This is a genomic window from Blastococcus litoris (assembly GCF_003075095.1).
GTDB classification, from domain to species: domain Bacteria; phylum Actinomycetota; class Actinomycetes; order Mycobacteriales; family Geodermatophilaceae; genus Blastococcus_B; species Blastococcus_B litoris.
Genome location: NZ_QCZF01000007.1, coordinates 1 through 112,945, shown reverse-complemented (window position 1 = coordinate 112,945; position 112,945 = coordinate 1). Strand labels below are relative to the sequence as shown.

The 112,945-nt window shown below is 73.1% G+C and carries 104 protein-coding genes, 2 tRNA genes, 1 other RNA gene, 1 pseudogene and 1 riboswitch (1 of these 109 cut by a window edge); of the genes and pseudogenes, 55 read left to right on the top strand and 53 right to left on the bottom strand.

Annotation, left to right across the window (positions count from 1 at the left end):
* From DCS98_RS16020 to chrA, 3 genes are all read right to left on the bottom strand, one after another.
* Positions 1–77: the beginning of a TadE/TadG family type IV pilus assembly protein gene (locus DCS98_RS16020; RefSeq protein ID WP_116452383.1), read on the bottom strand. It extends 340 nt beyond the left edge of the window; the window shows 77 of its 417 coding nt (coding positions 1–77); it begins with the start codon at positions 75–77; its stop codon lies beyond the left edge, outside the window.
* A gap of 110 nt (positions 78–187) precedes the next feature.
* On the bottom strand, positions 188–385 hold the full coding sequence (locus DCS98_RS16015) for a Flp family type IVb pilin (RefSeq protein WP_116452382.1): 198 nt from the start codon (positions 383–385) through the stop codon (positions 188–190).
* 281 nt (positions 386–666) lie between these two features.
* Complete coding sequence (gene chrA, locus DCS98_RS16010; protein WP_241038129.1) at positions 667–2,058, bottom strand: chromate efflux transporter; 1,392 nt, start codon at positions 2,056–2,058, stop codon at positions 667–669.
* A gap of 68 nt (positions 2,059–2,126) precedes the next feature.
* On the opposite strand from chrA, the gene DCS98_RS16005 reads away from it, so the two are divergent.
* Positions 2,127–3,179, top strand: coding sequence for a Gfo/Idh/MocA family protein (locus DCS98_RS16005; RefSeq protein ID WP_116452380.1), 1,053 nt, complete (start codon positions 2,127–2,129; stop codon positions 3,177–3,179).
* A gap of 4 nt (positions 3,180–3,183) precedes the next feature.
* Here DCS98_RS16005 and cobU read toward each other — a convergent pair whose 3' ends face one another.
* On the bottom strand, positions 3,184–3,726 hold the full coding sequence (gene cobU, locus DCS98_RS16000; protein ID WP_241038120.1) for a bifunctional adenosylcobinamide kinase/adenosylcobinamide-phosphate guanylyltransferase: 543 nt from the start codon (positions 3,724–3,726) through the stop codon (positions 3,184–3,186).
* A gap of 118 nt (positions 3,727–3,844) precedes the next feature.
* Here cobU and DCS98_RS15995 point away from each other — a divergent pair, with 118 nt between their 5' ends.
* Positions 3,845–4,384 carry a COG4315 family predicted lipoprotein gene (locus DCS98_RS15995; protein ID WP_116452379.1) on the top strand — a complete coding sequence of 180 codons (540 nt, stop codon included), beginning with the start codon at positions 3,845–3,847 and terminating at the stop codon, positions 4,382–4,384.
* 98 nt (positions 4,385–4,482) lie between these two features.
* Positions 4,483–5,076, top strand: coding sequence for a dihydrofolate reductase family protein (locus tag DCS98_RS15990; RefSeq protein WP_206340299.1), 594 nt, complete (start codon positions 4,483–4,485; stop codon positions 5,074–5,076).
* Between the two features lie 3 nt (positions 5,077–5,079).
* Here DCS98_RS15990 and DCS98_RS15985 read toward each other — a convergent pair whose 3' ends face one another.
* Positions 5,080–5,472, bottom strand: coding sequence for a hypothetical protein (locus tag DCS98_RS15985; protein WP_116452377.1), 393 nt, complete (start codon positions 5,470–5,472; stop codon positions 5,080–5,082).
* A 168-nt stretch (positions 5,473–5,640) separates the two neighbouring features.
* Between DCS98_RS15985 and DCS98_RS15980 the strand changes: the two genes are divergently transcribed.
* Both DCS98_RS15980 and DCS98_RS15975 read left to right on the top strand, forming a co-directional pair.
* Positions 5,641–6,048, top strand: coding sequence for a YciI family protein (locus tag DCS98_RS15980; protein WP_116452376.1), 408 nt, complete (start codon positions 5,641–5,643; stop codon positions 6,046–6,048).
* Positions 6,049–6,055: 7 nt separating this feature from the next.
* Complete coding sequence (locus tag DCS98_RS15975) at positions 6,056–7,201, top strand: RNA polymerase sigma factor (RefSeq protein ID WP_116452375.1); 1,146 nt, start codon at positions 6,056–6,058, stop codon at positions 7,199–7,201.
* A gap of 37 nt (positions 7,202–7,238) precedes the next feature.
* On the opposite strand, the gene DCS98_RS15970 is transcribed toward DCS98_RS15975, so the two are convergent.
* Together DCS98_RS15970 and DCS98_RS15965 are read right to left on the bottom strand one after the other, a co-directional pair.
* A complete protein-coding gene (locus DCS98_RS15970) occupies positions 7,239–8,516 on the bottom strand; it encodes an MFS transporter (RefSeq protein ID WP_206340298.1) in 1,278 nt (425 codons plus the stop codon).
* Positions 8,509–9,579 carry an AraC family transcriptional regulator gene (locus tag DCS98_RS15965; RefSeq protein WP_116452374.1) on the bottom strand — a complete coding sequence of 357 codons (1,071 nt, stop codon included), beginning with the start codon at positions 9,577–9,579 and terminating at the stop codon, positions 8,509–8,511. The genes DCS98_RS15970 and DCS98_RS15965 overlap by 8 nt, the downstream gene beginning before the upstream one ends.
* Before the next feature lie 145 nt (positions 9,580–9,724).
* Here DCS98_RS15965 and DCS98_RS15960 point away from each other — a divergent pair, with 145 nt between their 5' ends.
* Positions 9,725–9,910, top strand: a complete 186-nt coding sequence (locus DCS98_RS15960) for a response regulator transcription factor (protein WP_206340297.1) — start codon at positions 9,725–9,727, stop codon at positions 9,908–9,910.
* Between the two features lie 121 nt (positions 9,911–10,031).
* Entirely contained in the window at positions 10,032–12,707 is a 2,676-nt protein-coding gene (locus DCS98_RS15955; protein WP_116452372.1) for a winged helix-turn-helix domain-containing protein, read from the top strand.
* Positions 12,708–12,952: 245 nt separating this feature from the next.
* On the opposite strand, the gene DCS98_RS15950 is transcribed toward DCS98_RS15955, so the two are convergent.
* Positions 12,953–13,618, bottom strand: coding sequence for a TetR/AcrR family transcriptional regulator (locus DCS98_RS15950; protein ID WP_164704607.1), 666 nt, complete (start codon positions 13,616–13,618; stop codon positions 12,953–12,955).
* Positions 13,619–13,737: 119 nt separating this feature from the next.
* Here DCS98_RS15950 and DCS98_RS15945 point away from each other — a divergent pair, with 119 nt between their 5' ends.
* The 8 genes from DCS98_RS15945 to DCS98_RS15910 are packed head-to-tail and all read left to right on the top strand — an operon-like array spanning position 13,738 to position 22,490.
* On the top strand, positions 13,738–14,526 hold the full coding sequence (locus tag DCS98_RS15945) for an enoyl-CoA hydratase/isomerase family protein (RefSeq protein WP_116452370.1): 789 nt from the start codon (positions 13,738–13,740) through the stop codon (positions 14,524–14,526).
* Positions 14,523–15,425, top strand: coding sequence for a cyclase family protein (locus DCS98_RS15940; protein WP_206340296.1), 903 nt, complete (start codon positions 14,523–14,525; stop codon positions 15,423–15,425). Before DCS98_RS15945 ends, DCS98_RS15940 begins: the two co-directional genes overlap by 4 nt.
* Positions 15,422–16,369, top strand: coding sequence for a beta/alpha barrel domain-containing protein (locus DCS98_RS15935; RefSeq protein WP_116452369.1), 948 nt, complete (start codon positions 15,422–15,424; stop codon positions 16,367–16,369). The genes DCS98_RS15940 and DCS98_RS15935 overlap by 4 nt, the downstream gene beginning before the upstream one ends.
* Positions 16,369–17,130: an enoyl-CoA hydratase/isomerase family protein gene (locus DCS98_RS15930; RefSeq protein ID WP_116452368.1), complete on the top strand. Its 762-nt coding sequence runs from the start codon at positions 16,369–16,371 to the stop codon at positions 17,128–17,130. The genes DCS98_RS15935 and DCS98_RS15930 overlap by 1 nt, the downstream gene beginning before the upstream one ends.
* Entirely contained in the window at positions 17,127–18,275 is a 1,149-nt protein-coding gene (locus tag DCS98_RS15925; protein WP_116452367.1) for a CaiB/BaiF CoA transferase family protein, read from the top strand. Before DCS98_RS15930 ends, DCS98_RS15925 begins: the two co-directional genes overlap by 4 nt.
* Complete coding sequence (locus tag DCS98_RS15920; protein ID WP_241038118.1) at positions 18,272–20,242, top strand: acetoacetate--CoA ligase; 1,971 nt, start codon at positions 18,272–18,274, stop codon at positions 20,240–20,242. Before DCS98_RS15925 ends, DCS98_RS15920 begins: the two co-directional genes overlap by 4 nt.
* Positions 20,239–21,906: an AMP-binding protein gene (locus DCS98_RS15915; protein ID WP_116452366.1), complete on the top strand. Its 1,668-nt coding sequence runs from the start codon at positions 20,239–20,241 to the stop codon at positions 21,904–21,906. Before DCS98_RS15920 ends, DCS98_RS15915 begins: the two co-directional genes overlap by 4 nt.
* 20 nt (positions 21,907–21,926) lie before the next feature.
* Positions 21,927–22,490, top strand: coding sequence for a DUF2889 domain-containing protein (locus DCS98_RS15910; protein WP_164704606.1), 564 nt, complete (start codon positions 21,927–21,929; stop codon positions 22,488–22,490).
* A 132-nt stretch (positions 22,491–22,622) separates the two neighbouring features.
* Here DCS98_RS15910 and DCS98_RS15905 read toward each other — a convergent pair whose 3' ends face one another.
* Together DCS98_RS15905 and DCS98_RS15900 are read right to left on the bottom strand one after the other, a co-directional pair.
* A complete protein-coding gene (locus DCS98_RS15905; protein ID WP_116452364.1) occupies positions 22,623–24,089 on the bottom strand; it encodes an aldehyde dehydrogenase in 1,467 nt (488 codons plus the stop codon).
* A 253-nt stretch (positions 24,090–24,342) separates the two neighbouring features.
* Complete coding sequence (locus DCS98_RS15900) at positions 24,343–25,512, bottom strand: acyl-CoA dehydrogenase family protein (RefSeq protein WP_116452363.1); 1,170 nt, start codon at positions 25,510–25,512, stop codon at positions 24,343–24,345.
* Between the two features lie 344 nt (positions 25,513–25,856).
* Here DCS98_RS15900 and DCS98_RS15895 point away from each other — a divergent pair, with 344 nt between their 5' ends.
* Positions 25,857–27,662 (top strand): flavin-containing monooxygenase, encoded by a 1,806-nt coding sequence (locus DCS98_RS15895; RefSeq protein ID WP_206340295.1) that lies wholly within the window; start codon positions 25,857–25,859, stop codon positions 27,660–27,662.
* On the top strand, positions 27,652–28,584 hold the full coding sequence (locus DCS98_RS15890) for an SDR family NAD(P)-dependent oxidoreductase (RefSeq protein ID WP_116452362.1): 933 nt from the start codon (positions 27,652–27,654) through the stop codon (positions 28,582–28,584). Before DCS98_RS15895 ends, DCS98_RS15890 begins: the two co-directional genes overlap by 11 nt.
* Here the strand turns inward: DCS98_RS15890 and DCS98_RS15885 are convergent.
* A complete protein-coding gene (locus DCS98_RS15885) occupies positions 28,563–29,735 on the bottom strand; it encodes an MFS transporter (protein WP_164704605.1) in 1,173 nt (390 codons plus the stop codon). The two genes, DCS98_RS15890 and DCS98_RS15885, sit on opposite strands and share 22 nt — an antisense overlap.
* A gap of 400 nt (positions 29,736–30,135) precedes the next feature.
* On the opposite strand from DCS98_RS15885, the gene DCS98_RS15880 reads away from it, so the two are divergent.
* The 3 genes from DCS98_RS15880 to DCS98_RS15870 all read left to right on the top strand — a co-directional run bounded on the left by DCS98_RS15880 (position 30,136) and on the right by DCS98_RS15870 (position 33,949).
* Positions 30,136–31,299 carry a sugar ABC transporter substrate-binding protein gene (locus tag DCS98_RS15880; protein WP_116452360.1) on the top strand — a complete coding sequence of 388 codons (1,164 nt, stop codon included), beginning with the start codon at positions 30,136–30,138 and terminating at the stop codon, positions 31,297–31,299.
* Positions 31,300–31,385: 86 nt separating this feature from the next.
* The gene (locus tag DCS98_RS15875; protein WP_206340294.1) at positions 31,386–32,885 is read left to right on the top strand and encodes a sugar ABC transporter ATP-binding protein; all 1,500 of its coding nucleotides are present in this window, start codon (positions 31,386–31,388) and stop codon (positions 32,883–32,885) included.
* A 2-nt stretch (positions 32,886–32,887) separates the two neighbouring features.
* Positions 32,888–33,949 (top strand): ABC transporter permease, encoded by a 1,062-nt coding sequence (locus DCS98_RS15870; RefSeq protein ID WP_116452358.1) that lies wholly within the window; start codon positions 32,888–32,890, stop codon positions 33,947–33,949.
* 264 nt (positions 33,950–34,213) lie between these two features.
* Here the strand turns inward: DCS98_RS15870 and rnpB are convergent.
* From rnpB to DCS98_RS15845, 5 genes are all read right to left on the bottom strand, one after another.
* An RNA gene (gene rnpB, locus DCS98_RS15865) (RNase P RNA component class A) lies at positions 34,214–34,615 on the bottom strand.
* Between the two features lie 43 nt (positions 34,616–34,658).
* Positions 34,659–35,342 carry a class F sortase gene (locus tag DCS98_RS15860; RefSeq protein ID WP_241038115.1) on the bottom strand — a complete coding sequence of 228 codons (684 nt, stop codon included), beginning with the start codon at positions 35,340–35,342 and terminating at the stop codon, positions 34,659–34,661.
* 109 nt (positions 35,343–35,451) lie between these two features.
* Positions 35,452–36,228, bottom strand: a complete 777-nt coding sequence (locus tag DCS98_RS15855; protein ID WP_116452357.1) for a hypothetical protein — start codon at positions 36,226–36,228, stop codon at positions 35,452–35,454.
* A gap of 319 nt (positions 36,229–36,547) precedes the next feature.
* The gene (locus DCS98_RS15850; RefSeq protein ID WP_116452356.1) at positions 36,548–37,264 is read right to left on the bottom strand and encodes a PIG-L deacetylase family protein; all 717 of its coding nucleotides are present in this window, start codon (positions 37,262–37,264) and stop codon (positions 36,548–36,550) included.
* Positions 37,265–37,301: 37 nt separating this feature from the next.
* Positions 37,302–37,661, bottom strand: a complete 360-nt coding sequence (locus DCS98_RS15845; protein WP_116452355.1) for a DoxX family protein — start codon at positions 37,659–37,661, stop codon at positions 37,302–37,304.
* Between the two features lie 24 nt (positions 37,662–37,685).
* On the opposite strand from DCS98_RS15845, the gene DCS98_RS15840 reads away from it, so the two are divergent.
* From DCS98_RS15840 to DCS98_RS15830, 3 genes are all read left to right on the top strand, one after another.
* Positions 37,686–38,438 (top strand): sulfite exporter TauE/SafE family protein, encoded by a 753-nt coding sequence (locus tag DCS98_RS15840; RefSeq protein ID WP_116452354.1) that lies wholly within the window; start codon positions 37,686–37,688, stop codon positions 38,436–38,438.
* The gene (locus tag DCS98_RS15835; protein WP_206340293.1) at positions 38,435–39,676 is read left to right on the top strand and encodes an SLC13 family permease; all 1,242 of its coding nucleotides are present in this window, start codon (positions 38,435–38,437) and stop codon (positions 39,674–39,676) included. Before DCS98_RS15840 ends, DCS98_RS15835 begins: the two co-directional genes overlap by 4 nt.
* Before the next feature lie 81 nt (positions 39,677–39,757).
* Complete coding sequence (locus tag DCS98_RS15830) at positions 39,758–42,025, top strand: putative bifunctional diguanylate cyclase/phosphodiesterase (protein WP_164704604.1); 2,268 nt, start codon at positions 39,758–39,760, stop codon at positions 42,023–42,025.
* Here the strand turns inward: DCS98_RS15830 and DCS98_RS15825 are convergent.
* The 4 genes from DCS98_RS15825 to DCS98_RS15810 form a co-directional block, all read right to left on the bottom strand.
* Positions 42,015–42,443, bottom strand: coding sequence for a GNAT family N-acetyltransferase (locus DCS98_RS15825; protein WP_116452352.1), 429 nt, complete (start codon positions 42,441–42,443; stop codon positions 42,015–42,017). The two genes, DCS98_RS15830 and DCS98_RS15825, sit on opposite strands and share 11 nt — an antisense overlap.
* A gap of 1 nt (position 42,444) precedes the next feature.
* A complete protein-coding gene (locus DCS98_RS15820; protein ID WP_116452351.1) occupies positions 42,445–43,542 on the bottom strand; it encodes a bifunctional RNase H/acid phosphatase in 1,098 nt (365 codons plus the stop codon).
* Positions 43,539–44,279: a zinc ribbon domain-containing protein gene (locus tag DCS98_RS15815; RefSeq protein ID WP_116452350.1), complete on the bottom strand. Its 741-nt coding sequence runs from the start codon at positions 44,277–44,279 to the stop codon at positions 43,539–43,541. The genes DCS98_RS15820 and DCS98_RS15815 overlap by 4 nt, the downstream gene beginning before the upstream one ends.
* 134 nt (positions 44,280–44,413) lie before the next feature.
* On the bottom strand, positions 44,414–45,256 hold the full coding sequence (locus DCS98_RS15810; protein ID WP_241038113.1) for a Nif3-like dinuclear metal center hexameric protein: 843 nt from the start codon (positions 45,254–45,256) through the stop codon (positions 44,414–44,416).
* 64 nt (positions 45,257–45,320) lie between these two features.
* Between DCS98_RS15810 and DCS98_RS15805 the strand changes: the two genes are divergently transcribed.
* From DCS98_RS15805 to DCS98_RS15790, 4 genes are all read left to right on the top strand, one after another.
* The gene (locus tag DCS98_RS15805) at positions 45,321–47,285 is read left to right on the top strand and encodes an FUSC family protein (protein ID WP_116452348.1); all 1,965 of its coding nucleotides are present in this window, start codon (positions 45,321–45,323) and stop codon (positions 47,283–47,285) included.
* A gap of 37 nt (positions 47,286–47,322) precedes the next feature.
* Entirely contained in the window at positions 47,323–48,285 is a 963-nt protein-coding gene (locus DCS98_RS15800) for an alpha/beta fold hydrolase (protein WP_116452347.1), read from the top strand.
* 159 nt (positions 48,286–48,444) lie between these two features.
* Positions 48,445–49,983: a WS/DGAT/MGAT family O-acyltransferase gene (locus tag DCS98_RS15795; protein ID WP_241038186.1), complete on the top strand. Its 1,539-nt coding sequence runs from the start codon at positions 48,445–48,447 to the stop codon at positions 49,981–49,983.
* Positions 49,980–51,059: an NAD-dependent epimerase/dehydratase family protein gene (locus DCS98_RS15790; RefSeq protein ID WP_116452345.1), complete on the top strand. Its 1,080-nt coding sequence runs from the start codon at positions 49,980–49,982 to the stop codon at positions 51,057–51,059. Before DCS98_RS15795 ends, DCS98_RS15790 begins: the two co-directional genes overlap by 4 nt.
* Here the strand turns inward: DCS98_RS15790 and DCS98_RS15785 are convergent, their stop codons facing one another.
* Complete coding sequence (locus DCS98_RS15785; protein WP_241038105.1) at positions 51,060–51,977, bottom strand: alpha/beta fold hydrolase; 918 nt, start codon at positions 51,975–51,977, stop codon at positions 51,060–51,062.
* A gap of 232 nt (positions 51,978–52,209) precedes the next feature.
* Between DCS98_RS15785 and DCS98_RS15780 the strand changes: the two genes are divergently transcribed.
* Together DCS98_RS15780 and DCS98_RS15775 are read left to right on the top strand one after the other, a co-directional pair.
* Positions 52,210–53,019 (top strand): esterase/lipase family protein, encoded by an 810-nt coding sequence (locus DCS98_RS15780; RefSeq protein ID WP_116452343.1) that lies wholly within the window; start codon positions 52,210–52,212, stop codon positions 53,017–53,019.
* Between the two features lie 44 nt (positions 53,020–53,063).
* A complete protein-coding gene (locus DCS98_RS15775; protein WP_116452342.1) occupies positions 53,064–53,252 on the top strand; it encodes a hypothetical protein in 189 nt (62 codons plus the stop codon).
* Between the two features lie 12 nt (positions 53,253–53,264).
* On the opposite strand, the gene DCS98_RS15770 is transcribed toward DCS98_RS15775, so the two are convergent.
* From DCS98_RS15770 to DCS98_RS15755, 4 genes are all read right to left on the bottom strand, one after another.
* Positions 53,265–54,356, bottom strand: a complete 1,092-nt coding sequence (locus DCS98_RS15770; protein WP_116452341.1) for a hypothetical protein — start codon at positions 54,354–54,356, stop codon at positions 53,265–53,267.
* 56 nt (positions 54,357–54,412) lie between these two features.
* Positions 54,413–54,487 (bottom strand) — tRNA-Val (locus DCS98_RS15765).
* A 34-nt stretch (positions 54,488–54,521) separates the two neighbouring features.
* Positions 54,522–54,983, bottom strand: coding sequence for a peroxiredoxin (locus DCS98_RS15760; protein ID WP_116452340.1), 462 nt, complete (start codon positions 54,981–54,983; stop codon positions 54,522–54,524).
* Between the two features lie 48 nt (positions 54,984–55,031).
* On the bottom strand, positions 55,032–55,451 hold the full coding sequence (locus DCS98_RS15755; protein WP_116452339.1) for a DUF3052 domain-containing protein: 420 nt from the start codon (positions 55,449–55,451) through the stop codon (positions 55,032–55,034).
* A 415-nt stretch (positions 55,452–55,866) separates the two neighbouring features.
* Here DCS98_RS15755 and aceE point away from each other — a divergent pair, with 415 nt between their 5' ends.
* On the top strand, positions 55,867–58,674 hold the full coding sequence (aceE, locus tag DCS98_RS15750; RefSeq protein WP_116452338.1) for a pyruvate dehydrogenase (acetyl-transferring), homodimeric type: 2,808 nt from the start codon (positions 55,867–55,869) through the stop codon (positions 58,672–58,674).
* Positions 58,675–58,723: 49 nt separating this feature from the next.
* Here aceE and DCS98_RS15745 read toward each other — a convergent pair whose 3' ends face one another.
* The 6 genes from DCS98_RS15745 to DCS98_RS15720 all read right to left on the bottom strand — a co-directional run bounded on the left by DCS98_RS15745 (position 58,724) and on the right by DCS98_RS15720 (position 65,303).
* Positions 58,724–59,224: a DUF2231 domain-containing protein gene (locus tag DCS98_RS15745; protein WP_116452337.1), complete on the bottom strand. Its 501-nt coding sequence runs from the start codon at positions 59,222–59,224 to the stop codon at positions 58,724–58,726.
* 136 nt (positions 59,225–59,360) lie between these two features.
* On the bottom strand, positions 59,361–60,764 hold the full coding sequence (locus DCS98_RS15740; RefSeq protein ID WP_116452336.1) for a GH1 family beta-glucosidase: 1,404 nt from the start codon (positions 60,762–60,764) through the stop codon (positions 59,361–59,363).
* A gap of 70 nt (positions 60,765–60,834) precedes the next feature.
* On the bottom strand, positions 60,835–61,932 hold the full coding sequence (locus DCS98_RS15735) for an ABC transporter ATP-binding protein (RefSeq protein WP_116452335.1): 1,098 nt from the start codon (positions 61,930–61,932) through the stop codon (positions 60,835–60,837).
* Between the two features lie 58 nt (positions 61,933–61,990).
* Complete coding sequence (locus tag DCS98_RS15730; RefSeq protein WP_116452334.1) at positions 61,991–62,884, bottom strand: carbohydrate ABC transporter permease; 894 nt, start codon at positions 62,882–62,884, stop codon at positions 61,991–61,993.
* A gap of 9 nt (positions 62,885–62,893) precedes the next feature.
* Complete coding sequence (locus tag DCS98_RS15725) at positions 62,894–63,871, bottom strand: carbohydrate ABC transporter permease (protein WP_116452333.1); 978 nt, start codon at positions 63,869–63,871, stop codon at positions 62,894–62,896.
* A gap of 115 nt (positions 63,872–63,986) precedes the next feature.
* Positions 63,987–65,303: an ABC transporter substrate-binding protein gene (locus DCS98_RS15720; RefSeq protein ID WP_116452332.1), complete on the bottom strand. Its 1,317-nt coding sequence runs from the start codon at positions 65,301–65,303 to the stop codon at positions 63,987–63,989.
* Between the two features lie 192 nt (positions 65,304–65,495).
* Between DCS98_RS15720 and DCS98_RS15715 the strand changes: the two genes are divergently transcribed.
* Positions 65,496–66,524, top strand: coding sequence for a LacI family DNA-binding transcriptional regulator (locus DCS98_RS15715; protein ID WP_116452331.1), 1,029 nt, complete (start codon positions 65,496–65,498; stop codon positions 66,522–66,524).
* On the opposite strand, the gene DCS98_RS15710 is transcribed toward DCS98_RS15715, so the two are convergent.
* From DCS98_RS15710 to DCS98_RS15700, 3 genes are read right to left on the bottom strand one after another with little or no spacing between them, the layout of a single operon-like run.
* Entirely contained in the window at positions 66,521–67,726 is a 1,206-nt protein-coding gene (locus DCS98_RS15710) for a M20 metallopeptidase family protein (protein WP_116452508.1), read from the bottom strand. The two genes, DCS98_RS15715 and DCS98_RS15710, sit on opposite strands and share 4 nt — an antisense overlap.
* 11 nt (positions 67,727–67,737) lie before the next feature.
* Complete coding sequence (locus tag DCS98_RS15705) at positions 67,738–68,283, bottom strand: pirin family protein (protein ID WP_116452330.1); 546 nt, start codon at positions 68,281–68,283, stop codon at positions 67,738–67,740.
* The gene (locus DCS98_RS15700) at positions 68,280–68,975 is read right to left on the bottom strand and encodes a phosphatase PAP2 family protein (protein WP_241038103.1); all 696 of its coding nucleotides are present in this window, start codon (positions 68,973–68,975) and stop codon (positions 68,280–68,282) included. The genes DCS98_RS15705 and DCS98_RS15700 overlap by 4 nt, the downstream gene beginning before the upstream one ends.
* Before the next feature lie 56 nt (positions 68,976–69,031).
* On the opposite strand from DCS98_RS15700, the gene DCS98_RS15695 reads away from it, so the two are divergent.
* The 6 genes from DCS98_RS15695 (at position 69,032) to DCS98_RS15670 (ending at position 75,563) form a co-directional block, all read left to right on the top strand.
* Positions 69,032–70,201 (top strand): PucR family transcriptional regulator, encoded by a 1,170-nt coding sequence (locus DCS98_RS15695; RefSeq protein WP_241038101.1) that lies wholly within the window; start codon positions 69,032–69,034, stop codon positions 70,199–70,201.
* Between the two features lie 91 nt (positions 70,202–70,292).
* Entirely contained in the window at positions 70,293–71,543 is a 1,251-nt protein-coding gene (locus DCS98_RS15690; protein WP_338070214.1) for an acyltransferase domain-containing protein, read from the top strand.
* The gene (locus DCS98_RS15685) at positions 71,540–72,505 is read left to right on the top strand and encodes a beta-ketoacyl-ACP synthase III (protein ID WP_116452327.1); all 966 of its coding nucleotides are present in this window, start codon (positions 71,540–71,542) and stop codon (positions 72,503–72,505) included. The genes DCS98_RS15690 and DCS98_RS15685 overlap by 4 nt, the downstream gene beginning before the upstream one ends.
* A gap of 85 nt (positions 72,506–72,590) precedes the next feature.
* On the top strand, positions 72,591–72,836 hold the full coding sequence (locus DCS98_RS15680) for an acyl carrier protein (RefSeq protein ID WP_097185612.1): 246 nt from the start codon (positions 72,591–72,593) through the stop codon (positions 72,834–72,836).
* A 46-nt stretch (positions 72,837–72,882) separates the two neighbouring features.
* Entirely contained in the window at positions 72,883–74,124 is a 1,242-nt protein-coding gene (locus DCS98_RS15675) for a beta-ketoacyl-[acyl-carrier-protein] synthase family protein (RefSeq protein ID WP_116452326.1), read from the top strand.
* Positions 74,125–74,150: 26 nt separating this feature from the next.
* Positions 74,151–75,563, top strand: coding sequence for an acyl-CoA carboxylase subunit beta (locus tag DCS98_RS15670; RefSeq protein WP_116452325.1), 1,413 nt, complete (start codon positions 74,151–74,153; stop codon positions 75,561–75,563).
* 206 nt (positions 75,564–75,769) lie between these two features.
* On the opposite strand, the gene DCS98_RS15665 is transcribed toward DCS98_RS15670, so the two are convergent.
* Both DCS98_RS15665 and DCS98_RS15660 read right to left on the bottom strand, forming a co-directional pair.
* Entirely contained in the window at positions 75,770–76,270 is a 501-nt protein-coding gene (locus DCS98_RS15665; protein WP_116452324.1) for a DUF3145 domain-containing protein, read from the bottom strand.
* 389 nt (positions 76,271–76,659) lie between these two features.
* Positions 76,660–77,799, bottom strand: coding sequence for a GGDEF domain-containing protein (locus tag DCS98_RS15660; protein WP_164704603.1), 1,140 nt, complete (start codon positions 77,797–77,799; stop codon positions 76,660–76,662).
* 150 nt (positions 77,800–77,949) lie between these two features.
* On the opposite strand from DCS98_RS15660, the gene DCS98_RS15655 reads away from it, so the two are divergent.
* Positions 77,950–78,843 carry a maleylpyruvate isomerase family mycothiol-dependent enzyme gene (locus DCS98_RS15655; RefSeq protein ID WP_241038097.1) on the top strand — a complete coding sequence of 298 codons (894 nt, stop codon included), beginning with the start codon at positions 77,950–77,952 and terminating at the stop codon, positions 78,841–78,843.
* Here the strand turns inward: DCS98_RS15655 and DCS98_RS15650 are convergent.
* Positions 78,840–79,514, bottom strand: a complete 675-nt coding sequence (locus DCS98_RS15650) for a TVP38/TMEM64 family protein (protein WP_164704602.1) — start codon at positions 79,512–79,514, stop codon at positions 78,840–78,842. The two genes, DCS98_RS15655 and DCS98_RS15650, sit on opposite strands and share 4 nt — an antisense overlap.
* 32 nt (positions 79,515–79,546) lie before the next feature.
* Entirely contained in the window at positions 79,547–80,776 is a 1,230-nt protein-coding gene (locus tag DCS98_RS15645; RefSeq protein WP_241038095.1) for a M23 family metallopeptidase, read from the bottom strand.
* 11 nt (positions 80,777–80,787) lie between these two features.
* Positions 80,788–80,950, bottom strand: a riboswitch (cyclic di-AMP (ydaO/yuaA leader).
* Positions 80,951–81,110: 160 nt separating this feature from the next.
* On the opposite strand from DCS98_RS15645, the gene DCS98_RS15640 reads away from it, so the two are divergent.
* A tRNA-Ile gene (locus tag DCS98_RS15640) sits at positions 81,111–81,184 on the top strand.
* 80 nt (positions 81,185–81,264) lie between these two features.
* On the opposite strand, the gene DCS98_RS15635 is transcribed toward DCS98_RS15640, so the two are convergent.
* From DCS98_RS15635 to DCS98_RS15620, 4 genes and pseudogenes are all read right to left on the bottom strand, one after another.
* On the bottom strand, positions 81,265–82,362 hold the full coding sequence (locus tag DCS98_RS15635; protein ID WP_116452320.1) for a tyrosine-type recombinase/integrase: 1,098 nt from the start codon (positions 82,360–82,362) through the stop codon (positions 81,265–81,267).
* A gap of 85 nt (positions 82,363–82,447) precedes the next feature.
* Complete coding sequence (locus tag DCS98_RS15630; protein ID WP_116452319.1) at positions 82,448–82,660, bottom strand: helix-turn-helix transcriptional regulator; 213 nt, start codon at positions 82,658–82,660, stop codon at positions 82,448–82,450.
* A gap of 216 nt (positions 82,661–82,876) precedes the next feature.
* Positions 82,877–85,561, bottom strand: a pseudogene (gene mobF, locus DCS98_RS15625) (MobF family relaxase); the annotation flags it as partial.
* Positions 85,562–86,335: 774 nt separating this feature from the next.
* Positions 86,336–87,316 carry a LysR family transcriptional regulator gene (locus DCS98_RS15620; RefSeq protein ID WP_116452317.1) on the bottom strand — a complete coding sequence of 327 codons (981 nt, stop codon included), beginning with the start codon at positions 87,314–87,316 and terminating at the stop codon, positions 86,336–86,338.
* A gap of 114 nt (positions 87,317–87,430) precedes the next feature.
* On the opposite strand from DCS98_RS15620, the gene DCS98_RS15615 reads away from it, so the two are divergent.
* A complete protein-coding gene (locus tag DCS98_RS15615; protein WP_116452316.1) occupies positions 87,431–88,519 on the top strand; it encodes a YeiH family protein in 1,089 nt (362 codons plus the stop codon).
* A 100-nt stretch (positions 88,520–88,619) separates the two neighbouring features.
* Here DCS98_RS15615 and DCS98_RS15610 read toward each other — a convergent pair whose 3' ends face one another.
* A complete protein-coding gene (locus tag DCS98_RS15610; protein WP_116452315.1) occupies positions 88,620–89,114 on the bottom strand; it encodes a hypothetical protein in 495 nt (164 codons plus the stop codon).
* 516 nt (positions 89,115–89,630) lie between these two features.
* Positions 89,631–90,224 carry a hypothetical protein gene (locus tag DCS98_RS15605; RefSeq protein WP_164704601.1) on the bottom strand — a complete coding sequence of 198 codons (594 nt, stop codon included), beginning with the start codon at positions 90,222–90,224 and terminating at the stop codon, positions 89,631–89,633.
* Positions 90,225–90,325: 101 nt separating this feature from the next.
* Here DCS98_RS15605 and DCS98_RS15600 point away from each other — a divergent pair, with 101 nt between their 5' ends.
* Together DCS98_RS15600 and DCS98_RS15595 are read left to right on the top strand one after the other, a co-directional pair.
* The gene (locus tag DCS98_RS15600; RefSeq protein WP_164704600.1) at positions 90,326–90,745 is read left to right on the top strand and encodes a hypothetical protein; all 420 of its coding nucleotides are present in this window, start codon (positions 90,326–90,328) and stop codon (positions 90,743–90,745) included.
* Positions 90,746–91,344: 599 nt separating this feature from the next.
* A complete protein-coding gene (locus tag DCS98_RS15595) occupies positions 91,345–91,734 on the top strand; it encodes a hypothetical protein (protein ID WP_164704599.1) in 390 nt (129 codons plus the stop codon).
* Between the two features lie 337 nt (positions 91,735–92,071).
* Here DCS98_RS15595 and DCS98_RS15590 read toward each other — a convergent pair whose 3' ends face one another.
* Together DCS98_RS15590 and DCS98_RS23095 are read right to left on the bottom strand one after the other, a co-directional pair.
* A complete protein-coding gene (locus DCS98_RS15590; RefSeq protein ID WP_164704598.1) occupies positions 92,072–92,683 on the bottom strand; it encodes a CBS domain-containing protein in 612 nt (203 codons plus the stop codon).
* Between the two features lie 363 nt (positions 92,684–93,046).
* On the bottom strand, positions 93,047–93,610 hold the full coding sequence (locus DCS98_RS23095; RefSeq protein ID WP_164704597.1) for a hypothetical protein: 564 nt from the start codon (positions 93,608–93,610) through the stop codon (positions 93,047–93,049).
* A 228-nt stretch (positions 93,611–93,838) separates the two neighbouring features.
* Between DCS98_RS23095 and DCS98_RS23090 the strand changes: the two genes are divergently transcribed.
* Positions 93,839–94,762: a YihY/virulence factor BrkB family protein gene (locus DCS98_RS23090; protein ID WP_164704596.1), complete on the top strand. Its 924-nt coding sequence runs from the start codon at positions 93,839–93,841 to the stop codon at positions 94,760–94,762.
* Positions 94,763–94,822: 60 nt separating this feature from the next.
* Here DCS98_RS23090 and DCS98_RS15580 read toward each other — a convergent pair whose 3' ends face one another.
* Positions 94,823–95,335, bottom strand: coding sequence for a hypothetical protein (locus DCS98_RS15580; RefSeq protein WP_116452309.1), 513 nt, complete (start codon positions 95,333–95,335; stop codon positions 94,823–94,825).
* Between the two features lie 52 nt (positions 95,336–95,387).
* A complete protein-coding gene (locus DCS98_RS15575) occupies positions 95,388–95,846 on the bottom strand; it encodes a nuclear transport factor 2-like protein (RefSeq protein WP_164704595.1) in 459 nt (152 codons plus the stop codon).
* Positions 95,847–96,446: 600 nt separating this feature from the next.
* On the opposite strand from DCS98_RS15575, the gene DCS98_RS15570 reads away from it, so the two are divergent.
* From DCS98_RS15570 to DCS98_RS15550, 5 genes are all read left to right on the top strand, one after another.
* Positions 96,447–96,791 carry a hypothetical protein gene (locus DCS98_RS15570; RefSeq protein ID WP_116452307.1) on the top strand — a complete coding sequence of 115 codons (345 nt, stop codon included), beginning with the start codon at positions 96,447–96,449 and terminating at the stop codon, positions 96,789–96,791.
* A 965-nt stretch (positions 96,792–97,756) separates the two neighbouring features.
* The gene (locus DCS98_RS15565) at positions 97,757–98,434 is read left to right on the top strand and encodes a response regulator transcription factor (RefSeq protein ID WP_116452505.1); all 678 of its coding nucleotides are present in this window, start codon (positions 97,757–97,759) and stop codon (positions 98,432–98,434) included.
* A complete protein-coding gene (locus DCS98_RS15560) occupies positions 98,431–99,903 on the top strand; it encodes a sensor histidine kinase (protein WP_116452306.1) in 1,473 nt (490 codons plus the stop codon). Before DCS98_RS15565 ends, DCS98_RS15560 begins: the two co-directional genes overlap by 4 nt.
* Before the next feature lie 11 nt (positions 99,904–99,914).
* The gene (locus tag DCS98_RS15555) at positions 99,915–100,523 is read left to right on the top strand and encodes a GerMN domain-containing protein (RefSeq protein WP_164704593.1); all 609 of its coding nucleotides are present in this window, start codon (positions 99,915–99,917) and stop codon (positions 100,521–100,523) included.
* A 218-nt stretch (positions 100,524–100,741) separates the two neighbouring features.
* Entirely contained in the window at positions 100,742–101,089 is a 348-nt protein-coding gene (locus tag DCS98_RS15550) for an STAS domain-containing protein (RefSeq protein ID WP_116452304.1), read from the top strand.
* A gap of 42 nt (positions 101,090–101,131) precedes the next feature.
* Here DCS98_RS15550 and DCS98_RS15545 read toward each other — a convergent pair whose 3' ends face one another.
* Positions 101,132–101,665: a hypothetical protein gene (locus tag DCS98_RS15545; protein ID WP_116452303.1), complete on the bottom strand. Its 534-nt coding sequence runs from the start codon at positions 101,663–101,665 to the stop codon at positions 101,132–101,134.
* Positions 101,666–102,091: 426 nt separating this feature from the next.
* Between DCS98_RS15545 and DCS98_RS15540 the strand changes: the two genes are divergently transcribed.
* A complete protein-coding gene (locus DCS98_RS15540; protein ID WP_164704592.1) occupies positions 102,092–103,267 on the top strand; it encodes an AI-2E family transporter in 1,176 nt (391 codons plus the stop codon).
* An 80-nt stretch (positions 103,268–103,347) separates the two neighbouring features.
* Here the strand turns inward: DCS98_RS15540 and DCS98_RS15535 are convergent, their stop codons facing one another.
* Positions 103,348–103,956 (bottom strand): hypothetical protein, encoded by a 609-nt coding sequence (locus DCS98_RS15535; RefSeq protein ID WP_116452301.1) that lies wholly within the window; start codon positions 103,954–103,956, stop codon positions 103,348–103,350.
* Positions 103,957–104,233: 277 nt separating this feature from the next.
* Positions 104,234–104,455, bottom strand: coding sequence for a hypothetical protein (locus tag DCS98_RS15530; protein WP_116452300.1), 222 nt, complete (start codon positions 104,453–104,455; stop codon positions 104,234–104,236).
* A gap of 399 nt (positions 104,456–104,854) precedes the next feature.
* Between DCS98_RS15530 and DCS98_RS15525 the strand changes: the two genes are divergently transcribed.
* The gene (locus DCS98_RS15525; RefSeq protein WP_116452299.1) at positions 104,855–105,937 is read left to right on the top strand and encodes a hypothetical protein; all 1,083 of its coding nucleotides are present in this window, start codon (positions 104,855–104,857) and stop codon (positions 105,935–105,937) included.
* A gap of 28 nt (positions 105,938–105,965) precedes the next feature.
* Here the strand turns inward: DCS98_RS15525 and DCS98_RS15520 are convergent, their stop codons facing one another.
* On the bottom strand, positions 105,966–106,421 hold the full coding sequence (locus tag DCS98_RS15520) for a PaaI family thioesterase (RefSeq protein ID WP_116452298.1): 456 nt from the start codon (positions 106,419–106,421) through the stop codon (positions 105,966–105,968).
* A 73-nt stretch (positions 106,422–106,494) separates the two neighbouring features.
* Between DCS98_RS15520 and DCS98_RS15515 the strand changes: the two genes are divergently transcribed.
* Positions 106,495–106,911 (top strand): PaaI family thioesterase, encoded by a 417-nt coding sequence (locus DCS98_RS15515; protein ID WP_116452297.1) that lies wholly within the window; start codon positions 106,495–106,497, stop codon positions 106,909–106,911.
* Positions 106,912–107,000: 89 nt separating this feature from the next.
* Here DCS98_RS15515 and DCS98_RS15510 read toward each other — a convergent pair whose 3' ends face one another.
* Entirely contained in the window at positions 107,001–108,284 is a 1,284-nt protein-coding gene (locus tag DCS98_RS15510) for a hydroxyacid-oxoacid transhydrogenase (RefSeq protein WP_116452296.1), read from the bottom strand.
* Positions 108,285–108,417: 133 nt separating this feature from the next.
* On the opposite strand from DCS98_RS15510, the gene DCS98_RS15505 reads away from it, so the two are divergent.
* The 4 genes from DCS98_RS15505 to DCS98_RS15490 form a co-directional block, all read left to right on the top strand.
* Positions 108,418–109,386, top strand: coding sequence for a cyclase family protein (locus DCS98_RS15505; RefSeq protein WP_206340292.1), 969 nt, complete (start codon positions 108,418–108,420; stop codon positions 109,384–109,386).
* Positions 109,387–109,395: 9 nt separating this feature from the next.
* Positions 109,396–111,042 carry an AMP-binding protein gene (locus DCS98_RS15500; RefSeq protein WP_116452294.1) on the top strand — a complete coding sequence of 549 codons (1,647 nt, stop codon included), beginning with the start codon at positions 109,396–109,398 and terminating at the stop codon, positions 111,040–111,042.
* On the top strand, positions 111,039–111,878 hold the full coding sequence (locus DCS98_RS15495) for a hypothetical protein (RefSeq protein WP_116452293.1): 840 nt from the start codon (positions 111,039–111,041) through the stop codon (positions 111,876–111,878). The genes DCS98_RS15500 and DCS98_RS15495 overlap by 4 nt, the downstream gene beginning before the upstream one ends.
* A 208-nt stretch (positions 111,879–112,086) precedes the next feature.
* Positions 112,087–112,945, top strand: an 859-nt coding sequence (locus DCS98_RS15490; protein ID WP_241038093.1) for a serine/threonine-protein kinase, incomplete at its 3' end; no start/stop codon positions are given.

Below are 112,945 nucleotides of genomic sequence, written 5' to 3'. Positions count from 1 at the left end.
ACGAGTGCGAACTCGACCGCGACCGCCCCGCGCTCGCCGGCCGGCCGACGGCCGGGGCGGTTCGAGCGTGACGTCATGACGATCCTCCTTCCAAGGCTGGGTTCCGGGATGGGACGGGCCCGGCGGCACGGCTCAGGGGAGCCGTGCCGCCCGACCACGACCCGCGTCCGTCAGAGGACGGAGTGGGTCACTTGCCGTTGACGTTGATGTTCGTGAACAGGGTGTTCAGCTTCGGACCGAAGAGCGCGACGGCCGCGACGACGGCAGCGGCGATCAGGCCGACCAGCAGCGCGTACTCGACCGCGCTGGCGCCCTTCTCCTCGCGCTTGAGGCGGTCGGTGACGTCGAAGGCCAGGATCTGCAGAGCGGTGAACAGGTTGAGCACGGTGATCTCCTAGGAGGTCCGCCGTCGACTGATCGGGCCGTGGTGACCGGGGTCGCGGCTCCCCCAAGATCCGGCCTGGTCAGCAGGAACGGGAGACCTTCGGCCGGTGCCGTGACCCGGAAGGGGGACACCCGACCGGCGTCACGGACGGTGATGCAGGGGTCGAGCACCGCCCGAACCGGTGACGCTCTGTCGCCCGATCCGGTAACTCTGCGTATTCAACAAGCGTGAGATGGCCGTCACACCGCCGCCCACCGCGTATGGGGATCTCCAGGCGGAGGTCAGGAGACGGGCAGCCCGGCGAGGCCGGCGGCGAGGCCGAGCAGTGCGCAGACCCCGAGCGTGCGCAGCACCGACCACTTCAGCCGGAAGATCAGGACGGCCGCGACGACCGCGATCGCCAGGTGGACCGGTCGCAGGCTCGACAGGTCGGGCAGCTGCACCGCCAGGCCGAACCGGTCGACGGCCCGGGTGTCGGCGAACAGCGTGTGCACCGCGAAGTAGACCCCGAGGTTGGCAATGACCCCCACGACCGCCGCAGTGATCCCGGTCAGCGCCGCCGAGAGCGAGCGGTTGCCCCGGAGCCGCTCCATGTAGGGCGCGCCGAGGAGCACGAACAGGAAGCTGGGCACGAACGTCACCCAGGTGACCAGGAGCGAGGCGAGCACCGCCGCGGCCCACGGATCGAGCTCGCCCGGGGCGCGGTAGGCCCCCACGAAAGCCACGAACTGCACGACCATGATCAGCGGCCCCGGCGTCGTCTCGGCCAGGGCGAGCCCGCGCACCATCTCCCCCGGCGCCAACCACCCGTAGACCTGCACCGCCTGCTGGGCCACGTACGCGAGCACCGCGTACGCCCCGCCGAAGGTCACGACTGCTGCCCCGGAGAAGAACAGCCCCTGCTCGGTGAAGACGCTGTCCGTGCCGGTCAGCAGCGCGAAGGCGGCCAACGGCACGCCCCACACCAGCAGCCCCACGACCAGGACCTTCAGCGCGCGGCGCGACGAGGGACGCTCGGCGTGCAGGACGTCGTCCGGGATCACCGGCGCCGGCCCGTCGTCGGCCGCCTCGGCCCTGCGCTTCTCCGGGACGGCCGCCGGCCACCACCGGTGCAGCGCCCACCCGACCGCTCCCGCGGCGACGACCACCACCGGGAACGGGACCGCGAACAGCGCGAGCGCCAGGAACGAGACGACGGCGATGGTGACCAGCGCCGGGCTGATCAGCGCCCGCTTCGCCACCCGCTGCACCGCCTGAACGACGATGGCGAGCACCGCCGGGGCCAGCCCGGCGAACAGCGCCGTCACCGCCACGGTGGAGCCGAAGCCGACGTAGACGGCCGACAGGACCAGCAGCGCGACCACGCCCGGCAGGACGAACAGGCCACCGGCGACCAGGCCGCCCCGCGTGCCGTGCAGGAGCCAGCCGACATAGGTCGCCAGCTGCTGGGCCTCCGGGCCGGGCAGGAGCATGCAGTAGTTCATCGCGTGCAGGAACCGCCGCTGGCCGATCCACCGCTTGTCGTCGACCAGCGTCCGCTGCATGACGGCGATCTGGCCGGCGGGTCCGCCGAAGGTCTGGAGCGAGATGGCGAACCACGTGCGCACCGCCGTCCCGAACGGGATCTGCGGACCGGCCGTCGCGTCCACCGGGGGGTCGGCGTTCGTCGTCACGGGGTCTCCTGGCTGCGGGGGGCGCGACGCGGTCATCGAACCAGGTCGATCCCGGGCATGATCGACCGGTGACGACAGACGACCCCACCGGCTCCCCCGTCCGCTTCGGGCTCGTCGGCTACGGCTTCGGCGGTCGCTGGTTCCACGCCCCGCTGCTCGGTACCGCGCCGGGGGTCGAGTTCCTCGGCGTCGTGACCTCGTCCGAGGAGCGGCGCGCGCTGGTGGAGCAGGACTCCCGCGGCCGCACGACCTTCGGCTCGCTGGAGGAGCTCGTGGACGCCGGCGCAGAGGCGGTCGCGATCTCCACACCCGCCGCGACGCACAGCGAGCTGACCGACCGGGCCCTCGAGCTCGGCCTCGCCGTCGTGTGCGACAAGCCCTTCGCGCTGGACGCCGACGCCGCCCGGCGGTCGGTGGAGCTGGCCGAGGAGCGAGGGCTGGCGCTCTCGCCCTACCAGAACCGGCGGTGGGACTCCGATTTCCTGACCGTCCGGCGCCTGGTCGACGACGGCGCCCTCGGCGACGTCGTCCGCTTCGAGTTGCGCTTCGAGCGGCTGGCTCCCGAGGACGGCCCGGGCACCGCCGGCGGTGGAACGCTGCTGGACTTCGGCAGCCACCTCGTCGACCAGGCACTCGTCCTCATGGGACCGGTCTCCTCGGTGTACGCCGAGTGGCGGACCCGCGAGAACGGTCTCGACGACGACGTGTTCGTGGCCCTCACCCACACCAGCGGCGCGCGGTCGCACCTGTGGGGCAGCTGGAGCCAGGGCGCGCCCGGGCCGCGGTTCCGAGTGACCGGTACGAGCGGCAGCTACGTGAACGGCACGCTGATGGACGGCCAGGAGGACCTGCTGCTGGCCGGGCACACGCCGGAGTCGCTCGGCCCGGCGTGGGGTGCAGAGCCCTCGCTGCGCTGGGGGCGGCTGCACCGGGGGGACGAGGGCGAACCGGTCCCGTCGGAGAACGGCGCCTGGTCGGACTTCTACCCGCTGTTCGCGCGCGCCGTCCGAGGACTCGGGCCGCTGCCGGTGGAGCCGCGGGACGCCGTCGCCTCGATGACCGTCCTGGACGCCGCCCGCCTGAGCGCCACGGAGGGCGGCGTCGTCAGGTTCAGCGGCTGACCGGTCACCGGAGCCGCTGGGGCAATCCCGCGGTCACCAGCCACACGCGGTCGGACGCGGCGGCGATCCGGGCGTTGAGGACGCCGAGCTCGTCGCGGAACCGTCGTCCCGACGGCGTGGCCGGGACGATGCCCCAGCCGACCTCGTTGCTGACCCCGACGACCCGGCGACGGGTGCCGGTCCAGGCGGCGACGACGTCGTCGACGGCGGACGCCAGCTTCTCCGCCGATCCGGGCTGGTCGGTCCAGACGCCGCAGTCGTCCATGACCCGGGCCAGCCAGGTGGTCAGGCAGTCGACCAGAACCGGCGGCCCCGGCCGTCCCAGCACGGCGACGAGGTCGACGGTCTCGTTCGTCGTCCACGACGCCGGACGGCGGTCGCGGTGGAGCGCGACCCGACCGGCCCATTCGGCGTCGTCCTCGCTCGGTGGCAGACCGCACGCGACGTACTCGACCGATCGCTCCCGGCGCAGCAGGCCCTCGGCGTGGGAGGACTTGCCCGACCGCGCGCCGCCGAGGACGAGGACCCGCTTCCGGCGCAGCTTCACGCGGCACCGCCGGTCGTGCGTCGCGCCGGTCGTCTCTCGCTCATGTGGCCCGAAGCCTAGCGACGGCCGGACCGCGGAGATCCCATTGACAGGGGTCGACGGCGATCCAGGATGAGGCGTGACCCTCTTCAGCGGGCGAGCCGGTACCGCAGTGGTCGTCGCGGGCCTGCTCGTCACCGCCTGCGGCGGCCCAGCCACCGACGCTGCCGATGCCCCGTCCCGGGCCCCGTCGGCGACGTCGTCCGCGCCCGGCACGGAGCCGGGCGCGGCCGCCCCGACGACCGCTGCGCCGCCGGCGACGGGCGTCTCCGTCACCGTCCGGGACAGCGAGTTCGGGCCGATGCTCTTCGACGAGCCGGGCCAGGCGATCTACCTGTTCGAGATCGAGACCGCCGGCGTCCCGGAGTGCTACGGCGAGTGCGCGGAGGCCTGGCCGCCGGTGCTCACGACGGGGGCCCCGCAGCCGACCGGCGACGTGCGGGCGGACCTGCTGGGCACGGTCGCCCGCGACGACGGGTCGACCCAGGTCACCTACGGCGGCCACCCGCTCTACTTCTACGCGCACGAGGGGCCGGGACAGGTCCTGTGCCACGACGTCGTCGAGAACGGTGGCCGCTGGCTCGTCGTGACACCGGAGGGCGCGCCGGCACCTGCCTGATGGGGCGACGGGCTGGTCGACCGATGAGTCGAGCACGCCGTGCCAGTCCTGCTCCTGACGGTCGCGGCGGGCGCGGTCCGGGCCAGGAGGGCAGGAATGTGGGCAGGACGAGCATCTTCGCGGCGGTGTCGCTCGACGGCTTCATCGCCAGGGACGACGACACGATCGGGCCGCTCTTCGACTGGTACGGCAACGGCGACGTCGCCGGCACCTTCAGCGACGAGTCCCGGGTCTTCCACACCACCCGGGAGACCGCGGACTTCCTCTACTCGTTCGCGCCGCGGATCGCCGCGGCAGTGATCGGCCGGCGTCTGTTCGACCTGACCAACGGATGGAACGGCGTCCCGGCCAACGGCGAGCACGTGTTCGTGGTGACCCACGAGCCGCCGACCGACTGGGAGCACGCGGGCAGCGCGCCCTTCACCTTCGTCCGGGACGTGCGCGGCGCGATCGAGCAGGCGCGCGACCTCGCTGGCGAGCAGGACGTGTCGGTGAGCGCCGGGCAGATCGGCGGGCAGGCGCTGCGCGAGGGCCTCGTCGACCAGGTGGTTCTCAACCTGGTGCCGGCCGTGCTGGGCACCGGCCGGCCCTTCTTCGGCAGCGGCGGTATCGCCGAGCCGATCTTGTTCGAGGACCCGCGCATCGTGCAGGGCAGGCAGGTGACCCACCTGGTCTACGACGTGCGGCGCTGAGGATCAGCGGGCGCGCACCATCGCCCGCAGCCCGCGCGAGACGAGCGCGGAGCGGACCGCGCCCACCGCACCCGCGACGGTCCGCCGCGGCGCCGAGGACCCCAGCCGCGCCTCCACCTCGGCGAGCCGTCCCTCCAGCTCGGCGATCCGTCGGGAATCACCGGCCGGCTCCGAGCGCGACTGGGCGGCGATCTCCGCCAGGCCTTCCGTCAGCCCGCCCGCCAGCTTCGCGACGTCGCCCGGCAGCAGCTGGGCGCTTCCGACGCACACACCTCCGCGCCAGAGGCTCAGGTTCATCACGCCAGAGTCGACGTGGGCCGTCACCCGGACCGCGCGGCCCTCGCCGCGCAGGTCCCACGCCCATCGCCCGTGCCGGGGAAGCGGGATCACCGTCATGCTCAGAGGCTGGTGACGCACCCGACGGGTGTCAAGACGGACACGTACCGCAACCACGTCGTCGGACGTGCGCAGAATTTCTCCCGGCAGGATGTCGAGAACCCGTCCGCTGCTCCGTCCCCGAGGTGCGACGGCCACGGTGGGCCGTGGACCACGAAGGAGACAACGATGGCCAAGTACCTGCTGCTCAAGCACTACCGGGGCGCACCGTCGGCGGTGAACGACGTCCCGATGGACCGGTGGACCCCCGACGAGGTCACGGCGCACATGCAGTACATGCAGGACTTCGCGACCCGGCTCGAAGGGACCGGCGAGTACGTCGACGGGCAGGCGCTGCGCCCCGACGGCATGTGGGTGCGCTCCGACGGCGACGGGCGCCCGCCCGTCACGGACGGCCCGTTCGCCGAGACGAAGGACCTGATCGCCGGCTGGATGGTGATCGACGTCGACAGCCAGGAGCGCGCGGTCGAGCTGGCCGGCGAGCTGTCCTCGGCACCCGGCGCGGGCGGCGAGCCGATCCACGAGTGGCTCGAGGTGCGGCCGTTCTTCGACGAGCCGCCGACCATCACGGACTGACGGCCCGGTGGATGAGGCGCGCCTCCGGGCGCTCATCCCCAGCGTCATCGGGATCCTCGGCCGTCGCGGAGCTGACTTCGCGGCGGCCGAGGACGCCGTCCAGGACGCCCTGCTGGAGGCCGTCCGGGTGTGGCCGGAGGACCCTCCCCGCGACCCTCAGGGCTGGCTGGTCACGGTGGCGTGGCGCAAGTTCCTGGACGCCGTCCGCTCCGACACCTCCCGGCGCCGGCGCGAGGTGCGCGTGGACGAGGAGCCCGCGCCCGGGCCGGGCACCGAGGTGGACGACACGCTGCGGCTGTACGTCCTGTGCGCCCACCCCTCGCTCTCCCCGACCTCGGCGGTGGCGCTCACCCTGCGCGCGGTCGGCGGGCTGACCACGCGGCAGATCGCCCAGGCCTACCTGGTGCCGGAGGCGACCATGGCCCAGCGGATCAGCCGGGCCAAGCGGACCGTGTCGGGCGTCCGGTTCGACGAACCGGGCGACCTGGCCACGGTGCTCCGCGTGCTCTACCTGGTCTTCAACGAGGGCTACTCCGGCGACGTCGACCTGGCCGCGGAGGCGATCCGGCTGACCCGGCAGCTGGCGGCCCGCATCGACCACGAGGAGGTGGCGGGCCTGCTGGCGCTGATGCTGCTGCACCACGCCCGGCGACCGGCCAGGACCCGCCCCGACGGCGGCCTCGTGCCCCTGGCCGAGCAGGACCGCGGCCGGTGGGACACGCGGCTGATCGCCGAGGGCGTCGACGTCCTCCAGGCCGCCCTCGTCCGAGACCGGCTGGGCGAGTTCCAGGCCCAGGCAGCGATCGCCGCCCTGCACGCCGACGCGCGCAGCCACGAGGAGACCGACTGGGTGCAGATCGTCGAGTGGTACGACGAGCTCGTCCGGCTGACCGGCAGCCCGGTCGTGCTCCTCAACCGGGCCGTCGCCGTCGGGGAGGCCGACGGCGCCCGCGCCGGGCTCGCTGCCCTGAGCGAGCTCGACGGCGCCCTGCCCCGGTACGCGGCGGTGGCGGCGTACCTCCACGAGCGCGCGGACGATCTCGGCACAGCGGCCCGGCTCTACGCGGAGGCGGCGCTGGCCGCGCCCAACCTGGCGGAGCGCGACCACCTCACGCGGCAGGCCGCCCGGCTCAACGCGCGGCCGCGGGGTTGAGCGGACCGACGGGGGTCGACCTCGCCGGTGTCGCGAGCTACGAGGAGGTGCGCCCGATGCGCCCCGCTCGTGCGCGGCCGACGGCGAGCAGGGCGAAGGCCGCGAGCGAGACGGCGGGTGCGAGCCTCATCGCGGTGGTCAGGCCCAGCCGGTCGGCGAGCATCCCGATGACCAGTGGTCCGGGGGTCAGGCCGAGCAGGTTGTAGGCCAGGGCGAGCACACCCAGCGCGCTGGCCCGGACCTGGACCGGAGTCAGGTCGGTCACCAGCGCCCCCGCCGGACCCGTGGTGCCGGCGGCGAAGAAGGCGCCGGCACCGATGAGGGTCAACTGCGCCGTGCCGGGCGGCAGCGCGAAGCCGACACCGAGCAGCAGCAGCGACGCTGCCGCGTAGCCCATCGCGGTCGTCCAGATCCGGACGGGCGCGCCGCGGGCGAGGCGATCGGTGAGCAGGCCGCAACCGATCATGCCCACGCCCATGCCGAGGAGCAGCAGCGACGCGAGCCCCGCCGCTTCCCCCGTCGGCAGGCCGTAGGCGCGATGCAGGTAACTGGGCAGCCAGGTGAGCAGGGCACCGGCCACGAACAGCTGCACACCCGCGCCGAGGTACGCGCAGAGCACGGACGGGGGGAACAGCAGCGAGGTCAGCCGGGACCGCCCGGTCCGGATCGGGGCCGCGTTGTCGAGGTACCCGTCCTGCGCGTGCTCGGCGAGCTTCGCCTCGGTGATCAGCTGCCGGTACAGCGCAGCCAGGACGAGCCCGACCGCAGCCATGGCAGCGACCGACCAGCGCCAGCCGAACTGGACTGCCAGCGCCCCGCCGAGCGCGACGCCGAGCACGGAGCCGAACGTGCCGCCGGCGCTGAAGGCCCCCGACAGCGCCGCCCGGCGGTGCGCGGGGAACACCGACAGCACCACGGCCAGACCGACGCTGCCGTAGGCGGCCTCTCCGGCCCCGATGAACAGCCGGGCGACCAGCAGTTGGCCGTAGTTCGCGGCCACCGCCGAGGCGAGCGTGGCCAGGCTCCACACCAGGGCCATGCCCAGGATCGCCAGGCGACGCCCGTAGCGGTCGGCGAGGATCGACAGCGGGACGGTGAGCACGCCCACGGTGAGGGCGACGACGCTGGCCAGTGCGCCCAACTGGGTGTCCGTCAGGGTCCATTCGACCTTCAGGAGCGGGAAGACGGCTGCCAGCACCTGCCGGCACATGAAGTCCGACAGCAGCAGTGCGAACGACAGGGCCAGCACCAACCACGGGAACACCTGTCGGCGACCGGCCGCCGTCAGGGCGCCGACCGGCGCGGGTTCACCCACCTCGGCCCGCCTCGACCCGCGTCGCGCTGTCGTGCGCAGGCGGGACCCGGGTGCGGGAGCGCCAGTCGCTGGCGCTGGTGCCGAAGTGCTGGCGGAACCACGTCGAGAAGGCGCTCGGTGTGGCGAAGCCGAGCATGCCCGAGACCTCGGTGAGCGTGAAGCGCTCGTTGGCCAGGTAGTGCGTGGCGAGACGGACACGCGTGGCCTGCACGATCGCCGAGAAGCTCTGCCCCTCGGCGGCCAGCCGCCGGTGCAGGGTGCGCGGCTGCACCCCGAGGTCACGGCTCACCCGCGCCAGCGAGCAGCTGCCGAGAGGCAGCAGGAACTCGACCAGCGAGCCGACCTCGTCGGCCACGGTGACGGGCCGGGGGGCCGCCAGCGACTGCAGCAGCTGACGTGCATAGGGCCGGAACCCCGGGTCGGCGGTCACCGTCGCGGCGTCCAGGTCCCGGGCCGAGAAGACCACACCGGTGAACTCGTGGTCGAACCGCAGGGTGGAGCCGAACACCCGGTGGAACGCGGTGAGATCGGCCGGTGCCGGATGGGAGAAGCAGACGACGCGTGGTTCCCAGGCGGCGCTGACGAGTCCGCGGATGGTGGTCATCAGCGACGCCGCGGTGAGGTCGAGGGGCTGCCGGACGGGAACCGGTCGCCCGTAGTCCACGCGGATGTGCACCGTCGCGAGGTCGCCGGTCTCGACCAGCCGAAGGTCGATGACCCCGTTGTAGGCCCGCTGGTACCGGATCAGCAGGTCGAGCGCGCTGCGCAGGTCGGGCTCTTCGCGGAGCACCAGCGAGATCGGACCCAGGTGGGAGAACCGGCGCCACCGGTTCAGCCGGACGGCGAAGTCGTCGCAACCGGATGCGACGGCCGCCCGTTCCAGCACGAGGGCGACCGGGGGGGCCGGGATCCACGTGTCGTGGTCGAGGGGTTCCGCCAGGTGCAGTCCCACGTCCGCGAGCAGCCGTCCCGGGTCCAGGCCGACGGATCGGCACAGTTCGGGGAAGCCGACGAGCGCCGCCCAGCGGACGAAGCGGTCCGTCGACTCCCGTCGGATGTCCATCGTGCGCAAGTGAACCGTCCGAGATCGGGAAGCGGGCGGATTTTTCCCCTCCTAGCGTGGCGGTGACTCGGCGCCGGGAGGGAGATCCACCATGGCAAGACCCCCGCCCACGGAGACGACGGACGATCGCCCCCCTCGGACGCGGTTGACCGCGCGGGACCTCGAGGCGCTGCGCCACCTCGCCGAGGGACGGTCCACCGCCGGTATCGCCGCAGCGATGTCCATCTCGACCAACACCGTCCGCACCCGCATCCGCCGGCTGCAGGACCTGCTCGGAGCGCCCGCCCGCGATCAGGTGGTGGCGCGCGCCCGGGCGCGGGGCCTGGTGTGACGGGAGCCGGACCACCCCACCCCGTCCCCCTCGCACCGCCTTCGACCGGCTCGTCCCCCACCACCACGAGGTCGCCCTCAGAGCCCGCGGCTCCGCTGCGGACGAGGCAGGAAGGACCCTGATGTCCGAAGTGCTCACGGCTCTCGACGACGAGAGCCGGTCCGTGGCCCTCCGCTCGTCACGTGGCTTCGACATCGACGTGCCGGAGTGCAAGTTGGCGCCACCGCCGCTGGGGTTCTCCCCGGTACCGCGCCCGCGGCTGCTGACCGCGCTCTCCCGCGCCGTGGCCACGACACCGGTGACGTTGCTCAGCGGGCCCGCGGGCGCGGGTAAGACGGTGGTCGCCGCTTCCTGGCTGCAGACGCAGCATGACGTGCAGCACGTGGCGTGGGTGTCCCTGGATGACGCCGACGACGCCCCGACGGTCTTCTGGACCCTGGTCACCGCGTCGGTGCGGCGCGCCGGGGTGAGGCTGCCCGAACGGGGTGGGCCGGCGCCGGAGGCTGCCACCGAGCTTGCCGCGGCCGTGCTCGCGCTGCCCGCGCCGACCGTGCTGATCCTCGACGACGCCGACTGCCTGACCCGCCACGACCTCCTGGACGCGCTCGACCGGCTCGTCCACCACGCGGGGACGCGGCTGCGGATGGTGCTGTGCGCGCGCGCCGACCCGCGGTTGCCGCTGCACCGCTACCGCCTCGACGACGTCCTCACCGAGATCCGCACCGATCAGCTGGCGTTCACCGCAGAGGAGGCAGGCGCGCTGTTCGCGGCTCTCGGCGCTCCGGTCGCCGCCGACGTGGCAGCCGCGCTGTGCGAGGCCACCGAGGGCTGGGCGGCTGCGCTGCGGCTGGCCACCGCCCAGCTCACGCGCGGCGTCCCGCCCGAGGAGCTGGTCGCCGCCCTGACGGCCGACGACGGCAGTGTCGCCCAGTACCTCTCCGCCGAGGTGCTGGCCCGGCAACCTGCCCCCGTGCGCCGCTTCCTGCTGCGGATCAGCGTGACGGAGCAGCTGTGGCCCGAGCTGCTGCAGCGGCTCACCGGGCGACCCGACAGCCTCCGGATGCTGGCGTCGCTGGCGACCGCGAACGCCTTCGTGGAGCGTGCCGCCGACGCCCCCGGCGGATTCCGCATCCACGCCCTGTTCCGCGAGCTGCTGCAGGCCCAGCTGGCCTACGAGCACCCTGGCGCCTTCGCCGCACTCCACCGCGTCTGCGCCGACTGGTTCGCCGCTGCCGGAGACATGCCGCGGGCGGTCGGGCACGCGCAGGCGGCACGGGACGACGAACTGACCGCCCGCCTGCTCGTCGACGACCTGGCCGTGACCCGTCTGCTGGCCGACGGAGCCGCGACCGATCCGCTCCCGAGCCAGGCATGCAGCGCCGACGCGGCCGTGCTGCGCGCCGCGGCGGCGCTCGGCGAGGGGGCGTCGCCGGTGGCGGCGGACCTGACCCGCGCGGCGGCGGCCGCCGCCGACGCCGGGAGCCGTGACGCGCTGCGCGTGGCCGCCGCCGTGACGTGTGCGTCCGCTCTGGCGGCCGGTCCGGCCGACGACGACGTCAGGGCCGCGGCCGACGCCGCCGAGACGCTCCTGCTCGGTCTGCGCACGGTGCCGGAGTCGCGACGAGCCGCGCTGAGAGCTGTCCTCGCCGGCGCCGGATCCGCGGCGTTGTTGCGCACGGACGCCTCGGACGACACCCTCCACGACGCGGTGGTCCGTGCGCTGGGCCTCCTCAGGGCGACGGATGTCGGCGCCCGGTTGCACGCGCGGTGCCTCGGCGACCTGGCGCTGCTGGAAGCGCTCGCCGGACGGCTGGGGCACGCCACGGCCCTCGTGGACGAGCACGAGGCGCTCGCCCAGCAGCACCGGCTCCCCGAGACCCGGCGGACGAGCACCGCGGCCGCTGCGGCCGCGTGGACGCACCTGGAGCGCCACGAGCTGGGCAGCGCCCGTCGCTGGCTCGGCCGCGCCGAGCACCGTCCGACCGACCATCTCGTCAGCGGGGCGGTCCAGGCCGTGCTCCACAGCCGGCTGCGTCGGGCGCAGGGAGATCTCGATTCCGCCGAACGAGTCCTGCGGCCGGTCCTCGAACGTCCCCCGCTCCCCCGCTGGCTACGGGAGCAGGTCGTCGTCGAGGCCGCGCGGATCCGCCTCGCCCGCCGGGACGGCGCCGGCTTCCGGCAGCTGCTCGACGGCCTGCCGGCCGCGTCGGTCCGCGCAGCGCTGCTGCGCGCCACCGCCGGCACGATCGGCCTCGGCGGGGGCCCGCGCGGGTCGTCGACCATCCCGGACGGACGGTCGACGCCGGTGCTCGCCGTCGAGAGCGCCGTCGTCCGGGCCTGCCGGCACGCTGAGGCCGGCGACACGGCCGAGGCCGTGGCCACCCTCGAGCGGGCACTGCGCCTCGCGGCGCCCGAGCGCCTGCGCCGGCCCTTCCTCGATGCGTCACCGCAGCTGCGTCCCCTGCTGCGCTCCGACCCACGGCTCGCGGCCGCCGGCGCCTGGCTGAGCCCGACCGCGCCGCCTCCACTCGCTGTTCCCCTCCCGCGACGACCGGATGCCGGGTCCTGCGTCACCTCCGATCCCGTCCTCGGACCCGTGGTCATCGGTGAGCTCAGCCCGCGCGAGGCCGAGGTCCTCCGGCACCTCGCGGACATGCTCTCGACCGCGGAGATCGCCGCAGCGATGTTCGTCTCCGTCAACACCGTGCGGACCCACATCCGGAGCATCCTGCGCAAGCTCGGGGCCACCCGGCGCAGCGAAGCGGTCCGCCGGGCTCGCCGGCTCGGGATCCTCTGATCGACCCGACGCCTCCGCCGACCACGTGGGTCGTGGTCCCGGCGAGGCGACGGACGAGTCGGCCTGTACGCCGGGAACTGTCGAGCCTGAAGAAGAGCCGGTTGTCAACATCCCTGTTGATGAGCTGGTCGCCGAGCGTCCTGGATTGGCGCAGCGGGCCGCTGACGGACGGACCTCGGCTCAACGGAGCCACTTCGGCGACGAGGCGCACCGCGTCTCGGAACAACCACCGACGACGAGGAGACTCAGCTGGGTGGCGAGCCGGCCAGGCCGTCCAGCAGCATGTCCGCCATCCCGGCGCCGATCTCGGCTGCGTCCATCATGCCGTTGGGACGGAACCACACGTGCGAGGAATCCATCATCCCGATGAGCGCATTCGCGATGATCCCTGCGGGCAACGAGCTGCGTAGCTCCCCCGAGCGCAACCCCTGGGAGATCACCGACTTCACCGCGTTCACGTACCGGTCGTTCCAGTCCCGCAGGACGGCCATCCACTCGCTGTCGGGCTGGTCGGCGTGGTGGTTCAGCTTCTGGAAGTCCTCCTGCACCAGCACGTACAGATAGGGGAAGTGCCGCTCGAACGAGGTCATCAGCGAGCCGATCAGGAGCGTCAGCTTCTCCCGGGCAGGCGCCTCCGACTGGGCGATCCGCTCGGCGTCGACGATGTTGGCCGACGCCGCGTCGGCGACGACCTCGCGGAACAACTGCTCCTTGGAGCCCACGTAGTAGTAGAGGGAGGCCCGGTCCATCCCGGCTTCCTCTGCGACGTCGGTCAGCTTGGTGGCCGCGAACCCCTGACGGTGGAAGACGCGACCGGCGGCTGCCCGGATCGCGTCCCGCCGCTCCTGGTACGCCGGGCTGTCTGCGGCGGCCGCCGCAGCGGCCGCGCGGCGCGAGCCGATCGAACTCATGAGCACCCCTTCACGCTGTGAGTCCAAACTATAGGGCGTTGACTGTCAACACCGACGTTGATAGCTTTTCCCCTTCAACCGCGGCGCCCGTCGACGAGCGGCCGAGAAGGGCAGAGGTCATGACTGCGAGCAGTGACGACGTCCTGCTGGACGTCGCCGACGGCGTCGCCCGGTTGCGGATCAACCGACCGGAGCAGCGCAACGCCCTCAGCGCGTCGGTCTTCACCGGCCTGCGCGAGGGGGTGGCCGCCGTTGCCCGCGACGACACCGCCCGCGTCCTCGTCCTCGAGGGCGCCGGCGACAAGGCCTTCTGCGCCGGCGGGGACCTCCGCGAGATGGCTGCCCAGGGAGACGCGCTCCGGGCACACCAGGACCGTGGGATGCTGGCGCAGCTGTTCGGGGACCTGTGGGCGCTCGGCAAGCCCACCATCGCCAGGGTGCAGGGCTTCGCACTCGCCGGTGGCTTCGGCCTGGCCCTCGCCTGCGACTTCGTGGTCGCGAGCGACCGCGCCCAGTTCGGGGTGCCGGAGGTCCACGTCGGGCTCTGGCCTTACATGATCACGGTGCCGCTGCTGCACTGGATGCCGCCGAAGCAGGCACTCGGCCTCATGCTCACCGCTCGGCGCATCAGCGCGCCTGAGGGAGCCCGGCTAGGCTTCGTCTCGGACGTGGTCCCGCACGACGAGCTCGACAAGGCCGTCGACGCCCTGGCCGACGAACTGCGCCACGCCTCCCCCCAGGCCGTGGCCCTCGGCCGCACGGCGTTCTACACGGCTGTGAACGGGGACGTCGACACGCGCCTGCAGATGCTGCAGGCCGCGCTGACGGTCAACCTCGGGGTCGCCGACGCCCGAGAGGGCACGGCGGCCTTCGCGGAGAAGCGCCTCCCGGCCTGGCGGACCCGGTGAGCGCGGAGGCGGCCGGGACATCGGACGTCCTGGCGTCGAACTGGGGCCGCTGGGGGGACGACGACGAGCGCGGAGCCCTGAACCGGGTCACCCCGGAGGCGACGCTCCGCGGTCTGGCCAGCGTGCGGGCCGGGACGCCCGTCTCCCTCGGCCTTCCCCTGCGTTCGGGACAGGGCCCCGGTGCCGACCGCCGCCCTGCACTCCAGCACTTCATGGTCCGGGACGGCGGTGACTACGCGGCCGGCCTGAGCGAGCGGGGCTTCGGCTTCGCCGACGACACCCTGGTGCTGCCCACCGGCGCCACCACCCACCTCGACGCCCTGGCCCACGTGTGGGCCGACCACCGGATGTGGAACGGCTTCTCCGCTGACGAGGTGACCAGTCGCGGCGCGGCACGATGCGGCATCGACAAGGCCGGCCCGATCGTCACCCGCGCCCTGTTCGTGGACGCGGGACCGCCGCACGGTCCCGCGGACACCGATGACCACCGGCTGACCGCCGACGACCTGCAGGGGGCGCTCGACCAGGCCGGGCTCACGCCCGAGCCGGGCGACGCCCTGCTCGTCCGGACCGGCTGGCTCGCCCGGTGGCGTGCCGGCACCGCGAGCGCACTGACGTGGGCCGGCCTCGACCCGTCGTGCGCGGCCTGGATCGACGAGCAGGGCTTCGCCCTCGTCGGGGCGGACAACATCGCGGTCGAGGCGGGCCCCTCCCCCGACCCCGCTGACGCCGCACCCATGCACGTCGCCCTGATCCGGAACCGGGGGGTGCACCTCCTGGAGCTCATGGACCTCGAGGAGCTGGCCGCGACCGGTCGGACCGACTTCCTGCTCGTGGTGGCACCGCTCCGCCTCGTCGGAGGCGTGGCGAGCCCGGTGAACCCGGTGGCGGTCCTGTGACCGCCGTCGAGACGCACGATCCCGTCTCGGTCTGCGAGGCCTGGGCTCGCGACGGCATCCAGGGCTGGCCCGAGACCCTCTCGACGTCCGCGAAGCTGAGCGTCATCACCGCGGCGGCATCCAGCGGAGTGGGCGAGATCGACGCGGCGTCCTTCGTCCCCGCGTCGGTGGTGCCGCAGTTCGCCGACGCCGAGCAGGTGCTGGCAGGGATCGACGAGTCCTTCCGCATCCGGGTGCTCACGGTGAACGTGCGCGGCGCCTCCCGCGTGGTCGAGGCGCACCGCGGCATCCGGCGGATCGACCGCTGCGGCATCCCGTTCTCGGCGAGCGAACCGCACAACGTGGCCAACCTGCGCCGCGATCACGCTGCTCACAAGGAGCAGGTGGCCGCCATGGTGGACACGCTCGGGACGGCCGGGATCGACCCGCTGATCGGTGTGGCGACCGCGTGGGGGTGTCCCATCCAGGGCCGGGTCGAGCCGGACACCGTGTTCGGGCTCGTGGACTGGGCGCACGGCCTCGGGGTCCGGTCGATCATGTTCGGCGACACCACCGGCATGGCCGACCCGCGTGGGGTCCGCCGTCTGTTCACCGACGCGGTGACGCAGTGGCCGGACGTCGACTTCGTCGCCCACTTCCACGACAACCGCGGAGTCGGCATCGCCAACACCCTCGCCGCGATCGAAGCGGGGGTACGCACCGTCGACGCCAGCCTCGGGGGCGTCGGGGGCGAACCGTCCGCTGTCGACCAGGGAGACGTCGGCGAGAGCGGCAACGTGGTGACCGAGGACCTGGTCGCCGCCCTGACGCAGATGGACGTGCCCACCGGCATCGACCTGCCGACCCTGCTGCGCGCCGGCCGCCTCGCCGAGGACGTCCTCGGCCGCCCGCTCCACAGCCGGATCCAGCGGTCCGGGCCCGTGCGAACGACGGAGGTCCACTGATGGGACGGATCGACTTCAGCGTCTCGGACGGCATCGCCGTCGTCGTGCTCGACAACGAGGCCAAGCGCAACGCCGTGGACGCCGAGATGCGGGCGGGCCTCACGGAGGCGTACGCCCGCATCGAGGAGGACGACGACATCCGCGTCGCCGTGATCCGCGGCGCCGGCGACAAGGCGTTCAGCTCCGGCGGCGACATCGACGCGTACCAGGAGAACAGCTCGTTCGGCCCCGACGGTGGCGGTCCGCCACCCATCCCCCGCCCGTGGCCGATCTGGAAGCCGTTCATCGCCGCGATCCAGGGCTACGCGGTGGGCGGCGGGTTCGCCCTCGCGCTCGCCTGCGACCTGCGGGTGGTCGGCCGCGGTGCCCGCATCGGTCCCACCGGCCTCTGGCGCGGGGCCGTGCAGGGGGCCCAGCAGAGCCAGCGGCTCACCCGGCTCATCGGGCTGTCCAAGGCGCTCGAGCTCCTGCTGCTGGCGCGGACCGTGGACGGCGAGGAGGCCGCCGCCATCGGGCTCGCCCAGCGCGTCGTGGACGACGAGTCGGTCGTCGATGCGGCCATGGAGTGGGCCCGGACCATCGCCGGCTACAGCCCGTGGGCCGTCGCGCGCACCAAGGAGCTGGCCTACCAGGGCCAGAACATGGAGCTGGCTGACGCCTTCGCCTGGGAGGCCGACGTCGCCCTGGAGGGCTACCGGCGCGAGGACGCCCTCGAAGGCTTCAGCGCCTTCACCGAGCGCAGAGACCCGCGGTTCGGATGAGCGGCGACCGGGCGGTGCCGACCTCCCCCGCCCCTCTGCACGGGATCCGCGTGATCCACCTGGCATCCCTCGGACCAGGCCCCCACGCGGCCATGATGCTCGCCGACCTGGGGGCCGACGTCGTCGTCGTCGACCGGCCCACGGAGCAGACGACCTCGGTCCCGCCCGCGCAGGACCCGCGGCGACGCAGCCAGCGCAGCGTCGTCCTGGACCTCAAGGACGACGACGGCCGCGCCGCTCTGCTGGGACTGCTGGACACCGCCGACGTCCTCATCGAGGGCATGCGGCCCGGGGCCGCCGAGCGTCTGGGCATCGGACCGAAGGACTGCCTGACGCGCAACCCGCGCCTCGTCTACGCGCGCATGACCGGGTGGGGGCAGGACGGCCCGCTGGCCCAGGCGGCCGGCCACGACATCAACTACGTGGCGCTCAGCGGCGCGCTCGACGCCATGGGTGACCCCGACCGCCCGCCGCCCGTCCCGCTGAACCTGCTCGGCGACTACGCGGGAGGCGGCCTCTACCTCGCCTTCGGCGTGCTGGCGGCACTCTTCGAGCGCGAGCGGTCCGGCCGCGGCCAGGTCGTCGACACCGCGATCAGCGACGGTGTCGCCGGGCTGACCGCGACCACCCTGGGCATGCTCGCCACGGGCCGGTGGGGACCGCGGGGCACCAACGCCTTCGACGGCAGCCGCCCCTGGTACCGCACCTACGCCACCCGGGACGGGCGCGCCGTCGCGGTGGGCGCCATCGAGCCCCGGTTCTTCGCCCTGCTGCTGCGGACCGTGGGTCTGGACCCCGCCGACTGGCGACGCGACGACGAGGACTCCTGCCGCGAGCTCGCCCGCACCCTGGCCACGATCTTCGCCGCCGAGGACCTCGCCCACTGGTCGGCGCTCTTCGACGGGACCGACGCCTGCGTCACCCCGGTGCTCACCTTCCCCGAGGCCGTGGAGCACCCCCACCACCTCGCCCGGCGGACCTACGTCGACGTCGCCGGCGTGACTCAGCCGGCGCCCGGCCCACGGCTGTCCCGGAGCACCCTGCCCCTGCCTGGGCCGCCTCCGGCAGTCGGGGCCCACACCACCGACGTGCTGGCGGATGCAGCAGCAGTGCGCACGGCCGGCGTGGTGGAGGGGGTCCGGTGACGACCGCGCCGGCCCCGCCCCGGGGCGAGGTCCTGTGGAGCCCGGGTCCGGACGCCCTCGAGCGCACCCGGATGGGCCGCTTCTGCGCCTGGCTGGCGGAGAGCGGCCGAGGGGCGCCGAGCACGTACGACGAGCTCTGGGCCTGGTCGGTCGCGGACCTGGACGGCTTCTGGCGAGCGGTCGCGGAGTTCTTCGACCTGCGGATCGACGGCGCGACGTCGTTCCTGGCCGACCGCACGATGCCTGCGACGTGGCTGCCCGGCGCCAGACTGTCCTACCCGGAGCACGCCCTGCGGCACCCGGGCGTCGAGGGCCCGGCGGTGATCGGCCTCTCGCAGACGCGGGCGCGGGTGGAGCTCGGCTTCGACGACCTGCGCGAGCAGGTCGCGCGCTGCCGGACCGGGCTGCTCGGCCTCGGGGTGCGCCCCGGGGACACGGTCGCCGGGTACCTGCCGCACATCCCCGAGGCGATCGTCGCCTTCCTGGCGACGGCCTCCCTGGGAGCGGTGTGGGTCAGCTGCCCACCTGAGTTCGGCCCCCGGGCGGTCGTCGACCGGTTGTCGCAGGTCGAGCCGGTCGTCCTCCTGGCCGTCGACGGGCTCCGCTACGGCGACAAGGCGATGGACCGGCGTGAGGAGGTCGCGGCGATCCGGGGTGCGCTGCCCTCGGTCCGGGAGGTCGTCTCGATCCCCTACCTGGGCGACGGCCTGCCCGACGGCCTGCCGTGGGCGGTCCTGCTGCGGGACGAGGGGCCACTGGAGTTCGCCCGGGTTCCCTTCGACCACCCGCTCTACGTGCTGTTCAGCTCCGGGACCACCGGTCTGCCCAAGGCGATCGTCCACGGGCACGGCGGGATCCTGCTCGAGCACGCCAAGGCCCTGGGGCTGCACAACGACGTCGGACCGGGCGACCGCTTCCTGTGGTTCTCCACCACCGGCTGGATGATGTGGAACTACGCCGTCAGCGCGCTCCTCCACGGCGCGGCGGTGGTGTGCCTCGACGGGAATCTCGGCTGGCCCGACCTCGGCACGCTCTGGCGGGCCGCCGCGGACGAGCGCGTGACCTACCTGGGCACGTCGGCGTCCTTCCTCATGACCTGCCGGGCGGCCGGCCTCCGGCCGGGCAGCGAGTACGACCTGTCGGCCCTGCGCGGCCTGGGCTCGACCGGTTCGCCGCTCCCGGCCGAGGGCTACTCCTACGTCTACGAGCACGTGTCCCCCGGCGTGCTGCTCGGCTCCGCGTCCGGTGGCACCGACATCTGCTCGGCCTTCGTCGGGGCCTCGCCGCTGAGCCCGGTCCGGGCCGGGGAGATCCCCGTGCGCATGCTGGGCGTGGACGTCGCGGCGCTCGACAACTCCGGTGCCCCCGTGCTCGGGATGCCCGGCGAGCTCGTCGTCACCACCCCGATGCCGTCGATGCCCGTGGGCCTGGCCGGCGACCCGGACGGCCGGCGGCTGCGCGCGGCCTACTACGACCAGAACCCGGGCGTGTGGACGCACGGCGACTGGATCTGCCTGTTCGAGGACGGCGCCAGCGTGATCTCGGGCCGATCGGACTCAACCCTGAACCGCGGCGGCGTCCGGCTGGGCACCTCGGACTTCTACTCGGTGGCCGAGGACGTGCCCGGCGTGACCGACAGCCTCGTCGTCCACCTCGAGGACCCGGCGGGCGGCGCGGGCCGGTTGATCCTGTTCGTGGTCGGCCCCGGGCCGGAGGACGAGGAGCGCGTGCGGGGTGAGATCCGCCGTCGGCTCCGCTCGGAGCTGTCGCCGCGGCACGTGCCTGACGACGTGGTGGTCCTGACCGCACTCCCACGGACCCTGTCCGGCAAGAAGCTCGAGACCCCGGTCAAACGGATCCTGCAGGGCGCTGCCGTCGACTCCGTCGTGAGCCGCGACAGCCTGGTCAGCCCCGATGCGCTCGACGCCATCGCCCGGTGGCACACCCTCGAAGGAGAGGACTCATGACGCACAGCCACTTCGCACCCGTCGCGGCCGAGGACGTCGTCCTGGTCGCTCTGCTCGAGCGGCGGGCCGCCGAGGACCCCGACGCCGTCTTCTTCACCTTCGGCGAGGAGGTCCACACGCGGGGGGCCTTCAACGCACGCGTCAACCGCGTGGCGCGCAACCTGCAGGACCAGGGCATCGGCGAGGGCAGCCACGTCGCCGTCCTGATGGACAACTCCCCCGACTACCTGGCGCTGTGGTTGGCGCTGGGCAAGGTGGGCGCCGTCGAGGTCCCGATCAACACGGCGTACCACGGCGCGATGCTCGAACACCAGCTGTCGGTCGGACAGGCGACGCAGTGCGTCGTCGACGCCGCCTACCTCCCGGCGGTCCTGGCGATCGCGCCCGGCCTCCCCCTGGTGCGACAGGTCTTCGTGCGCGGCAGCAGCGAGGCGCGGGCACTGCCGGCGCGGTGCCGACCCTTCGACGACCTCACCGTCGTCGCGCACGAGTCCGACCTCGACCGACCGGTCCCCCACGACTCGATCGCCGGGATCATCTTCACCTCGGGTACGACCGGGCCCTCCAAGGGCGTCCTGCTCACGCACCACTACCTGACGGCCTACGGCTACATGTACGCCGACATCAACGGCCTGCGCGAGGACGACATCGTGATGAACTTCCTCCCGTTCTTCCACATCGGCGCGAAGTTCCTGACAGTGGCCACCCTCGTCTGCGGCGGCCGGATGCTCCTGCTCCCCCGGCTGAGCATCTCCACCTTCATGGACGACGTGCGCGAGCACGGCGTGACGAACTTCGTCGGCGTCGGAGGGATCTGCAACATGCTGCTGTCCCGCCCGCCGCACCCCGAGGACGCTCGAACCACGATCCGGACCATCTACTCCGTCCCGGACCCGAGTGACGTGCACGAGGAGCTCGAGCAGCGCTTCGGCTGCACGATCACCACCGTGTTCGGGTCGACGGAGGTCGGGTTGCCGCTCTTCCGCGGCGTGGACGACGACTACCAGCCGGGCTCCTGCGGCCGGATCAGCCCGTACTACGACGTGGCGATCCTGGACGACCAGGACAACGAGGTCCCGGTCGGCACGACCGGCGAGATCTGCGTCCGGCCCCGGCGCCCCTACCTCGTCGGATCGGGCTACATCGGGATGCCGGAGCGGACGGTCGAGTCCTGGCGCAACCTGTGGCTGCACTCCGGGGACCGCGGGCACGTCGACGAGAACGGCTGGTTCTTCTTCGACGACCGCAAGTCCGACTCCATCCGCCGGCGCGGGGAGAACATCTCCAGCTTCGAGGTCGAGTCGCTCCTCCTCCAGCACCCGGCGGTCTCCGAGGCGGTCGCTGTCGCGACGCCGTCCCCGGTTGGCGAGGACGAGGTGTGGGCGCTGGTGCGGCTCCGGGAGGGCTCGTCCCTCACGCCGGAGGAGTTGCTGATGCACTGCGCTGCGGTGATGCCGTACTTCATGATCCCGCGGTGGTTCGACATCGTCGACGACTTCCCGCGGACCCCGACGGCCAAGGTCGAGAAGTACAAGTTGCGGGCCGACGGACCCGGCGCCAACAGCTGGGACCGCGAGGCGCACGGGTGGCGCGTCACGCGCGCCGGCCTCGCCCGCGAGGACGCCCTCGCGGCCGGCGCAGCGGATCGGGCGGCGGCGCGGTGACCGGGCCTGCGCCGGTGCGGATGGAACGCCGGCGACTGCTCGAGGTGACCCCGCAGGACGACGGCACCTTCACCTTCCGGGCCACCCTGACCGACGAGTCGTTCGGTGGGAACTACGCGACGGCGGCCGACTCCGTCGTCGTCCACGACTTCGTCGTCGTCGGACGCGTGACCCGGGAGCTGGAGGTCCTGGAGCTCGAGGCCGAGGCGCCCACGCACCCGTACGACCTGTGCCCGCGCGCTCTGGCGGCGTGCGCTGCACTCGTCGGGGGTTCGCTGCAGTCAGGGTGGCGGCGGAAGGTCCTCGGGGTCGGCGGCGGCACCTCCGGGTGCACGCACCTCACCAGTCTGCTGCTGAGCCTGACGGAGCTGACCACCCTCAGCTTCTTCCTCCAGATCAACGAGCACCTGCCCTACGACAGGGCCTCGCGGTCCACCGGAGCGTGGATGGCCGTCGGACTGGGCCTGGCGCCGCAGCTCGGCGACGCATGCCACGTGCTGACCCGGGACGGCGAGGTCCTGACAGCGGCCCGTTCCCTCCCCGACCCCGTCGTCCGCCGGCCAGGGACGACGGCCGGCGAATAGGGCTCGGACCGACCGCGGCCCCTCCCCGAATCGTGCCCTTCGAGCAGGGGCCAGGGGCGCTCAATCGCTGACAGGGCGGCGGCGCACCGGCGGACCCGGCACGCCACCGCCCTCTCGGCGGGTCCAATGCGCTCAGACGTAGGTGCCGACGGGCGGCATGAGGGTCTTCAGCTGCGTGTAGTCCGCGATGCCCTCGGTGCCGCACTCGCGGCCGAAGCCCGAGTCCTTCATGCCGCCGAAGGGCCCGGCCATGTCGATCGTGTGCGAGTTGACGCCCACCGTGCCGGCCACGATCTGACGCGCCACCTCGAAACCGCGCTTCGGGTCCGAGGTCCAGACGCTCCCGGCCAGGCCGAAGGGTGTGTCGTTGGCGATCCGGATCGCGTCGGCCTCGTCCTCGTAGGCGATGACGCAGTAGACCGGCCCGAAGATCTCCTCCTGGGCGATGCGCATGGAGTTCTCGACGTGGGTGAACACCGTCTTCTCGACGTACCAGCCGACCGGACGGTCGGCCGGGATCCCACCGCCGAGGGCCACGGTGGCCCCCTCCTGCTTGCCCAGCTCCAGGTAGGAGGCGACCCGGTCGCGCTGACGCCGCGACGCCAGCGGCCCGACGAAGGTGTTCATGTCGGACGGGTCGCCGTAGGGCAGCGCCCGCATGGTCTCCACCAGGGCCGAGGCGTACTCGTCGTAGCGGCTCCGCGGGACGAGCAGGCGGGTGGGCGCGTTGCAGGCCTGCCCGTTGATGAACGCCATGATCGGGCCGAGCGAGGCCATCGCGGCGTGGAGGTCGACGTCGTCGAGCAGGATCGCCGCGGACTTCCCGCCGAGCTCCAAGGTGCAGTGCTTCATCTGGGCCGCGCAGAGCTCGTTCACGCGCTTCCCGGCCGCCACGCTGCCGGTGATCGAGACCTTGTCCACGTCGGGGTGCGACACGAGGTGCTCGCTGACCACCCGGTCGGCGGGGACGATGTTGAGGACACCGTCCGGCAGCCCGGCCCGGCGGAACGCCTCGGCCAGGTAGCTGAAGCTGAGCGCAGCCTCCTCGGAGGGCTTGAGCACCACGGTGCACCCGGAGATCAGGGCCGGTGCGCACTTCATCGCTGCGACGATCTGGGGCCCGTTCCACGGCACGATGGCTGCGACGACGCCGATCGGCTCGTGCTCGATGACGATCTCCGACGCCTGGTTGACGACGTCGTAGGCATCGCGGCGCTCCGTCCACTGGAACGTCTTGCCCAGATCGGCGAAGTACTCCCAGATCTGGTAGGCCCGGGGCACCTGCACGTGGATGGACTGGGCGATCGGAGACCCCATCTCCGACGTGATGACCCGGGCGATCTCCTCGGTGTGCTCCCGCAGGTAGGCGGCCGCCTCCCTCAGCACGACGCTGCGCTCCTCGACGGACATCCGCGGCCAGGGGCCCCGGTCGAACGCCTCACGCGCGGCGGCAACGGCACGGTCGACGTCCTCGGCGTTGGCAGCCGGCACCCGACCCGACTCCTGCTCGGTCGCCGGGTTGATCGACACGAGCCATTCGGACGAGGAGGGCTCGACCCACTGGCCACCGATGAAGAGGCGGCCTTCACTGTCGCTCATGTGTGCTCCTTGACTCAGACGAGTCCCACCGCCGACGACGTCGTGGCGGGCTGGCAACATCGACGTTGACAGCCGAGGCTGCCCGCGTCAACGTTCACTCGTGCGCTGCACGAGGCTTACGGAATGTGCTCGAACGCGTGCCGTCAACAGGCAGGTTGACGAACGAAAGTAGTCGGGTTCCAAAGGCCGCGCGGCGCGGCGAGCCGGCGCGCAGGGCGCCGCGGGGTCCACCCGGGGCGGTCGACCGGAGGACTCAGTACGAGCGGGGCAGGTGGAGCTCGCGCTCGGCCACGTAGTTCATGATCTGCTCCTCGCTGACCGGGGCAATCCGAAGGAGTCGTGACTCCCGGAAGAACCGCTCCACCTGGTACTCGGTGGCGTAGCCGAACCCACCGTGGGTCTGGACGGCCCGGTCGCAGGCGAAGAACGCGGCACGGCCGGCGAGGAACTTCGCCGTGTTGGCCTCGGCCGCACACGGCTTGCCTGCGTCGTAGAGCCGGGCGGCGACCCGCACCATCGCCGACGCGCCCATCAGCTGCATGTGCGCGTCCGCCAGAGGGTGCTGGATGCCCTGGTTCTTGCCGATCGGCCGACCGAAGACGATCCGTTCGTTGGCGTACTGGACGGCTCGCTCGATCGCGACACGGCCCAGCCCGATGGCCTCGGAGGCGACGAGCACCCGCTCGGGGTTCAGCCCGTCGAGCAGTGCGTAGAAGCCCTTGCCCTCCTCCCCCACGAGGTTCTCCCGCGGGATGGGCAGGTCGTCGAAGACCACCTCGCAGCTCGCGACCGCGTTCCGGCCCATCTTGTCGATCGCCACGATGTCGACGTGGGCCGGATCGAGATCCACGACGAACAGGGACAGCCCGTCGACCGGTCGTGCGGTTTCCCCCACGGCCGAGGTCCGGGCCAGCACCAGAGCAGACGTGGACTGCAGCGCCTTCGTCATCCAGACCTTCCGGCCGCGCAGCACCCAGCCGTCCTCGGTCGGGATCGCCCGCGTCGAGATGCGCGTGGTGTCGCTGCCGGCATCCGGCTCGGTCACGCTGAACGACACGTGGATGTCCCCCGCAGCAACCCGGGGCAGGTACTTGGCCTTCAGCTCCGGCGAGCCCCAGCGGACGACCGGGTGGAAGCCGAACATCGACAGGTGCACGGTGGAGCAACCGTTGATCCCGGCACCGCTCGCCGCGATCGTCTGGAGCGCCAGAGCGGCGTCCTCGATGGACGCGCCGCCGCCGCCGTACTCCTCGTCGGCGAGCATGCCGACCACCCCGACCTTGACCATCGCCTCGAAGAACTCGTCAGGGAACACGTGGTCACGGTCGTGCTCGGTCCAGTACCGGTCGTCGAAACCGGCACAGGCAGAGCGGATGCTCTCGACGAGCGCTCGCTGCTCGTCGGACAGATCGAGTTCGAACACGACAGCCTCCTTGAGGGGAACGCCGCCGACCGTACGCAGGGCCGACGCACTCGTCAACGCTCACGTTGACAAATTGCCGCAGAGTCGCACTCCGCCTGCCCGCTCGCTTCTCGACCGAGCCCTCTCCAACCTGCGGGAAGACGATGCACGGGTGACCTGACCGCGATCAGGGCAACAGGTTTTCGCCGCGAGTTGTCAACGTATGTGTTGACAGCACCCGACGGCATGGTCTCTACTGAACTCGCTCGGCCGGCGGGGCGTGCGCCGCCACGAAGGCGCCGACGCCCGTCGTTCCGCCCAGCGCCGGGACCCCCGGCCGCCCCCTCGTGAGGAGATGCGTTCACATGACGATGGTGGACACGAACGAGACGACCGACGTCGAGGCGGTCTTCGACGCCTGGGTCGCCTCCCTGGGCGCGGCGCTCGAGAGCGGCGACCCCGCCGCCGTGGTTGCCTTGTTCTCCCACGACGGCTACTGGAAGGACATCCTGTCCTTCACGTGGGCCTACCGGACCTTCGCCGGCCACGCGGACATCGAGGCCGCCCTCTCCGCCCACCTGCCCGACGTGGGCATACGGGACGTCCGCCCCGCGACGGACCGGACGCCTCCCCGTCTCGTCCGGCGGTCCGCTCGGAACGTCATCGAGGGCTACTTCGACTTCACGACGGCAGTCGGCGCGGGCACCGGTTTCGTCCGTCTGCTGCCGGGTGACACCTCAGAGCAGCCGCTCGTCTGGATCATGCTCACGACGCTCCAGGAGCTCGAGGGGCACGAGGAGCGCAGCGGAACACGGCGCCCGACCGGCGAGGAGTACTCGCACAACTTCGGCGGCGACAACTGGCTGGACCTCCGCCGCAAGGACCAGGAGTACGCAGATCGTGACCCTCAAGTCCTGGTGGTGGGGGGCGGACAGGCGGGCCTGATCCTGGGCGCCCGGCTCCGTCAGATGGGCGTCGACGCGCTGATCGTGGAGAAGACCCCCCGTGTCGGCGACACCTGGCGCAACCGCTACCACTCGCTGACCCTGCACAACGAGGTCTGGGCGAACAGCCTGCCCTACCTGCCCTTCCCCCCGACCTGGCCGACCTTCATGCCGAAGGACAAGCTCGCCGGCTGGCTGGAGGGCTACGCGGAGTTCATGGAGCTCAACGTCTGGACCGGCACGGAGTTCCTGTCCGGGTCCTACGACGAGGCGACAGCCAGCTGGACCGCCCAGGTCCGCCGTGCCGACGGCGAGGTGCGAACCCTCCGCGTGCCCCATCTCGTCCTGGCGACCGGGGGCGTCAGCGACGTCCCCCGCATCCCCGACCTGCCCGGTCTCGCCGAGTTCACGGGCACCGTGAGGCACTCCAGCCGGTTCTCCTCCGGCCTCGAGTACGCGGGCAAGCGAGCCCTGGTCATCGGCACCGGCAACAGCGGCCACGACGTCGCCCAGGACCTCTACAGCAACGGCGCCGAGAGCGTCACCATCATGCAGAACAGCCCCACGTGCGTGGTGAGCCTGGTGCCCAGCGGCACGCTGGTGTACTCCGTCTACTCCGAGGGCCCTCCGGTCGACGACGTCGACCTCATCACGGCCGCGATCCCCTATCCGGTGCTGCACGAGACCTACCAGTGGCTGACCAAGCGCACGACGGCCCTCGACAAGGACCTGCTCGACCGGCTCAACGCCGTGGGTTTCGAGACGACCCCGGGACCGGACGCCACCGGGTTCCACATGATGTACCTGCGCAAGGGCGGCGGCTACTACATCAACGTGGGGTGCTCGGACCTCATCGCGGATCGCAAGATCGGTCTGATGCAGTCGCGGGACATCGACCGGTTCACCCCCACTGGTCTGCTCTCGACCGACGGCACGCACACCGAGTTCGACGTGATCGTCCTGGCGACCGGATACGAGAACCAGCAGGAGGGCGTGCGCCGGCTGCTGGGCGACGCGGTCGCCGACCGCGTCGGGCCGATCTGGGGTTTCGACGAGAACCACATCATGCGCAACATGTGGCAGCGGACGGCACAGGACGGCTTCTGGGTGATGGGCGGCTCGCTCATCGACTGCCGCCTGTACTCGCGCTTCCTGGCACTGCAGATCACGGCCGAGCTGGCCGGTATCAGCACGCCCACCGGAGCGGAGCCGGCCCGTGTCGCCTGAGGACGAGGTCCCGTTCCGCGGGCGGGTCGCCGTCGTCACGGGAGCCGGCGCCGGCCTCGGCCGCTCCCACGCCCGCCTGCTCGCATCGCTGGGCGCCGCCGTCGTCGTGAACGACATCGGGGGCTCCGTGAGCGGCTCGGGTTCCTCGCCCTCCCCCGCTCACGACGTCGTCCGCGAGATCGACGAAGCAGGCGGCGAAGCCGTGGCCGACACGTCATCCGTCGCGACCGCGGCCGGTGGACAGGCCCTCATCGAGACGGCCGTCCGTGAATTCGGACGCGTCGACATCGTGGTCAACAACGCCGGCATCCTCCGGGACAAGGTGTTCGAGGACCTCGACGAGGAGACCTGGGACGCGGTGCTGGACGTGCACCTGCGCGGGTCCTACAACGTCACCCGCCCCGCCTGGGCGCACATGCGCGAACAGGGCGGTGGCCACGTCGTCTTCACGACGTCCGCGGCCGGTCTGTTCGGCAATCCCGGGCATGCGAACTACGGCTCGGCCAAGGCCGGGGTCTTCGGCCTGATGCGCATGCTCGCGGTGGAGGGGGCGCCGCACGGTATCCGCTCCAACGCCATCGCACCCCTCGCGCTGACCAGGATGAGCAGCAGCAAGGACGGCGACCGCGCCCGGGCGAGCGACCTGATGGGTGGCTTGTTCCAGCGCCTGTCCCCGGACCAGGTGTCCCCGCTCGTGGCGTGGCTCTGCCACGACTCCTGCCCGGCCACCGGTGAGGCGTTCTCCGTGGGCGGCGGGCGCATCGCACGGATGTTCCTCGCCGAGGCGCCCGGCTGGGTCGGGCGGGACGCCTCCTGGGCCGACGTCCGCGACAACTGGGACGCCATCTGCGACCCCACGGGTTACAGCGTGCCCAGGAGCATGCGCGACGAGCTGGCGCTCTACACCGACGCCCTGGGCTGATCCGCCCGCCGCGCGGACGCGGCACGGGCGACGACCAGCGCGGCCACGGCCGTGAAGGCGGCGACGCACCACCACGCACCGGTGTGGTCCGTCGCCTGGAGGAGCAGGCCCATCGCCAGCGGCCCGCTGGCCGAGCCCGCCATGCCACCGGCCTGGATGACGGAACTGGTCGAGCCGGCGTGCTCGGCGGGGCCCCTGACCACGAGGAAGTAGGTCAGTCCCGACCAGCCCCACCCGAAGCCGTAGGCCAGCAGCGCCCCGGCGATCAGCAGAGGCACCGGACCGGTCCCGAGCAGGACGGCCCCGACCGCTCCGGCGGCCATGAGGACGGCGACCGGACGGTAGCCGTCCGATCCCTTCCGGTCCGCCCAGACGCCGGCCCCGAGACGCACGACGATGCCCAGGACGTTCGCCGCGATCACGACGGCGCCGGCCACGGGCGCGGCCAGGCCCCCGTCCGTGAGCGTGAGTACCGCGAATCCGGTCAGCGCGCCCGGTAGCAGGGACGCCAGGCCCACGCTCACACCGACGGAGAGGACCCCCCGGCGCGCGGACCGACCACTCCCCGGGTCGGCGTCGCCCCGTGGCACGGGGAACCGTGGGAGCAGTGACCAACCGGCGAGGGGCACGGCCACCACGGCCACGAACGCCCACCGCCAGTCCTCGACCGTCGCCACCGCCGTCCCCGCGAGCAGCAGGGCCACGGGTACCGCGCACTGCTTGATGCTCACCACGGTCGCCAGCCGCGCCTCCGGGATACGGGCTCGCAGGAGCGCGTTGGTGGCCGGCATGGTGATGGAGAAGGCGGCGCCGCAGACGCAGATCGACGCGAGCAGGACCACCCAGTGACGGGCGAGCACCGCGACCGCGAGCACGGCGGCCACGGTCACGATGCCGGCGGCACCAGCAGCCCGTCGTGGACCGGCCCGGTCGATGCGGCTCCCGAGCAGCATCGCGGTGACGCTGCCGGTGAGGAAGAAGCCGGTGACCACCACGGCCAGCCGCCCACTGGTGAGAGCGAGCGACTCGCCGATGGGCGCGGCCAGAGCGCCGACCAGGCCGACCGGCAGGATCCCGGCCGTGTCGAGCAGGACGCCGCCGGTGACGAGACGCGCTCCTTCGTACCGGGACCGCGTCGTGAGCTGTGCCATCCGTGTCCCTCCGGCCGATCGACGATGACGCTCAGGGACCGGGGCTGCAGCACACCGCCTCAGGGGCATGCTGTCAACACGCTGGTTGATACCGGCTCGTTCCGCACTGTCCGGTCTCACGAAGTCGAGCGGTGGTCGGCTCAGCGACCCACTCGTTCTCGTCCGAGACCTTATCAACGTGGTTGTTGACGCGTCGCCGATGTGACCCTAGTCTCGTGCCACGCCAGCGACTGGCGTCGGGGTGAAAGCAGCAAGCCTGTCCGTCCGACCCACCAGCGATCCCCCGGTTCCGCCTCGGTCCTCGACGGGCCTCCCGCATCGACGGGCGGCAGGGAGAGCGGCCGAGTTCCTGTCCCTGAGTCGTCCGGGCCGTCGAGGTCCCGCAGAAAGCTGGTCCGTCGTGAAGTCGATCTCGAAGTCCTCAGCCGGCCGCCGGCCGCACCGTCGGCCGGGTGCCGCCGTCGCACTCCTCGCCACCGCCGCGCTCACGCTGGCCGCATGCGGCGCAGGGGAAGACGGCGCCTCCGCGTCGGCAGGGAGCGGCGACACCAGCGGCCTCGACCAGGCGCAGGAGAACATCGACGGGGCACTCAAGGCGCCCACCGAGATCTCTCAGACCACGGAGCTGAGCGAGGCGCCGCCGTCGTCCGGTTCGGTCATCTTTCTCGCCAACGCCGTCCCAGCCACGTCGATCATCGGTGACGGCGTCCAGGAGGCGGCCGAGGCGATCGACTGGGACTACGACGAGGTCACCTACGACACGGCCAACCCGGCGACCCTGCAGTCGGCGCTGATGACGGCTCTCTCGAAGGAGCCATCGGCCGTCGTCGTCACGGGTGTGTCGCCCGACCTGTACGGCGAGGCCACCGTCAAGGCCTACGAGGAGGCGGGGGTGCCGATCGTGGCGGCCGGGGTGTGTCCGGTCAAGGCGACCGAGACGATCATCGCCGGCCCCAGCAACTGCGACCAGGAGAACTCGGTGGGCAGCCTGCTGGCCGACTGGATCGCCGTCGACTCCGAGGGGACCGGACAGGTGCTGCACGCCAACGTCACGGCCTATCCGTCCTACCTCGCCGTCGCCGACGGGCTCGAGAGCGAGCTGGGGACGGCGTGCCCGGACTGCGAGCTGCAGACCATCGAGTTGACCGCCGCGCAGGTCAGCGACGGCCAGGTCGTGCCGACCACCGTCAACACGCTGAGGGCGAATCCCGGCATCAAGTACGTGGTGTTCGACAACGCCGCATACACCAACGGGTTCGACGCCGCCGCCAAGGCCGCCGGGCTGACCGACATCACTGTGGTCGGTCGCCAGGCGGACCAAGCAGCGATCACAGCACTGCAGAACGGCGGAGCGGGGGCGTGGACGGTGAGCAGCTACCAGTTGCTCGGCTACGGCGCCTTGGACGCAGCCCTGCGCGCGATCACCGACAGCGACGGGTTCGAGGGCAACTTTGTCGCCCCCATCCAGGTGCTCGACGCGGACAACGCCGCGGACGTGAGCGTCCCCTACAACCAGCCCGAAGGTGCCCTGGACCAGTACCTCGCGCTGTGGCAGGTCGGCTGACGATGCTGTCCCAGGACTCAGGTCCGGCGCAGCACGCGGGGGGCGCGGCAGCGCCCGCGCCCCCCGCGCTAGCCCTGGACGGGGTGATGAAGTCCTTCGGCGGCCGCACGGTGCTCCAGCCGACCCGGCTGACCGTGCTGCCCGGCGAGATCCACATGCTGCTGGGTCAGAACGGCTCGGGTAAGTCGACTCTCATCAAGGTTCTCTCGGGGTTGCACAGCCCGGACGCCGGCCGTTGCAGGGTGGCCGGCACGGAATTGGCGTTCGGGACGCCGGAGTCCAGCCACGCCCTCGGACTGCGCTTCGTCCACCAGGACCTGGGCCTCATCGAGGACGCCAGCGTCGCGGACAACCTGCACTTCGGGAACCGGTTCCCCACCCGGTGGGGAACCGTGTCGGCACGCCGCATGACTGCCGTGGCACGCGAGGCCCTGACCCGGGTCGGGCTCGACATCGACCCTCGGACACCGGTCGCCGACCTCACGGCTGCCCAGCGGACCGGGGTCGCCGTCGCGCGAGCGCTCAGCGGGTCCGAGCGCGCCACCGTCCTGGTCCTCGACGAGCCGACGGCCTCGCTCCCCGCGTCCGAGGTGGCCCACCTGCACTCGATGCTGAGGACTGCCGCGGCCGAGGGGTTAGGCGTCCTGTACGTGACCCACCACCTCGACGAGGTCTACGCCCTCGCCCAGCGTGTCAGCATCCTGCGCGACGGCGTCTTGGTCCTCAGCGCCTCCGTCGAGGACACGTCCCGCGACGACCTGGTGCACGCCCTCGTAGGCGGCGAGCTGGAGGAGGTACGGCGGGAGGCAGACCACCTCGCAGCTTCGCCGCCCGGCGGCGCTCCTCCCGTCCTGCAGGTCGAGGACGTCACCGGCGAGGTGCTCGCGGGCGTGTCCCTCACCGTCCGCGCCGGTGAGATCGTCGGCGTCTACGGCCTCACGGGATCCGGCCGCGAATCCGTTCTCGGGGCCATCTTCGGCGCCCGGCCTCGCGACGGCGGATCAGTTCGCGTCGAGGGCCGCCCGCTCGCCCAGTTCCGGCCCGCAGCGTCCGTTCGTGCCGGTCTGGCCTACGTACCCCCGGACCGCAAGGCGGCCGGCGGGTTCATGGACCTGACAGCGGCGGAGAACCTGTCGATATCGGACGTGCGCCGCTTCTGGGCCCGCGGGTTCCTCAGTTCCGGAGCGGAGCAGCGCGACTCCGCCGACTGGTTCGAGCGGCTGGACGTCCGCCCGCGGGACGGCGTGAAGCTACCGCTGCGCACGTTCAGCGGTGGCAACCAGCAGAAGGTCGTCATGGGGCGATGGCTGCGGATCGATCCCCGCGTGCTCCTGCTGGACGAGCCGACCCAGGGGGTCGACGTTGGCGCCAAGGCCGAACTGCACCGGCAGGTGCTGTCTGCCAGCGCGCGGGGGACCGCCGTCCTCGTCAGCTCGACGGACGTAGAAGAACTCGTGACCCTGTGCGACCGCGTGCTGATCATGCGGGCGGGCCGCGTTGCCGAGGAGCTCTCCGGCGAGCGCGTCAACGAGAACGCCATCAATCACAGCTTCCACCAGCACACCTCGACCCAGAAAGCCGAGTGACCATGGATCTCCGACGGCTGCACCTCGGTCTCGACCGCTTCAGCGGCCTGTACCTGTGGGCCATCTTCATCGCGGTCTTCTCCGTGCTGGCCCCCCTGACCTTCCCGACCATGGCGACGGTGCACTTGCTCGCCTCGACGCAGGCGATCGCGGCGATCGCCGCCCTCGCGCTGCTCGTCCCCATGGTCACCGGGCAGTTCGATCTCTCGATCGGTGCGACGGCGAACGTGGCGGGGATGACCGCGGTCATCGTCCAGACGAAGGACGTCATGGGCCCCCTGCCCGCTGTGCTCCTCGGCGCAGTGGTCGGCTTCGTCGTCGGCGCAGTGAACGGCTTCGTCGTCGTCCGTCTCCGGGTGAGCTCCTTCATCGCCACGCTCGCGATGGGCTCGATCCTCGCCGCGGTCCAGGTCATCATCACGGGCAACGTGGAGCCCGTGCCGGTGGTGAACGACGCCTGGACCGCGATGACGCAGGCGGACATCTTCGGCTTCCAGTTCGTCGTCGTCTATCTCGTCGTGATCGCAGTGCTGGTGTGGTGGGTACTCGAGAAGACGCCTGCCGGACGGTACATGCGGGCGTCCGGTAGCAACCCCGAGGCCGCACGGTTGTCGGGAATCGCCGTCGACCGGTGGTCGTGGATCTCCCTAGCGGCCTCGGGCACGATCAGCGGCTTCGCCGGCGTCCTCTTCGTCTCCCTGAGCGGTCCCTCGCTGAGTTTCGGCGCTTCCCTGCTGCTTCCAGCGTTCGCGGCCGTCTTCCTGGGCTCGACACAGCTGGTGCCAGGGCGCCTCAACGTCTGGGGCACGCTTCTTGCCATCTTCGTTCTGGCGACCGGTGTGCAGGGGCTGCAGCTGGTCACCGGCGTCCAGTGGGTCGCGGCGATGTTCAACGGTGTGGCCCTGCTGGCCGCTGTTGCACTGGCTTCGGGCCGAGAGCGCCGTCAGGCGAAGGGAGTCGTCCGGCGGCGCCGAGGCGACGACACGTCCGCCGGACCGGCCCCGACCGGGGCCGCGGAACCGGACCCCGCGGAGCTGCCGGCTGCAGCGGTGCACACGCGCTGACAGGCGGTTGCGCCGATCTACGGCCGCGGCCGGCGAGAGCGACGTCCTCAGCACGGTGGTGCCAGGGGGTTCGCGCTGGCCACCATCGGACCTCTCGGCGTTCCGCCTCCGGTTCGTCGCCGGCTCCGAATGCCGGCCCGACACTCCTCGGACGACAGTGGCCGGTGTGGGCAGGCCTGCTGCTCGACTGCGCAGTGGCGCAGCCGGCCGAGCCGCCGCGCGAGGTCGGGCGGCACGCGGGGCCGATCGCCCACGGTGGGGCGACGGACGAGTCGGCCTGTACGCCGGGTTCTGTCCACGGGTGCCTCACGGCCTCCCGATGGGCGGTCATCCATCTAGGCCTGCCGTTGCCGGCAGGCTCGAGCGGGCTACCCGCAGGCTCGGGCGGGCCGCCCTCGAACGCCTGCGCAGGACTGCGGCGAGCCGCCGTCCCTCTTGCCCTTGCTCCGGGTGGGGTTTACCGAGCCACACCGGTCACCCGGTGTGCGGTGGTCTCTTACACCGCCGTTTCACCCTTACCAGCGGCGAGCCGCTGGCGGTCTGTTCTCTGTGGCACTGTCCCGCGGGTCGCCCCGGGTCGCTGTTAACGACCACCCTGCCCTGTGGAGCCCGGACGTTCCTCGGCGACGGGGTCTCCCCCGCCGACGCGACCGCCCAGCCGACTCGTCCGTCGTCCTGCCAGTCTAGGGGGACGGCCGCCCGGGGCGCCTCAGGCCGGGCGGGTGCCGACCAGCCTGGCGTAGGCCACGACGTTGTCCTCGTAGCTACGGGCCACCGGGTCGAACTCGCCGCCGCAGGTGATCAGGCGCAGCTGCGGGTCGGGGGTGTTGCCGTAGACCTGCACGGTCGGGAAGTCGTCCTTCGCGTAGCGCTCGACGCGGTCGACGGCGAAGACCGCGACCGTCCCGTCCTGCCGGGACACCTCCACCTCCGACCCAGGTGTCAGCGCGCCGAGCTCGAAGAAGACGCCGGGCCCGGACTCGGCGGAGTCGACGTGCCCGAGCAGGACGGCCGGGCCCACCGCACCGGGAGCCGGCGACTCGCGGTACCAGCCGGCGCGCTCGACGGCGGACAGCGGCGGCACCTCGACGGTGCCGTCGGCCTGCAGACCCAGTCGCAGCAGGTCACTGCTGATCCCGAGAGCGGGGATGCGCAGCCCGACCGGTTCGGCCACCGGCAGCTCGGCCGCCTCCTGCCTCGCGGGCGCAGGCGGCGGCGTGGTAGCCGTCGGCGGAACCGCCGGGGCGTCCCGGGCTGCGCTGAGGGGCGGTGCGACGGCCTGCCGCTGACCGGTCAGCGCCACCCCGAGCGCCACCGCCGCGACCACCGCCAGCGCGAGGGCGAGCAGCGCCCAGGTGCGCGAACCGGCGTACCGGCTCGGTCGGTCCACCACGGGCACTCCTTTCGGATCGGGGCCACCACGGCCGGGATCACGGGCCGTGGTGGAGCGCCGGCGCCGCGCCGGGCAGTGGGGGCTGCCCGGCGCGGCGCCGGCTGGTCGGTCAGGCCTGGTCCGTGGCCTGGCGACGGCGGTACGCGACCGCACCCGCGGCGACCGCTCCGGCAGCCGCGAGCGCACCGACACCGATCGCGGCCTGGTGCTCGACGCCGCTGGTGGCACCGGCACCGGTGTCGGCACCCCCCGCGGGCATGGTGCCCATCTGGGAGACCGTGAGCGGGCCGCAGGCGGCCGGGGCGGTGGCCTCCATGGGCAGCGACTCGTCGAGCTCGCTCATGACGTCACCGTCGTAGGCGCCACTGCCGTCCTTGTCGACGCCGTGGACGACGAGCACCGCGGTGCCCTTGGCGAAGGCCTCCTGCACATCCTCGGTGATCGCGAAGGTGCGCTCGTAGCTGAGGGAGCCTCCCTCGGCGGTCGGGAACCGGTCGACGGCCAGACCGCTGTCGGGTCCGGTGTCGCCCTCCGTGGTCAGCGAGGTGCCGATGGCGCCGTAGTACTTCGCGGCCTCGGTGACGCTCACGAAGCCGTCACCGTCCGCGTCGTCCGCGAGGCCGTCGGCCGGGCAGGTCCCCTGTGCGCCGATGTGGAAGTGCTGGGCGTGCGGCGAGCCGGCCAGCAGGCCCGAGGCGTTGACCGTGACGGTCGCCTGGTCCCCGGCCAGCGTGACCACGCCGGTGCCCGAGACGCCCGACTCGTTCACGGCGCTCAGCGTCGCCTGGTAGCTCCCGTCGTGGTCGGCGAGCGCGGTGCCCGCGGTCAGCAGCGGGAAGGCCGCGGCGGCGAGTGCGACGGTCGGAAGCGCGAATGCCTTGCGCAAGGGGGGGACTCCTTCGTCTCAGGTGTTCCGCCCCCCAGTGGTTGCAGAGGGCGGGGGGGCATGGTTCGGAACCTGCTCCCGGTCGTGCGGACGCCGCATGGTGCGACGTCGTGGCCCGGATCGGGGAAGAACCCGGTGGAGGGATGGCGTGCTCGGGACGACCGCGCAGCCACCGCTCCTGGCAGGCCCTCTCGGAAGGCCTTCGCCCCCCATGCCCCCTGCGATCCACTTGGAACGCGCACAACCTGATCGAGGTCATTACAGTCTCGTGACGCGGGCGTCCGCGGGCGTCCGCGGGCCGGCCGGGCGGCCCCGGCGCTCAGCCCCAGTAGAGGCGGAAGCCGACGCGGCGCCCGCCGTCCTCCTTCAGCGTCGACATGTCGACGACCTGGCGGGCCTGCTCCTCGACGGGGTCGTCCGACGGCAGCTCCAGGTACCGGCGGTGCTCGGTGAGCGACGCGACCGCCAGCTCGACGGTGTCGCTGACGTCCACCTCGTGCGGCGGGTCGGTCATCTCCCCGACGGCGATGTACGTGACGCCGCTCCACCGCTCCTCGGTCAGGTCCGGGAAGATCCACTCGTTCGCGGCGTCGGCCACCGCGTCGATGACGCACTGGCCGAGCGCGCGGTGGTCGGCGGAGTTGACGTAGGCCGGCGAGACCCCGGGCGGCGTCCAGGTCGCCCCGAAGTAGCCGGTGACGACGAGCTCCGGGCGGTGCCGCCGGATCGCGGCTGCCAGGTCGCGCCGCAGCTCGGGGCCGGCCACCAGCGTGCCGTCGCGGTGGTCGAGAAACTCCACCTCGCTGACGCCGACGACCGCAGCCGAGCGCCGCTCCTCCTCCTCGCGCAGCGGTCCGGCCTCCGCCGGTGGGACGCCCGCCATCCCCGCCTCGCCGCGGGTGGCCAGGAGGTAGTGCACCTCCTTGCCCGTCGCGGTCCACACCGCGACGGCCGCGGCCAGCCCGTACTCGATGTCGTCGGGGTGCGCGGCCACGACCAGGGCGCGCTGCCAGTCGTCAGGCAGGGGAGTCGGCATGGGCGCAGTCTGCCGCCGACCCGTCCGCCGTGGGGGGTCAGCGGCCGCGGGCCACCCGGAGCGCCGCGGTCACCAGCGGCACCTGCAGCGGCAGCCGGACCGCGGCCACCGTCAGCGGCAGCGGCTTCTTCGGCACCACCCGGAACGTGTGCAGGTGCGCGGGCACGAACGCGAGCAGCAGCCCCGCCGCGGCCCACCCACCGGTGCGTCGCGTCGCCGGGGACGAGAGCAGCGCCGCGGTGCCCAGCTCCGCGACCCCGGTCGCCCTCACCCACGTGCGGGCGTCGCCGAGCTCGGGCGGCACCAGCCACTCGTAGGTGCGCGGGCGCACGAGGTGGATCACGCCCGACCCGCCGAGCAACGCCGCCAGCCCGATCGCCCTGCCCGGCCTCCGCATGCGGTCACCGTAGGCTCGCCGCTCGTGCCCGCCCTCGACCTGGTCATCGCCGCGGGCGTCGCCTTCGTCGCGGGCGTGGTCAACTCGATCGCCGGCGGCGGCTCGCTGATCCTCTTCCCGACGCTCGTCGCCCTCGGCCTGCCCACGGTCGCGGCCAACGTGACCAACTCCGTCGCGCAGTGGCCGGGTTACCTCGGCGGCGTGGCCGGCTTCCGCGCCGAGTACGCCGGGCAGCGGAGCCGGCTGATCCGCCTGGGCCTGGTCGCCCTGGCCGGTGGGACGACGGGCAGCGTCCTGCTGCTGACCACCCCGTCGGGGGCCTTCGACCTCATCGTCCCCGTGCTCGTGCTGCTGGCCAGCCTGCTGCTCGCCGTCCAGCCGCTCCTGACCCGCCGGCTGCCCGACGAGGGCGACCGGCCCCGGAGGGACCCCGCCTGGCTGTACGTCGCCCTGTTCGCGGCGACCGTCTACGGCGGCTACTTCGGCGGCGCGCTCGGTGTGATCCTGGTCGGCGTCCTCGGCGTCGCGCTGCACCGGCTGAAGCTGGCCAACGCCCTGAAGTCGGCGTTGTCGGCGGTCACCGCCACGGTCACCCTCGTCGTGTTCGGCCTCTTCGGCGACGTGCACTGGGACGTCGTCGCCGTCGCGGCGCCGGTCAACCTGCTCGGCGGCTTCCTCGGCGCGCGCATCGCCACCCGCATCCCGACCGGTCCCCTGCGGCTGCTCATCGTCACCTTCGGGGTCGCGGTCGCGGTCTACCTCTTCCTCCGCCGGTGAGCGTCGACCTGCTGGCCCTCGGCGTTTCCGCGATCGTCCTGGCCGCCACGCTGCTCGCCGCCACGGCCGCCTCCCCGCGCGTCCCGCCGGTCGCCGTCGCGCTGCCCGGCGCCGCCTTCCTGGTCCTCGTCGGCGCCGTCGGCGCGCCCGAGGCCGAGGCCGCCGTCCGGGCCATCGGGCCCACCGTCGCCTTCCTCGTCGTCATCCTGCTCCTCGCGCACCTCGCCGACCGGGAAGGGCTGTTCACCTGGGCCGCGGCGGTCACGGCTCGACGCTCGGGCCGGTCGGCGAGCTCGCTGCTCGCCCGGGTCGTCGTCCTGTCGGCCCTCGTGACGGCGCTGCTCAGCCTGGACGCGACCGTCGTGCTGCTCACGCCCGTGGTCGTCGCGACCGCGGCCCGGATGCGCGTCTCGTCGCTGCCGCACGCCTACGCGACCGGGCACCTGGCCAACTCGGCGTCGCTGCTGCTGCCGGTGTCGAACCTGACCAACCTGCTCGCCTTCGCCGCGACCGGCCTGTCGTTCCTGCACTTCACGGCGCTGATGACGGCCCCGTGGCTGGTGGCGGTCGCCGTCGAGCACCTCGTCCTCCGCTGGTTGTTCCGCGCCGAGTTGACCAAGCCTGCCGGCGAGCCGGTCACGGCCGTGCCGCCCGTCCCGGTGGTCGGCCTGACCGTCGTGGGTCTGGTGGTCGTGGGCTTCGGGCTGACCTCCCTCGTCGGGATCCCGCCCGTCTGGCCCGCGGTGCTCGGCGTGGTGGTCCTGGCCGCGCGCCAGCTGATCCGGGGGGCCACGCGGTGGACCGACCTCGTGCAGGCGGCGGACCTGCCCTTCGCCCTCTTCGTCCTCGCCCTGGCCGTGGTCGTGCTCGCCGTCCTGCGCAACGGGCTGGAGGCGTTCCTCGGCGCCGTCCTGCCGGACGGGGACGCGCTGCTCCCCCTGCTCGCCGTCGCCGCGATCTCCGCCGTGCTGGCCAACCTGCTCAACAACCTGCCGGCGACCCTCGCCCTGCTGCCGGTCGCCGCCGTCGGTGGTCCGGCGACGGTCCTCGCCGTGCTCATCGGGGTCAACGTCGGCCCCAACCTCACCTACGTCGGCTCGCTGGCCAACCTGCTGTGGCGGCGGGTGCTGGGGCCCGGCGCGCCCTCGCCTGCCCAGCACACCGCGGTGGGGTTCGCGACGGTGCCGCTCACCCTGCTGGCGGCGACGACGGCGCTCTGGGTCGCCCTCCAGGTCTGATCTCCCCCGCAGGGGTGATCTGCCCCGGCCCTCGTTCACCGCTCCCGGGGGCCCGCCGATATCTCCCGCATGGCCGGTCGCATGCGCTCCAGGCTGCTGCCCGGAGCGCCGCGGTGGCTCCTGGGCCTCCTCGTGCTCGTCGCCGTGCCGTTCAGCCTCTTCGGCGCGGTCCGCGTCCTCCGCCCCGCGCTCGTCGCAGGCACCTCGCTGGTCACCGACCTGCCGCTGGTCCTGGCCATGCACGTGCTGCTGCTGGCCGTGCTCGCCTGGCGGGCGCGCCGCGTGACGACCGAGCGCGCGGTCTGGAACCGGCTGGCGCTCGGCGCCGGCGTCTACGCCGCCGGGATGCTCGCCGCCGGCGTGCTGGCCCTGGTGCCGGGGACCGGCGACGCGGCGCTCGTCCCGGCGCTCTGGGCCGGCGTCGCGGTCTTCCCCTTCTGGTACGGGGGCATCGTCCGCTGGAACCGGTACGGGACCAGCCTCGCCGACCCGAACGACGTGCTCAACGGCTCCGCGGCGGTGCTCGCCGTGGTGGCCGTGCTCGACGTGTTCGTCGTCCCCGCCGTCCCGTCGCTGAGCCTGCTCCCGTGGTGGGAGCTGCAGGCACTGGTCGGCCAGTTCGCCGTGTGCTTCGTCCTGGTCGGCACCGCGCTGACCCTGCCCTTCCTGGGCGCGATGGGGCGCGACCCGCGCACATGGCTCGTCGTCGCGGCCCTCACCGCCGACATGTGCGCGGCCGCGGCGGCGCTGGCCACCGGCGGGCGGGGAGCGGGCTGGGTGGCCGTCTCGCACCCCCTGCTCGTCGTCTGCTTCGCCGTCGCCGCCACGCTGCGGTCCCGCCGGGCGGCTCCGCAGCCGACCGACCCGGCGGCCGCCACCATCGGGGCCTACGTGGTGATCGTGGCGGCCACCGCCACGCTGCTGACCGGTGCGCTGATCGGCGCGGGGACCGGCGCCGTCTGGTGCGCCGGGCTGGCCGCCGTCGCCGCCGGGACGCGCCTGGCGGTCAACGTCCGCGAGATCGCCGCGCTGGCCGTGACGCGGCGCGAGGCCCTCACCGACGAGCTCACCGGGCTCGCGAACCGCCGCGCGCTGCTGCGCCGGGTCGAGGAGCTCTCCGCCGAGGGCACGCCCGTCGCGCTGGCGCTGCTCGACGTCGACAAGTTCAAGGAGGTGAACGACGCGCTCGGGCACGCGGCCGGCGACGACCTGCTGCGCCTGGTCGCCCGTCGCCTCGAGCCGGCGCTGCGCGCCGGCGACGTCCTCGGCCGCCTGGGTGGCGACGAGTTCGCCGTCGTCGCCGCCCTCGAGCCGAACGCCCCGGCCGCCGACGTCGCGCTCGCCCTGGGCGCGCGCCTGCACGAGCGCCTGGCCGAGCCGTTCCCCGTGGAGGGCATGTTCGTACACGCCTCGGCGAGCATCGGCGTGGCCAGCACCGACGACGACGTGGTCCGTCCCACCCACCTGCTCCGCCGCGCCGACGTGGCCATGTACGACGCCAAGCGCTCGGGAGGCGGCGTCGCCCTCTACGACAGCCGCCGCCACGCCGACAGCAGCGGCCACCTCGCCCTCGTCGAGGAGCTCCGCCGGGCGCTCACCGACGGCCAGCTGGTCCTGCACCACCAGCCGCAGCTCGACGTCGCCACCGGTCACGTCTCGGGCGTCGAGGCGCTCGTGCGGTGGGCGCACCCCGAGCGCGGGCTCCTCCACCCCGGCGACTTCCTCCCGCTGGCCGAGGTGCACGGGCTGATGGGCGCGCTCACCGAGACCGTCCTCGCGCAGGCGGTCGCGCAGGCGGCCGAGTGGCAGAGCCAGGGCCTGGACCTGCGGATGTCGGTCAACCTCTCGGCCAGCAACCTGCTCGACGTCGGTCTGCCCGGCCGGGTCGCCCAACTCCTCGACGCGCACGGGCTGGCTCCCGCAGCGCTGGTCCTCGAGGTCACCGAGAGCGTGCTGATCACCGATCCCGACCGCAGCCTCGCCGTCGTCGGTGCGCTGGCCCAGCTCGGGGCCACGGTGAGCATCGACGACTTCGGCACCGGCTACTCCTCGCTGGCCTACCTGCGCGACCTGCCGGTGGCCGAGCTGAAGCTGGACCGCTCGTTCACCGCGGACCTGCTCACCGACCGGCGGACCGAGGCCATCGTCGCCAGCACCATCGAGCTGGCCCACCGGCTCGGCCTGCGGGTGGTCGCCGAGGGCGTCGAGGACGAGCCGACGCTGCGGCACCTGCGCACGCTCGACTGCGACGTCAGCCAGGGCTACCTGCACGCCCGGCCGCTGCCCGCCGGCGACCTGGTGGCCTGGCTGGCGGACCAGGGCGCGCCGCGGACGGCCGTTACGCGCTGAGCGCGCGCCGCATCGTCGTCCAGGGGTCACCCGGGCCGGTCCCCGAGCCGACCGCCGCGTAGCCGAGCCGCCGGTACAACGCGGCGGCCCTCACGTTGGTGTCGTCGACGGCGAGCTCGACGCCGAGGTGGCCCGCCGTCGCGAGGCGTCGGTGGGCCTCGGCGAGCAACGCAGTCCCGGTCCCCCTCCCCCGGCACCCCGGGCGCACCTCCACCAGCCACAGCCACGGCTCGGTGCGCCCGCGCCAGGGCGGCAGGTCGGCGGCCAGCACGCCCACCGGTCCGGCCGGGCCGGACGCGGCGAGCATGAGCGCCCGGCCCGGCCCGGCGCCGACCGCGACCGCCAGGCCGGTGCGGGTCCCGTCGTCGAGCCAGTCGAGGACGACGAGGTCCGCGGCGGTGAGGCTGCGGACGTCCACGTCAGCGCAGGTGCGAGGTGTCGTTCACCAGGCGCACCGTGGCGCGTCCGTCCGACGACCAGGCGACCGACGACAGCGATGCCGCCTCGAGGAACACCCGGTGCACCACCGCGTCGCCGGCGTCCAGACCGGCCGCGAGCAGCAGCTTGATCGGCGTCACGTGGCTGACGACGAGCACCGTGCGCCCCGCGTGCTCGGCCAGGATCCGCCGGCGGGCCCGGGCGACGCGGGCGCTCACGTCCGCGACCGACTCGCCCTTCGGCGCGGCCACGGCGACGTCCTCCAGGAAGCGCCGTGCAGCCAGCGGGTGCCGGGCGCGGGCCTCGTCGAAGGTCAGCCCCTCGAGGTCGCCGAAGTCGAGCTCCGCGAGGTCGTCGTCCAGGACGACCGGCAGCCCGAGCACGCCCGCCACGATCTCGGCGGTCTCCCGGGTGCGCCGGAGCGGCGAGGCGACCACGACCTCGATGCCGAGGTCCTTCGCGCGGTGCGCCGCGGCCTCGGCCTCGGCCCGCCCCGTGCGGGAGAGCGGCAGCTCGTTGCGCCCGCTGAAGCGCCGCTCCGGGGTGTGCTCGGTCTGCCCGTGCCGCAGCAGGTGCGTCACCGTGGTGATCACCGGCGCGGTTTCTGCGGTCGGCTGGACGTCGTCCTCGACGACGACGGCCTCGGCGGCGGGATCGCGGTGCACCGGCTTGCCGTCCATCGCGCTGTTGGCCAGGGCGTCGGCGGCGCCGTTCTGGGCGCGCGGCACCCACGTGTAGCGGACGTCGGCGAGCTGCCGGGCCAGCCGCTGGGCCTGCAGGGCCAGCTGCTGCATGTCGGGGTGCTTGACCTTCCAGCGGCCCGACATCTGCTCGACCACCAGCTTGGAGTCCATGCGGACCTCGACGCTGGCGGTGGGGTCGAGGTCCAGCGCGGCCTGCAGACCGGCGACGAGGCCGCCGTACTCGGCGACGTTGTTGGTCGCCCGCCCGACCGATGCCGCCCGCTCGGCGAGCACCCGCCCGGTGTCGGCGTCGCGCACCAGCGCGCCGTAACCGGCCGGGCCGGGGTTCCCTCGCGACCCGCCGTCCGCCTCGACGACCAGCCGCCGCCCGGTCACAGCCCGGACTCGGCGGTGCGCACCAGGATCCGGCCGCAGTTCTCGCAGCGCACCACCTCGTGCGGGTCGGCGTTGCGCACCGCGGTCAGCTCGTTGCCGTACAGCTCCAGCCGGCACCCCTGGCAGGCACGCGCCCGCAGCATCGCCGCGCCGGTGCTCCCGGTCTGGGTGCGGATGCGGTCGTAGAGGGACAGCAGCGGCGCGGAGATCTTCCCGGCCACCTCGGCGCGCGCCGCCTCGTGCTGCTTCGTGCCGTCGGCGATGTCGGCCAGCGCGTCGTCGCGTGCCTGCTCGGCCCGCTCGCGGTCGGCCCGCGCCTGCTCCAGCCCCTGCTGCGCGGCGGTGAGCGTGGCCTCGGCGTCCTCGAGCCGCTGCATGAGCTCGAGCTCCTGGTCCTCGAGGTCGGACTGGCGGCGCTTGAGCGAGTCGAGCTCGTGCTGGAGGTTGGTCATCTCCTTGGGCGAGACGCTGCCCGACTCCAGCAGCCGCTGGTCCTTGGCCTCGCGCGCCCGCACCGTCTCGACGTCGGACTCCAGGCGCTTGACCTCGCGTCCCAGGTCCTTGACCTCGGTCTCGGCGCGCACGACGTCGGCGGAGAGCGTCCGCTCCGCCTCCTCGGCGGCCTGGACGGCGGCGACCTCCGGCAGCGTGCGCTGCCGGTGTGCCAGCTGGGTCAGCGCGACGTCTTCAGCGGCGAGGTCAAGGAGCTTCTGCTGCTCGAAGTGGTCGGCCTTCACGCTGCCAACCTATATGCGCGGGAACGCCTCTCCCCCGGCCGCCGTGCCTTCCCGTGCATGCCCGCTGATGATCAGGGTCCCTGATCATCAGGGGTCCTTCCTCACGGTCGACCGCGAGGTAGGACCCAGAACGATCAGGAAAGCTGATCGTCCTGGGTCGCGCGCGAGCTGACGTGGTGGGTCCACGGATCGGTCCGGCGCCGCGAGACGGCCACCTCGACCTGCCCTCCGAGGTCCTCGGCGAGGCGCGCCGCGGCAACTGGCAGCCACGGCCACTCGGAGGCGTAGTGCGCGACGTCGCACAGCGCCGGGCCGTCGACCTCGCCCGCGTCCGAGACCGGGTGGTGCTTGAGGTCGCTGGTCAGGAACACGTCCGCGCCGGCCGCGGCCGCCGCTCCGAGCAGCGACCCGCCGCTCCCCCCGCAGACGGCCACCCGGCGCACGACGCGGTGCGGCTCCCCCGCGACCCGGACGCCGCCGACGGTCTCCGGCAGGACGGCGGCGACCCGCTCGGCGAAGGAGGCCAGCGTCATCGGCTGGGGCAGGTCCCCGACGCGGCCGAGCCCGGCCGCGGGGTCGGCCCCGGCCGGCTCCAGTGGCACCGCCCCGACCAGTCCCAGGACGTCGGCCAGCGCGGCGTTGACACCGCTGCCCGGCGCCCGGTCGGCGTTGGTGTGCGCGACGAACAGCGCCGCCCCGGCCCGCACCAGCCGGTGCACCAGGGCGCCCTTCGGGTCGTCGGCCGGCACGCCGTGGACCGGCGTCAGGAACAGGGGGTGGTGGGTGACGAGCAGGTCGGTCCCGGTGCCGACCACCTCGTCGACGACGGCGCTGGTGGGGTCGACGGCGAACAGCACGCGGCCCACCGGCTCGTCGGGATCGCCGCAGACCGGCCCGACGGCGTCCCAGCTCTCGGCCAGCGCGCGGTCGTAGCGGGCGTCGAGCGCGGCGATCACCTCGCGCAGGGGCACTGGCACGGCTCGGACCGTAGCTGGCGGCCGGTCCCACGACCCCGGCGCCGTCGATGACAAGCTCTGCTGCGTGACGGACCGCGGGACCCGGGAGCGCGTGCTCCGGGCGCCCGCCTGGCTCGAGGAGCTGGTGCGCACCACGCCGCCGCCGGTCCCCTGGCGCGACGTCGTCCGGTTCGCCGTGACCATCCCGATGCCGCTGGCGGTCGCCGTCCTCGTGGCCGGCGGGGTCCACCCCGGTGCCGCCCTCGGGGCCGGCGTCTTCGCGACCACGGGCGCGCTGGCGGCCACGCTCGCACCGCAGTCCGGTCCCCTGCGCGACCGGCTGCGCCGGATCGCCGCCGCGATCGGCTTCGGCGCCGTCGGCCTGGTCGTCGGTCAGTACGCGAGCGGCGGCGGGTGGGTCCCGGTGGTCGTGATCGCCGCGCTGTCGGCCGTCGCGGCGCTGATCAGCTCCGTCAACGCGGCCATGTCGCTCGGCTCCCTGCAGCTGCTCATCTACACCGCGCTCTCGTCGGGGCTGGTGACGCCGCTGTCGCTCCCGGCCGAGATCGGCTTCTTCTTCGCCGGGGCGGCGTGGGCCACGCTGACCACGCTGGTGCAGGCCCGCACCGAGCCCCTCGACCCCGACCGCACCTCGGTGGCCGCCGTCTTCCGGAGCATCGCCGACCTGCTCGAGGCCAGCGGCAGCGACCGGTCGGACGACACCCGCCGGGGCATGACCACCGCGCTGAACGCCGCCTACGACCGGGTCATCCGCAGCCGCAGCCACTCCGCGGGTCGGATCAAGGAGCTGTCCGAGCTGGCCGGTGTCCTCAACTCCGCCGCGCCCCTGGTCGAGGGGACCGTGGCGGCGGCGCGCGCCGGGGTGCCCGCTGACCCGGACGACGTCACCGCCGTCCGCGCCCTGGCCGCCGCGCTCGAGTCCGACGACGTGCTGACCGAGGAGCGCCCTCCGCCGGTCGACGACGCGCCCCCGGCCCGGCGCGCGGTGCGGCACGGCGTGCGCCTGGTCTGGAACGTCGTCGGGGACCCCGAGGAGCGCGCGGGCGCCGCCGCCGAGCGGCCGGAGGTCGACCTGCGCACCCGGCTGCGCGAGCTGGCCGACCGCACGCTGGCCAGCACCGAGAGCCGCAGCTTCGCCGTCCGCCTCGCGCTGTGCATGACGGTGGCCGAGATCGCCCGGCAGTACCTGCCCATCCAGCGGCCCTACTGGGTGCTGCTCACCGTGGCGATCGTGCTGAAGCCGGACTTCGGCTCGGTGTTCACCCGCGCGGTCCAGCGCGGGGCGGGCACCGTGCTCGGCGTCCTGATCGGCTCGGCGCTGCTGGCGGTCCTGCCGCGCGACGCCTGGGTCCTCGTCGCGATGGCCGTCTTCGCGGCCCTGCTGCCCTGGGCGCGCAACGCCAACTTCGGGTTGTTCTCCGTCTTCCAGACGCCGGTGATCATCCTGCTGCTCGACCTCGCCCTGCCCAGCGGCCCCGGGCTCGTGGGCGCCCGCCTGGTCGACACCCTCATCGGCTGCGCCATCGTCCTGGTGTTCGGCTACCTCCTGTGGCCGCAGACCTGGCGGGCCCCGCTGGACGAGGCGCTGCGCGCCGCGGCGCTCGCCCTCGACGCCTTCGTGGACGCGGCCTTCACCGGCAGCCCGGCGGAGCGGCGGCGCGCCCGGCGCCGGAACTACCGCGCGCTGACCGAGCTGCAGACCCAGCTCCAGCGCCGGCTGGCCGAACCGCCGCCGATCAGCAACCGTGCCGCCGCCTGGTGGCCGGTCATCGTCCAGCTGGAGCGGACGTCGGACGCCGTCACCGAGGCGGTCATCGCCCAGCGGATGGGCGAGCCGGCCCCCGATCTCGCCCAGGTGGCCGTGCTGCGCAAGGCGATCCGGCAGCTCGAGGAGGACGTGCGGGCCCACCGCGCGCCCGACGACGCGGAGATCCACGCCGACGGCGTCCTGAGCCCCGTGGCCCGCGAGGTCGACACCGCCCGCCGCCTGGTGCGGGAGAACGCACCCGGCCGGCGCGGCGGCCCCTGAGGTTGCGGGTGGGAGGGCGGCGCCCTGGGATGGCGGGATGCCGCTGGAGCCGCCGCTGTCCCTCCCTCCCCTGACCGGGCCGCCCCCACCGGGCTCGCGGGTCGTCGAGACCGACGACGGCGTGCGCCTGCACGTCGAGGTCGACGGCGACCCGCACGCGGAGCTCACCGTGGTCTTCGCGCACGGGTTCACCGCCCGCCTCGCCGAGTGGGAGCTGCAGCGGGCGGCGATCCGCGACCGGGCGCGGGTGGTGCTGTTCGACCAGCGCGGGCACGGCCGGTCGGCGGTCACGCCGCTGCCGGACGCGACGATCGACCGCACCGGCCGCGACCTCGGCCAGGTGCTCGACGCCGTCGCCCCCTCGGGGCCGGTCGTGCTGGCCGGCCACTCGATGGGCGGCATGAGCATCATGGCGCTGGCCCGGCAGCGGCCCGAGCTGTTCGGGGAACGGGTCGTCGGGGTGTTCCTGCTGGCGACGTCGTCCGGCGGGCTGGTGGAGACCGGACCGCTGGGCTGGGCGCTCAAGGTCGTCCGGTGGCTGCACCTACTGCCGGTCTACCTGCGGGTCCTGCAGCTGCTGGCCCCGGCGCTCGAGCGGTTCCGGTGGCGCGGCAGCGCGTTCGGCCGGTGGTTCACCCGCCGCCTGCTCTTCGGCCGGGACGACGCCGACCCGGCGAGCGTGCGGCTGGTCCAGCAGCTGCTCGAGGAGACGCCGTACCCCGTCGTCATGGCCTTCTACGCGACCTTCCTGGACCACGACGAGACCGGATCGCTGGCCGTCCTCCGCAGGGTGCCGGTCACCGTCGTCGCGGCGACGCACGACCGGCTCACGCCGTACGAGCACGGGCGGCGCATGGCCGAGGCGATCGGCGCCGGAGCGGAGCTGGTCACGGTGAGTGGCGCTGGACACAGCGTGAACCTGACCCGTACCCAGATCGTCGACGACGCGTTGAACGGCTTGCTGGACCGCGTGGCGACCGGAGAGCGAAAAGCCGGTTGACCGTGCGGTTCGCCGGGCAACGCGAGAGTGTGGTGGGCGTCACCGCGACCGCGTTGCGGTGACGACCCCGACACACCTCACTTCAGCGGCCCCCGACGACGTGGACAGGCCCCGGTCCGAGCAGAGGACAGGGGCGGCGAGGAGCAGAACGTGGACCGGATGAGCGCCCTCGATGCGGGCTTCTTCTACGCGGAGAGCGAGAACACCCCCATGCACGTGGGGTCGGTCGCCGTGTTCGAGGGGCCGGCCCCCACCTACGGCGACGTGGTGCGGCTGATCCTCGGCAAGCTGCCGAAGGTGCCGCGGTACCGGCAGCGCGTGCGCCCGGTGCCGATGCAGCTGGGCCGCCCGCTCTGGGTCGACGACCCGCACTTCCAGATCCTGTACCACGTGCGGCACACCGCGACGCCGCGCCCGGGCAGCGACGAGCAGCTGCGCAACCTGGCCGGCCGCGTTCTCGGTCAGCGGCTCGACATGGCCAAGCCGCTGTGGGAGCTGTGGCTGGTCGAGGGCCTCGCCGACGACCGGTGGGCCCTCATCTCGAAGGTGCACCACTGCATGGTCGACGGCGTCGCCGGCACCGACCTGATGCAGCTGATGTTCGACCTGGACCCCGACGCCACGCACGAGGCGGTCAAGGACTGGACGCCGCGGCGCAGCCCCTCGAGCCTCGAGGTGATGGCGAGCTCGGTGAGCGACAGCCTGACCAGCCCGCTGCAGCAGCTGGCCAACGCGCCGACCATCGGCAGCCCGGTCCGGGCGGCGAAGAGCCTGGCCGACTCCGGCCGCACGCTGGCGAAGACCGTCCCCTCGCTGGCCAAGCAGGCGGTCACCCCCACCGCGCGGTCGCTCAACGGCCCGATCGGGCCGCACCGCCGCTGGGCGTGGACCGAGGGGAAGTTCGAGGAGTTCAAGGCGGTGCGGACGGCGTTCGGCGGCACCGTGAACGACGTCGTCCTCACCGCGATCACCGGCGGCTTCCGCGACCTGCTCCAGGGCCGCGGCGAGCTGTCGTCGGAGAAGCTCGTCGTCCGTTCGATGGTGCCGGTGTCGGTCCGCCGCGAGGACCAGAAGGGCAGCCTGAACAACCAGGTGTCCGCGGTGTTCGTCGACCTGCCGGTCGGGCTCAAGGACCCGCTCGACCGGCTGGCCTCGATCCGGGGCCAGATGGACGAGTACAAGCGCGCGATGCAGGCGGTGGACGCCAACTCGATCATCTCGATGGGCAACTTCATCGCACCCACGCTGCTGTCGATGGGCGTCCGGGCGACGCTGCAGGCCGGGCAGATGTGGTGCCAGGCCGTCACCACCAACGTGCCGGGCCCCCGGGTGCCGCTCTACGTGCTCGGCAAGCGGATGACCAGTGCGACCGCCTACGTGCCCATCGCGGGCGGCACCCGGTGCTCGATCGGCATCTTCTCCTACCTGAACACGATGACGTTCGGGATCAATGCCGACTTCGACGGCTACCCGGACGTCGACGTCCTCTCCGGTGGCATCCGGCGCGGCATCGAGCAGCTGCTGGCGCTGGCGAAGAAGAAGACCGAGCAGGAGGTCCAGGCCGAGGCCGCCGCCGACGCCGTGGCCGAGACCCCGGCCGAGCCGGCCGCTGGGACCCCGGCGAAGTCAGCAGCGAAGAAGGCGCCCGCGAAGGCGTCCCGGCCGGCCAAGAAGACCACCGCGGCAGCCGCCCGGTGAGCCCTGGGAAGCGACGCGGAGCGGGCGCCCTCGGCGAAGGGCCCCGCGGGGCGGCGGAGCCGGACGGCGGCAGCGACGGCGGTCTCACCGTCGCCGTCACCGGCCCGACCGGGACCTTCGGCTCCGGCCTCGTGCCGCTGCTCCAGGACGACGACAGGGTCGCGCGCGTCATCGGGATCGCCCGGCGCCCCTTCGACCCGGCCGAGCGCGGCTGGACGAAGATGGAGTACCGGCAGGGCGACGTCCGCGACGCGGAGGCGCTGCGGGCCGCCTTCGACGGCGTCGACGTCGTCGTGCACCTGGCGTTCCTGATCACCGGGAACGCCTCGCGCGAGACGACCCGCTCGATCAACGTCGACGGCACGCTCAACGTCTTCCGCGCGGCGGCCGCCGCCGGCGCGCGGCGCTTCGTCTACGCCTCCTCCGTGGCGGCGTACGGCTTCCACCCGGACAACCCGGAGACGATAGGCGAGGACTGGCCGACGCGGCCGGCGGCGCGGCTCTTCTACGCCCAGGAGAAGGCCGAGCTCGAAGAGCTGCTCGAGCAGGAGGCGGCGCAGCACCCGGAGCTGGCGCTGTTCCTGCTGCGGCCGCCCGTCGTCCTCGGCCCCAACGTCATCGGCGGCAAGGACGTCCTGCCCGGGCCGCTGGCTCCCCTCGGCCGCCGGCTGTTCGGCCGCCCCCGCCGCCTCCCGGTCCCCGTGCCCGTGTTCGTGCCGGCGCTGCCGATGCAGTTCATCCACGAGGAGGACGTCGGCCGGGCGCTGGTGCAGTGCATCGTCGGGGCCGGTCCGCCGGGCGCCTACAACATCGCCGGGGACGGCGTGCTGACCGCGGCCGACGTGGCCCGCGAGTTCGGTGCGCTGCCCATCGCGGTGCCGCCCCAGCCCGCGCAGGCCGCCGCCCGCGCGTTCTCGCGGCTGCCCTTCCTGCCGCCGGTGGCCGAGTGGGTGGAGGCCGCCAGCCGGCCGGCGATCATGGACACCACCAAGGCGCACGACCAGCTCGGCTGGCGCCCGCGCTACACCGGCCTCGAGGCACTGCGGGACACCCTGCGCGAGCGGCCCGGAGGCTGATCAGGCCGCCGGGGGCACGAGGGCGTTCTCGCGCAGCCAGTCGACCACGACCTGGGCGACCCTGTCGGGCACCTGCAGCTGGGGCACGTGACCGACGCCCGGCAGCTCCAGGTAGGTCCACTCCGGGTGCCGCTGGGCGGCCTGCCGTGCGGCCCCCACGGGCACCAGCCGGTCCTGGTCGCCGTGCAGCAGGAGGACGGGCACGTCGACGGCAGCCATCGCCCGGCCCATCATCCGCGGGTCGACCAGGAGCAGGAGCAGCGAGCGCGCCGCGGTGAGGAAGGCGCGGTCCATCCCCGCGACGTCCTGCCGCTGGTCGACCAGCGCGACCGAACGGTCGAGCAGATCCGGAGGGAGGTCCTCCTCCCGCAGACCGCACATCGCCAGCGTGTCGAGCACGGTGGCACGCGCGCCGTACCGACGGCGCCGCGCGGCCAGGAACCGCTCCCCCACCCCCGGTACCGCGAACGCGGCGAAGTTGGCCGCCACCCGCGCGTCGAGCTTCCTGCGGGGGCCGGGCACCGCAGGGTCGACGAGGACGAGTCCCGACACCGTCTCCGGCGACCGGGAGGCCTGCAGGATCGAGATCATGCCGCCCATCGAGTTGCCCACCAGGACCACCGGCGTGCCGGCCACCTCGCGGAGGAACCGGTCGAGGACGGTGACGTTGTTGCGCACCGTCGCCAGCCGGTGTCCCGGCTCGCTCAGACCGAAGCCGGGGAGGTCGACCGCCAGGACGCGGGCGTGCGGGGTCATCAGCGGGGCGAAGAGATCCCAGTTGAGGTGCGATCCCCCGAGGCCGTGGACGAGCACGACCGTGGGGCCCTCCGCCGACCCGCCGAAGTCCACGTAGTGCACCGGCCCATCGAGGTCGATCGTGCGGCTCGCACCCCCGGTCGCCCGTCCCGTCTCGGTCACGTCGTAACCCCTTCGCGTCGTCGTCCATGGTCGGCCCGCGCCACACGCCACCGTCACAGGTCCGTCGTCTGGATGTGACGTGCCAACGCCCCTAAACCCGGAACGTGAACGGCTGATATGACTCAGGACACATTTGAGCAACATCTGCCTGCGTATGTGGTGGACGAGGTGTGAGCCAGGTCCCACATTGGTACACGTCGGTACCAACGATGGTCGGCAGCAGGAGGACGACGTGTCAGCACGGCAGGACGACGGACCCGCACTCCCGCTGTACCTGACGGAACCGGGGCGCGCGGTGGGCGACTTCGGCCTGTACCTGGCCGCGAAGCCGCTGATGTCGCGCCTCCCCCGCGGCGACGGCCACCCCGTGCTGGTGCTGCCCGGACTGCTGGCCGACGACATCTCCACCCGTGCGCTGCGCGCGGTGCTCCGCCGGCTCGGCTACGACGCGCACGGCTGGGGCCTGGGCCGCAACATCGGCCCGACGGCGGCCTGCGTGAAGGGCACCCGCGACCTGCTCGACCACCTCGCCGACAAGCACCAGCGCCCGGTCTCGCTGATCGGCTGGAGCCTGGGCGGCATCTTCGCCCGCGACCTGGCCCGCCGCTCCCCCGAGTCGGTACGCCAGGTGATCACCCTCGGCAGCCCGTTCCGGCTCGCGCGGCACAGCCAGAGCCGGGCGACGAAGGTCTTCGACCGCTTCTCGCACCTGCACGTCGAGCACCGCACGTTGCCGCTGGAGTCGGAGAACACGCCGCTGGCGGTGCCGGCGACGTCGATCTACTCGCACTACGACGGCATCGTGCACTGGAGCACGTGCCTGGACACCCCCGGCGAGCGCTGCGAGAACATCGCCGTGATGGCCAGCCACCTGGGCCTCGGTCACCACCCCGCCTCGCTGTGGGCGGTCACCGACCGGCTGGCGCAGCGCGAGGGCACCTGGAAGCCGTTCAAGGCCCCGCTCTTCCTGCGCCCGGCCTTCCCGAGGCCCGCGCAGCCCTCCGCCGCGGACCCGGTCGCGGCGCACGGCACCGCCGCCTGAGCCCTCCGCCGGGGGCATCGGCGGCCACGGCTACCGTGGGATGCATGCCGCTGATCTCGCACTGGGGTGGCCCCCGGCACGGTGAGGTCGACGAGGTGCCCGCCGACCAGCTCGCCTCGTCCGTCCTCGTGTACGACGGACCCCGGTGGTTCGGCGTCTACCAGCGCTTCGAGCCGCCCCAGGTCCAGGAGACCGCGCAGGGCCCGGCCGAGGTGTGGGTCGTCCGCGAGTAGCCGCCTCCCCCGTCAGGTCGGCCGGTCGGCGGGTGCCCGCTCCTCGCCCAGGACGGCGCGCAGTCCCAGCAGCGCGAGCGGGATCGCCGCCGGGAAGGCGAGGAACCAGACCCGCGCCAGGTTGCTGGCGATCAGGAACGGGATGACGAACGCCACCGGGATCAGCCAGTACAGGTTGCGCGGCAGCGCCCCGAGCCGGCGGTTGCGGACCAGCCCCACCACGAGCAGCAGGCCGGTGGCGCCGAAGGTCAGCGCCAGTTCGCGCAGGGTGCTCGGCAGCCCCGAGGCGCTCGAGACGTCGACGAGCTGCCGCTCCATCCGGTCCAGGTTGTAGGCGTAGCCGTCCGTGGTCGGCGCCAGCACGAACCGGAACAGCAGGTAGCCGAGCACCCCCGGCACGAAGCAGGCGAGCTGGCGCAGGCGCGTCGCCCGGGGTGCCGCGACGACCAGGACCAGCAACACGGCGATCACCGTCGTCTCCCGCACGAACATGCCGACGGTCGCGACCACGAGCAGCAGCCGGTGCTTGCGCGCCACGATGGCGTAGGCGGCGCCCGCGAGGACGGCGTGGCTCCACGCGTCGGTGAGCACCACCCCGCCGAAGCGCAGGACCGGCCAGGTGGCGAGGAAGAGCAGGGCGCCGGTGAACCCCTCCTGCGCCGAGAAGCCGAACCGGCGGAGGAAGTTGCACATCGCCCATGCGGCGAGGGCCAGGCCGATCATGTTCAGGACGGCGAAGGTGGCCTGCACGTCGCCGGCCTCCGGGCGCTCCCCCAGGTGCAGCCACACGTGGGCCAGGAACGGCACGACGACGCGGTAGCGGAAGGGCTTCTCGATGCCGTCGAGGTCACCGGTGAGGGCCATCCGCGCGTAGGCGGCGGAGTCGCCGTCGTCGCCGCCGGTCGCGGGGTCGTCGATGTCGAACTCGCGGAAGCCCACGTAGACGATCGGGGCCGCCGCGAGGAGGAAGGTGAGCAGGAGCAGCCCCTGGTGCCGGCACCACCGGAGCACCGCGTGCCGGCGCGTGGTGCCCGTGGCACCGCGCTGCGGGCGGGCAGGCGGTTCGTCGGGGGACGGCCTCGGACGGGCCTCGGTGTCGGTCATCGCCCGTGGGCATACCCCGCAGGGGTGGGGGCGGAAGCGCTCGCGGCGGCTTTCCGTGGTGGGCGCGGCAGGGATCGAACCTGCGACCGCTCGCTTGTAAGGCGAGAGCTCTCCCGCTGAGCTACGCGCCCCGCGCGCCCGGAGTGGTCGACCCCGGGCGGCAGGTCAGGCGGCGAGCTTACCGACGGCGTCCTTCCAGCCCGACTGCTCGCGGACGTCACCGGGCGAGTTGACCTCGGCGAAGGCGATCTTCCCCTCGGCGTCGACCAGGAAGGTGGCGCGCAGGGCCATGCCCGCCTTGTCGTTGAACGCGCCGTACGCCTGGGCGGTGGCACCGTGCGGCCAGAAGTCCGACAGCAGCGGGAAGTCGAACCCCTCCGCCTCGCGGAAGGCCTTGAGGCTGAAGACCGGGTCGGTGCTGACGGCGAGGACCCGCACGCCGGCGTCGGTGTAGACCGCCAGCTCGTCGCGCAGCTGGCAGAGCTCGCCGGTGCACAGCCCGGAGAAGGCGAAGGGGTAGAAGACGACGAGGACGGGCGTCCCGCGCAGGTCGGCGAGGGACACGACCTGCTTGTCCTGGTCGGGGAGGCTGAACTCGGGCGCGACGTCGCCGACGGAGAGGGTCATGGCCCGATCGTGCCTGACGTCCCCTCGCGGCCCCGCGCGAGGGTGGCGTCAGCGGCGGGAGCGGGCCGCCTTCGGGGTGACCAGCCGGATGCCCGACCAGTCCTTGGCCGCCGAGATGCTGCTCGTCTGCGACAGGCCCGCGGTGGGGGCGACCTCGGTGACGTCGCCGGGCTCGACGTGCCCGGGCCGGCCCGACTTCGGGACCAGCAGCCACACCACGCCCTCGTCGGCGAGGGACGTGATCGCGTCGGTCAGCGCGTCGAAGAGGTCACCGTCGTCCTCGCGCCACCAGAGGACGACGACGTCGGCCACCTCGTCGGTGTCCTCGTCGACCATCTCGCCGCCCGACACCTCGATGATGGCGTCGCGCAGGTCCTCGTCGGCGTCCTCGTCCCAACCGAGCTCCTGCACGACCATGCCCGGCTTGATGCCCAGCCGGGCCGCCATGCCGGTGCTGTCGACGCTCATCCCTGCTGATCCTCCATGGAGTGGCCTGCTGCTGACCGGTGGTGGGGTGGATGGTGCCCTGTGCGGGCGCCGAACGCGCGCGGACGCGACACGGTCACCGGTCCGCGTCGTCCGGGAGACCGGAGGCGCCGCGGGCTGCGTCGGCGCGCAGGACGCACGCGACGGACACGACCGGCGGGCGGCTTCCCCGCAGCCTGGTCATGTCACCCCTCTCGTTCCCCGACGTCCCCGTGGCCGGGACGTCCGGTCACGCTGTGCGGAGCCGCTCCAGCGAGCCACCGCTGGCGGAAGCGTAGGGCATGGCGGCCCTGACGCAAGCCGCGCGCGGCGGGCGCACCCCCCGCGCGAGCGCGACTCGGCACACAACCCGCGGGTAGGCGTGACGATCATGGGCCCGACGCGAGACGATGGACACATGAGCGCACCGCAGCAGTCGGACGGCGACCCCGCCCGCGACGCCGGCACGCCCCGCGCGGTCATCACCGACGGGCTGCCGAGCCAACTCCCCGACACCGATCCCGACGAGACCCAGGAGTGGCTGGACTCCCTCGACGCCGTCGTCGACAACGCCGGCCGTGAACGAGCCCGCTACGTGATGCTGCGGCTGCTCGAGCGCAGCCGCGAGCAGCAGGTGGGCGTCCCCGCGCTGCGGAGCACCGACTACATCAACACGATCCCGCCCACGCGCGAGCCGTGGTTCCCCGGCGACGAGCACGTCGAGCGCCGCATCCGCGCCTACATCCGGTGGAACGCCGCGATCATGGTGCACCGCGCCCAGCGGCCCGGGATCGCCGTCGGCGGGCACATCTCCTCCTACGCCTCCTCCGCCTCCCTCTACGAGGTCGGCTTCAACCACTTCTTCCGCGGCAAGGACCACCCCGGCGGCGGCGACCAGATCTGGTTCCAGGGCCACGCCTCCCCCGGCATCTACGCCCGCGCGTTCCTCGAGGGCCGGCTGAGCGAGCAGCAGCTCGACGGCTTCCGCCAGGAGGTCAGCCACCCCGGCGGCGGCCTGTCGTCCTACCCGCACCCGCGGCTCATGCCGGACTTCTGGGAGTTCCCCACCGTCTCGATGGGTCTCGGCCCGCTCAACGCCATCTACCAGGCGCGGTTCAACCGCTACCTGCACGACCGCGGGGTCAAGGACACCTCGGACCAGCACGTCTGGGCCTTCCTCGGCGACGGCGAGATGGACGAGCCCGAGTCGCTGGGCGCGATCGGCCTCGCGGCGCGCGAGGAGCTGGACAACCTGACCTTCGTCGTCAACTGCAACCTGCAGCGGCTCGACGGCCCGGTGCGCGGCAACGGCAAGGTCATCCAGGAGCTGGAGTCGTTCTTCCGCGGCGCCGGCTGGAACGTCATCAAGGTGATCTGGGGCCGCGAGTGGGACACGCTGCTCTCGGCCGACCGCGACGGCGCGCTGGTCAACCTGATGAACCAGACGCCGGACGGCGACTACCAGACCTACAAGGCCGAGGACGGCGCCTTCGTCCGCGAGCACTTCTTCGGCCGCGACCCGCGCACCCGCAAGCTGGTCGAGGGCATGAGCGACAAGGAGATCTGGAACCTCTCCCGCGGCGGGCACGACTACCGCAAGGTCTACGCGGCGTTCAAGGCGGCGCAGGAGCACAAGGGCCAGCCGACGGTCATCCTCGCCAAGACCATCAAGGGCTGGACGCTGGGCAGCCACTTCGAGGGCCGCAACTCCACGCACCAGATGAAGAAGCTGACCGCCGAGGACCTCAAGCTCTTCCGCGACCGGCTCTACCTGGACATCCCCGACTCGGCGCTGGACAAGACCCTGCCGCCCTACTACAAGCCGCAGCCGGGCTCCGACGAGCTGGAGTACATGCTCGAGCGGCGTCGGCAGCTGGGCGGGGCGGTCCCCCGCCGACGGTCGGAGGCCAAGACGCTCAAGGCTCCCGACGACAAGGCCCTGGAGGTCCTGCGGCGCGGCTCGGGGAAGCAGGAGGTGGCGACGACGATGGCGTTCGTCCGCCTGCTCAAGGAGCTGCTCAAGGACAAGGAGCTCGGCCCGCGCTTCGTGCCGATCATCCCGGACGAGGCCCGCACCTTCGGGCTGGACAGCCTCTTCTCCAGCCACAAGATCTACAACCCGGCCGGCCAGCGCTACACCTCGGTCGACCGCGAGCTGATGCTGGCCTACAAGGAGTCCGAGCAGGGCGTGATCCTGCACGAGGGCATCAACGAGGCGGGCTCCACCGCGTCGTTCACCGCCGTCGGCTCCTCGTACGCCACGCACGGCGAGCCGATGATCCCGATCTACATCTTCTACTCGATGTTCGGGTTCCAGCGGACCGGTGACGGGTTCTGGGCGGCCGCCGACCAGATGACCCGCGGCTTCATCCTGGGCGCCACCGCCGGGCGGACGACGCTCAACGGCGAGGGCCTCCAGCACGAGGACGGGCACTCGCTGCTGCTCGCGCACACCAACCCCGCGGTGGTGTCCTACGACCCGGCGTTCTCCTTCGAGGTCGCCCACATCACCCGCGACGCCCTCGTCCGCATGTACGGCGACGACCCCGGCTCACCTCTGGGCGGGCACCGCTCGCCGGACGTCATGTACTACCTGACGGTCTACAACGAGCCGTTCGTCCAGCCGGCCGAGCCGGAGGACCTGGACGTGCAGGGCCTGCTCGCCGGCATGTACCGCTACGCCGAGGGCCCGCAGGCCGACGGCGCGCAGAAGGCGCAGATCCTCGCCTCCGGCGTCGCCGTCCCGTGGGCGCTGCGGGCGCAGCAGCTGCTCGCGGACGACTGGAACGTCTCGGCCGACGTCTGGTCGGTGACCTCGTGGGGCGAGCTGCGCCGGCAGGCCGACGCGGTGGCCGAGCACAACCTCCTGCACCCGGAGGAGGAGCCGCAGGTCCCCTACGTCACCTCGCGGCTGCAGGAGGCGGAGGGCCCGGTCGTCGCGGTGTCGGACTGGATGCGCTCGGTCCCCGACCTGATCGCGCCGTACGCGCCGCACGGCATGCAGTCGCTGGGCACCGACGGGTTCGGTCTCTCCGACACCCGCCCGGCGCTGCGCCGGCACTTCCACGTCGACGCCGAGTCGATCGTGGTGCGGACGCTGGCCTCGCTCGCCGACTGGGGCCGGATCGACCGCTCGGTCGTCCGCGAGGCGGTCGAGAAGTACCAGGTCCGCGACGTCCAGGCCGCCCCGACCGACGAGCGGAGCGACCCCAGCCCGGCGACCTGAGTTGGTGAGGGCCCGGGACCGCGGGGATCCGCGGTCCCGGGCCCTCCCGTCAGTCGTCGTCGCCACCGCCCGCGGGGCTCGCGTGCACGACGTCGTCCCAGGTGGCCTGGGCCCCGGCGTGACCCACCCGGACGATCTGCTGGACCGTCCCGGCGGCAGCGACGACGGCGAGCACCGCCGCGACGGCGGGGAGCCAGCGCGGCGGGCCGGACCGGCCGGGACCCATCCGCCGGCGGTCGAGCAGCCAGAGGCCGACGGCGACCGCGAACAGCCCGATCGCCCACGGAAGCATGCCGTCGGCGAGCGCTGCATGCCGCTCGACGAGTGCGTTCTCGCCGACCATCTCCTCGAGACCCTCACCGCTCTCCGTCGACAGGGGTACGAGCACGAGCGCCGCTCCTGCGAGGAGCGGCGTTCCGATGCCGAGCCGCCGCCGGGCGGCCGGCCAGAACGCGTGCAGCAGGACGGCGAGGGCCGCCAGGGGCAGGAACACCACCGTGGCGTGGACCAGGATCGCGTGGGTCGGGAGTCCGAAGACCGTCTCGGGCATGGGCAGCTCCGCGGGCTCGGTGATGGGTGCCCGTAGTTCCGCAGCCCGGCCTGTGGATCCGCTGGATGCGCGGTGCGAATCCCCTGGAGAGAGGGAGGACCGGCGGCGGAGGCCCCCTGCGCCGCCGGCCCTCTTCTCAGCCCTCCTGCGCCTGCCGGTGGCGCCGGAGGATGTCGGCGTACGCGCGCCCGCTGTCCTTCACGGTGCGGCGCTGCGTCCCGTAGTCGACGTGCACCAGCCCGAACCGCTGGGCGTAGCCGCGGGCCCACTCGTAGTTGTCCAGCAACGACCAGGCGAAGTACCCGCGCACGTCGGCTCCCTTCGCGACGGCATCGGTGACCGCCGCGAGGTGCCGCACCAGGTAGTCGCTGCGCTCCGGGTCGTGGACGGCGCCGTCCTCCGCCGGCTCGTCGGGCCAGGCCGAGCCGTTCTCGGTGACCACCAGCGGCAGGCCCGGCGCCTCCTCCCCCAGCCACAGCAGCAGCCGGGTGAACGCGTCCGGGCTGATGCCCCAGCCCATGGTGGTGGTCGGCCCCTCCGGGTCGAGCTCCACCACGTCCTCGGCGCCGATGAAGGAGGTCGGCCGGTCGGGCGACCGCACGCCCACCCGCACCGTCGACTCGAAGTAGTAGTTGACCCCGAGCCAGTCCAGCGGCGCGGAGATGACCTCGAGGTCGCCGTCCTCGACGGGCAGCGGCGCACCCGCTGCCTCCAGGTCGGCGACGACGTCGGCCGGGTAGGCGCCGTGCACGATCGGCTCGAGGAACATCCGGTTCTGCTGGCCGTCGAGCCGGCGGGCGGCGTCGACGTCCTCGGGCCGGTCGGTGGCCGGGGTCATCGGCGTGAAGTTGAGGGTGACGCCGAGGTGGTCGGCCCCCCGCTCGCGCAGCACCTGCGTCGCCAGACCGTGGCCGAGCAGCAGGTGGTGGGTGGCTCGCGCGGCGGCGACGGGGTTCCGCTCCCCCGGTGCGTGCTGACCCGACATGTGCCCGAGCAGCGCGCTGCACATCGGCTCGTTCAGCGTCGACCAGTGGCGCACGCGGTCGCCCAGCGCGTCGTGCACGACGCCGGCGTAGTCCGCGAACCGCGCGGCGGTGTCCCGGGCGGTCCAGCCGCCACGGTCCTGCAGCGCCTGCGGCAGGTCCCAGTGGTAGAGGGTCAGCCACGGGTCGATGCCGGCGCCCAGCAGCTCGTCGACCAGGCGGCGGTAGAAGTCCAGCCCCCGCTGCTCGACCCGGCCGGCTCCCTCGGGCAGCACCCGCGACCAGGCGACCGAGAAGCGGTACGCCGACAGCCCGAGCTCGGCCATCAGCGCGACGTCCTGCGGGTAGCGGGTGTAGTGCTCGACCGCGACGTCGCCGGTGTGCCCCTCGAAGGTGCGACCGGGGGTGTGGCTGAAGGTGTCCCAGATGGAGGGGCCGCGGCCGTCGGCGTCCACCGCACCCTCGATCTGGTACGCGGCGGTCGCCGCGCCGAAGGTGAAGCCGGGCGGGAAGGTCAGCCCGGCGGCGAGCTCCGGTCGGACGTCGGTCGAGGTCATGGGCGCAGTGCTCCTTGGCATGGGGAGGAACGCCGGCGGCGCCGGCGGAGGAGGAGGAAGGGGTCCGCGCCTAGTCGACGCGGGCCTGGGAGGTGGGGTCGAAGACGTGCAGGTCGGCCTCCGGCACCCGCAGCCAGAGGGTCGCGCCGATGTCGGGCGCCCGGCGCGGCTCGACGCGGACGACGACGTCGGAGGTGTGCAGCGGGTCGTCGGTCTCCCGCGCCAGCGTCGCGTAGAGGTAGGCGTCGGACCCGAGCTGCTCCACGACGTTCACCGTCACCGGGAGACCGCCACCGGCCTCGCCGACCTGCAGGCATTCCGGCCGGAACCCGACGGTGACCCGCCCCGTGCCCGCCGACGCCCGGGCCAGCCGGTCCCGCGGGACGGGCAGCACCGCCGTCCCCAGCCGGACGCCGCCGTCGACGGCCTCCCCGGTGAGGATGTTCATCGCCGGCGAGCCGATGAACCCGGCGACGAAGACGTTGGCCGGCCGCTCGTACAGCGCCGCGGGGGTGTCGCACTGCAGGAGCAGGCCGTCCTTGAGCACCGCCACACGGTCGCCCATCGTCATGGCCTCGACCTGGTCGTGGGTGACGTACACCGTCGTCGTCCCGAGCCGGCGCTGGAGCGCCGCGATCTGGGTGCGGGTCTGCACCCGCAGCTTGGCGTCGAGGTTGGACAGCGGCTCGTCCATCAGGAACACCTGCGGGTCCCGGACGATCGCCCGCCCCATGGCGACCCGCTGGCGCTGGCCGCCGGAGAGCGCCTTCGGGCGCCGCTGCAGGTAGTCCTCGAGGTCGAGGACCTTCGCCGCCTCGGCGACGCGGCGGGCGATCTCGTCCTTGCGCACGCCGGCGAGCTTGAGCGCGAAGCCCATGTTCTCCTCGACCGTCATGTGCGGGTAGAGCGCGTAGTTCTGGAAGACCATCGCGATGTCCCGCTGCTTGGGCGGCTCGTCGGTGACGTCGCGGTCGCCGATGCGGATCGCCCCCGAGTCGACCTCCTCCAGCCCGGCGAGCATCCGCAGGGAGGTGGACTTCCCGCAGCCGGACGGGCCGACGAGGACGAGGAACTCGCCGTCGGCGATCTCCAGGTCGAGCGCGTCGACGGCGGGCCGGTCGGCCTTCGGGTAGATGCGGGTGGCCGCGTCGAACGTCACGGTCGCCATGGGTGGGGCCCCTCTCCGGGCACGGGCGCGAACGGGATGGAGCCGGCGGAGGAGGCGGTCATCCCTTGACCGCGCCCTGCATGATGCCGCCGACGATCTGCTTGCCGAGGACGGCGAAGACGATCAGGACGGGGAGCGTGCCGAGCAGGGTGCCGGCCATGATCACGCCGCGCTGGGGCACGTAGCCCGAGCCCAGCCCGGCCAGGGCGACCTGCACGGTGGGGTTCTGCTGGGTCAGCGCGATGATCGGCCAGAAGAACTCGTTCCAGGCGGTGAGGAACGTGAGCATCGCCAGCACCGCCATGGCCGGCCGGGCCACCGGCAGCACGATCGACCAGAAGATCCGGAAGGTCGACGCGCCGTCCACGCGACCGGCTTCCAGGAGCTCGGTGGGCAGCGCGTTGACCAGGTACTGGCGCATGAAGAACACGCCGAAGGCGCTGACCAGCGTCGGCAGCACCACGGCCTGCAGCTGGTTCACCCACTGCAGCTCGGCGATCATCATGAACAGCGGGATGACCGCCAGCTGGGTCGGCACCATCATCGTGCCGACGACGAGCGCCAGCAGCAGACCGCGGCCGCGGAACTGCAGCTTCGCGAAGGCGAAACCGGCGAGGGTGCAGAAGAGCACCGTGCCGACGGTGATGGCGCCGGACACGATCACCGAGTTGACGATCGCCAGCCCGATGGGCGCCTGGTCCAGCGCCCGCCCGAAGTTCTCGAACAGGCTGGCGTTCGGCAGGAACGGGGGCGGCGTCGCCGCGATCTCGGCGTTGGAGTGGGAGCCCGCGACGAGCGTCCAGTACAGCGGGAAGATCGACACCAGCGCCGACAGCGTCAGCAGCGCGTAGGTGACCGGACCGGCCCGGCCGGCCCGCCGGCTCTTGCCTGCCCGCCGGCCGGTGGCCGGCTGGGTGACGTCGGTGCTCCCCGGGAGCGCGATGGTTGCCATGTCCGGCCCCTACCGTTCGGCCCGGGCGCGGAGACGCCCGACCAGGGCGTAGATCCCCACGATCACCAGGATGATCATGAACATGGTCCAGGCGGTCGTGGCCGCCTGACCGATGTGGAAGTTCCGCCAGCCCTGCTGGTACATCAGCAGCCCGAGGGTCTGGTACTGGCCGCGCGAGCCCCCGCTGGTCATCCCGTCGCCGGCGAACAGCAGCGGCTCGCCGAACAGCTGCACCGCGCCGATCGTCGAGACGATGATCGTGAAGAGGATGGTGGGCCGCAGCGACGGGATCGTCACGTGCAGGAACTGCTTCCACCGGCTGGCGCCGTCCATCTCCGCGGCCTCGTACAGCTCGTTGGGGATCGACTGCATGGCGGCGAGGTAGATCAGCGCGTTGTAGCCCGTCCACCGCCAGGTGACGATCACCGCGATGGCGATCTGGCTGCTCCAGGTGCCGCTCTCCCAGTCGATGCGGTCCAGGCCCACCGCCTCGAGGGCGGTGTTGATCAGCCCGTAGTCGCGGCCGAAGAGCTGGGCGAACACGAGGGTCGCGGCGGCGATGCTGGTGGCGTAGGGCATCAGCATCACGGTCCGGAAGAAGGTCCGGCCGCGGAGCTTGTAGTTCAGCAGGTGTGCCAGGCCCAGGGCCATGCACAGCTGCGGGACCGTCGAGATGATCCCGATCGTCAGGGTGTTGCGGGCGGCGTTCCAGAAGAACTCGCTCTGCAGCAGGTTCCGGTAGTTCTCCAGGCCGACGAACTCGCCTCCGCCGATGTCGGACAGGCTCGTCCGGTGCAGGGACACCCAGGCGGTGTAGACGAAGGGGTAGAGGCTGAACGCCCCGAAGACGAGGAAGAACGGGGCCACGTAGGCGTAGCCCCAGCGGTTCTGGGACAGCCGCCTCCGCCGGCGGCGGGCGGGGGCCGCGGGCTCGGGCGGCGGCGCGGCGACCGCCGCTGTCCGCGGGGTCTCGCTGGCGATGGTCATGCGGGCCTCGGCGGTTCTGTGGGGGCGGGCGGGGAGAAGGCCGGACGGTGCAGGTGCCCGGGAGCGGGAGTCGCTCCCGGGCACCGCGTCCGTCATCGGCTGCCGGGCTCGGGGCTCAGCCGCCGACTGCCTGCTGCGCCGTCTGGAGCGCGTTGTCGAACGCCTCGTCCGGGTCCGTCCCGGACGTCGCGATGTCGGTCAGTGCCGTGGTGAAGGCCTCCTGGATCTGGGTGTCGTAGGGGCCGATCGGCGTCCGCCGGATGCTCGCCGCCGCCTCGCCGAAGATCTGGCCGGTCGGAGCGCCGCTGAAGTACTCGTTCACCGCGTCGACGACCTCCGGGTCCTCGGCCGCCTGGGGGCTGGAGGGGAAGTGCGCGGTGCGGGTGAAGAGCTTCACCTGCTGCTCCGGAGCGGTCAGCCACTCCGCGAGCTCCTTGGCCTCCTCGACGTGCTCGCCGTTGGCGGGGACGCCGAGCCACGAGCCGCCCCAGTTGCTGGCGGACTCGTCCGCGCCGGGCAGGGGCGCGATGTCCCAGAGGCCGGCGCCTTCGTCACCCATCTGCGAGTTGATGTAGCCGAGCATCCAGGCGGGGCAGGCGATGGTCGCGAACGCGCCGTTGGAGAAGGCGGCGTTCCACTCGTCACCGAACTGGGTGAGGTTGGCGGTCAGCCCCTCGGCGGCCGCCTGGCTGGCGTAGCTCCACGCCGACTCCACGCCGTCGCTCTCGCCGGGGATCGGGTTGCCGTCCTCGTCGTTGTAGGCGAGCTCGCCCTGGTAGACCGAGGAGGAGAAGACGCTGGCCGGGCTGTCGACCCAGGCGCTGTCGGCCTGCTTGCCGGGAGCGGCCGCGTACTGCCGGCCGGCGTCGAGGTAGCTCTCCCAGTCCGGCCAGAGGTCGCCGACCTGCTCGCGGTCGGTGGGCAGGCCCGCCTGCTCGAAGAGGTCCTTGCGGTAGCACATCGCCTGCGGGCCCGAGTCGGTCCCGAGGCCGACGACCTTGCCGTCCTCGGAGCTGGCCTGGCCCCACTTCCAGTCGTAGAAGTTGCCCTCGAGCTCGTCGGCGTCGTCCTCCTGGCTCCAGTCGACGAAGGCGTCGGCGTGGTTGCGGACGACGTCGGCGATGAACCCGATCTCCAGCCCCTGGATGTCGGCGAGGCCCGAGCCGGCCGCCAGGCGGGTCTGCAGCGCCTGGTAGTACGCCGCGGACTGGGCCACGGCGGTCTGCTCGATCGTGATGTTCGGGTGGAGCTCCATGTACTCGTCGTAGAGCCCGGCGTTGTCGAAGTCGAACGTGCCGAACAACCCGACGGTGAGCGTGATCTGGTCGTCGGATCCGCCTCCGGCGTCGTCGTCGGACCCACCGCACGCGGCGGTCAGCAGCAGGACGGCGAGCGCCGCCGAGGCTGCTCTGCCCCTCGCGGACACAGACATCAGAGACCTCCTGGTCATCGGCCGACCACCGCGTCGATCGCCTGCCGAGGCTTGGTGTGAGAACGCTCTCACGGGTGATGCGGCACAGAGTGGTAGCGGTCACACTCGGCTGTCAAGGGGTCTCGTGAAAACGCTTCCACGCCGTTACCGTGACCTCGGCACGCACCCCCGCGTCCCAGGAGAGGAGTCCGCATGAGTGCCACCGGCGCCCGCCCCGGGACGGCGACGCTCGACGAGGTCGCGGTGCTCGCGGGGGTCTCGCGGGCCACCGTCTCCCGGGTCATCAACGACTCGCCGCGGGTCAGCCCGGAGGCGCGGCAGGCCGTGCAGGCCGCCGTCGACACCCTGCGATACGTCCCCAACCGGATGGCCCGCAGCCTGGTCACCCGGCGGACCGACACCATCGCGCTGGTGCTCTCGGAGTCCAACACCCAGGTCTTCTCCGACCCGTTCTTCGCCAGCATCGTGCGCGGGCTCTCCGCCCGGCTCGCCGACACCGACCTCAACCTGGTGCTGCTGGCCGCCCGCGACCGGCGGGAGCAGGAGAAGATCGGCCGCTACGTGCGACAGGGCCACGTCGACGGCGTGATCCTGATGTCCCTGCACAGCGACGACGCCCTGCCCGAGATCCTGGCCGGGTCGCACGTCCCGCTGGTGCTCTCCGGGCGCCCGCTGGACGGCCGGCCGGTCTGCTACGTCGACGCCGACAACCTCGGCGGCGCCACGGCGGCCACCCGGCACCTGATCACGCAGGGCCGGTCCCGCATCGCCACCATCACCGGGCCGATGGACATGGTCGCCGGCCAGGACCGCTACGCGGGCTTCCGCGCCGCGGTCCAGGAGGCGGGCCACCGGCTCGACCAGGACCTCGTCGAGGCCGGCGACTTCACCGAGGCGGGCGGGGTGCGGGCCATGACCGCGCTGCTGGAGCGGTGCCCCGACATCGACGCCGTCTTCGCGGCTTCCGACGTCATGGCGGCCGGCGCCCTGCGCGCGCTGCGCACGGCCGGGCGGCAGGTCCCCGACGACGTCGCGGTCGTCGGCTTCGACGACGCGGCGATCGCGCAGGCGTGCGATCCGCCGCTGACCACCGTCGCCCAGCCGCTCGAGGACATGACCTCGCTCATGGTCGACCTGCTCCTGCGCCGCATCGAGGAGGGCGACGACGACGTCCAGGCCCGGGTCTGCGACACCCGGCTGGTCGTGCGCGGCTCCGCCTAGCCGGCCAGGGCCCGCAGGGCCATCCGCGCGTAGAGCGCCACCCCGGCCGGGAGCGGCTCCTCGTCGAACACCACCAGGTTGGAGTGGTTGGCCGGCGCGGTCGCCGGGTCCAGCCCGGGCGGGCACGCCCCCAGCCACGCCATGGCGCCGGGCACCCGCTGCAGCACGTAGGAGAAGTCCTCGGCCCCCATCAGCGGGGCCGGCGACAGCGTGCTCGCGCGGTCGCCGAGCAGGTCCCGCGCCTCGTCGAGGACGGCCGCGGCGGCCTGCGGGTCGTTGACCGTGACCGGGTAGCCCTCCTCGTGCTCGAACTCGACCTCGAGGTCGTGCGCGGCGCCGATGTGCGTGGCCACCCGCCGGACCGAGGCGACGACGTCGGCCCGCCGCTCGGGCGACAGCGTGCGGATGGTGCCCTCGAGGAAGGCGCTGTCCGGGATGACGTTGTTCGTCGACCCGGCCGCGATGTGCGCGACGGTGACCACGGCCGGGTCGAAGACGTCCACCCGGCGGGTCACCATCGACTGGAGCGCCAGCACGATCTCGGCGGCCACCGGGATCGGGTCGGCGGCGGCCGCCGGCTCCGAGGCGTGGCCGCCGCGGCCCTTGACCGTCATCCGCCACTGGTCGGCGGCGGCCATCATCGGGCCCGGCCGCACGTTGACGCTCCCGCTCTCCAGCGTCGAGGAGATGTGCAGGGCGAACGCGCCGCTGACCGGCGCCTCGGGGACGACGTCGAGCAGCCCCTCCTCGAGCATGTAGCGGGCGCCGTGGAAGCCCTCCTCCCCCGGCTGGACCATGAAGACCACCTGCCCGGTGAGCTCGTCGCGGCGCTCGGCCAGCAGGCGGGCGGCGCCGAGCAGCATCGCGACGTGCGTGTCGTGCCCGCAGGCGTGCATGGCGCCGGGGTGCTCGGAGGCGAAGGGCAGCCCGGTGTCCTCCTGCACGGGCAGCGCGTCCATGTCGCCGCGCAGCAGGTACGTCGGCCCCGGCCGGGCACCGCGCAGGACCGCCACCACCGAGCTCGTCGACGTCCCCGTCGTGATCTCGACCGGGAGGTCGGCGAGCGCCTCGAGGACGAGCTCCTGGGTGCGCGGCAGGTGCAGCCCGATCTCCGGGCACCGGTGCAGCCGGCGACGCAGGTCGATGGTGCGGTCGGCGTCGGTGTACGCGGCGGACAGCAGATCGGCGGCGGAGCTCGGCATGCGCCCCACTCTCACACAGCCCAGGCGGGCCTCGCCGTCTCCAGCTGCCACACCAGGACCGCTCCAGGACCCTCGACCCGGCGACCGGGCTGCTGCTCCACCAGCACCTCGTCGCGGCCCCGCCGGACCAGCAGGCCGGGCGGCACGTCGACGTCCTCCCCCGGTCCGGGCCAGGCCACCCACAGGCGGGCGTCGGGCCGGTGGAGGTCCACCCAGCCGGAGGCGGCGCGGTGCACCTCGTGGCCGGGCCCGGCGGCCGGATCGGCGCTGCGCAGGTAGCACTGCAGCACCCGCGCGCCGTCCGGTCCGGCCACCTCGTCGTGCGCCAGGCCGGCCCCCGCGCGCAGCACGGCGACGTCGCCCGCGGCCATCTGGGCGCCGTCGCCCCACCGGTGGTGCAGCGACCCGGCGAGGACGAGGGCCACGACGTCGACCGCCCGGTGCTCGTGGCGGCCGTAGCCGGCGAGCGGGTCGAGCCGGTCGTCGGCCACGCGCAGCAGCGGACCGAGCGAGCCGTCGTCGGGAGCGAGGACGACCCGCTGCTCGAAACCGGTCACCGGAGCGCCGCCCGACCACCGGGGAAGGCGCCGAAGAGCAGGGCCGTGCCGAGCACCCAGGCCAGCCCGAACGACCAGCCGCCGACGACGTCGGACAGGTAGTGCACGCCCAGCCACATGCGGGTGAGCCCGACGAGCAGCACCAGCGCGACGCCGCCGGCCAGCGACCACCACCGGGCGCGCGGGCTCAGCAACGGCCAGGCGAGCACCAGCGCGACGGCGACGAGCGCCACGATCCCCGAGGAGTGGCCGCTCGGGAAGCTCAGCGAGTCGTACCGGGCCCCGCCGTGCTCGAACGGCGGGCGCACCCGGCCGAAGTAGTCCTTGAGCAGCGCGGTCAGCGGGGCGACGAGCACGACGGCGGTCACCACCCAGGCGCTCGTCCGCCAGAGCCGCTGCCGGAGCAGCCAGACCAGCACCGGGACGAAGACGAGCAAGCGCACCCAGGACAGCCCCGGTGCCGTCAGCACCTCGAGCAGGCCGTCGAGGGCGCCGGCCCGGTCGTCGCCGGCGTACAGGGCCTCGCTGACCGTCGCGTCCAGCCGCAGGAGCGGCTCGTACCCGCTGCGCACGGCAGCGCCCAGCAACGCCAGCACGACGAGGCAGACCACGACGCAACCCACGGTGATCCCCGTGGGAGCGGACGACCGCGTACGGGTGACCGCCACGGCGCCGTCCGGGGGAACCTCCACGCGCCCACTCTCCCTGACGCCGCCTCCCGTGACACGCTGGCCGGGTGAGGAGCCGGGTGAGCAACCGCCCGCCGTCCGAGGCCACGATCCGGCGGCTGGAGCGCTCCTCGGGTGCGCTCGCGACCCGCGCCGTCGCCCGCATGGACGAGCAGCTCCCCTGGTTCCGGGCCATGCCCGCCGACCGCAGGTCCTGGGTCACGCTCGTGGCGCAGGCCGGCATCGCCTCCCTCGTCGAGTGGTGCCGCAACCCCGGCCGCCCGCCGCGGCTCACCGGCGAGGTCTTCGGCGCAGCACCCCGCGAGCTGGTCCGGGTGGTTGCCCTCAAGCAGACGGTCGACCTGATCCAGGTGACCGTCGACGTGCTCGAGGACCACGTCGCCACGATGGCCGAGCCCGGTGACGAGGACGCGCTGCACATGGCGGTCCTGCAGTTCAGCCGCGAGGTGGCGTTCGCGACGGCGCACGTCTACGCCAGCTTCGCGGAGAACCGCGGCGCCTGGGACGCCCGGCTGGAGGCGCTGGTCGTCGACGCCCTCGTCCGGGGCGAGCGGTCGGAGGAGCTGTCGGGCCGGGCCGCGGCCCTGGGCTGGGCGACCAGCACGCCGGTCGTCGTGGTGGTCGGCGCGACGCCGACCGGGGTGGACGACCCGCACGCCGCCGTGCGCCGGGCCGCGAGGTCGATGGGCAGCGAGGTGCTCGTCGGGGTGCACGCCGAGCAGCTGGTCGTCGTCCTCGGCCGGACCGACGACCTGGACGAGGTCGCCGAGCGGATCAGCGACGAGTTCGGCGAGGGACCCGTGGTCGCCGGGCCGGTCGTGGACGGGCTCGGGCGCGCCGGCGAGTCGGCGGCGGCCGCGCTCGCCGGCCTGCGGGCCGCGGCCGCCTGGCCCGAGGCGCCGCGCCCGGTGACGGCCGACGCGCTGCTCGCCGAGCGCGCGCTGGACGGCGACCCGCTGGCCCGCGCCGCGCTGGACGAGCGCGTCGCCGCACCCCTGCGCGCCGCGGGCGGGGAGGTGCTCGAGACGGTCCGCGCGGTGCTCAGCAGCGGCGGCAACCTGGAGGCCAGCGCCCGGGCGATCTTCGTGCACCCGAACACCGTCAGGTACCGGCTGAAGCGGGCCGCGGAGCTCACCGGCGTCTCGGTCACCGACCCCCGGGGCAGCTGGACCCTCCAGGTGGCACTGGCCCTCGCGCAGCTGGACCGCGAGCGCTCGCTCTGGCACTGAATAGGTGTGAGTTCACCAGCCGGACACGTCCAGGAGCCGTGACGGGGTGCGGTCTTTGGAGGATTCCTCCAAAGATCAGCGGTGTGCTTTCGTGCCGAACCGAGGCCCGCGCCGAGATGATCACTGGCACGGTGGAGGCGTGCTGGCCGTCCTCGCCCCCGGACAGGGTGCGCAGAAACCCGGAATGCTCACCGACTGGCTCGACCTCCCCGGCGCGGAATCGTTCTTCCGGTGGGCCGGGGCCATCGCCGACGCCGACCTCCTGACGCTCGGGACGACGGGCGACGCCGAGGCGATCAAGGACACCGCGGTCACCCAGCCGCTGGTCGTGGCGATGAGCCTGTTCGTCGCCCGCGAGCTCGGCGGCCTGCCGGGACCGGTGAACCACAGCCCGCACGCCGGCCGCGACGTCGTCATCACCGGGCACAGCGTCGGCGAGCTCACCGCGGCCGCCCTGGCCGGCGTCCTCTCCGTCGAGGCGGCGATCGCGCTGACCGCGGTCCGCGGCCGGGCCATGGCCGCTGCCTGCGCCCAGACGCCGACCGGCATGTCCGCCGTCCTCGGCGGTGACCCCGACGAGGTGCTGGCGGCGATCGAGAAGCACGGCCTGAGCCCGGCGAACATGAACGGTGCCGGCCAGATCGTGGCCGCGGGCTCCCTCGACGGGCTGGCCGACCTCAAGGCGGACCCGCCCGCGAAGGCGCGGATCATGCCGCTGTCGGTGGCCGGCGCCTTCCACACCGGCTACATGGCCTCCGCGCGCACCGAGCTCGAGGGCCTCGTCGGCGGCCTGCGGCCGGCCGAGCCCAGCCGGCTGCTGCTCTCCAACGCCGACGGGTCCGCCGTGGGCTCCGGCGCCGAGGCGCTCTCCCGCCTGGTCAGCCAGGTGACCAGCCCGGTGCGCTTCGACTCGTGCCTGGCCACGATGCGCGAGCTCGGCGTCACCGCGGTCATCGAGCTGCCGCCCGCCGGCGCGCTCGCCGGCCTCGCGAAGCGGGAGTGGAAGGGGGCCGGCATCGAGATCCTCGCGCTGACCGGCCCGGCCGACCTCGACCGCGCCCGCGAGCTGATCGACGCCGAGCGCGGCCGCGCCGAGGCCGAGCACCTGCCCGACTGGCGGGTCGTCGTCTCCCCCGTCCGCGGCACCGTCTCCCCGGCCGAGGTGGCCGAGGGCACCCACCTGCCCGCCGGCACCCCGCTCGGCCTCATCCGCAGCCGCCGGGAAGAGGTCCACGTCTCGGCCGGCTACGACGGGGTACTGGCCGAGTGGCTCGTCCACGAGGGCGACCTCGTGGACGCCGGCGACCCGATCGCGCGTCTCTACCCGGAGGTCTCCGAATGAACATCCAGCTGGCCTCCGGCGCGCCGGGCGCGCGCATCCTCGGGCTGGGCGCCTACCGGCCCCGCCGGCGGGTGACCAACGACGAGCTCGCCCAGGTCATGGACACCAACGACGAGTGGATCCAGACGCGCGTCGGCATCGCCGAGCGCCGCTGGGCCTCCGACGACGAGACGCTCGTCGAGATGGCGGTCGCGGCCGGCGGCAAGGCGATCGCCGCCAGCGGCCTGTCCCCCGACGAGATCGACCTGGTGATCGTGGCCAGCGCGAGCCTGCGCGCCCCCATCCCGGGCATCGGCCCGCAGGTCGCCCACCGGCTGGGCACCGGCCGCCCCGGCGCGTTCGACCTCAACGCCGGGTGCGCCGGGTTCTGCTACGCGCTCGGCGTGGTCGCCGACAGCATCCGCGCCGGCTCCGCCCGGAACGCGCTGGTCGTCGGCGTCGAGCGGCTCACCGACGTCACCGACCAGACCGACCGCTCCACCGCGGTGATCTTCGCCGACGGCGCGGGCGCCGCCGTCGTCGGCGCCTCCGACGAGCCCGGCATCGGCCCGGTGGCCTGGGGCAGCGACGGCGACCAGTACAGCGCCATCGAGATCGCCGCCGGCCGCTCGACGATGACCATGGCCGGGCAGGCCGTGTACCGGTGGGCGACGACGAAGCTCACCGCGACGCTGGTCGAGGCGATGGAGAAGGCGGGCGTCGGCCCGGCCGACATCGACGTCTTCGCCCCCCACCAGGCCAACCTGCGGATCGTCGAGTCGATGACCAAGCGGCTCGGCTTCCCCGAGAGCACCGTCGTCGCCCGCGACATCGTCCAGTCCGGCAACACCTCGGCGGCCTCGATCCCGCTGGCGCTGACCGCGCTGATCGAGTCCGGCGAGGCCAGGTCCGGCGACCTGGCGCTCGTGCTCGGCTACGGCGCCGGGCTGACCTTCGCCGGCCAGGTGCTCGTCCTGCCCTGACCCCACCGACTGCCGGGACACGCGTCCCGGACGACGACGGCGGGCCGCTCGGCCCGGCGTCACCATCCGAGAGAGAGGACCCCGCGTGCCCAGCACCGCAGACATCCAGGCCGGTCTCGCCGAAATCCTGGAGGAGGTCGCCGGTGTGACCCCCGCCGACGCCACCCCCGAGAAGTCCTTCACCGACGACCTCGACGTCGACTCGCTGTCGATGGTCGAGATCGCCACCGCCGTCGAGGACAAGTTCGGCGTCGCGATCCCCGACGACGAGCTGGGCAACATCAAGACCGTCGGCGACGCGATCAGCTACATCGAGAAGAACCAGGGCTGACGCAGCACCCCCCGGCCGTCCGGCCACCATTCCAGGAGGAATCGTCATGAGCACGTCCGCCACCGACGTCGTCGTCACCGGGCTGGGCGCCACCACGCCGCTCGGCGGCGACGTCGCCAGCACCTGGGACGCCCTGCTCGCGGGGCGGTCGGGGGTCAGCCGCATCACCGACGACTGGGTCAAGGACTACCCGGCCCAGCTCGTCGCCCGGCTCGCCGCCGACCCGGCCGAGCAGCTCGACCGGGTCCGCGCCCGCCGCCTCGACCGCAGCCAGCAGGTCGCCGTCATCGCCGCCGAGGAGGCCTGGCGCGACTCCGGCGCGGCCGACGCGGGCGTCGCCCCCGAGCGGGTCGCCGTCGTGTTCGGCACCGGCATCGGCGGCGCGCTCACCCTGCTCGGCCAGGACGACGTCCTGGAGGAGAAGGGTCCCAAGCGGGTCTCCCCGTTCACCATCCCGATGCTCATGCCCAACGGACCGGCCGCCGCCGTCGGCCTCGCGGTCGGCGCGAAGGGCGGCGTGCACGCGCCGGTCAGCGCCTGCGCCTCCGGTGCCGAGGCCATCCGCTGGGGCCTGGACCTGCTGCGCTTCGACCGCGCCGACGTCGTGCTCGTCGGCGGCACCGAGGCCTGCGTGCACCCGCTGCCGATGGCCGGCTTCGCGGCCATGCGCGCGATGTCGACCCGCAACGACGAGCCCGAGCGCGCCTCGCGGCCGTTCGACAAGGCCCGCGACGGCTTCGTGCTCGGCGAGGGCGCGGCCGCGATCGTGCTCGAGCGCGCCGACGCGGCGAAGGCCCGCGGCGCCCGGGTGCACGCCCGCCTGGCCGGTGCGGGCGCGACCGCCGACGGCTACGACCTGGTCGCCCCGCACCCCGAGGGCGAGGGCGCCGGCCGGGCGATCGGCGCCGCGATCCGCGACGCCGGCCTCACCCCCGCCGACATCGGACACGTGAACGCGCACGCGACCTCGACGCCGGTCGGCGACACCGCCGAGGCGGCCGCCATCCGCAGCTCGATCGGCGAGCACGTGCTGGTCAGCGCCACCAAGAGCCAGACCGGCCACCTGCTGGGCGCGGCCGGGGCGCTGGAGTCGGTGTTCACGATCCTCGCGCTCCGGGAGCAGATCGTCCCGGCCACCGCGAACCTCGACGACCCGGACGACGACGCGGCCGTCCAGGCCCTCGACATCGTGCGCCACGAGCCCCGGCGCACCACCCTCACCGCCGCGGTCAACGACTCGTTCGGCTTCGGCGGCCACAACATCGCGCTGGTCTTCACCACCGCCTGAGCGCGTCCCCGCAGCGAGGAGTGCCCATGACCACAGTGCAGGCCGCCCCCGTCCTCCCCTCCCCCGACCCGCGTGACCCCGAGGACCGCCTCCAGCGGTTCTTCGACGACGGCTCCATGCAGCTGCTCGCCGCCCGCGACACCTCCGGCGTGCTCGCCGCGCGGGGCACGGTGGCCGGCAGCCCGGTCGTCGCCTTCTGCACCGATGCCACGGTGATGGGCGGCGCGATGGGCGTCGACGGGTGCCGGCACATCGTCGACGCGATCGACACGGCGCTGCGCGAGCGGGTGCCGTCGGTGGGCATCTGGCACTCGGGCGGCGCACGGCTGGCCGAGGGCGTCACCGCGCTGCACGCCGTGGGCGAGGTGTTCGCCGCGATGGTGCGCGCGTCCGGCCGGATCCCGCAGGTCTCCGTCGTCCTCGGCCCGGCCGCCGGTGGCGCCGCCTACGGGCCGGCGCTCACCGACCTGGTGATCATGGGGCCGGCCGGCCGCGTCTTCGTCACGGGCCCGGACGTCGTCCGCTCGGTCACCGGCGAGGTCGTCGACCAGGAGCAGCTGGGCGGTCCCGACACCCACGGTCGCCGCAGCGGCGTCGTCCACGTGGTCACCGACTCCGAGCCCGCCGCGCTCGAGACCGCCCGGATGGCCGTCGACCTGCTGGCCGCGCAGGGCACGTTCGCGCCGGCCGAGGACGAGGAGGACGTCGACCTCAGCACGTACCTGCCCGAGCAGAAGCAGCGCGCCTACGACGTGAAGCCGCTGATCGCCGGGGTCCTGGACGGGCCGGGGCTGGAGCTGCACCCGAGGTTCGCGCCCAACGTCGTCACCACGCTGGGCCGGCTGGCCGGGCGCACCGTCGGCGTCATCGCGAACAACCCGCTGCGCCTGGGTGGCTGCCTGGACTCCGCATCGGCGGAGAAGGCGGCGCGGTTCGTGCGGATGTGCGACGCCTTCGGGGTCCCGCTGGTCGTGCTGGTCGACGTCCCCGGCTACCTGCCCGGCGTCGGCCAGGAGTGGGACGGCGTCGTGCGGCGCGGGGCCAAGCTGCTGCACGCCTTCGCCGAGGCGGTGGTGCCGCGGGTGACCCTGGTGACCCGCAAGTCCTTCGGCGGTGCGTACATCGCGATGAACGCCCGCTCCTTGGGCGCCACCACGGTGTTCGCGTGGCCGGGTGCCGAGGTCGCCGTCATGGGCGCGAAGGCCGCCGTCGGCATCCTGCACCGCAAGAAGTTGGCCGCCGTCCCGCCCGCCGAGCGCGAGGCGCTGCACGCGCAGCTGGCCGAGGAGCACGAGCGGATCGCCGGCGGCGTGAACCGGGCGCTGCAGATCGGCGTGGTCGACGAGGTGGTCGAGCCCTCGCAGACCAAGCGCCGGCTGGTGGCCGCGCTGGCCGCCGCCCCGCCCGGACGCGGCGCGCACGGCAACATCCCGCTCTGAACCCCGGAACGATCAGGTCTCCTGATCGTTCCGGGTCCTTCCTCACCGTCGACCGTGAGGAAGGACCCGGAACGGTGAGGGAGGACGACCAGAACGAGAGAGAAGGTCGTCCGGACGCCGCTTCCCCGACGGCGCCCGGACGACCTGGCTCTCAGGCTACGACGACTTCCGGGACCAGGGCCGGGTCTCGTAGCGCAATCGTGACGTCAGACGACCTGGTGCAGCCAGGTCACGGGGCTGCCGTCGCCGGCGTGGCGGTAGACCTCGAGGTCGGAGTCCCACGCGGCGCCGAGCAGCTCGTCGACGCCGTGGCGGAACGCCTCGGCCGACGTCGCCGTGGCCGCGAGGTGCCGCAGCTGCTGCTCGCTGATCATGATGTCGCCGTTGGCGCTGGTCGGCGCACGGAAGACGCCGTGCCCGGGCACGTAGGACATGCGCTCGCCGTCGTTGCCGTGGCTGGCTTCCTCGGTGACCTCGAAGCGGAGCATCGGCCACGCGCGCAGCGCAGCGACGAGGCGCGCGCCGGTACCGGGCGCACCGGTCCAGGCGACCTCGGCACGGAACGATCCGTGCGCCGCGGGCTGCTCAGCCCACGACAGGGAGACCGGCGCGCCGACGACGCGTTCCAGCGCCCACTCGACATGCTGGCAGAGCGCCTTCGGGCACGCGTGCACGAAGACGACACCCTGGGTAGACCGTCGCTGCACGACGCACCTCCATCGACTCGATTGGTCTCGTCTTCCCCTACGGACCAGTCGATTCGGTGACGCGCTGTATTCGGCAGTGACGAAGCAGGGCTTCCGGGACCAGTCTGCACGACGAAGGGGTCATCGCGCCAGCCCAGTCGTGGCTGTTGGGACGAAAGTGACGGATGGTCACCGCTGGTGCGTCTTGTCCCTGGTCAAACGCCAATACCACGACCATCGCCGTGTCGTCCAGCGGCTCGGGCGCGTTCCGGAGGGGCTCGCGGCGGCTCACCGGGGACCGTCCGGGCGGCCGATCCGCGGGCGTGATCCAGATCGCACTGCTCGTGACGGACGGTAGTCGACGGTGGTGCCGAGCGGTACCTGCGACTCGCGGTACCCGGGCGGCGAGGTCAGTACGCGAGCATCGTGACGCGGTCGCCGCCACCGCTCTTGGAGCGGTACATCGCCGCATCGGCGCGGTGCATGAGGTCCTCGACGTCGTCACCGGGCTCGACCTCGGCGACACCGACGCTGGCGGTGACGCCCTGGGCGGCGCCCACCTGCGCGACGGCGGCACGGAGGCGCTCGGCCAGCATCTCGCCCGTGGAGCTCACGGAGGTGTCGGCCAGGACGGCGAACTCGTCGCCGCCGAGCCGCGCGACGGTGTCGGTCTCGCGGACCGCAGCGCCCAGCGCGGCGCCCACGGCCGTGAGCATGGCGTCGCCGGCGGCGTGCCCGCCGGCGTCGTTCACCGCCTTGAACCCGTCGAGGTCCACGAGGCAGACGACGGTCTGGTGCCCCCAGGCGGCGTCGTGCACGGCGTTGGTGACCCGCTCGAGGAACGCCCGGCGGTTGGGGATGCCGGTCAGCGGGTCGGTCGCGGCCAGCGTCTCCTGCGTGCGGATCAGCATGACCTGGCGGTCGTAGGCAGCCCACGAGTTGGCCGAGGCCATGGCGCAGATCATCGTGATCGAGCCGAGGATGCTGAGGAAGAACAGGCCCGAGGTGGTGACGTCGGGCAGCATGACGAAGAGGAAGTAGCTGCCGGTCATCAGGCTGCCCATCGTCATGACGCCGTGGGGCGAGTAGGCGACCGCCATGTAGGTCAGGGTGAGGAACAGCAGGCCGTCGAGGGGGCTCGACGCCCCGCCGTCGAGGCGCGTCCCGATGATCACCACGACCGTGACGAGCATGCTCCAGGCGTAGAACAACGAGGGGCCGCGGGAGTCGCGCATCATCGCCGCCAGGGGCAGCAGCATGACGGCCGGGGTGGCGACGATGACCACGCCGGCGAGCACCAGGAGCACCGGGTGGTGCCGGCCGGGCGTCTCGGTGAGGAACGTGTAGCCGACGACCGACCACGCGGCCACCTCGGTGAGCAGCACACCGTTGCGGACGTGGCGGACCCAGTACGCGACCCGGTCCTCGTCCTCGGCGAGCGGCCGGTAGAGCCCGGCGCGCAGCGCAGCGGCCAGCCGGCGCACGATGCCCGGCCTGGCGACGACTGTCGCGGTGGCGGCCCGGCGGTCGCCAGGCGGTCGTTCGGTCACGGATCTGCGATCGGCCCGGTCCACACCGTCCTTGACCCGCCCCTCACCCCTCGGGGGGAGGGACGTTGCCGCACGGACGTGGCGCGTGCCACGCCACGAGTTCCGGTCCTCCATGGCTGGCTGCTCGCGGACGGGGGTAGGGCCGTTCCCGTGGGACGACACCAGGGCATGGCGGACGCCGGGCGCGACGAGGTCGCCGGCCGCGTGCTGCGGGCGTGGGACGTGTTCATCGAGCAGGCGGAGGCGGTCGACCTCGACCGGCCCTCGCGGCTGAGCGGCTGGCGCGCGCAGGAGATCTGCGTGCACCTGGGCTGCTGGGACGACCACGCCGCCATGGCCGACCTCATCGCCTCGGCACGCGCGGGCGGGGCGGGCACTCCCCCGGACGTGGACGCCACCAACGCCCGCGTGACCGCGGCTCACCGCGACGCCTCCCGCGAGGAGGTGCTGGCCGCGCTACGGCGCAACCGCGAGGCGAGCGCGCGCTACCTGGCCGAGGAGCCCGAGGACCTCGACACCGCGCTCACCGTCTCGGTCGTCGGCCGCATCCCGCTGCTGAGCGTCGTCCTGGGGCAGGCGTACGAGCTCGCCGTCCACGGCCTCGACCTGGTGTCCTGCGGCGCCGCTCCCCCGCCGCCCGACGTCCTGCAGTCCGGCCTGGCCGCGCTGACCGACGTCACCGGCGGGCTGGCCGCCTCGATGGAGATCGACGGCGAGGTCACGCTGGCCACCCCGGACGGCGGCTGGACGTTCGTCTCCTCCGGCGGCGGGTGGACGGTCCACCAGGCCCCCGCCGGGCGGATCGAAGGCCCCGCCGTCGAGGGTCCGGCCGACCTGCTGCTCGAGGCCGCCTCGGGGCGGATCAACCCCGTACCGGCCGTCGCCCGCCGGAAGCTCAAGGTGCACGACGTCGGCGGGCTGCTGCAGCTCGCCCCGATCGTGCAGGCGGTGCCGGGCATCCCCGGCGGCCCGATCCTCCAGCTCGCCGCACGCACCGTCGGCGGTGCCGGCGGCGTGCTCGGGCGGCTGTTCCGAAAGGGCTAGACCGGCTCCCGCTCGGGCGCCGGGCGCCTGCGCCACGCGAGGAGCCCGAGCCCCGCGAGCACGAGCAGCACGACGGCGACAGGTATGACGGTGACGGTCGTGGCCCAGTGCGCCAGGACGCCGGCCGACGCGCCGACCCCGACCTGCACCAGGGTGCTGGGGACGAGCCCGAGCGCGGTCGACAGGCCGTAGGGGCCGAGCCGGACGGCGGTCAGGCCGGCGCCGTAGCTGAGGACCACGAACGGCATCACCGGGATGAGCCGTCCGGCGAGGAGCGTCCAGAAGCCGCCCCGGTCGAGCATGAGGCGGTCGACGCGCTCCATGCGCTTCCCGGCCAGGCGCGCGACGGCGGGGCGGCCCAGCAGCCGGGCGAGGCCGAAGGCGGCGAGCCCGCCGAGCAGCCCGCCCGCGAGGGCCACCGCCAGGCCCGCCTGGAAGCCGGCGACCACCCCGAGCAGGACCGAGACGGCCGACCGCGGGACCGGGGCCAGCAGCACGACGGCGACGCCGAGGACGATCCCGGCCCAGGTCCACGGCCCGGCGCCGTCGATCCAGGTCCGGACGGTGCCGACGTCCGGGAGCTCGACGGTGACGGCGAGCAGCAGCCCGGCGAGCACCAGCAGGCCGAGGACGGCGGCACCCACCCAGGTGCTGTCGGCCGCCGTCCTCACCCGTCCATCCTCACCCGGGCGGACGCCCGGGGTCAGCAACCCCCGCCGAGAGAGATGCCACGGGCGGTCAGCCACGGCACCGGGTTCACCCGGTTCGCGTAGAGGCCGCCGGTGTGCACCTCGAAGTGCAGGTGCGGCCCGGTGGACTGGCCACGGTTGCCGACCTCGGCGATCTGCTGGCCGGCCGTGACGACCTGCCCGGCGGACACGAACATCTGGTTGACGTGCCCGTACAGGGTGATCGTCCCGTCGCCGTGCTGGACCGCGACCGCCAGGCCGAAGCCGCTGGCGGGGCCGGCCTGCAGCACGATGCCGTCGGCCGGGGTGACGACCGGCGTGCCGATCGGGGCGGCGATGTCGACGCCGGCGTGCAGGGTGCCCCACCGGCTGCCGTAGCAGGAGGTGACCCGTCCCGTGGTCGGGGCGATGGCGCCGGCTGCGGCGGTCAGCGTGCTGGCGGCGGCCCCCGCCTGCCGGGCCGCCCAGGTGGCCTCGGCGTCCCGGGCGCCCTGCAGGGCCAGGAGGCGGATCTCCGCCTCGCGCAGCTGCGCGTCGAGCGCGGCCTTCTCGGCGCTGACGGCGTCGAACGTGCCCTGCGCCGCGGCCAGCTGCTCGGCGACGGCCGCGGACTTCTCCGCGGCGGTGCGCGCGAGCCGGTCGCGCTCGGCGACGGCGCTCCGGGCGGCCCGGTCGGCGCGGGCCTCGGCGGCCTCGACCCGCTCCATCTCCTCGAGCACCTCGGTCCGCTTCTCGCCCAGGTGCTGGAGGGTGGCGGCCTGCTGGAGGACCTCGGTGGGGCTGTCGGCGTCGAGCAGGATGGCGACGTCGCCGAACGTGTCGTCGCCGCCCATGTAGGCCTCCCGGCCGACGTCGGCGACCTCCTCCTCCGCGTCGTCGACTGCGCCGCGCGCCTCGGCGAGCTGGGTGGCGGCGGCGGTCGCCTCCTGCTGCGCCGCCGCGAGAGCGGCCTGCGCGGCCAGGGCCTCGCCGCTCGCCGCCTCGGCCTCGATGCTCATCCGCTGCAGGGCCTGCTCGGCCTCGGTCACCCGGGCGGAGATGGCGGCGACCTGGGCGGCGACGGCATCGTGCTCGCTCTGCGCCTCCGCGGCGCGGTCGCCCGGCGCCGCCTGAGCGGTAGCGGTAGCGGTAGCGGTGGTCAGCAACGCGGCCGCGAGGGCTCCGGCGACGAGGCCGGTCCGCCGGGCGCGGCGTCGGGGCTTGGTCTGGGCAGGGTCGATCTCGGTGTGGTGCAGGGTCGCCAAGGCGACGCGTCTCCTGTTCTCCGCGTCCGCCTACCGAGTTAGCTGACGGGTTCGGGCCGGAAGTGCCCTACTCACCCGCGTCCCCGAGACGCGCGGGCGTGATTCACCCCAGTACTGCGGTGGTTCCCCGGTCCGCACGGACATCGGCCCGACGCGGTTCGGCGGGGTCCGGCCGATGCCCTCTGGGTTCGAGGGCGGCAGCTCGTCCGGACCGCGGATGACGGTACGTGGGGCTGGAGTGAAAGTCACGGCGGATAACGAGGCCCAGGTCAGGGGTGCGCACCCCCCTCCCGGACCGGCGCCGGCGCCCGGATCTGGCAGGCTGGCGGGCGTCGGGGCGGTAGCTCAGCCGGTCAGAGCATGGGACTCATAATCCCTGGGTCGTGGGTTCGAGCCCCACCCGCCCCACCGATATAAGTGCAGGTCAGGGGGTCGATTCTTGATCGTCGATCTTGACGACCGGGTCCCGTGCCCACACGGTGCCCACACTACGCACCGTGACGTCTCGTGACTGACGCCTGGTGGGCCGCGTCCATGCGATCGGCAAGCGCGCCGAGGTCGTCATCAAAGAGCCCGGAGTAGACGTCGAGCGTCATCGCTGCGGAGGCGTGACCGAGCATCCGCTGGACCGCCTTGACGTTCGCGCCGCTGGCCACCAGCAGGCTGGCGGCGGTGTGCCGGAGGTCGTGCGGGCTGAGGTCCTCGAGCCCGGCGGCCGTGGCCGCCGGGTCGAAGAACCGCCGCCGAAAGTTGCCCGAGCGCAGCACCGCGCCGCCCGGCGAGGTCAGGACGAGGTCGTCCGGGCCCTTGCCCTGACAGCGGCGGGAGAGGGGCTCTACGAGGATGCTCGGGATCGGCACGGTGCGCTGCTGGTGCGTCTTGGACGCTCCGTACTCGACGGTGCCGCCGACCTCCGTGGCGCTTTCGGCGACGGTGAGCCGCTTGCGGAGGAAATCGATCCGGCGGACCCGTAGGGCGGCCATCTCGCCGAACCGTAGGCCGGTGTACGCCAGCAAGCGGACGACGTCGCCGTACTCCCCCGCTGCGTCCGCCAGTCGCTCCACCTCCATGCGGGTGAGGAACCGGGGATCGGCGCGTCGGGCCCTGGGCAGCGGCACGCCGGATGCCGGGTTGCGCGGGATGCGCCCGTCGCGGACGGCGAGGGTCAGGACGAGTGCGAGGACCCGGTGCGCCTGCCGCACCGTCGCCGGCGCGAGGCCGCCGGCGACGAGTTGGGCCACCCACGCGGCGACCTCGGCATGGGTGACGTCGGCCAGCCGGTGCCGACCCCAGCGCGGCAGGATCTGGACGCGCAGCAGCGATCGGTAGCGGTAGAGCGTGCTGGGCTTCAGCCCGGTCTGGGCGGCGAGCCACTGCTCTGCCCAGACATCGACGGTGACCCGCCCACGCTCCGGCGCCGTCCAGGTCTGCGTGACGATCGCCGACGTCTGCTCGTCGAGCCATCGTTGGGCGTCGACCTTGCGCACGAATCGCTTCTCGTGCTGCCGCCCGCGAGCATCGCGGTACCGCGACCGGTACCGCTTGCTGCCGTCGCTGAGCACGTCCACGGTGATGCTGCCGGCCATCAGATGACCGTGCCCACGACGGCTCCCCGGGTCAACGCCGTCTCGAGTCTCTGGGGAGGCCGGCACGCCTGTGGACGACGCTCGCTCATCGACGGTCGAGGGCCTGGGCGTGCTGTTGCGCGATCCAGGCGTGGAGGTCGTCGGTGCGGTACAGGACGCGGCGGCCAAGGCGGAAGCTGCGTGGGCCGGTGCCGAGGTGGCGCCAGTACCGCAGGGTGGCGACCGGCGCGCGAAGGAGGTCGGCCGCTTCGGTGATGGTGAGCAGCTCGGGTTCGCGGCCGGCGGGATGGTCGGTCATGGTCGGCTCCGGTCGTGGTCGGATGGGCTGGGCCCCGTCACCTGTAGAAGGCGCCAAACGAAGCCCATTAGTGACAGCCGACCGCAAGATCCTGCCGGGATTCTCCAGTTGGCCTGCAGTTCTCTGAGGCGCGGCTCACCGCCCGATGCCGGGTGCTGCGCCGCCCCGGGTGAGAGAGGGGCCGCGGCGCTCGGACTCCGGCCGCGGTACGCCGGGGTCGAGCGGGCGGGGCTGGGCGTAGCGGGCGGCTTCGGTGGCGGCGAGCTGCGCGGCGTGGCCGGGGCCCAGGTCGGCGCGGTCGCGACCGAACACCGCTATCCACTGCTGCCACGCCTCGCCCAGGTCGGCGGCCACCAGATGCGCGGTGTTCGCGGTGCGGCCGCGCGTCATGCCGACGTAGGCCGACGCGGCGCCGGTGTGCTCGCCGATCACCACGTGCGCCGAAGTGACGGTGTCGCCCTGCACTCCGTGCGCGGTGCTGGCGTAGGCCAACTCGACGTGGGCGGTGACGTAGCCGGCGGGCAGTACCCGCTCCCCCACTCCCGCCGGGGTGACACCCGGGGTGACATCGGCCGGGATCGCGCGGGTCGGGGTGACGTCGGCCGGTACGACGGCCAGCGCCCCGGAGGAGCCGACGGCGGTGACGGTCCAGATGTCCCGGTTGGCCACGCCCAGTGCTCGGTCGTTGCGGCGGGTGGCGATCCGGTCCCCGGCGCCGATCCGCTGCCCCGCCCCGGTGACCGCGACCCGGACGTCATCGACGAGCCCGTCGGCGACTCGCCTCTCCCGGATCGCGGCACCCAGCTCGGCGGCCTGCTCGCGGGTGTCCACCACGATCGCTGTCTGCTCGCCCCGGCGGTGAAGCTGTGCGGCCAGGGTGGCCAGTGCTTCCCGCAGCGCAGCGGCGTCGGCGTGCAGGCGGACCTGGCCGCGGGCGGCCAGCGCGTCGAACACCCCGCCAAGATCCGCGCCGTCGCGCATGGCCAGGGTGAGGTCGGCGTACTCAGTGTCGGGCACCGTCTGCCCGGCCTGGTCGGTGCGGGTGAAGCGGTGCACCCTCTCGAGGGTCATGTGCGCGGCCGGGTCGACCCGGCGCACGGCGAGGTCCAGTACCCCGCCGCGGCCGACGGCGGCGAGCTGGTGACGATCACCGAGCAGCGCTACCCCGACGTCGTGCTCGTCGGCGACGACCAGCAGGGCGCGGGCGGTGTCCTGGTCGAGCATCCCGGCCTCGTCGATGACAAGCAGGTCCCCCAGAGCGAGGCGGGCTGCGAACCCCGGACCGGCGTAGGGGACGCCGCTGACCGGGTCGGCTTGGCCAAGGGTGAGCCGGGTCCAGGCGCCGTCGTCGGTCCAGCGCCAGCCGTGCTGGAAGGCCAGCCAGGCCGCCGACCCGGCGGTGGCGCCGATCTCCGCGGCGGCGACCCCGGCCGCCTTCAAGGTCGGGGTGACCACCACCAGCCGCCGCCCCTGCTCCTCCAGCAGTCGACCGGCCGCAGTCAGGGTGGTGGTCTTGCCCACGCCGGCCGCGCCCTCCACCACCACCAGCGGCCGGTTCCCGGCGAGCGCGGCCGCGGCCGCGGCCTGCCCGGGGTCCAGCAGTTCCAGGCCGGCCACCCGGTCCGTTCGGAGGTCGGCATGTGCACCGTGGTGGGTGCCGCGGGCGGCGAGGCGGGCGGCCAGGTCGGCCTCGACCTCGAGCACCGCCGGAGACGTCCAGGCCCGGACGTGCTCGGGCACCCCATCGCGCGCCAGCAGCGGACGGCAGCGGGCCAGGGCGCGGGCGGTGAGATCCTCGGCCAACTCCCCACGCACCGCGGTGTCAGCGACAATCCCCGCAGCGGCGATGAGCTGTTCGGCCTCGCCGCGCAGATCGGCGGCGTTCCACGCCGAGCGGCCGGCGGCCAGCCGGGTGAGCATCTGGTCGGCGGCGCGGTCGCGGTCCAGGACGCCGATCGGGGTGGGGCTCAGCTGGACCGGTCGGTCGGGGTCGCGGTAGCCGAGGGCGGCCAGTTCGTCCCGCCACCGCGCGGTGAGGTCGGCCCCCGAACGCGGGGTGACCTTGTCGGGGCGGCCGTCGGCCCATGCGCGGGCGTCCCACGCTCGCCGCAGCGCCGGGCCCGGGGATTCGCCGGGGTGCGCGGCGGTCCAGTCGCGTTCGTAGCGATCGAGATTGCGCCCGATCTGCGCCGCCCGGGCGCTGAACGGACCGATGTGCTCGGCGAGCTCCAGTATTTCTCCAGTCGCAGCCAGGGTGTAGCCGTGGGCGGCCAGTGCGGCGCGGAACTGCGGGTCGCAAGCGACCGCGGCGTGCCCGATGCCGTTGATGGCGGCGAGGAAGTCGCGGACGCCGACGGTGTGCAGCCCGCGCCATTGGTCGGCGGCGAACACCCGGGCGTTGAGTTGCAGGTGCAGATGCCGGTGCGGGTCTCCGGCGCGGGAGGTGTAGTGCCGCACCGTCACCGCCTCCAGCACCTCGAGCGGCACCTGCACCTGCCCGCCGCGCGGGCCAATCCGGGTGGTCGCGTGGGCGGGGATCCAGCGGATGATCTCGGCCGCGGCGCGGTCCTGGGCGGCGTCGTAGGCGGCGGCGACGTCCTCATGCAGAGCCGCGGCCAGTGACCAGGACTTCGGGCCGTTGACCACCACCTCGACGAACCGCACCGCCCGCTCGTCGGTCCGTAGCCGCCCCCGTGGGTCGCCGGTGTCCGGGTCCCGGCCGGCCACCCAGCTCTCGTAGGTCTCCCCCGTCAACGGCGCACGCTCCTCCACCCGCCCGGCGGTGGCCGTGAAGCGGCGGGCCAGGCCGGTGCCCTCGGCCAGGTAGTAGTCATCAGCGCGGCCGCGGTCGGCCTCGAGGTACTGCCGGGCGGCCGCTGGCGGACCGGCGTAGATCTTCATTCCACCATGCATTTCCAACGCCATTCGACAATGACCAACATGTCACCCCAAGAAGCGACGATGGGCCCCGCGAAGCGGGGCCCGGACTACCTCATTGGTAGCATGCGTGCCGTTCTGCAGTAAAGGCCTGACTGTTGGCTATAAACGTTGATAGCTAATGGTTACGCGCAATCGCAGACATCTGTTCAAACGCCTTTAACAGCCGTCGATGATCATAAACAGGATGACGACTCGCCGGTTCCTCGCGACGATGACGTCCCGCTGTGCCGGTGGCACTCACGGGCCCTCCGTTCTTCCGCACAGGCGGTGGGGTGTTGGGTGCCGCAGCGGACGGGCGACGCAGCTCTCTCGGCCATGAGGAGTCTGATGAGGCTGTCCCGGTTGTCCCACAGCTGCGGGACAGGTCACCGGGCGGGTCTTACGGGATGCCGCCCCGGGGACTCATTCCAAGCTGTGCGACGTTCCCGGTCGACGTTCCCGCTGCGAGACCGCGTTCGGGGCGGCGGTTGCTGACTCGAGGGGCCCTGCAGGCCGGTCGGGTTTCGGGATGCCTGCTTGGACGGGCCGGGTCTCGAGGGTGTGAGCCAGGCCGGCCACATGCGGTCGGTAAGGGATGACGCTTGTTGCGACTCGGGCGGCAGGAGCAGACGGGCGGCGTCCAGCATCTCCGAGGCGGGGGCCGGTGCCATCCGGTTGAGCCGCGCTACCTCTCGTGCGGCTTCAAGGTTGAGCGTCGAGGCGGTGCATGCTTCCGCGGCGCGTGTTTCCACTGCCTCAGCGTTGATGATTACCTGCTCCAGTGCCGCCCGGTCCATCCCGGGGCGCTGCTCGGGGTGGGATCGACGCGTTCGGGCGGCCCGGCGGTGCGATCAGGGCGAGGAGGTCGATGCTGGCTGTGGCCAAGCGCTGGCCGTATGGCCAGATGGCCCGGAGCTGGCGGGTGAGGTCGACGCCACGGACAGGGACCTGGACGAGCCGGCCGGCGGCGACGTCATCGCGGACAGCCAGATCGCTGAGCACGGCCGGGCCGGCGCCGGCGGCGACCGCGGACCGCACGCTGCTGCTGGTCGACAGCTCTAGCAGCGGTACGGCTAGGGGTGCGAACGCGGCGAGGGCGAGCTCGAGTGAGGTGCGGGTGCCGGAGGCGGCTTCGCGCTGGACCAGGCGGGTGGCGGCGAGCTCGGCAGCCTCGACAGGCTTGCGACGCCGGGCCCACGGGTGGGCGCGGGAGACCACGACGACCAGCCGGTCCCGGGCGACGACCCGTCCGGTCAGGCCGGCGGGCAGGTCGGGGCCCTCGACGAAGCCCAGGTCGGCCCGCTGAGCCAGAACGGCGGCGGCGACCTGCGCGCTGTTGCCGGCGTCCAGGCTCACCGCGGTGTCGGGGTGGTCGGCGGCCAGGCGGACCAGCCAGCCGGGGAGCAGATGCTCGGCGACTGTCTGGCTGGCCGCGACGCGAAGCCGCCCTGTCCGGTCGGCGCGCAGGGTGTCGATGCCGGTATCGAGGACCTGCGCGGCCTGCAGCACCGTGCGAGCCCAGTCGGCCAGAAGCGCGCCGGCCGGGGTCAGGCTCGACCCGCGGGCGCTTCGGGTCAGCAGCGGAAAGCCGACCAGGCGCTCCATCGCCTTCACCCGGGCGCTCACCGCAGGCTGGCTGATTCCGTGTCGTGCGGCGCCCTGTCCGAGGCTGCCGCCGTCGGCGACCTCGAGCAGCAACTGCAGCGAGTCGAGATCCGGAACATGCCGCAGCCGCATCGGCTAATGCTATGGCAACCCATCGGCATCGTTGATGGGTGCATCAGGGCGTCGGGGCTACCGGCCGTCTCGCTCCCGCGTGATCGTGGAGTCCGACCACCTGTAGGAGGTGCCATGAACACGCTGCTCCACGCCGTCCGCCACGGCTCGCGCTCGCCGAGCCGCTGCCGGCCCAGCTGCCCGCCGGTGCCGCCGCCCGGCGCCTCGTCCCCGCTGCCGGGGCTGCTGATGGTTGCGGCGGCGACCGGGGTCGCGTTCGGCGTGTCCCAGCTGCTGCCCGCAGTGAACCCCTCCACGGTGGCCGTCGCGCTCGGCGCCCTCGTGGCGAACCTGGGCCTGCACCGTCCGGTACTGCACGTCGGCACGCACGTCGCCTCGCACCGCCTGCTCCGGATCGCGGTCGTACTGCTTGGGCTGCAGCTGGGTCTGACGCAGCTGCTGCACCTGGGGGTCGGGGGCGCGGTCGTCGTCGTGGTCACCGTCACCGTGACGTTCGCCGGCACCCGGCTGCTGGGCCATCTGCTCGGCGTCCCCCCGGCCCGCTCGCTGCTGATCGCCACCGGCTTCTCGATCTGCGGGGCCTCGGCGGTCGCCGCGATGGAGGAGACCGCGGGCGGCGACGACGACGACACCGCCGTTGCGGTCGCCCTGGTCACGCTGTGCGGGAGCCTGGCGATCCTGCTGCTGCCGCTGCTGCGCGACCCGCTGGGCCTGGACCCGGTGGCGTTCGGCAGCTGGGTCGGCGCCAGCGTGCACGACGTCGGGCAGACCGTCGCCACCGCCAACCGGGTCCCCGGCGCGCTCACCACCGCCGTGGTGGTCAAGCTCAGCCGTGTCGTGCTGCTCGCTCCGCTGGTCGCCGGGATGAGCCTGGCTCGCCGTCGCGCCGCTGTCAGGGCCTCGACCAGCGGGACGGCCCGCGCCACGGCCGACCGGCGGCGCCCGCCGCTGCTTCCGCTGTTCGTCGCCGGCTTCCTCGGCGCGATCGCGCTGGCCAGCACCGGCCTGCTGCCCGCACCTGTGCTGGACGCAGCCAAGACCGTCCAGGGCGTGCTGCTCGCCGCCGCCCTCGTCGGCCTCGGCACCGGCATTCACCTGCCGACCCTCCGCCGCACCGGCGGACGGGCCCTGCTCCTCGGGCTGCTGTCCTGGCTCCTCGTCGGCGCTGTCGCCTACGTCGGCGTCCGTCTGCTAGGCCGCTGAACCCTGTGTCCTCACCCCCCAGCTGCGGGAGGCGGCTTCACCCGTGTCTGCCGGGGCGGGGACACGCAATCGACCCTGACCGTTCCCGCTGAGGGATGGTCTAGCGGTAGTCGTCCGGTGACATGAACGTGGAGATGTCCGAACTGGGCACGCAAGGCTTCGCCAGTCGTACGGCAAGCTCCATCTCAGTCAGCTGCCGGGAATCCGGCGCTACGTAGTTCAGATCCTGCCAGCCGCAGCGCATGCAGGAACCGGTCACCATCCGGTAGGAGCCGCAGCTCTCGCACCTGTTCCTCGCGCCGGTCCCAGCGCGCAGACATACCGCGGTCATCATCGACAGGAAGTGGCTCACGGCCGCGACACCGATGTGCGCGTCGTAGGCGATCGCGTTCTTCGCGTGCGTCAGCCAGTTGACGTAGTCCCACGTCTCGCGCGTCAGCTTGATGGCATAGGACCGCAGTTGCTTGCTGGAAGGTCCCTCGGCCAGGTGCGCGACCAGCAGGTTGGTCCAGCCCACCACGTCAGCTGCCTTGGGGCCGACGTCGCCTTCTGGCACCAGTGCGTCATCGGCAACCTCGTCGGCGTAGGTGACCATCGCCTCGCGTAGTCGCACCCCGAGGGCTTGAAAGTCCTCGGCTTCGCGGCCGCTGTCGAGGGACTCGATTGCCTGTTCCCACAGGCGCCAGGCTCGCGGAAGCAGTCCCGCGGCCTCCTCGGTGATTGGGACCTCCTCGCGGCTGGCGGGCGATGCGCACCATGAGCCCGACGTGGAAGGTCAGCGCGACGTCCCGGCTTTTGAAGTCGTCCTGCGAGTAGTAGTTCAGCGAGTTGCTGATTGCCCACCAGTGGCTGCCCTTGCAGTGCACGTCCCAGATGTCGTGCAGCACCGAGCCAACCCGCTCGACCGCGACCTTCTCCAGGTGCACCACCGGGTCGTCGGCCATCTGAGCCGCGAAGTAGTCGAGGACCTGTTCCCGCTCGAGGTCCGAAGCCTTCACAGTCGGCTTCCCTGCTCCCCCTTGATCACCTCCCTAGTCTGACTCGACCGGGAGTGATCTTGGTAGTGAGACGCCGTCGCGTGACGCGTCGCCGGCCAAGGCCGCCTCCTCGACTACCGGGAAGCGGCGGGTCCGGCATCACCACCGGGTCTCTTGCGGCCCTCTTGCGTCAAGGCGTAGATCACGGCGTCGGTCAACGCGAGGTAGTCCAGGGCCCGGGGCTCGTCCAGTTCGGCCTCGTGCCCGTGTGCCGCGAGGTTGCGCAGCACCGCGATGCCCTCGATAGCCCTGACCGTCTCCGGCTGTACCAGGCCTGCCTCCTGCGCGCGGCGGGCAAGCTGCATCGCGCTACCTCGGCCGGGGTCAAGATCGGCGTCGAGGAGCAGCTGCCGCAACTGCGCCTCCACGCGGGCGAATGCCTGCACTACGGCCGCGGCCGGCGCGATACGGGCAACCTCGGCCAGCTGCTCGCTCGGCCGAGCACCGTCGAGTCGTGGAATTTCCGGCAGGCCAGGCTCGCCGAGTTCCGCTTCGACCTCGGCGATCTCGCGGTCCCACACCAGCTCCACCGGTCCGGCTTTGAGGCTCGTGAAGGGCCGGGTAAGCAGAGCGGCGAGCTGGCGTCGAAAGAGCACCGCCACAACGAGAACAACGACAGGCCACGCTAAAGAGCCGACGAGGGCCGCGAGCAACTCGAAGCCGGACACGGTCACACGCTAGTGGTCGGCTCCCGCTGGCCGATCCGCGCACGGGCATCATGGCCAGGCAGCGTCAGGCGGCCGCGGAGGTCAACGACAGAAGGACGACCATGAGCATTGCGGACCGACTTGAGGACGCGGATGTGCTTTGGACGCGCGGTCGCCGCGAGGGTGCACTGCTTAACCTCCTAATCGCCGTGACCGCCGCAGCTCGCAACGAGCGTCCCGACATGAAGGACGGCGACGCCTTCCGCACCTTCATCGCCGACCGGCACAGTTGGTCCATCGCGATCGAGCACCGAGGCCAGCTGGTCAGCCTTGAACAGCTGATGTGGAAGTGGCTGCGATGCGAGCTGGCACACCGGGCCTCGCTTCCAGAAGACGTTCAGCTCTACGTCATGGACGACGATCCTGATGGCCTACGCATCCAGGCCGGCGGTGCACCGGACTACTGCGTGCGGCTGTCTGACGGGTGGTATTGGTGGCTCCGGCGCCACCTTGAGGCACTACCGGCAGCGGCGCTAACCTGATCGGCCAGCTGGCCGTACGCGACAGCTCATCAGTCTGGGGCCCTTCTGTCCAGGACGACGATCACCCGTCGGGACGACGGTCCCCTTGGAGTGAGCTTCCGGCCCACGGGACCACCCACTGACCGACGCCCGCCGTCCACACTCCCCTGCGCTTCCCACAACCCGCCCGGTCCGGCTGCCGCGGGTCGAGGGAAGGGTCGGCCGCAGGCCGATCCCGAAGGGACGCGAAGCGCCCTTCCCGCGACCGAGGCAGCTGGCACGCTGATCGGGTGGGACGCGCGTCGCCGATACCGCGGGCGTGCTGCCGACGTGGGAGCCGGATTCCTCGCGCATGCCCGGGCCCCGGTCTTTCGCCGGTCGTCCAGAATGCTGCTCGTGCAGCAGCTGAGGGAGCCGATCCAGCCTGGCGCCTGGCATCACAGAGGTGAAGTCGAGCGGGCCCGCCTGGCAGCCGGTTGACCGCCCAGGCATTCGTCGATGAGTCGGCCCGTGGGTCCAACTACCACGTGTGCGTCGCGGTCGTCGCGGACGGAGACGTAGACGCGCTACGCCGGCTCGTTCGGTCGTTCTGCATGCCCGGGCAGCGGCGGTGGCACTTTGTGACCGAGCGCGACAGCCGCCGCCGGCAGATTCTCGACGCAGTTGTAGGCAGCAGCCAACTGTCGGCGCTGGCCTTCTACGGCAAGGGCCGCGATACCGACGTCCGCGCCGAAAGCTTCCGTCGCATGGTCGACCCGCTTCTCGACCGCGGGGTGCAGCGACTGATCATCGAGTCGCGCCAAGGGCGCGATCAGCGCGACCGTCAGGTGCTCGTCGAGGAACTCCGCCGCCTCGCCCGACCCCAACCGTTTCGCTACGTGCACCTGCCGCCGCACGGCGACCCGCTTCTGTGGGTCGCCGACGCCTTGGCCTGGAGCCATTCCGCCGGAGGTGCCTGGCGAGCGCGCATCGCGGACATCACCGCCGCCGAGGACGTGTCGGCGCTGTAGACAGCGCGAAGCCCGGCCGCTCACCGTCCGGAGAGGAGCCGGGCTCACTTCCTGAAGCTCAGCGCGACAGGCAAGGCTCAGTGTAGGCGTATCCCCGACGGGCGCCAAGCCCCGCAGGCAGCACACCGCCGGAGCGACCCGACCGCTCCAGCCGGGATGCGTGAGCCGGGTACCTCTGCCTGGTATGCGTACCCGCCGTGCCCACACCGTGCCCACACGGTGCCCACAAAAGGGCCGTTTCGGACCATCGACGGCCATCGGCCGCCAACCATGAAACCGCAGCTCAGAACGCAAATCACCGATGATCATGCAGGTCGGCGAAGGGCCCTGAGATACCTCATAATCCCTGGGTCGTGGGTTCGAGCCCCACCCGCCCCACCACGTCGCCGTGCCCACGGGCCACGGCTCGGTGCGGGCCACCGGACAGCGGCCCGTGGGATCGCGCAGCGACGCCGGCGTCGCTGCAGAAGCCGGTTCGACGGCGGTTCAGGCACACCAACCCCAGCAGGACCCCCGAGCTGTCGACGACCGCGAGGCGCCGCTGGTCACGCTCCCGGAGCCCGCGGTACACGGCGACGGCGGGCTCGGCGATGCCCACGGTCCGGCCGGTCAGCGTGGCCAGCGGCAGAGCCGGCGCCGCCGGTGATGCCGCCCCAGGCACGTCCTCGCGCACCAGCGTGCCGAGGAGGCGGCCCTCTGCCCCGAGCAGGACCATCAGGACGTGGTCGTCCGCGAACTGGTGACGGACGTCGGCGACCCGGGCATCGCCCGGCAGGACCTTCGGCGCGCGGATCATCACGTCGGCGGCGGTGGCGCCGAGCAGGCGCGGTCCGTCGACGACCGTGCCGACGCGCCCGGCATCGCCGGATGATCGTGGCCCGCGGCCCTCGTCGTGTCTCACGGGCGACCGGTCGAGGGACGACGCCACCGCGTCCGCCGCCTGCTCCACGACGCGCTCGTCGACCCCGCCGCGATGCACCGGCGGCCGCCTGCGGCGGAGAGCACAGGGCATCGGCGCTGCTTCCTGGTCACGTCGCCCTCCCTCGCTCGACTGCCGAGCCGCACGTCCGCTGCCCGGCGCCCCGGGCCGGAAACGACCGGCCGGCGGTCCGTCATGGAAATGACATGCGACGCCACGGTCCGACACCGGCACGAGGCCGTCGGAAGACCGGCCCTCGGACGAGGGCGGTGGCCACGTGTGCGCACAGGACGCGTCGGGCGGTGGAACCCGCGGTCAGAGGGGTGCAGCCGTCCGGGTACCCACGGCATCCCTGGCGACCGGGTGCTCCGGGGCCGACGACGGCCGACCGTCTCACTCGTCCGACGGCTCGAGGACCTCGATGCGATCGGCGGCCAGCGCCAGACTCCCCTCGACGTCGGTCAGGAAGCCGTCGGGGTCGGCCAGCAGCTGGTCGGCGGTGATGCCGAAGTCCTCCTCGAAGGTGTCGGCACGCACGTAGGTCACGGTGCCGGTCACCCGCACGTCGTCGTTGGCGTCCACGGCAGTCCGCTCCGTGTCGGACAGCACGGCCAGGTTCCCCCCGATCTGGAACGCGGCGCCCGTATCGGCCGTGGTCCAGAGACGGGACACCTCGTCGGTCACCGTCACCTCCTGTCCGAGGTATGCCTGGGGGTCCGCCATCAGCTCCTCCACGGAGGCGCCGGACTGCCCCTCGAGCACGCCGACGCGGTCCTCCAGGGCCGTCAGGTCGTCCTCGATCTCCTGGATCTGATCGGTCGAGACGGCGTCCACACCGTCGTCGTCGGAGCCGCAGGCGCTCAGCCCGATCAGACCCGACGCGGCGGCGGCGACCAGTGCTGTCGCCCGTCCGGTCCGCGCCATCCTCTGCGACGTCGACGGGTTCTGGTGAGCCATGTCGTGCTCCTCTGCGGTACGGGCCGGCCGGTGGACCGGCCTCCGGGATGTCGGACCGTCCTGGCCGTGCCCGGGTCGTCGCAGGGCAGTCGGGAGGTCACCCGGCTGACGGCAAGCCGCAAGATCCGCGCAACACGGGCCCCCGGAGGCCCTCGGCTGCCCCGGACGTCACGCAACTGCAACGGCAGTCCCGTCTTCGCCGACCGGGTGCCGGGTACCCGGCGCCTGGTGAGGAGGGGCCAGGAGCCGGACGGCTGGCGGACGACGGCCCGCGCGTGCTGGCGGTTCCTCGAGGCCTACGCCGCGGAGATCAACCGGGACCGGCTGCTCGGCCTCGCCGCAGAAGCGGCCTTCTTCGCGATCCTCGCGCTCTTCCCGGCGCTGCTGGTGGCGGTCAGCATCCTCAGCCTGCTCGATGTCCTGGTCGGCGCCGACGTCGCCCAGCGGGTGCAGGAGAACGTGGTCTCGAGTCTCGACGTCGTCTTCACCGATGCGGCGTCGGGCGTCGTGGAGTCGGTCGAGGGCTTGTTCGACCAGGCACGCGGTGAGCTGTTCACCGTCGCCGTCGCAGGCGCGCTGGTCAGTCTCTCCGGGGCCTTCGCCGTGGTCATCAACGCGCTGAACATCGCCTACGACACCGTCGAGCGGCGCAGTTGGATCCGGCGCCGGCTACTCGGCCTGGGCATGGGCGCCTGCACGACGGTGGTCGCCGCCCTGTCGCTCACCGTCCTCGTCGTCGGGCCGTTCCTCGGCCGGGGACGGGCCCTGGCGGACGTCGTCGGTCTCGGCGGCGCCTTCGCGTTCACGTGGGACGTCCTGCGCTACCCGGTGCTCGTCGCTGGTCTGGTCGTCTGGGCGGCCGCCTTGTTCCACTTCGCCCCGAACGGGCGCACCCCCTGGCGGGAGACGCTCCCGGGCGCCGTCCTCACCACGGTGCTGTGGCTGCTGGCCACGACCGGCTTCCACTTCTACCTGCGGATCGCGGCGGCGGGGAATCCCGTGACGGGCGCATTCGGCGGCGGCGTGATCGTCATGACGTGGGCGTACCTGCTCAGTCTCGCGCTCATGCTGGGCGGAGAGCTCAACGCGACCCTCCACCCGAGGCCACGTCATACCTCCGCCGAGCACGGTTCGGAGGACGCGCACCCCTGATCGTCGCCGCGGCGCCCGTACGCCGGGACCCGGGGCGCCGGCGCGGGCCCTTCCCGGACGTCACATGGCCGGCTCGACGATCGTGGCCACCAGGTATGCCTCGTCCTCCCACTCCCCGAGCTCGTCCGCGTCGACGTCGAGGTCCAGCTCCGTGACGACGGCCTGGGCGTCGAGGTCGGTCTCCGGCGTAGCGGCCACCACCAGCTCGGCGCCCGGCTCCGGCCGGGCGTCGGCGGCGGCGGTGGTCACGACCAGCACCTGGTCGACGTCCGACTCGTCGATCGAGGTGAGGCTGAAGACGCGCGGCGAGAGGACCTCCGCCACCTCCCCCAGCACGGTGACCTCCTGGTCCTCGTAGGCGGGCAGGTCCTCGACGAAGCGTTCGTCGAGGAGCCCGGTGTAGACGTCGGTGACGTCGTCCTCGCCGCGGATGTCGGGCACTGCGGCCTCGAGCTCCGGCGCGGTCGCCTGGTCGTCCAGGTCGTCCCCGCAGCCCGCGAGCGCCACGCCGGACAGCGCCAGGCCCGCGGAGAGCAGTGGGCCGGCCAGCCGTCCCGATCGGTGTGCGCGCATGTCCGGTCTCCTGTCGTCGGTGTCGTGATGCCTTCCCGTACCGCCGGACGCCTCACCGGTCGGCGGGCCGGGCGTCCGTCAGCGAGGGGAGCTCGTCGTCGTTCGTCGCGGTCGAACCCGTCGTGGACAGGGAGAGGTCCTCGACGCGGTAGTGGATGGTCTGCGCGGTGATCCACCCGTCCTCGATCAGGTACGAGTCCACGCCGCACCGGACGAGCGCCTGGTCGTCGCTGCCGCGCCACTCGAGCAGGCCCATGCGGTCGTCGGCCAGGACGTGGCTGTAGGTGTACGAGCCCCCCGAACCGATCGCCGCCCACAACCGGTGCGCGGACCTGCGGACCCCGTCGTGCCCCCTGAACACCTCGCGGGCGGTCAGGACCACGACCTCGGGTGAGTAGTTCTCCCGGAGATCCCGTTCGAGATCGCCGGCCTTGCGCGCCCGGAGGTGTGCCGCGAGCACATCGCGACTGCCCCGGGACCGGAGTGCGAGGTCGCGTTCCATGGTTTCCACGTGAAGTCCTCCGTGATGGTCGAGACGATGGGGTTCGGCCGGCACAGGGCGTCTCCGGTCCACGCGGGTGGGCGTCGGGGCTCGGCTCGCGACCGGGTTCGGACGACACGCTGTCGAACACGACGTCGACCGACTGTGCCGTACCGCTTCCCGTCGACCGGGTCGTGGCGCATCCAGCCAGGTGGCTCGATGTGCACGTGGACGCTGCACAGCCCTTCGCCGGCCTCGTTGCTCTGCTGCATCGGTGGCTGGCCCGTGGAGGTCGGCAGGTCCTCGACGACGTGTCCTGCCGACACCGGTCGTGCTCCTCTCTCAGGTGCGGGATGCCGTCGGCATGCCCGTGGCCCTGACCGGAAAACGACGTCGCCTCGGGTGTCACAGAACCGACACGGGACCGACGGCTCGGCTCGGCCCGGTCGTCCGGCCGCCGTCCCTCCCCTGCCGGTGCGCGCCCGCTCGTCCTCCGCCGGCCCGTCGGCGGGCCGGCTCTGCGACGGGAACATGACAGGTTCGCGACGAGGCGGTCACGACGCGCTCAGCCGCGCGCCCGGCGGGCACCCACGCGGCACGTCCCACCGGCGCCACCACCGAGGAGTGACGATGACCTCGACCATCCAGCGGATCCCGCCGGCCCATGCCGTGCACGGAGCACGTCGCACCGGCGCGGACCTGCGCGGCGACCTCCTCGCCGAGGCGTTCAGGGCGGAGGCTGCACCGCCGGTCGCCATCCACCTGCGGCCGGAACTCCGCGAGCTCCTGCGTGCGCAGGCCGTGGGCCCCGCCGCGCCGCCCTCTCCTCTGCCCCTGGTCGTCGACGACGAGCTCCCCGCCTCGCCGGGATACGAGATCCACCGGGAGCCGCCGGCCGGCGTTCCACCGGCGTCGGGGCTCACCCCCGCGGTCGGCCGCCCGTCAGGACACGGCAGCGACTCGGGACGAGCATGACGATCCCGCGTCCCCCCGGCGGCCGTCCCGGGACGGCGCACGCCTTCGACCGGACCCCGGAACCGGGAAGGGTCGAGCGACCACACCTCACGGCCCGTCCCGTCCACGACGACCGGCCGCCTGCCGTCCGGCTGGACGAGGTCGTCGCATCGGAACCGTCCCTGGCAGGGGCCAAGGTCGCTGCCCTGGCATCGTCCTCGCCGCGTGCCGGGTGACCTCGGTGCACGACCGCACCGCGGGCGTCGTCTTCGCCGGCTCCGGGGGCTCGGGGGTCACGGCTCCCGGGCTGCCGGCGCGGTGGTTGCCCACGGCTCTCGAGGCTCCGTTCCGGCGCGCGTGGTTCGGCGTCCTCCGTGCTACCGCCCGCCTGGGCCGGCGGCTCCGGTCGGTCCGGTGGGTGTCCGATCGGTTGGTGCGGCGGATCGGGGTCGGCCCCACCGCTCCGCCGGCCGTCGTCGCGCGGGTGCGGGAGAGCGTGCTGAGGACCCGGGCACCGGCTCTGGCCGCCACCACGCTGGCCAGCCTCAGCCACGACGGCACGGAACTGGCCCGCTCCCTGGAGGTGCCCACCCTCGTGCTCCACGGCGGCGCGGACCCCGAGGTGCCGGCGAGCGAACTGCTCGACGCGCTGCCCGACGGGGAGGTCGTCGAGTTCTCGGGCGCCGGGCACATGCTGCCGCTCACCCGCTCCGCCGACGTGGCCGCCCAGATCGCCCGCTGGTCCGAGCGGATGCGGCACCCGGGATCGCCGGCCGGCCGGCGCGCCCGTGACGTCACACGACCGTCACACGCGAGCCCGGGCGACGAGCGGGACGTGACAGCTCCGCGACAAGGTCCACCCGACGAGGGCAGGCGCGGTGGCTGCCGGTCATCCTCGGGCGCGAGGGCACCGGCGGCCGGCGGCGGAGCGGAGGCGTCGCCGCCGGCGGTGGTGCCGGGAGGGCGACATGGGCAGACTCAACGACGTGGCTCGTTCCGTGCTCATCATCGAAGACGACCCCCGGATCCGGCGGATCCTGCAGATGACCCTGCAGCGGGAGGGGCTCGAGGTCGCCGAGGCGGAGAGCGGCGAGGCCGGGCTGGAGCAGGTGGGGGAACGCGACTTCGACGTCGTCCTCCTGGACCTGATGCTCCCCGGCAAGGACGGCTTCGAGGTGTGCCGGGAGATCCGCCGGACGTCGAACGTGCCGATCATCATGGTCACGGCCCGTGGCGACAGCCACGACGTCGTCGCCGGGCTGGAGGCTGGAGCCGACGACTACGTCTCCAAGCCGTTCGTCGCCAAGGAGCTGTCCGCACGGATCCGGGCGCTGGCGCGGCGGACACGGGCCCCTGAACCGCGGGTGCGGATCGCGGTCGGCGAGCTCGAGATCGCCCCTCAGGACGGCACCGTCACCCGCAATGGGCAGGTCGTGAACCTGACCCGCACCGAGTTCCGGCTCCTGTGCGAGCTGGCCGAGGAGCCCGGCCGCGTGCTGAGCCGGGAGGAGCTCCTGGAACGCGTCTGGGGCTACGACTACTTCGGCGACTCACGCCTGGTCGACGTGCACGTCCGCAGGCTGCGCAAGAAGGTCGAGCAGGACCCGGGCCAGCCCACCCTGGTCACCACCGTGCGGGGCATGGGCTACCGAATCCCGGCGTGACCGCGACTCAGGACCGCCCTGGCCCGACCCTCCCGGCCGACGCCGAGGAGGCCGTGGCCAGGCCCGCCGTCGAGGAGGGACGAGGGCCGGTCGGTCCCCTGCGGACGCTGCGCGGGCGCGCCACCCTGGCCTTCACGGCGGTCACCACGGTGCTCTGCGCGATCCTCGTCGTCGCCGTCTGGGTGGCGGTCTCCCAGTACCTGCTCGTGCAGCGGGAGAGGGCCACCCTCGTCCAGGCCACGGACAACGCCCGTCAGGTGCAGCGCGCCCTCGGCACGGAAGGGCTCACCGTGCCGCAGGTGCTCGCACAGCTCCCGCGCGAGAGCGGCTCGGTCTCCCTGTACGTCGACGACGGCGAGTGGGTGACCACGTCCCTGCTCATCGGACGCGACGACGTGCCCGGGAGCCTGGCCGAACGGGTGCTGGACGGTACGGCGGCACGGCAGCGGATCCAGACGTCCGAGGGCACCATGATGGCCGTCGGCATCCCGCTGGCAGGACTGGATGAGGCCTACTTCGAGATCTTCCCGCTCGAGGAGCTGGACCGGACCTACCGTGTGCTGGCCGCGGTGCTGTCCATCTCGGTCGCCGGCCTGATCCCCCTCCTGCTCATCGTGGGCTGGTGGGTCACCGGACCGGCGCTGCGCCCCCTGAACCGCATCGCGTCAGCTGCGGAGGCCATCGCCGGCGGCGACCTGACGACCCGCATCGATCCGCGCGGCGACCCCTCCCTCGTCCCCATCGCCTCGTCCTTCAACCACACGGCAGCGGCCCTGGAGACGCGGGTCCGGACCGACGCCCGGTTCGCCGCCGACGTCAGCCACGAGCTCCGGACCCCGCTGACCGCGATGCTGGGCGCCCTCGACCTGGTGGAGAGCGCCGCGGAGGAACTCCCGGACGAGGCGCAGGAGGGGTTGTCGGTGCTCCGTTCGGAGGTCCTCGGTTTCGAGCGCCTGGTAGCCGACCTGCTCGAGATCTCGCGATCCGACGCCGGTAACGCCGACCTCGTCCTCGAGGAGGTCCGCCTCGCCGCCCTCGTGGAGGAGGCGCTGCTCCGGCGTCGTCTCGCCGGCCGGCAGACCGCCCGCCTGCGGGTGGACACGGGGGCCGAGGACGCGGTCATCCACGCCGACAAGCGCCGGTTGGAACGGGTCCTCGGCAACCTCATGGACAACGCCGACAAGCACGGCGACGGTCTGACCGGCATCACCGTGACCTGCAGCGACACGTCCGCCTGCGTCCTCGTGGACGACGACGGTCCAGGCATCCCCGAGGGGGAGCGGTCGCGGGTGTTCGACCGCTTCGCCCGGGGAAGCGGCAGCATCCGGACCCGGACCGAGGGCGCGGGGCTCGGTCTGGCGCTCGTCGCTCGTCACGTCCGGGCCATGGGGGGCACGGTCACGGTGACCGACAACCCGTCCGGAGGAGCCCGCTTCGTCGTGGAACTCCCCGCCGGCCCGATCCGATGAGCCGGGCCCGGATGCTGATCGCCCTGGCGGCCCTCGTCGTCGCGTCCCTGCTCGCCGGGTGCGGGGTCGCGGCGCAGGACGTGCCGGAGCCGGTGCCCACCGAGGCGCCGGCGGCCACGCGGCCGGGCACCGGGGACCAGGTGTCGGGCCCGCACCTGACGGTGTTCCTCGTGCGCGGCGCGGCCCTGGCCCCGGTGCAGCGACGGATCCACGCCGCCACGCCGGCCACGGCGCTCGAGCAGGTCGCGGAGGGTCCCACCCGCGCCGAGGCGGCCGGCGGCATCAGGACGGCACTGCCCCCGGAGCTCGTCGGCGTCGAGGAGGTGCTGCCCACCGGGAGCGTCACCGTGTCGGTCACGCGGGGATTCACCGGGATCACCGGGGGTAACCAGCTGCTCGCCGTCGCCCAGGTCGTCTGGACTCTCACCGACCTGCCGGCGGTCGACCGGGTCCGGTTCACGGTGGAGGGGGTGCCGGTCGAGGTCCCCACCGACGCGGGTCTGTCGGCGGGACCGGTCGATCGCGACGACTTCGCCTCCGTGGCGCCGCAGGAACCGCCGCCCAGCGAGACCCCCAGCAGCAGCTCCCCCGCCGGCGACAGGACGTCGCCACCGCGCTGACCAGGCACTGCGTCACATCTGCGTCATCTTCTCCGCTCCGTCCCCCCGAGCCGCCGCGCGCCCGACCGACAACTGCATGACGGATTCACCCGCGGCACTGCCCACGCGGACGAGCCGCTGCCACGGTGGAGCAGGGTCCGGCACCGCCGGGCCGGCGGGCACGGGCGAGCCGCCCCACCCCAGCGGGTGCGCGGGGCCGACCATGACGGAGGACAGCCGTGGAGCAGCCGGAGGACGACGAGGAGAGCCGCACGCGTCCGGCTCCGGGGCCGGAGGCGGCAGCAGCCTTCAGCCAGGTCGTCGACACGCGGGTGGGAACCATCCGGGCGGAGGGGGACCTGACCGGCGCCAGCGCCCATCAGCTGAGAGGAACCGTCGACGCCCTCCGCGGCGCCGGCCGCCCCGGCGTCGTCCTCGACCTGCGCGGGATCGGGTCGGTCGACGAGGACGGGCTGAGCTCGGTGGAGGCGATCCGTGCCGCGGTGGAGGCGGACGGCGGCCGCCTCACCCTGCTCGTCCCTGACGGCCAGGCGAGCGGACCTCGGCCCGCACCCTCGGCGGGGTGACCGACACCGGGACACCCCGGTCGCCGCTCCTGGCGCCCGGCATCACTCCTCGTCGAGGAGGTTGACGTCGACGGCGGCGATGTAGGGACCGTCCTCGAAGATCGCGACACCTTCGTCGACCAGATCGACGCCGAGGTCGTCCTCGACCTCCAGCAGGACGAACGTGCCGACGTCGCCGGTGACCTGGGCGGTGTACCCGGGCAGCAGGGTGACGCCGTCCGGCGTCGGTCGGGTCACGAGCGTGGCCATGTCGCCCTGGCCGATCACGAACGCATGAGGGCTGAGGACCTCGACGATCTCGCCCCGGACGGTGACGGGCTCGTTGGCGAAGGAGTCGGGGTCGTCGAAGAAGGCGCCGCTGTCGTCCTCGTTCGGTGCGTCGGCGATGTCCTGCTCCGACGCGTCGTCCTGGAGGTCGTCGAGGTCGCCCTGGTCCTCGACCCCTTCCTCGTTGATGTCCTCGAGCGTGACGCCACGGTCGGCCTCGTCGCCGCAGGCCGCCACGCCCAGCGCGGCCGAGACGGCGACGACGGAGGTGGCGAGCACGCGGGCGGTGCGGGAACGGACGGTGGTCATGACGGATCTCCTCCAGATCGACGTCGGCGCCTCGGAGCCGGGCGCCGTGGGGTGGTGGACGAGCTGCCGGAGGGCTGCCCCCGTCCGGGCTGCTCTCCCGCATCCGCCGGCTTCGTCACGTGTCCGCAAGGCCGCTGACCGCGGATGTGACGGGTCGGTGTCGTTGAGCGGAGGCGGAAGAACTCGAGCCGGGACCCGGGCACACAGCGCACGGCGGCGCGTCGGACGTGCCCGCCGGGCGGCACTGCCGTCGAGGCGGACACCAGGAGACGACGGGATGCCCACTCCCCTTCGAAGCGAGGACCCGATCCGTCGACCGCCGGACGGGCCACCGCGCTGTCGGGCGCAGGAGGGCGTGCCCGGAGTGCCGCCCACCGGAGGGGACCGCCGCGGACGGACGTCGGCCGAGCCGACGGAGGAGGGACCGTGACGCGGTTCCGGGGCCGTGCGCCGGCCCGGCCCGGCCCGCCGCAACTCGGGGTGGACCGGTCGTCCACCGCGTCGCCGGTCGGCGACCGGGGCCACCATCCCGCGTCGGCGGTCCCTGCCTGGGCCGTGCGCACGCTGTCGGTCAGCGCAGCAGTGCTCGGCGCCGCGGCGAGCGCGTGGCTGGTGCTGTGGCTGGCGCTCCGCATCCCGCTCGTCACCGTCACCATCGCGGTGGCGTTGCTGCTGGCCGCGCTCCTGGACCCGATCGCTCGCCGGCTGCGCACCACCCTGCCCCCGTCAGCGGCAGCACTGCTGTCGGTGCTCCTGCTGGGCGGCATCCTGACCGGCATCGGCTTCCTCGTGGGGTTCCGGGCTGCGGAGAAGCTCCGGGACCTGACCCGCCCACTGGCCGCCGGCATCGACCGGATCCGCGTGTGGCTGGTCGAGGGGCCGCTCCACCTCGATCCCGAGCAGGTCACCCGGATGCGGAACGCGGTCGTGGACCAGGTCTACCGGCTGACTCCCGAGCCCATGGCTGCCGCGCGCATGGCCTTCGAGCTCCTGGGCGCCGTCGTGCTCCTGGCCTTCCTGGTGTTCTTCCTGCTCAAGGACGGCGCTGCCATGTGGGCCTGGCTGCTGGAGAGGGTGGCCGAGCGTCGACGTGCGCAGGTGGACGGCGCCGCGCGCTGCGCGTGGACCACGGTGGCGCGCTACGTGCGCGGGGTCGTCGTCGTGGCCCTCATCGACGCCGTGGGCATCGGCGCCGCCCTGCTCGTCCTCGGCGTGCCGTTGTGGGTCTCGCTGACGCTGCTGACCTTCGTCGGCGCGTTCGTCCCGTTGTTCGGCGCCACGGTGAGCGGTGCCGTCGCCGTCCTCGTCACCCTGGTGACGAACGGGACCACCGACGCGATCGTCGTGCTCGTCGTCGTCCTGGTCGTGCAGCAGGTCGAGGGCAACGTCCTGCAACCGCTCATCGTCGGGCGAGCACTGCGGCTCCACCCCGTGGTCATCCTCGTCGCCGTCACCTCCGGCACGTTGCTGTGGGGGCTCGCGGGAGCGCTCCTCGCGGTGCCCGTCACGGCGGTCGGCTACCAGGTGTCCGAGTACGTCCGGCTCCATCCCCTGTCGCCCTTTGGGGGCGAGTCCCCCGTCCCGGAGCCGGCCGGGCGCTGAACGGCCGTCGCGCGCGGCGAGGCGCTCGGACCTACCGGGGAGACCCGGAGCGGCCACGCAGCGCCTCGCCGCGGAGGTCGTCAGCCCTCGGCCTGCTCCTGGAGCACCTCCACGCGATCGGCGGTGATCGCCACCTCGCCCTCGAAGTCGGAGAAGAACGCATCCGCGTCGTCGAACAGCTCGTCGGCTGCGATCCCGAACTCCTGCTCGAACGAGTCGCGCCGGACCTCCACCACAGTCCCGCTCACCCGCACGGCGTCGTCGACGTCGAGCTCCTGGGGGCTCGCCGAGAGGACGGCGATCGGTTCGCCCGAGTCGTCCCCGATGCGGAATGCGCTCCCCACGTCGGTGGTGGTCATGACGTCCGAGACCGCTGCGCTGACCGTCACCTCCTGGCCGACGAGCGCCTCGGCGTCCTCGAACACGCCCGCCTCGTCCTCGACCGCCGGATCCACGGGGGCTCCGGGGTCCGCCATGCCGTCCTCCAGGATCCCGACCCGGTCCTCCAGGGCACCGAGGTCGTCCTCGATCTGCTGCAGGTCCTGCGTGGTGACCTCGCCCGCCTCCGGGCCGGCGGAGTCACCGCAGGCCGCCAGACCACCCATGCCGAGGGCTGCCGCGAGCAGCAGTCCGGTGGTGCGTCCGGCGCCTCGCTCGCTCCAGGCGGTCCGGCGTGTGCTCGTGCTCATGTCCACTCCTCTGGATCCACGGCGCGCCTCGCGCAGCGCCGCTGTGTCGGACGCGGTCTGGCTGCCCGGGGTCATCGCCCGGACGCCCGTCGCGGCGCTTCTGACACGGATCCGCAAGGCCGCCGACACATCCCCCGGGGCGTCCCTCCGCGTGGTCGTCCCTCGGAGCGTTCAGCCCCCGGCGGTGAGGGGATCCCACGCCGGGGCACCCGAGCCGACGGGGCCGCCGGCCGGTGGGAGCGACGGGTCGCGGTCGCGCGGCTGCGCCCGACCGCCTTCACTGCGCGGCGACCGCGACCTCGGACCGCTCATCGAGCAGTTCGTCGATCCGCCGCCGGCGCACGTCGATCGCGACGGCGAGGGCGGCTTCCATGTCGGAGAGCTCCGACTGACGACGCCTCACCTCGTCGAGCTCGCCCAGAGCACCTCTGACCACCTCGCAGAGAGCGCGGAGCTCCGAGTCGATGGCGTTCAGCCGCCGACGGGGGAACGCGGGCATGGCCTTCTCCTCTCATCCCGTGTCTTCCGCTGCACCACCGCACGTCGATCGCGGGAGCGCACCCCCCGAGGGGTGCCCGATCCGCGGTCACCGACCAGGGGTTCGGGCTTTCGACACGGAACCGCAAGGGGCGCGCTACACGAGTGCCATGGCACGCGCGTCTCGCCCGCGGGCACCTGGCGGGTTCTGCGCCGGGGCCGCCGAGAGTGGCGCTCCCGCGTGGAAGGCTCCTCCCGTTCGTCTCACCGTGGGTAGCGGTAACGTCACAGGTGGGCCGCACGCGCCGCTGCCCGGTGCACGGCCGGCCGACACGGTGCGAACAGTGGTCACGTCCGTGGACGTCCCTCGTTGGACGGGACACGCTGGAGGGGACGTCGTTCCGAGCCGCGGGGGAGCTGCATGCGGAAGCACACGGGCCATCGGCCGGCGGCCGGCCGCTCGGTCTACGTGCTCGGGACGACGTGCGGCACGCTCGCCGTCGCGGCAGTCGTCTCGGCCGTCTACCCGGTCCCCTATCCCACCGCACAGCGCGGAGAGCTGCCCGCCACGAGCCAGGACGACGTGCTGTCGACGCTCGACGACGTCTGGTTCCCGGTCGACGAGTCCGCGCCCACGGGCGGGCCGCTGCAGGTCCCCGACATCGGGGTCGTCCTCGAGGACTACGACGAGCGCTACTCCGCGCTCGAGGCGGCGCGCGCGGAGGAAGCGGGCGACGACTACGTGCCCTCGTCGGACGACGACGCCGACGACGCACGGATCCCCGCCAACCGCTACGACTCACTCGACGAGCTGGACAACCCCGTCGAGCGGCTCCCTGCCCCGCCGCCGGCTCCGGTCGAGCCGCCGGTGCTCGGACCGCCGGCGCCGCCACCTCCGGCCGCCCCCGCGGTCACGGACCCGGCACCGACCGCACCCGCTTCGCCGTCCACGCCGCCCGTTGCACCGCCTGCTCCGCAGACACCGACCCGTCCGGCACCGACGACGCCACCACCGACGACGCCACCCACGACGCCGACCGAGGAGCCGCCGCCCCCGCCGCCTCCTCCGGCGGACACCACCCTCGCCCTCGGTGAGCGGTACGAGCACACGGCCGCCGACGGCACCGTCGACTTCACGATCACCCTGGTCAGCGTCGAGGCCGACATCGCCTGCGCGGCCGGGACCGTCGCCGCCGAGAACGGCCACCTGCTCGGCCTGCACGTCGAGGTCGCCGACCCGACTCCGGCCGCCGAGGCCGAAGCGCCGTCACCGAGCGCCGCGGACTTCCGCTTCGTCGGCGCGGACGACGTCGTCACCGCCGACGTGGACACCGCCGCATCGGCCGGGTGCCTCGAGAACGGCTGGCCGGACGGCCGCCCCGGCCCGGACACCCCAGCTGCCGGCACCGTGGTCCTCGACGTGCCCGCCACGACCGGCACGCTGGTCTACCGGCCGGCGGACTGGACGGCCGGCATCCGCTGGAACCTTCCGCCGGCCGAGTGAGTACAGGGACTGGAACCACTCGTTCCAGTCACTGAACCGATCGATCGCCTCCCGTGCGGACCACGCGGGCGGTCGCGGTCGCCGCAGCCACGACGTCCCCGGTCTCGTCGCTGAGCTCGCCGCTCAGGAAGGCGATCGTGCCGCCCCGGTGCAGCACCCGGCCGCGGCCGGTCAGCCGACCGGGTCTGGCCGGCCGGAAGAAGCTGACCTTCAGCTCCAGCGTGGGCGCGAACTCCCCCGCCGGAAGGGTCGCGACCAGTGCCGGGCCGAGCGTGTCGTCGAGCATCGCCGCGAGGAAGCCGCCCTGGACGACCCCCACCGGGTTGGTGAACGCCCGGCCGGCCTCGAACGTCACCTCGATCTCGCCGCGCTCGGGGTCCACGCGGGACAGCGCCCACCCCAGGGTCTCGGCGGCCGGCGGGGCGGGCAGCCGCCCGGCCAGCACGTCCCAGAAGGCACCGGTGCGGCTGTTCGTCTCGTCCATGGCCGGAGGATGGCCCCGACCCCCGACGGAATCCGGCGTGCGAGGCTCGCCCTCCCCGACGAGAGGCGGCTCGATGCCCTCCGACAGCATGTTCGACTCCCGCGTGAGCGCGGTCCTCGGCATCCCGCTCCACCGCTTCCTCGGGATGGAGCTGCAGGACCCCGACGACCCGTCGGCGGGCATCTGGTTCCCGGTCGCCGGGCCCACGCTCAACCCGGGCGGGCTGCTCCACGCCGGCGTCATCTACACGCTGATGGACGTCGCCTGCTTCCTCGCGCTCATCCGCCACCTCGAGGACGACGAGCACGCCGTCACCCACGACATCACCGTGTCGCTGCTGCGCCCCGTCTCGCCGGACAAGCGGGTGGACATCACCGGGACGGTGCTCCGGCGCGGGCGCACGATCGCCTTCATGCGCGCCGACGCCACCGTCGACGGCCAGGTGGTCGCCGCCGCCTCGGTCACCAAGAGCGTCGTCCGCGCCGGCTGATCACGGAGGACCTCGCCGTCCTCGCCTCCGAGTCGCCGTCCCCGGCGTGCAGCACGTGGCCGGCGACCCGACGGTGAGGTCGGCGGTTCTCACCACAGGGACATCGAGCGGCGGAAGATGCCGGCGATGTCGTCCTCGGTGACCTCCTTCGGGCACGTGGCCAGCAGCCGCTGCTGCTTCATCGTGCCCTCGACGAGGTCGGGGATGTCGTCCTCCCCGAACCCGACCGCGCCGACGCCGTTCGGGATGTCGATGTCGCGCATCAGGTCGGCCAGCACCATGGGCAGGAACTCCTCCGGTGCGGTCGGGATGCCGGCGTTCGGCGCCAGCAGCTGCGCGGCCCGCACGTGCCGGTCCGGCGCGGAGTCGAACGTGAACCGGAAGGCCTCGGGCGCGGTCAGCGCGACCGACATCCCGTGCGGCACCATCGGCTCGTCGGCCGGGTAGTCCTTGGGGTGGAAGTCCTTCACCTGCCCGGCGATCGGGTAGGCGTTCGCGTGCGGGATGTGCACGCCGGCGTTGCCGAACCCCATGCCGGCGAACGTGGCCGCCATCGCCATGTCCGCGCGCGCCTGCTCCTCGTCCCCGTGCCGCACCGCCCGGCGGAAGGAGCCGGCCAGCAGGGAGAGCGCCTTCTCCGACCACATGTCCGAGATCGGGTTGGAGCCGCAGTAGGGCACCCGCTGCTCGGGCGTCTTGTGCTCGTAGGTCGTGTACCAGCGGGCCGTGTAGCTCTCCAGCGCGTGGCACAGGATGTCCATGCCCGACGCCGCCGTCACCCCGGGCGGCTGGGTGAGGGTCAGCGCCGGGTCGATCACCGCCAGCGTCGGCCGCAACCGGGCGTGGCTGATCCCGGTCTTCACCCGGGCCGAGATCACGTCCATCACGCAGATCGTCGTGCTCTCCGACCCGGTGCCGGTCGTGGTGGGGACGGCGACCAGCGGCTTGAGCGGCTGCGACGGCGCCTCGCCCTTGCCGACCGGCACGTTCACGTAGTCCATGAGCTCGCCCGGGTTGGTGGTGAGCAGGTTGATCGCCTTGGCCGTGTCGATGCTCGAGCCACCGCCGACCGCGACGAAGGCGTCCCACGGCCCGGTCGAGCGAGCCTCGTCGATCGCCGCGATCAGGCTCTGGTCGGTCGGCTCGACATGGACGCCGTCGTAGACCCGCGCCTCGATGCCGAACTGCGCCATCTGGTCGGCCACCCGTTGCGGGAGACCCGTGGCCGAGAGCCCGGCGTCGGTGACGACGAGCACCCGCTGGACGCCGTACTTGCTGAGGTCGTAGCCGATCTCGTCCGACGCGCCGCTGCCGAACTTCAGCTGGGGCGCGCCGTAGGTGAAGACGGACTCGGGGTTGGCAGGCGTGGTCATGGCGTCCCTCTCGGCGGTCGGGCGGCGGGCGGACGGGGATCGGTTGCACCGAATGTTGCACGCGGTTGTGGTCGGCACCACACCGGCGAACACTCCGGGTTGCCACTCCCCCTCTCAGCCCCTGGAGGCCTCCGTGACCGACGCAGCGACCACCCCTCCGGCCCTCGGCGACCTGCTCAAGGACGCCCCGACCAACTGGGGGAAGTGGGGCGACGACGACGAGGTCGGCGCGCTGAACTACCTGGGCGCCGAGCAGGTGCTCGCCGCGGTGCGGCTGGTCAGCGACGGCAAGGTCTTCACGCTGCAGCGGCTCATCGGCGACCCCAAGGGCGACCCGGTGTGGCCGGGCCGCACCCCGGCGGTGCGCACCCAGGTGCTCGACGAGGGCGACTGGGACGAGGGCGGCAAGGGCCCGGAGTACCCGGGCGGGCTGCACTACGCCGACGACAAGATCGACGCCTACCTGCAGGGGTCCACGCAGTACGACGCGCTGGGCCACCTCTGGTACGACGGCAAGATCTGGAACGGCTTCGACGCGCGGACGACGATCGGCGGGCTGGAGAAGGCCAGCGTGCAGCCCATCGCCGAGCGGGGCGTCGTCGGCCGGGGCGTGCTGCTGGACATGGCGCGGTTCCGGGGCAGGAACACCCTCGACAAGGGCGAGACGTTCACGCACGAGGACCTGCTGGAGTGCGCGCAGGCCCAGGGCGTCGAGATCCGGAAGCGGGACATCCTGATCATCCGGACCAACTTCCTGGCGCTGTTCCACGAGCAGGGCGAGGCGTTCTACGAGGGCTTCAACGAGCCCGGCCTGGTCTACAGCCCCGAGCTCGTGCAGTGGTTCCAGGACATGGAGATCCCCAACCTGGTCACCGACACGATCGCCAACGAGGTGACCATGGACCCCAACAACGGCGTCGCCCTCGTGCTGCACAGCGCCCTGATGCGCAACCTCGGCGTCACGCTGACCGAGATCGCCGACCTGGAGAAGCTGGCGGCCGACTGCGCCCAGGACGGCCGGTACGACTTCCTCTACGTCGCCGCCCCGCTGAAGGTCGCCAAGGCCGCCGGTACCCCGGTCAACCCCGTCGTCATCAAGTAGGCGATCCCGGTGAGCGCCTACGACGAGCGCCCCTGGCTCGCCCGCTACGGCGACCAGCCGGCCGACTACGACATCGAGTTCGACGACGCCCTCGACATGTTCCGGGCGGGCGTGGCGAAGGACCCTTCCGCCGATGCGCTGCGCTACTTCGACGGCGTCATCACCCGGCAGGAGCTCGACGAGCTCAGCGACGGGCTGGCCGCCGGCCTGCTCGCCCACGGGTTCTCGCCGGGCGACCGGCTGGCGGTCTACCTGCAGAACGTGCCGCAGTTCGTCATCGCGATGGTCGCCGCCTGGAAGGCCGGCGGCGTCATGGTGTCGATCAACCCGATGAGCCGGCAGCGCGAGCTCTCCTACCTGCTCAAGGACTCCGGCGCGACGGTCCTGGTCTCTCTCGAGGCGCTGTACGACCAGATCGCGCGGGAGGTCGTGCCCGACACCGACGTGAAGCTGGTCCTCACCACCAGCGAGCTGGAGTTCCAGAGCAGGGACGACGAGCGGCTGTTCGCCGGGATGCAGCGACAGCGGCACGAGGGGACGACGGACTTCTCCGAGTTCGTCGCCGAGCACCGCGGGCAGGCGCCGCCGTCGGTCGACCTCGGCCCGGACGACGTCGCGTTCCTGACCTACACGTCGGGGACGACGGGCGTGCCCAAGGGCGCGATGAACACCCACCGGAACGTCGTCTTCACCGCCCAGGTCTACCGCGACTGGGTGCACGCCGGGCGGGACGGGGCGATCTTCGGCATCGCCCCGCTGTTCCACATCACGGGGCTGATCGGGCACATCGCGGTCAGCATGCTGGTCCCGGCGCCGCTGGTGCTCGCCTACCGCTTCGAGCCCCAGGTGGTGCTCGACGCGTTCGCCGAGCACCGGCCGGCGTTCACCATCGGCGCGATCACCGCGTTCAGCGCGCTGCTGAACGCGCCGGGCTTCACCAAGGACCACTTCGCCTCGTTCACGTCGATCTACTCCGGCGGGGCGGCCATCTCCCCCACCGCCGAGAAGGGGTTCCTGGAGGCCACGGGCAAGCAGGTGCACAACGCCTACGGCCTCACCGAGACGACGTCGCCCATGACCGTCACGCCGTTCGGGTCGCCGTCCCCGGTGGACCCGACGTCCGGGGCGCTGTCGGTCGGGGTGCCCGCCCCGAACACGATCGTCCGCATCCAGGACGACGACGGGAAGGACCTGCCGCTGGGCGAGATCGGCGAGATCGTCGCGGACGGCCCGCAGGTGGTGGCCGGCTACTGGGGCAAGCCCGAGGAGACGGCGGCCAACCTGCCCGGCGGGGCGCTGAAGAGCGGCGACGTGGGCTTCATGAACCCCGAGGGCTGGGTGTTCATCGTCGACCGCAAGAAGGACATGATCAACGCGTCGGGCTACAAGGTCTGGCCGCGCGAGGTCGAGGACGTCCTGGCCGAGCACCCCGCCGTCCGCGAGTCGGCGGTCGTGGGCGTGCCCGACGAAAAGCGCGGCGAGACGGTGAAGGCGTTCGTGAGCCTCAAGCCCGGCGCCTCGGTGACCGAGGAGGAGCTCATCGCGCACTGCAAGGAGCGCATGGCCGCCTACAAGTACCCGCGCAGCGTCGTCCTGGTCGACGAGCTGCCGAAGACCGTCACCGGCAAGATCCTCCGCCGCGAGCTCCGCGGGTGACCGGAGGACCACCCGACGAACTGACGAGGTTCACGGTCGCGGTCCAGGACGTCGCCCACGGTCTCCTCTGGTTGCGCAGCTCCCTCGACGAGTGGCGGCAGGCGGTCGCGACCCGGTACGAGGCGGATGCCTTGCGACGGATGTGGGTGCTCGCCGACCACGTGGACGGCCTCGTGACCATGGCCGGCACGAACCCCCGCGTCCTGCCGCCGGCCTTCGCGGCGGGCCGCAGCGCCTTCGAGACAGGGCTGATGACCCACTGGCTCCTGGTCGGCCCCACCGCCCCGGGCCACCTGGCCGTACGGGAGGAGGCCGAGACCCGGCACCTGCAGATGCTCGAATCCGACGCCCGCTGGGCTGAGGGCCTCACCGACCGGCTCCGCGGATGGGGTCTGCCCGCCGGCCGCTGGAGCTCGCTCACGCAGGAACGGTGGGACCGGCTCTCCCGCGCACGGGACGCCTACGGGCGAGGAGATCAGGCAGATCGGCTCCCTCGCCCGCCCGACGTCGTCACCGTGCTCCGCGGGCTCGACCTGGAGCGGCTGTACTGGGGGTACATGGTCTCCTCCCAGTGGGTGCACGGGACGACCATGGGCGCCATGGAGCTGGATCCGTTCCGCGATGGCGCGGGTCCCCCCGGCCTCGGGGAGTGGTACCTGCCGATGAACCTCGGCGTCTGGGGACTGGTGCTCGCCGCCCGCGGCATGGCGCGCAGGCCTGACGGACCCGGCCTCGCACTCCTGCACCGCACACCCGTCGGCGATGCCCAGGCCGCGCTCGACGTCTTCCACGAGCTGTCCAGCGAGGAGTGGGCCCGCAACCCCGCCTGGAAGTAGCTCGTCGATGCCCGTACGTGCACCCACCCGGCACATCTGCGCGATCTGCGGCAGGCTCGCCGACGTGACCACCGCCGGACCCGAGGACCCGCAGCCCCGCGACATCGTCGTCGAGCAGGAGACCGCCGAGGTGGAGGCGGACCTCGAGGCGCAGAGCGAGCCGGAGGGCGACGAGTCCTGACGGCTCCGGCCGGGTATCGAGCCGATCGTGAACGCTGACACCGGACCCCAGACGCGGGTGGTCGCGGGGCGCTACGCGCTCGGCGAGGTCCTCGGGCGTGGCGGCATGGGCACCGTCTGGCAGGCCACCGACACGGTGCTCGAACGGCAGGTCGCCCTCAAGGAGGTGACCTTCTCCGTCCACGTCACCGACGAGGAGCGCGCCGTCCTGCGCGAGCGCACGATGCGCGAGGCCCGGGCCGCCGCCCGCCTGGACCACCCGCACGTGGCCACGGTCTACGACGTCGTCGAGGAGGACGGCAAGCCGTGGCTGGTGATGAAGCACGTCGACGCCCGCAGCCTGCAGGACGTCATCGAGCAGCAGGGCCCGCTGCCGCCGGCCGCCGTGGCCCGCATCGGCCTCGACCTGCTCGACGCCCTGGACGCCGCGCACGCCATCGGCGTGGTGCACCGCGACGTCAAGCCGGCGAACGTGCTCGTCTCCCCCGACGGCAGCGCATGCCTCACCGACTTCGGCATCGCCACGACGACCGGCGACTCCAGCCTCACCACGCAGGGCGCGCTCATCGGCTCGCCGTCCTACATGGCCCCCGAGCGGGCCAACGGCGACGAGCCGCGACCGCCGGTCGACCTGTGGTCGCTCGGCGCCACCCTCTACGCGGCGGTGGAGGGTCGGCCGCCGTTCGACCGCGGGGAGGCGATGGCCACGCTCATGTCGGTCGTCTCCGAGCACCCCGCGCCGGTGCTGCGGGCCGGGCCGCTCGAGCCGGTGCTGCTCGGGCTGCTCACCAAGGACCCCGCCCGCCGGCTCACCGCGGCCGATGCCCGACCGCAGCTGGCGGCCATCGCGGCCGGGCGCGTCCCCGCACCCCCGCCGGGCGCGTCCC

Excerpts from the sequence above, each read along its gene's own strand:
- DCS98_RS15985 (WP_116452377.1), bottom strand. The coding sequence starts at position 5,472 with ATGACGGTGATCCCGCTTCCCCGGCACGGGCGATGGGCGTGGGACCTG.
- DCS98_RS15980 (WP_116452376.1), top strand. The coding sequence starts at position 5,641 with ATGGCCAAGTACCTGCTGCTCAAGCACTACCGGGGCGCACCGTCGGCG.
- DCS98_RS15965 (WP_116452374.1), bottom strand. The coding sequence starts at position 9,579 with ATGGACATCCGACGGGAGTCGACGGACCGCTTCGTCCGCTGGGCGGCG.
- DCS98_RS15955 (WP_116452372.1), top strand. The coding sequence starts at position 10,032 with ATGTCCGAAGTGCTCACGGCTCTCGACGACGAGAGCCGGTCCGTGGCC.
- DCS98_RS15950 (WP_164704607.1), bottom strand. The coding sequence starts at position 13,618 with ATGAGTTCGATCGGCTCGCGCCGCGCGGCCGCTGCGGCGGCCGCCGCA.
- DCS98_RS15945 (WP_116452370.1), top strand. The coding sequence starts at position 13,738 with ATGACTGCGAGCAGTGACGACGTCCTGCTGGACGTCGCCGACGGCGTC.
- DCS98_RS15930 (WP_116452368.1), top strand. The coding sequence starts at position 16,369 with ATGGGACGGATCGACTTCAGCGTCTCGGACGGCATCGCCGTCGTCGTG.
- DCS98_RS15925 (WP_116452367.1), top strand. The coding sequence starts at position 17,127 with ATGAGCGGCGACCGGGCGGTGCCGACCTCCCCCGCCCCTCTGCACGGG.
- DCS98_RS15915 (WP_116452366.1), top strand. The coding sequence starts at position 20,239 with ATGACGCACAGCCACTTCGCACCCGTCGCGGCCGAGGACGTCGTCCTG.
- DCS98_RS15910 (WP_164704606.1), top strand. The coding sequence starts at position 21,927 with ATGGAACGCCGGCGACTGCTCGAGGTGACCCCGCAGGACGACGGCACC.
- DCS98_RS15905 (WP_116452364.1), bottom strand. The coding sequence starts at position 24,089 with ATGAGCGACAGTGAAGGCCGCCTCTTCATCGGTGGCCAGTGGGTCGAG.
- DCS98_RS15895 (WP_206340295.1), top strand. The coding sequence starts at position 25,857 with ATGACGATGGTGGACACGAACGAGACGACCGACGTCGAGGCGGTCTTC.
- DCS98_RS15885 (WP_164704605.1), bottom strand. The coding sequence starts at position 29,735 with ATGGCACAGCTCACGACGCGGTCCCGGTACGAAGGAGCGCGTCTCGTC.
- DCS98_RS15875 (WP_206340294.1), top strand. The coding sequence starts at position 31,386 with ATGAAGTCCTTCGGCGGCCGCACGGTGCTCCAGCCGACCCGGCTGACC.
- DCS98_RS15870 (WP_116452358.1), top strand. The coding sequence starts at position 32,888 with ATGGATCTCCGACGGCTGCACCTCGGTCTCGACCGCTTCAGCGGCCTG.
- DCS98_RS15850 (WP_116452356.1), bottom strand. The coding sequence starts at position 37,264 with ATGCCGACTCCCCTGCCTGACGACTGGCAGCGCGCCCTGGTCGTGGCC.
- DCS98_RS15845 (WP_116452355.1), bottom strand. The coding sequence starts at position 37,661 with ATGCGGAGGCCGGGCAGGGCGATCGGGCTGGCGGCGTTGCTCGGCGGG.
- DCS98_RS15830 (WP_164704604.1), top strand. The coding sequence starts at position 39,758 with ATGCGCTCCAGGCTGCTGCCCGGAGCGCCGCGGTGGCTCCTGGGCCTC.
- DCS98_RS15800 (WP_116452347.1), top strand. The coding sequence starts at position 47,323 with ATGCCGCTGGAGCCGCCGCTGTCCCTCCCTCCCCTGACCGGGCCGCCC.
- DCS98_RS15795 (WP_241038186.1), top strand. The coding sequence starts at position 48,445 with ATGAGCGCCCTCGATGCGGGCTTCTTCTACGCGGAGAGCGAGAACACC.
- DCS98_RS15775 (WP_116452342.1), top strand. The coding sequence starts at position 53,064 with ATGCCGCTGATCTCGCACTGGGGTGGCCCCCGGCACGGTGAGGTCGAC.
- DCS98_RS15770 (WP_116452341.1), bottom strand. The coding sequence starts at position 54,356 with ATGACCGACACCGAGGCCCGTCCGAGGCCGTCCCCCGACGAACCGCCT.
- DCS98_RS15760 (WP_116452340.1), bottom strand. The coding sequence starts at position 54,983 with ATGACCCTCTCCGTCGGCGACGTCGCGCCCGAGTTCAGCCTCCCCGAC.
- DCS98_RS15755 (WP_116452339.1), bottom strand. The coding sequence starts at position 55,451 with ATGAGCGTCGACAGCACCGGCATGGCGGCCCGGCTGGGCATCAAGCCG.
- aceE (WP_116452338.1), top strand. The coding sequence starts at position 55,867 with ATGAGCGCACCGCAGCAGTCGGACGGCGACCCCGCCCGCGACGCCGGC.
- DCS98_RS15745 (WP_116452337.1), bottom strand. The coding sequence starts at position 59,224 with ATGCCCGAGACGGTCTTCGGACTCCCGACCCACGCGATCCTGGTCCAC.
- DCS98_RS15740 (WP_116452336.1), bottom strand. The coding sequence starts at position 60,764 with ATGACCTCGACCGACGTCCGACCGGAGCTCGCCGCCGGGCTGACCTTC.
- DCS98_RS15735 (WP_116452335.1), bottom strand. The coding sequence starts at position 61,932 with ATGGCGACCGTGACGTTCGACGCGGCCACCCGCATCTACCCGAAGGCC.
- DCS98_RS15730 (WP_116452334.1), bottom strand. The coding sequence starts at position 62,884 with ATGGCAACCATCGCGCTCCCGGGGAGCACCGACGTCACCCAGCCGGCC.
- DCS98_RS15725 (WP_116452333.1), bottom strand. The coding sequence starts at position 63,871 with ATGACCATCGCCAGCGAGACCCCGCGGACAGCGGCGGTCGCCGCGCCG.
- DCS98_RS15720 (WP_116452332.1), bottom strand. The coding sequence starts at position 65,303 with ATGTCTGTGTCCGCGAGGGGCAGAGCAGCCTCGGCGGCGCTCGCCGTC.
- DCS98_RS15715 (WP_116452331.1), top strand. The coding sequence starts at position 65,496 with ATGAGTGCCACCGGCGCCCGCCCCGGGACGGCGACGCTCGACGAGGTC.
- DCS98_RS15710 (WP_116452508.1), bottom strand. The coding sequence starts at position 67,726 with ATGCCGAGCTCCGCCGCCGATCTGCTGTCCGCCGCGTACACCGACGCC.
- DCS98_RS15685 (WP_116452327.1), top strand. The coding sequence starts at position 71,540 with ATGAACATCCAGCTGGCCTCCGGCGCGCCGGGCGCGCGCATCCTCGGG.
- DCS98_RS15675 (WP_116452326.1), top strand. The coding sequence starts at position 72,883 with ATGAGCACGTCCGCCACCGACGTCGTCGTCACCGGGCTGGGCGCCACC.
- DCS98_RS15670 (WP_116452325.1), top strand. The coding sequence starts at position 74,151 with ATGACCACAGTGCAGGCCGCCCCCGTCCTCCCCTCCCCCGACCCGCGT.
- DCS98_RS15635 (WP_116452320.1), bottom strand. The coding sequence starts at position 82,362 with ATGGCCGGCAGCATCACCGTGGACGTGCTCAGCGACGGCAGCAAGCGG.
- DCS98_RS15630 (WP_116452319.1), bottom strand. The coding sequence starts at position 82,660 with ATGACCGACCATCCCGCCGGCCGCGAACCCGAGCTGCTCACCATCACC.
- DCS98_RS15620 (WP_116452317.1), bottom strand. The coding sequence starts at position 87,316 with ATGCGGCTGCGGCATGTTCCGGATCTCGACTCGCTGCAGTTGCTGCTC.
- DCS98_RS15615 (WP_116452316.1), top strand. The coding sequence starts at position 87,431 with ATGAACACGCTGCTCCACGCCGTCCGCCACGGCTCGCGCTCGCCGAGC.
- DCS98_RS15610 (WP_116452315.1), bottom strand. The coding sequence starts at position 89,114 with ATGGTCACCTACGCCGACGAGGTTGCCGATGACGCACTGGTGCCAGAA.
- DCS98_RS15600 (WP_164704600.1), top strand. The coding sequence starts at position 90,326 with ATGAGCATTGCGGACCGACTTGAGGACGCGGATGTGCTTTGGACGCGC.
- DCS98_RS23095 (WP_164704597.1), bottom strand. The coding sequence starts at position 93,610 with ATGGCTCACCAGAACCCGTCGACGTCGCAGAGGATGGCGCGGACCGGA.
- DCS98_RS15580 (WP_116452309.1), bottom strand. The coding sequence starts at position 95,335 with ATGCGCGCACACCGATCGGGACGGCTGGCCGGCCCACTGCTCTCCGCG.
- DCS98_RS15570 (WP_116452307.1), top strand. The coding sequence starts at position 96,447 with ATGACCTCGACCATCCAGCGGATCCCGCCGGCCCATGCCGTGCACGGA.
- DCS98_RS15555 (WP_164704593.1), top strand. The coding sequence starts at position 99,915 with ATGCTGATCGCCCTGGCGGCCCTCGTCGTCGCGTCCCTGCTCGCCGGG.
- DCS98_RS15545 (WP_116452303.1), bottom strand. The coding sequence starts at position 101,665 with ATGACCACCGTCCGTTCCCGCACCGCCCGCGTGCTCGCCACCTCCGTC.
- DCS98_RS15535 (WP_116452301.1), bottom strand. The coding sequence starts at position 103,956 with ATGAGCACGAGCACACGCCGGACCGCCTGGAGCGAGCGAGGCGCCGGA.
- DCS98_RS15530 (WP_116452300.1), bottom strand. The coding sequence starts at position 104,455 with ATGCCCGCGTTCCCCCGTCGGCGGCTGAACGCCATCGACTCGGAGCTC.
- DCS98_RS15525 (WP_116452299.1), top strand. The coding sequence starts at position 104,855 with ATGCGGAAGCACACGGGCCATCGGCCGGCGGCCGGCCGCTCGGTCTAC.
- DCS98_RS15520 (WP_116452298.1), bottom strand. The coding sequence starts at position 106,421 with ATGGACGAGACGAACAGCCGCACCGGTGCCTTCTGGGACGTGCTGGCC.
- DCS98_RS15515 (WP_116452297.1), top strand. The coding sequence starts at position 106,495 with ATGCCCTCCGACAGCATGTTCGACTCCCGCGTGAGCGCGGTCCTCGGC.
- DCS98_RS15510 (WP_116452296.1), bottom strand. The coding sequence starts at position 108,284 with ATGACCACGCCTGCCAACCCCGAGTCCGTCTTCACCTACGGCGCGCCC.